Below are 83,974 nucleotides of genomic sequence, written 5' to 3'. Positions count from 1 at the left end.
CTTGGGCCGCGACATACTCCTTGTCTGGAATCTCAACTGTTACGCGGGCATATCCCACGGATTCATGAGCATCACCCCCATGCCATCGAAATCCTTAACGTTTCGCGTAACCAGTATCATGCGCCGGGTGAAGGCTACCGCAGCAATGTAGGCGTCATTGATCGGCTTGGGATCGGGAACATGCCATTTCGCTGCCTGAACGGCCGACGCCTCGTCCAGCGGCAGGATGCGGCCGGAAAATGCCGTGAGGACGATATTTTCCAGCCAGCCGCGCAGCACCTTGCCTGCGACTGCGTCATTATGTTCGACCAGCCGGACGCCAATCTCTAGCTCGTGCAGAACCACGGATGAAATAAAGCATTCGGCCGGATCGACTGTTTCGTTCCAGACCACGACATTGGGGTCGGCCTTGCCGCTCGCGACCTTGCGGAGCTCGGACACGACGTTGGTATCGAGCAACAGCATCAGGACAGGTCAACCGGCCTGGCATATTCAGTACGCTGCGGGAGCGGCAAATCAACGTCATCCCCACCTGGCGCGGCCAGCATATCACCGAGAGTCCGCATTTTGCCGGTAAGCCGCTTGTACTCATCGAACGACAAGAGGACGTGCGCGGGGCGTCCCCTGTCAGTGATGATCACAGGTCCTTCCTGTGCGGCCCGCTTCGCGCGCCCAAGATCCTGATTGAGTTCACGGCCTGAAAGCATGGTGACGGTCATGGTAAGCTCCAAAGTTCGTGATCTCGATATTTGTGGTTACGTAACTACATTTAATTCACGGAAGCCGGAAACGCAAGGGGAGCGGTGCAACGGCTCGTCTCTCAGAGTTTTGGGGCCACCGTTTTGATTACCACCGGGGTAAGATTTGAGAGGTTCAGGGACGGCAACGCCCACAAGTGCGGAAAGCCTTCGAAGCCACTGTCGTCGGGACGGCAGGCTTTGAAATCATGTCGACCCGAGCTTAGTGACTGAAATAAAGGCGCAGAGCAGTCGTCCCGCACTTGGCTGTAGGGCCACTTTTCAAAGACCCACCCACAGTTAACAAAATCGGGTCCGTTAATGTGAAGGGATACGAACTTTCAGTGCAACAGAAAAAGCGAGCTCGACCCGCGTTTGAAACTACGAACTTTTGAGGGGCTTGGGTTTGCAAACAGCGTCATGACCAGATGGGCGGTGATCCGATAAAGGCCTTGAGCCTCTCCGTGAACACTCGAACCTTCGCCGAGGGCTCATGGAGCGCGCGCAGGAGGTGGATGCCCGGAGGCTTGCCGTTCCACGCCTCGTCGTCCAGCGGAATGCGGATCAGTTCGCCTGCCTTGATCGATGGTCCTGACACCCAAGCCGGAAGAAGGGCGATCCCCATTCCAGCGATCGCTGCACTGTTCAATGCCTCGAAGTCGTCCGAGCGGAAGGCGACGCAGTCGCAGACCTTAACGCTGGCTGGGCTGCCCAGCAGATCCGACCAGCCCAGCAGATCATTGCCGTGAAGCTTGTCGAGCAGTCTGTGCCTTCCCAGGTCTTCTGATGACTGTGGCATCCCCAAGCGCTCGAGATAGACCGGGCTTGCGGCCAAGACCCGCGTTAGAGGCGCGATCTTTGTGGCGATCAGCGAGCTGTCTTGAAGCTCCCCCATGCGGATGACCAGATCGAGTCTTTCGGCCACGGGATCCGCGAGGCGCTCTGTCAGATCGAGTTCCACCCTAAGAGCTGGATATTCGAACATCAACGGACCCAGGATCGGAATGACGTATCGTTTGCCGAACGTCGGGAAACAGGCAATCCGCAGGGTGCCACCGACAGCACCGTCGAACGCGGCAACTTCGGCATGAGTGTCGGCCAGGTCATCGAGCAGACGCTGGGCACGGTCATAGAGATGCCGGCCGGCATCGGTCATGGAAAGGGCCCGGGTGGAACGAACCAGCAGTGGAACGCCAAGATCCTGCTCGAGTGCATCGATCTGTCGAACAATCGCCGAAGGGGTTACCGCACGCCGACGGGACGCAGCTGAAAAGCTCCCGGAGCGAACAACCTCGACATACACGGCCAGATGTTCGGCAAAGCGTGGATCTCTCATCTTTGCCTACAGCGCAAAACGGTTTCGAGCATTGAGGTCGTTATCACCAAAGAACATCCGGAGCACATTCCTTCTCGTCAACAGGGCGCTTGTCTAGCCCATCACTCAACAGAAGGAAGTCCCCCATGGTCAAGGTTCTCGACACAATTCTCTCGCAGTCGGCATATTCGGCCGAGATCGATGTCCCCTTCGAAAAGATCGATATCGCCGATTGGCTCTTCACGCTGCCGGAAGCCGAATATCTGCGCTGCTGCGCGCCGGATCATATCGCAGCCGGCATCACGTGGACGGATGATGGGCGCCGCATGTCGATCAACGTCGAACAGATCGGCTCCGGGCTGGTCGTCCAGCACTATGTCGCCGAGGTTGCCGAGGCTGCCTATTGCCGCATGAACTCCATCTCGGATGTGTTCACAGCGAACGGCCGCACGCAGGTCAACGTAGTCTGGGAACTGATCGCCGAGAAGATCGACGAAAACCGGACGCGTTACACCAATCGGGTGACCGCGCATCCGACGGATGCCTTCATGACCTTTTTGGAAGAGCACGGCGTCACTTACGAGGACGCGGCCGCCGCCCGGCAGGCGGCCGGTGGCGATCACAATCGACGCGAAACGCCGTTCTTCGCCGCAAGCATCGCACGCCGTGCTCTCGCCAGGTAAGGAAAAGACCAATGAAGGCGATCATCTTCGACGACTTTGGTGGGCCGGATGTGCTCCGGCTTGCCGAGGTTCCCTATCCCGAGCTCCGGTCGACCGACATCCTCGTGAAGGTCATGGCATCTGGCGTCAATCGGGCTGACCTCCTTCAGCGCGAAGGCCATTACGGCTCGCGCGCCTTTGGAGACAGCCCTATCCTCGGCCTCGAGGTCGCCGGAGAGGTCATCGCTGTCGGCAAAGCCGTCTCGAAGTTTTCCGTCGGCGACCGTGTAATGTCGATCGTTGGCGGCGGAGCCTATGCGGAAGTTGCCAGAGCAGACAGTGGCCTGTCCATCCACATACCAGGTGCTATGTCCTATGTAGAAGCGGCGGCTGTCATGGAGAGCTTCGTTACCGCCTACGAAGCTCTGTGCCATCTCGGCCAGATACGACTACAGGAGAGCGTGCTCGTCCATGCCGCCGCCGGTGGGATCGGATCTGCAGTGGTCCAGCTTGCAGTGGCGATGGGAGCCAGAGTGTTCGCAACCGCCTCCGACAGCAATATCGACAAGGTTCGTTCTCTTGGCGCCGAGGCTGTGTGGGATTACCACCGGCAGGATTTCGAGGCGGAGATCATCGATGCGACTGGATCCTGCGGCGCCGATCTAGTCATCGACTTCGTTGGCGGAAGCTATCTCGCCCGGAATATCCGCAGCCTTGCTGAAGGCGGGCGCCTTGTGCAGGTCGGGCTGCTGGGCCGGGACGACAACGCGATCATTCCGCTCGACACAGTGCTCTACAAGCACCTGAGGGTGATCGGGACGGTTATGAAGTCGCGCGCCATCGAGGAAAAGCGGGCAATGGTTCGGCGTTTTGCGGAGAACGCGCTACCGATGTTCGGAGACGGACGGCTTCGACCACTCGTCGGGGAAGTCTTTCCACTTGATAGAGCCGCAGATGCCCATCGTCGCATGGAAGCAGGTGGTGGGTTTGGGAAGGTGGTTCTTGAGGCGGGATGAACGGCGGGGAAGGGGTGAGCTCTTGATAAGGAATCGAACCGCTGTTTTCGTGTCGCATCCCATTGCAGCGCGACAACGAAGATGAGACGCGGATCTCAGCCAGATTGTCGCTCTACATCCCATATTCTCAATGGCTTAGGCATCCAATCCGGCATAGTCGGATTTATGGAACTTCTTCATTTTAGAGCAGGCCAAGGTCTTCCGACTGGAAAACAACTCGCTTTCACTCCGGGAAAACTCTTCGAGATGTTCTTCAGGCTCAGCAACGGCTGAACGTTGGACGCTTACAACGAAGAATTTCCAAGGATTGTAGAGACGCGCAATGATCCTGATCGGCAGGCCAGTTTTGCGCTGGATCAAAGTCGATATGTGCAAATCTGCTAGGCTCAACGCCTGACCGCTCGTGTCCAGACATCGATTGACAGTTGTTCCGCGGGCCTGAAGGAGAAGCATGATGGAAATCGGAGATACCAAGGGTGACCTAACAACGCGTAGCGGCTTTCACTTTCACGTTCGCGCCGCAGAGCCAAAAGATGAGGCAATCGTCGCTGATTTTTTCACTCACGTTACACCAGACGACGTCAGATTTCGTTTCCTATCCGGAATGAAATCCGTTTCCCATGAAAGGCTCGTTGAAATGACAAGCGCTAGTGATCCCAAGCGCGTCAATTTCCTTGCCTTTTCATCGGATCAGATTTTACTGGCCGTGGCGATGCTGGCGGTCGGCAAGGACACTCAACGCGGAGAGGTCGCGCTGACCATTCGTGAAGACTACAAGCATCAGGGTATAAGCTGGGAAATGCTGGCCCACATCTGCCGCTATGCAGAACGGCATAATTTCAAAAGCATCGAATCCATAGAAAGTCGCGAAAACCATGCTGCAATCGAGCTGGAGCGCGACATGGCCTTCCACGCCTATGATGACAAGGACGATCCTACGATCGTCGTGCTGCGGCGCGATTTTGGTCGGTGACTGTCGGTATTCATTATCTATACATGGTTGATCGCCGCCATCGGAAATTCGAGACCGAATTCCGCTCGGACGGTTGCGGGCTTGCTCCTTTGCTTTGATCCCGACCAGGGGTGACAATGCGATCGTCCGTCATTTGACGGTTGCTTCCGACGTGATGAGCTGAGAGCATGTCGCTGGTTGGGCGGTTTAAGTGCCGTATTCGTTTGCCTTGCATCCAATCGCCCTTGTGTGGTCAAATCTTGGGATCGAGGCAAAGACATGCGGAGTTCCATTGATAGGAACGATCGGACATGAAGAAGAGCGCCGGGATCCTAATGTACAAAAAGGCGCGAAGCAGCATATTCGTGCTGCTTGTCCATCCGGGCGGCCCCTTCTGGCGTAAGCGTGATGACGGTGCGTGGTCTATTCCCAAGGGTGAATACGGCGATGATGAGGCACCTGAAGCGGCCGCTCGACGGGAATTCATTGAGGAAACAGGCTGTGCAATTGAGGGCGCGCTACAGCCTCTTGGCGAATTGCGCCAGAAGAGCGGAAAGGTCGTCACCGCCTTTGCCCTTGAGGGAGTATTCGATACATCCTGCTTGCGCAGCAATCTATTTGAAATGGAGTGGCCGCCACGAAGTGGGCATGTCCAGTCCTCCCCGGAGATCGATCGTGCCGAATGGTTCTCTCTTTCCGAGGCAGGCCAAAAGATCATCGGTGGTCAACGCCCCTTCCTGGAAAGTCTGGAGAGATTGCTGGGCGCAGGCTTGCAATATGACGCCAAACAGACTGACGGCGGGTGATGCCGCATTGTAGCTGCGGCGAACTCCAGGACTGTCAGGCCACATTCTGGGTGCGGTGTCCAAGCCTGCAAAAAATGACAACCGCCTTGACCAGGATCAAGGTTTGTCGCCGCCGCCCGGTGTCCAGTGTCTCCCATAGACATCCTTGATCCTTGGGAGAAAACCATGACTTCGATCGGCATGAAGCTTGTCGCCTCGACCGAGCCGGTGGCGGTTAGCCGAAAATTGCGCCTGGGTTCGCTAACGGCATTGGTCATCGGCTCGATGATCGGCTCCGGCGTCTTTAGCCTGCCACAGAACATGGCGGCGGGCGCCGGTCCATTGGCCATCGCAATTGGCTGGGGGATCACGGCGATCGGCATGCTGGCGCTGGTCTTTGTGTATCAATCCCTGGCCACTCGCAAACCAAACCTGGATGTGGGGCCCTATGCCTATGCGAAAGCTGGATTTGGTCCATTTATCGGCTTTAACAGTGCGTGGGGCTACTGGCTGAGTGCATGGATCGGTAATGTTTCCTATGCGGTTATCGTCTTCAGCGCGCTATCCTATTTCTTCCCGTCCTTCGGCGATGGCAACACCTGGCAGGCGGTGCTCGGTGCATCGATCCTGCTGTGGTTGATCCACGCGCTTGTCCTCGCGGGCATCCGCCAAGCGGCGGTCGCGAACCTTATCGTCACCATCGCGAAGATCGCGCCGATTGTATTGTTCGTCGGGGTCGGCGCCGTCGCCTTCAAGCTGAATGTCTTCTCGCTCGATTTCACCGGCCTGGGCAATGCGAGCCTTGGCTCTATCACAACCCAGGTCAAGAGCACCATGCTGGTCACCCTTTGGGTGTTCATCGGCATAGAAGGTGCCAGTGTATTCTCGGCCAGGGCGGAACGGCGGAGCGATATTGCGACGGCAACGGTGCTCGGCTTTTTCACTTGCCTCGCATTCTACGCGCTCGTGTCCCTTCTTTCCCTCGGCATCCTCAACCAACCTGCGCTTGCCGCCCTGAAAAATCCGTCTATGGCCGGGGTGCTTGAGGCGGTGGTCGGTCACTGGGGTGCGGCTCTCATCAATATCGCGCTTGTCATCTCGGTGATCGGTGCCTTTCTAAGCTGGACGCTCCTCGCAGCTGAGATTCCATTTGCGGCGGCCAAGGACGGAACCATGCCGAAATTCCTCGCCTTGGAAAATGACCGTGGCGTCCCGTGGGCTTCGCTGCTGATTACCAATCTTCTTGTCCAGGCGTTCCTCGGCGTTACGCTCTTTGCTCACAGCACCTATCAGGCGTTGTTTTCCATCGCATCAACCGCGATCCTCGTGCCCTACATCCTCTCCGGCGCCTATGCTGCAAAGCTGGCCATATCAGGCGAAAGCTATGCACCGGGTGAGCAGCGAACGGCCCCAATGCTCGTCGGGATACTGGCAACGTTTTACGGGCTGTGGCTCGTCTATGCCGCCGGCCCGGCCTACCTGTTCATGTGTGCGATCCTCTATGCGCCGGGCATTCTCTTCTATGTTCTTGCCTGCCGAGAGTCGGGTCAAAAGCCCTTCCGTCTCTTCGAAGCCGTGCTTGCCGTCGTGCTTGTGGCGGTGGCCCTCCTTGCCGCCTACGAAATCTGGGCCGGCATCGTCAGCCCGTTTTGACAGGAAGCAGCGTCATGAATGTTCTCGGGGTTCATTCGGAAGTCGGTCGTCTCGGCGAAGTCATGGTTCACCGCCCTGACCTGAGCCTTCGGCGCCTGACACCGGACAATTGCAAGGCGTTGCTTTTCGACGACGTGCTTTGGGTCAAGCGTGCCCGCCAGGAGCACGACATCTTCGTCGATGCTTTGCGCGAACGCGGCGTCGTTGTGCAGTCGTTGGGCGAATTGCTCACGGAAACGATGGCTTTGCCCACGGCACGCCGCTGGCTGCTTGATCGCCGCGTCGAATCCGTCGTTGTCGGACATGACATGGTCGACGAACTGCGCGGCTGGCTGAACGAGATGCCAGCCGATCAGTTGGCAACCTACCTCGTCGGCGGCATTGCGCGTGCCGAATTGCCATTTGAGCCGCTTGGGCTCACTGGACGGACACTGGCGCCGCAGGATTTCGTCCTACCACCGCTGCCGAACCAACTCTTTACCCGTGACAGTTCCTGCTGGATCTATGGCGGCGTCTCGGTCAATGCCATGTATTGGCAGGCGCGACGGCCAGAAGCCGCGAATGTCGAAGCGATTTATCGCTTTCATCCTCGGTTCGACGCAGCCGACTTCACATTCGTCTCGCCTGAGAGCCCGGTCACTGGAACCAGTCTTGAAGGTGGCGACGTGATGCCAATTGGCAATGGTGTCGTCCTGGTCGGCATGGGTGAGCGCACCACTCCGCAGGCGGTCGGCACGCTTGCTCAAAATCTCTTTGCAAGCGGTATTGCAAAACGCGTCATCGCGGCCCTTATGCCGCGCGATCGCAGCTTCATGCATCTCGATACCGTCTTTACATTCTGCGACCGGGATCTGGTGACCATGTATCCTCCCGTCGTCGATCGCTTGCGGAGCTTCTCGCTGCGGCCGGGCGATGCTGAAGGTTCGGTGGATACCCGGGAGGAGACATCTCCTTTTACCGACGTGGTTGCGCAAGCGCTTGGACTGAAGGGCTTGCGTGTCGTTGCGACCGGCGGCGACCGCTATGAAGCCGAGCGCGAGCAGTGGGATGACGGCAACAATGTCATCGCCATCGAGCCCGGCGTTGTCATCGCCTACGACCGCAACGTCTATACCAATACGCTGCTGCGTCGTGCAGGTGTCGAGGTGATTACCATCGAAGGAGCAGAACTCAGCCGTGGCCGCGGTGGCGGTCATTGCATGACGTGCCCGATTGCTCGTGCCCCCCTTTAGTTGCAAAGGAACTTGTCATGCCCATCAATCTTCATGGTCGCAGCGTTCTGTCCCTCGATGATCTGGATGCCGAGGACATTCGTTATCTGCTGCGCCTTGCGGCCGATCTCAAGGCCGCAAAACTGGGCGGTTACGAAGTGCCGCGCCTGACGCGAAAGAACATCGCACTTATCTTCGAAAAGGACTCGACACGCACCCGAACCGGGTTCGAGGTGGCAGCTTATGACCAGGGCGCCCACGTCACCTACATGGGTCCCACCGGCAGCCATATCGGCCACAAGGAATCGATGAAGGATACCGCGCGCGTTCTCGGCCGCATTTATGACGCCATCGAATATCGCGGGTTCGCGCAGCGTGCAGTGGAGACGCTGAAAACCTATTCCGGCGTGCCCGTCTATAATGGGCTGACTGACGTTTCTCATCCGACGCAAATTCTCGCCGATCTCATGACCATGCGCGAATTCACCCACAAGCATCTGTCGGACATGGTCGTGGCCTTCCTTGGCGACGGGCGCGACAATGTGGCGATGTCGCTGGCGCTCGGCGCCGCCAAGGTGGGGATCGATTTTCGCCTCGTCTCGCCGACGGCTTTGTGGCCGGACCAAGCGTTTGTCGATCATGTGAAATCGGAGGCATGGAAGAGCGGCGGCAAGTTCGCTTTGATGGAACATGTTGGCTCAGGGGTACTGGGGGCCGATTTTGTCTATACGGACGTCTGGCTTTCAATGGGCGAGAGTGAATCTGCTTGGCAGGAGCGCATCGGGCTTCTTTCCCCCTTCCGGGTTACCGCCCAGGTGATCGAGGCGACCGAAAAGCCCTATGCGAAATTCATGCATTGTCTTCCAGCGTTTCACGACACCGAGACGGAAATCGGCGCCCGCATCGCTAAGGAATATGGCATTGATTGCATGGAGGTGACGGACGAGGTTTTCGAGTCTCATGCCTCCATTGTTTTCGATCAGGCCGAAAATCGCATGCATACGATCAAGGCCTTACTCGTCGCGACGATCGGAGGCTGACATGCTGATCGTTGCTGCGCTCGGCGGGAACGCACTATTGCGTCGCGGCGAGCCGATGACCGCTGAACATCAGCGCGCCAATATCCGGATCGCCGTTGCCGCCTTGGCTGATCTCATTCATGCCGGTCACTCTTTGGTCATCACTCATGGCAACGGTCCCCAGGTCGGGCTCCTTGCTCTGCAGGCAGAAGCCTCCAACGGCAATGGTTTTCCCTTGGATGTTCTGGGCGCCGAAACAGAGGGGATGATTGGCTATATGATCGAACAGGAGCTCGGAAATCTCCTGGAGAACAACCCAATTGCAACCTTGCTGACCATGGCGCGGGTGAAGGCGACCGATCCCGCCTTTTCACAACCGACCAAGTTCATCGGGCCGGTTTACGATGCGGCGACCGCGCGACGGCTCGCCAGAGAGCGCGGTTGGAGGATTGCGCCAGACGGTGAGAGCTGGCGGCGCGTCGTCGCCTCGCCAAAACCCTTGGCAATCGTCGAGGCGAAAACCATCGCCTTGCTAGTCAATCACGGCGTGACCGTCATTTGCACCGGCGGCGGAGGCATCCCCGTGATTGAGCAGGCTGATGGCAGACTTACCGGGATAGAAGCCGTGATCGACAAGGATGCCGCCAGTGCGCTGCTGGCAAGGCAGCTGAATGCCGACATGTTGCTGCTTCTGACAGATGTCGATGCAGTCTATCTGGACTACGGGACACCAAAGGCTCAAAGCTTGGGTCGCATTGCTCCGGAGACGTTATCTGACATGAGGTTCCCACCAGGCTCGATGGCGCCGAAGGTCGCCGCCGCGATCCGGTTCGCAAAAGAAATGGATAGACCGGCCGGCATCGGCAGGTTGGAGGACGCGGGCGCCATCGTCCGCGGCGAAAAAGGAACCGTGCTCGACCCACGTCTATCGGCAAAAGGTTGCAAAAGGCAGTAGGTATAAGCCGATTCATTCCGCATGCAAGATTCGATCTCCCGCGCGGCAACGATCAATATCGCGTGCGTCGACGCTCCGATTTCAAAAAACTCCCTGTTTCCGCAGGGGTGTGCCGCTGGAGCGAACTCAAAACGGCTCTGATGGGGTGGAGGCCCCCGACGGCATCTGTGTGCCAGAATGGAGACGTTGATCACCATTTAGAGGAGGCGCCCATCAGAGGCCGATCGTGAATAAATGATCCTCGATATCCAAGCTAAGCCAGCATTCGACCGATTTCGCGCAGTGAGCTGTGCCATTTGAGTGCCTCTTCGATGACGTGTGGGGTTTGTCCACCTCGGGTAAGAGCTCTTTTGTGGTAGTCGGACAGGGCCTCGCGATAGGCTGGGTGTACACAGTTGCCGATGATTGTGGCGGCGCGTTCACGCGGCGCGAGACCACGAAGGTCAGCCAGCCCGATTTCCGTCACCAGTATGTCGACGTCGTGTTCGGTATGGTCCACATGGCTGACCATGGGCACGACCCTTGAAATCGCACCGTTCTTTGCCGTCGATTTCGTGACGAAGATGGACATATAGGCGTTGCGGGCAAAATCGCCGGAACCGCCGATACCGTTCATCATGTGCGTGCCACCGACATGGGTCGAATTGACATTGCCGTAGATATCGAACTCCAGCGCGGTATTGATTCCGATGATCCCGAGGCGACGAATGACCTCCGGATGATTGCTGATCTCCTGCGGGCGCAGGATCAGCCGCGACTTATACGCTGCGATATCTGGAATGACCTTGCGATACTTGTCGGCCGACAGGGTCACTGAGGAACCGGATGCGAATGTGAGCTTTCCGGCGTCAAGCAGATCGAAGGTCGAATCCTGGAGAACTTCGGAATACATTGTCAGATCGTGAAACGGCGTATCGATGAAACCGTGGAGTACGGCATTTGCGATCGTGCCGATGCCGGCCTGAAGCGGCAGCAGGCTTTGGCTCAAGCGTCCGAGCTTGACCTCATGCATCAGGAATTCAGTCAGATGTCCGGCAATCGCTCGCGTTTCGGCATCGGGCGGCTGAATGGTCGAAGAACTGTCGCTGTTATGCGTGACAACAACGGCGGCGATCTTCTCCGGGAGAACCGGAATGAGAGGAACGCCAATCCGGCTGCTTGGCGTCATGACCGGAATTGCTTCGCGGCTTGGTCGACGCGTCGGGATGTAGATGTCGTGCAGCCCTTCCAATTCCTGTGGCTGCGACTGGTTGATTTCGACGATCACCTTCTCGGCCAGGATGGCGAAGCTTGCCGAATTGCCGACCGATGTTGTCGGAATGATCCCGCCGTCTTCGGTTATGGCAGTCGCCTCGATCACGGCAATATCGACCGGCGAAATCTGCCGGCTGCGAAGAAGTTCCACCGTCTCGGACAGATGCTGATCGATGAACATGACTTCGCCGGCATTGATTGCGTTTCGCAGAACCGGATCGGACTGAAAGGGCAGTCGACGGGCAAGCACATGCGCCTCGACCAAGGCCCCGTCGAGATTGTTCCCCAGTGATGCGCCGGTCATCAGTGTGATCTTTAGCGGCTCATCCTTGGCGCGCCTGGCAAGCGCCATGGGCACGGCCTTTGCCTCGCCCGCACGCGTAAAGCCGCTCATGCCGATGGTCATTCCGTCCTTGATCAACCGGGCGGCATCGTCCGCGCTGACAATGCGCTCGAGCAGCTCCCTGTTTCTTATGCGCTCGCGAAACATGGCGATCCTTCCTTAGGTCATGGATATCAAGAACAAGAGCCGAGTTTTACGACATGCTCAGCATCTCGATCCTCTAGGTAGATGCGACAAGACGTGTCTGGACATTCTCCATCCAGATCTAAATCGAGGGAGCAGCGCGGCATTGATTTCCGTCAAATGGGCTCCGGTCGGCCGCGCCTCCGCGAGAGTTTGCGATGCTCAGGGTCGGCCCTGAGCCCACTATCAGGCCAACGCGCTAAACCCAAAATAGGCGGCAACGGCGACCACGAGCGCAGTCACTGTTGTCACACTCAGTGCTGTGGCGTAGGCGCGGCTTCCGAACAGGATGGCCAGCACCATCTTCATTGTCAGATTGGCGGCTGCGGCCAAGGAGATCGCGATGGTCGCAGCCTCCGTCGTCAGCGCCGAGCCCGCTATGCGCGCCGTCGACAGAGTGATAGCATCAAGATCGGCAAGTCCGGAAAGCAGTGCGACGACAAAGATAGCCGACAGCCCAATCTGGTCGATCGTGAATTTCGATATAAAACTTATGACGCCGAGAAATGCTCCGAAGCGTAGAACCGTGAGCAATTCGAACGGATTATCCGGATTGATGTCCATGGCGTTATCGTCGGCCTTCGCTCCCCTGAGCATCAAGAAGGTTGCCGAAAGAAAGACGAGAACAACGGGAACGAACGCGGCGGCTAGCTTGGGAACGAGCACAGGCGCCAGTATGCCGCTGATGACCAGTGCCCGTCCAATGGACATTGCTCCTGCGATCGACGCGCCGGCAACAAGGCTGCGGGTTGCCTGTGCGCTTCCAGACGATAAACGCGCAAAGGACAAGGTAACGGCAGTCGATGAAATGAACCCGCCTGCGGCGCCACTAAAGAGGATTCCATGTTTTGGTCCGGCAATGCGGACCGCCAGATAACCGACATAGGAGATGGCGGCAATCATGATGGTCAGCAGCCATAGCTGGAATGGATTGATGGCATTCCAGGGATCGATTGTTCTGTCGGGCAGGAGCGGCAGCGCAACGAGCGTCATGGCAAGCAGCACGAGCGCAGCCCTTAGTTCCAACCAGGTCAGGTTTCGCAGGAATCCATGCAGGCTATGGCGAGCAGCCAGCAAGGCGGTCACCGCGACGCTTCCGGCCGCAGCTACGGTCATGTCGGAAACGGTCGCAATGACCCCAAGGACGAAGACCGCAAGAGCCGCTATGACACTGGTGACGCTGTAATCCTGTTCCCGCTCGGCTTCGTATCGGTTGAAGACGATGAAGGCGCTGCCGAACACAGTGAAAATGGCGGTCGGCAGGATCGGTCCGAGCTTAATATAAAGGAAACCCGCCAAGCCGCCGAGAAAGCCGGACAGGCCGAACGTGCGAATACCGGCCGTTCTTTTACCGGGCGCCGTCTCACGCTCCTGCCAGCCGCGCTCAACCCCGACCAAAATGCCGATAGCAAGAGCGAGGCTGAGACGCTGAAACGCTTCCATGATATCCATTCTACGACAATACTGACGAGCGAATGCGCAAGCAATCTGGACTACCAAATCCCACTGCCAGTCACCTCACTGACCGCTGAGAAGCGACTTGCGAAAACGCAACGTGGCCAAGGCAAAGAATGCCGCTCCGGTGCCGAAGAGCGCCAGCATTTGCGGCCATATGATCGCAAACCCGGCTCCCCGATAAAGCACCGCCTGCGATAACGAGACGAAATGTGTCGATGGCGAAAGCTGCATTACATTCTGCAACCAGCCAGGCATGCTCTCCATAGGTGTCGTGCTTCCGGACAAAAGATTCATGATGATAAGAACCGGCATCACAATCAGTCCAAACTGCGCCATCGAGGTCGAAACGGTGGCAATCAAAATGCCGAGTGACGTCACCGAAAACTGGTAGAGGATGGCCGAGGCTACAAAGAGGCCCACAGATCCGGCGACGGGCACACCGAGCAGGCGCTCGACGACGACGATAAGCGAAAAGGTCGCCGCGACGACGATGACGAGGCCATTCGCCCATATTTTTGCGAGCATGATCTCGATGGGGGTGACCGGCATGACGAGCAGGTGCTCGATCGTTCCATGTTCGCGCTCGCGGATCAGTGCTGCGCCCGTCAAGATGACCGAGAGCATGGTGATATTATTGATCACTTGCATCACCGCCGTGAACCATTCGGATTTGAGATTGGGGTTGAATTTCGCCCTTACGACCAGATTGATCGGCTGTTTCTGATCAGCTCCGGGCATTGCTGTCAGCACTTCCTGCAGGATGATATTCTGGATATAGGAGGCTCCGTTGCCGGCCTGCGACATCGCGGTCGCGTCGACATCGAGCTGGACCGATGGATGGCGACCGGCGATCACGTCCTGCTCGAATTTGGGTGGAATCTCGACGACGAAAACGAAGCGGCCGGCGTCCATCACAGCATCGATCTCGTCGGCATCGATCAGTTCCGGAGGCTTGAAAAAGGGCTGCAGCAAGGCATCGCGCAATCGTGCGGACAGCATCGAACGGTCTTCATCGACGATCGCCACCGCGGCATTCTCAACCTCGAATTTCGCACCCGTCGCCACGGCGTAGATGGCGAAGGTAAATGTATAGACGATCAGCACGACGAGAACGGGATCAGCCTTGAGGCTATAAAGTTCCTTGATGCCGAGACGAAGGATCCGGAAAAGACGGGCAACCATATCACGCGCCCCTCTTTCGCAACGAAATGATCGCAGCTGCGATGAACCCGAGTCCAAAGAGGCCGATCACCAACATATCGAGCCAGAGGTCGGCAAAACCGAGCCCCTTTGCAACGACACCGACGCTGACTGGTTGATACCAAGCCGACGGGAAAGCAAGCCCCATCAGGCGCGCGCCCCCCGAAAGCGACGAGACCGGGACGAGCAGTCCGGAAAAATTTACCGCCGGGATAATGGCGATGATGGCCGTTGCAAAAATAGCGGCGACCTGACTGCGGACAAAGCTCGATATGAACAGGCCGAAGCCGGTCGTCGCGAAAACATAAAGCAGCGACCCAACAGCAAAGGTCAGGAGGGAGCCTTTGACCGGCACTGCGAAGACAAAACGTGTGATCAGCACAAGAAGAATGAAACTCAGGAAGGCGATTGCGACATAAGGCAACTGCTTGCCAAGAAGGAATTCGATCTTCGTGACGGGCGTCGACTGGAAGTTGGCGATGGATCCAGTCTCTTTCTCCTTGACGACGCCAAGCGCTGTCATGATGGCGGGAATGAGCACCAGCATCAGCACGATGACACTTGGCACAATGGCATTGGCGCTTTTAAAAGCCTGATTGTAACGAAAGCGGCTTTCGATATCGATCGGGTAAGCTGATGTGTTGCGACCGCTGCGGCGCGTGGCGTTGTCGGTCAGGTAGGCCGTGGCAAGTCCTGAGACATAGCCGCGCGCCGTCTCCGCCCGGAAAGGCATGGCGCCGTCGAGCCAGACCGAGATTTCCGGGCGTGTCTGACGTTGGACATCTCTCCCGAAGTCGGTGGGAATCTCGATCGCCAGCTTCAGCTCGCCGCTTTTGAGACGGGTCTCCAGGTCATCGATGGAGGATACCGCCGGCTGCTCATCAAAATAGCGCGAACCCTGGAAGCTCTCCAGAAGTTGCCTGCTTTCAGCCGATTGGTCCTGATCGAAAACCGCAAAGGGCAGACGCTCCACATCGAAGGAGATGCCGTAACCGAATGCCAAGAGGAGGATCACCGGACCTAGAAATGCGAAGATCAAACGCGTGGGGTCACGGCGTATTTCCAGGGTCTCGCGCCATGCATAGGCCCATAAGCGGCGAAGATCGAAGATGCCCGGCTTTGAGACGTGGGCAGCCTTTGCCGCAGTTGTGATTGCCGGCGTGTCGTCCCGTCCCATTCCCGCCTCGGTGAGGACGTCGATGAAGACATCCTCCAGCGCCTCGCGACCGCGCTGCTTCTTCAGCCCCGCCGGGCTGCCGACGGCGAGCACCTTGCCCTCGTGCATCATGGAAATGCGATCGCAACGTTCGGCTTCGTTCATGAAATGCGTGGACAGAAAGATCGTTACGCCATCTTTGCGCGACAGGCTCAGGAGTGAGCGCCAGAAACTGTCGCGGGCGACCGGATCGACCCCGGATGTCGGCTCGTCCAGGATCAATACCTCCGGGCGATGGATGACCGCCGCCGCCAGTTGCAGGCGCTGTCGCATGCCGAGCGGCAGGCTCTCCGGGCGATTATCGGCAACAGCCGCCAGTTCGAAATCGGCAAGCATTTCCATGACGCGAACCGTCACCTGCTCGGCCGAAAGGCCAAACAACTGTGCATGCAGCACCAGGTTCTGGCGGACCGAGAGTTCGCTATAAAGAGAAAAAGCCTGAGACATGTAGCCGACGCGACGCCGGGTTTCCAAATCCCCGGCCTTAAGCGGCTGACCGAAGAGGCGCGCCTCCCCTTCGCTTGCGGGAAGCAAACCCGTCAGCATCTTCATGGTCGTACTTTTGCCGCTGCCATTGGAGCCGAGAAAACCGAAAATCTCGCCCCTTTCGATGCGAAAGCTTACGTGATCCACCGCCGTGAAGTCATCAAAACGTCTGGTAAGTCCCTCAGCCTCTATGGCGGGGACACCATCTCCCACCGGGCGCGGGACGACGAGAAGCGGCGCATCGGCTCTGCGTACCTCCTCCGGCAAGAGTGCAACGAAGGCACCCTCCAGGGAGGATTGTCTTGTGCTTCGCTTGATCTCGGCCGGGCTCCCCGTCGCGATGACCCGGCCGCCATACATGGCGACAAGCCAATCGAAACGTTCGGCTTCTTCCATATACGCCGTGGCGACGACGACGCTCATCCCCGGCCGCCGCGCCCGCATGCGTGCGATCAACTCCCAGAATTGTCGGCGGGACAACGGATCGATACCAGTCGTCGGCTCATCGAGAATAAGAATGTCCGGATCATGAATAAGAGCAGCACAGATACCAAGTTTCTGTTTCATGCCGCCAGACAGCTTACCGGCGGGGCGATCCCGAAACTGGGAAAGCCCGGTGATTTTGAGCAGTTCGTCCATGTGTTCGCGGCGCTCATTGCGATCCATCGCGAAGAGGCGACCGAAGAAATCGAGATTTTCGGCAACGCTCAGCGTCGGATAGAGATTACGCCCCAGACCTTGGGGCATGTAGGCGATGCTGGCGCCGACGAGACGGCGTTGACGCGCATTGGACATATCGCCGTCGAGGACGTGTATGTTGCCTTGTTGCAGCCTCGTTACACCGGCAGCGAGCGCGAGCAGCGTCGACTTTCCAACGCCGTCCGGGCCAATCACGCCCGCCATGCAGCCGGCCGGAACGGCGAGTTCGACCCCGTCGAGCGCGACTTTTTTTCCGTAGCGATGTGTAACGCCATCGAAGCGGATAGCAGTACCCATCATTGGGGTAACTTCACAACGAGTTGCGACGGCCAGGGAGCAGCTGGGTCGGTGCGCACGTAGCCCACGCCTCGAACTCCTGTCTTCACCCGCGTTTCGTACTGCTTCAGCAAATCGGACGCGATACGGAGTTTGACACGAAACATCAGCTTCTCGCGTTCATCCTCGGTCTCCACTGTTTTCGGCGTGAACTGCGCCTCCGCGGCGACGAAGGATATGGTCGCGGGCACGACGTAGTCGGGAGCGGGATCGAGGATGATGCGTGCCTCATCGCCAAAAGCGAGACGCCAAGCGGTTCGCGCCGGCAGAAAAACCGTCATGTAGACGTCCGCCAGATCGAGCAGCGTCGCAACCGGCGCCCCGGCTGCCACCACTTCGCCCGACTGCACCAACTTGTATTCCACACGCCCTCGTCTGGGCGCCTTTAGGATCGCATCGTCGAGTTGCGAGCGAATGCGCGCCACCTCGGCGCGGGCGGCATCCAGGGCGGCTTGAGCCTCATCTCGGCTTGCGAGCGCGGAACGGGAGGTGGCCTCGGCAACGGCGAGCTGGCTGCGACGCAGGTCGAGTTGTTGCCGTGTACCACTTCCCGTGGCGCTGAGATCGAAGGCGCGGTCAAGCTCCTGATGCGCGAGCGTGAGTTCGCTCCCGCGCTGCGCAATAGTCGCCTCGGCGCTCGCCACACCGGTTTCGGAACGCCGAACGTCCGCCTCCGCACCCGAAAGCTGCGCGTCGAGCTCGGACGTGTCCATGCGCGCAATGACGGCGCCAGCATCGACTATCTGTCCCTCTTCAACAAGAATATCAGCGACACGACCAGCGAATTTCGCGGAAATCAGAACCTGTTGCGCCTCTATGCGACCGTTGGACATCGCGATGCCGGCCGGCTGTTGGTTGCCGCGCAACTTGCTCCAGAGCTGCTGCATGTGATCGCTAAATGTTGTTGCATCTCGCGCCGCGACCTCGCGGCTTCCTGCATTTAGGCTCAGGACCGCAACAACGGCGAAAAAAAGAGGGACGTGGGATTTGTGCAAGAACCGGCTCCCGAAGAACGAATTGGTGGGTGCTGCCGGCGTGGCGAACCACTCAGGCGCTGCGTTCATTATTCACGGGTGGGACTCCCCATCATTGATGTAGATCATCTGCCGAGTGCAAACGTCGCCGTCACTCGAGACATTGTTCGATCCGATCCGTGAAGAAAGATTTTCCGTCCTTTGCGAGAGATTTCGGCCGGCCAGAAACAGCAAAAGGCCGTAGGATCTCACATCCCCCTGCCATTCTTTCGGCTTGATAGACAGGTCCCGCTTCGTCTCCACTGGTCGATAACGGCGTGACCGTCATCTGCACGGGCGGCGGAGGCATGCCCGTGATCGAACAGACGGAGGGTGGACTCACCGGGATTGAGGTCGTCATCGACAAGGATCCCGCTGATCTATGGCGCGAAGTTCCCAGCGGGCTCTATGGCGCCGAAGGTCGCCTTTCATAAGTGATCGATGGAGACCGTTCAACTCGGGAAAAATAGTTCTGCAATTAATCGTCAAAGCCCGGCAAGACTTCGCACCAACATCCCGCGCAAATAGAACCGTGATGTTGATCCAGGACAATGCGCATCATCGGGAATTCGGTGACGATAGTCTCGATCAAGGAGGCTTGCCATGAACTTTATTCCTTCCCAGACCTTCTCGGATTCTGCGCACCAAGCCGAAACATGGATCGTAGAATTGTCCGAATATCTCCATTGCGAACGGAATGAGGCCTATGATTGCCTGCGCTGTGTCCTACACGCGCTTCGGGATTCCATGGGCCAGAAGGCCATGGCTGACTTCTCAGCGCATCTGCCGCCATTGATCCGGGGACTATTCTACGAAAACTGGCAACCTGAACACACCCAACCGTGCTCAAATAGAAAGGATTTCTTTGCGAGCATAGGCACGCGATCAGTGAGGCTGAATGATATGGGCGTCGAAAAAGCAGCACAGAATGTCTTCAAATTGCTGGATCATCGCTTGAGCCCACCTGTGATCAAGAAAGTCAGACTGGCGATAAATCCTTCTCTCGGGTCGCTCTGGCCCGAGCGCCCACAGCAATCAAATAGCGCCGCGTAGCTTAACAAGAGGAACACAGGCAAACTGCGATTTGAGAAACGCATGGGCTTGCCGCGCTGCCCTCTATTCCGACCGATTGCTGCCGTGCGCCGTCATTTCACGCTCGCCATGCGCCGCAATCGGCGGACAGTCTCGCAACCACCGGACTTCGCTGTGGTACCAGCCTGGTTGCCTGCGACTTCCGCTGCTGAATCAAGCAGCTCCAAGGCATATGCTACCGCCACATCGGTATCCTCGTGACAAAGGCTTGCGCTTGTGCAGCGCGCATCAAGGGCTTGTCTGATCTTATTCCTGATCGAGAGCATTCCCTTGCTGCCGGAATGGGCCGAAAGCTCATGGAGGCAACTTGTGGCGACAACTTCCGAGGCGATGAGCTTGCCCTCGACCTCTCCAAGTGTCGGAATTGCAAATCGCTGCCCTCCCCTTCTGCAATCACGATTCGTTGTCAGCATGGTCTTGTTCCTTTGTGGTTAGCTTGAACGCCCGTCTTCCTCAAGAGCTCTTTTGACGCGCCGAAGAATGACGGCGCGCCCTTTCCGGTCGGCGGTTTGACGCAACCGCTCCTCCAGATCGAGGACGATCGATTGATAGTCATTATGCCAATCCGAATGGCCGACATCCTGGGGTACTAGGCGCGGAGGCGGCGTACCACGTGCGAGCGGTACGGCGGCTGTTTTCGTCAGACTGTAGCTGTCGTCGAGCGATGGCACGATGATGGTCGCTTCCGGCTTCTCGACCAGCAGACGAGATTTCAAACTGTCGCGCGCGGCAGGCTCGCCGTGGACCAGAAACAGCCCTGAGCGAATCGGCTTTCTGGCGTCTATCCAAGCGCTCAATTCGCTGGCGTCGGCGTGACCGCTATAGGCATCCAGTGATCGCACAGTCGCGCGGACGATGATTTCTTCGCCCTGGATTTTTACGGTGCGCGCGCCGTCTTCAAGAATCCTCCCGAGCGTGCCGGCTGCCTGGAATCCGACGAGCAACACCGTGCCTTCATCGCGCCATAGCCAGTTCTTGAGACGGTGACGAATGCGGCCGGCCTCACACATGCCGCTGGCAGCGATGATGATATGGAAGCCGCGAATGAGGTCGATTGCTTTTGATTGCTCGGCCGTTTCCGTAAAGCGTACATTTTTGGCATTCAGTGCTTTGATCAGTAGGTCGCCGTTGGGGATGGAATGCGCATACTGCTTGAAGATTGCGGTCGCGCGCGAAGCCAATGGAGAGTCGATGACGATCGGACAGCGGGATATCTCACCAGCATCCATCAGCACATTGATATCAGCAAGTAATTCCTGTGTGCGTTCGACCGCAAATGATGGGATCAGCAGAGCGCTGTTGGGATGATAGGCCTTGAGAAGGATCTCGCGAAGTTGCCCGCGACGAGCGACGTCGGAAGCTTCGTCTCGTTCACGATCCCCATACGTGCTTTCACAGATGACGTAATCGAAGTCCTTAGGAGCATCCGGCCGGGCCTCCAAAAGTTTGTGTTGCGGACCGACGTCACCGGAAAACAGTATGCGGATGGGGCCATTTTCGGTCGCAAGCTCGATTTCGACCGAAGCCGAACCGAGCAGATGTCCGGCGTCCCAAAGCCGAAATCCAAGTCCGCCCTCCAATCTCTGCCATTCTTTATAGGCAACCGCTCGAAACTGCATCATCGCGGCACGCGCGTCTTCTGCGGTGTAAATGGGTTGCAACGTATCGCGCGATCTATGCCGGTGGCGGCGATTCAGCTGCTCGACTTCTGATTCCTGAATATGTCCGGAGTCTTGCAGCATGATCGAACACAGATCCAAGGTCGCCGGCGTGCAATGGATGGGCCCTTCGAAACCGGCTTTCACCAACTTCGGGATAAGTCCCGAATGATCGATATGCGCATGGGTCAAAATGACGGCGTCAACCAGAGAGGCATCGAACGGGAACGGCCTGTAATTCAGTTCCTTCTCTGTCTTGGAGCCCTGGAACATGCCGCAATCGACCATTGTGCGTGTGCCGCGGTGCTCAAGGACAAAGCACGAGCCGGTTACCGATCCGGCCGCACCGTAGAAATGTAAAATTGAATCCGACATCTGGTTCCCTCGCATGCACCCAACCTTATGCGCGGCGGATCGGGTTCGCTTTGCGGAAAATCAAGGAAATGAGGTTGAAAGTGAGGTTTGCTGTCCTTTCCTCCAACCAGGAAAGGCGATCCGACCATGCCCATCAAAACCGTCTTGAGTATCCTCGACGTCAGTCAATTCAAGGATGACCTGAAGGGCGCCGTCGACTTTTGCCAAACGCATGGTGCCCATCTTACCGCCTTGGTGGTTTCGATGTGCGTCACGCCTCCGCTCACCACATATGATGCCCTCTCCACGATCAGGCTCGATGAGCGGCAACGTGAAATAGACAGATTGACCGAAAAAGCAGCCGATATCAAAACGCTGCTCAGCGGGAGCGCGTCCTCCTATGACGTGCAGGAAGTCTACACGGAATTTGCCTGGGCAGACGATGACATAGCCGAGCGAGCTCTTTATGCCGATCTTGTCCTCATCGGTCCGCAGGCCGCCCGCAACGAGGAACTTCGGCGAAGAGTGATCGACGGGGCGTTATTTCAGTCGCCCACACCGGTGCTTGTCACCCCGGGCGACAAGATGGTTCGGCTCCTGCCGAAAACAATTTTGCTGGCCTGGGACTCTGGGGAGGAGGCAGCGCGCGCCGCGCGCCAGTCGATCGACTTCTTGCAAGCCGCCGGAACGGTGCATGTCACGCTTGTCGATCCCCTTGCTGAGCGCTCCGTCAACGGCGAAGAGCCTGGCGCGGATATCGCCGCCTTCCTCGCGCGACATGGCGTCAAGGTCGATGTCGACTGCGTTGCGAGCGGCGGTCGATTGATCGATGAAACGTTGCGACAACACGCCGCCGACATCGCAGCCGACATGATCGTCATGGGAGCCTATAGTCATCCACGCTTACAGGAACGCCTGTTCGGCGGAGTGACACGATCGATGCTGAAAGACTCGGACATACCGTTGTTTCTTGCCCACTGAAAGCAAGGGCAAATGCTGTTTTCCGGCATGCCTCCTTGATGCCCGCCAAGCATATTGTAGACGTCGCATGGTCAACAGATAGCCCATAAATCAGCAAATGCGGCCAGTCAGCAATCGACAGAAGACGAAGCTTGACAGCCCCTGATCCGAGCATCGGAGGATTCCGTTCCATGCGACCCGGGTCTACCCGCCGGCCCCGACCGACCCGACGAAGTTCGCCAAGACGCGGTTTCGTCTTTGACCCAGCGCAATGACACCGCACGCCGGATTGACGAGATTTGGTTTGAGGCGCGAGCCTCGATCAATTGTCTTCAAGGAGGACATCTTGAGTGACCTGAAGATACGTCGAGATATCCTCGACGAACTGGAATTTGATCCCAGCATTGACGCTGCCGCGATCGGCGTTTCGGTGGAGAATGGCGTCGCGACACTATCTGGCCATGTGAAGAGCTGTGCCGAGAAAATGGCGGCGGAGGCAGTTACTCGGCGGGTAAAAGGCGTCCGGGCGATTGCCGATGAGATCGATGTGCGTTGGCCCGAGCAGAAAAGGCATGCCGACGATGAAATCGCAGCTCGCGCACTTGATATCATTACCTGGGACACTGCGTTGCCCGACGGCGCCATTGACGTCAAGGTCCAGCGCGGATGGGTAACACTCTCTGGCGAAGTACGCTGGCACTTCCAGCGCATGGCGGCGGAAAATGCTGTCAAAAAGCTTGGCGGCGTTGTTGGCGTGACGAATATCCTAACCATCCGGCAACTTGTCGGCGCGTCAGATATCAAGGAACGGATCGAGCAGGCGCTACGGCGAAACGCTGAGATCGAGGCGGATGGAATCAAAGTTCGCGTCGCCGACAGCAAAGTCGTTCTTGAAGGTGACGTTCATGCCTGGAGCGAACGTCATGCAGCAGAGCAAGCCGCATGGTCTGTCCCCGGCGTCGCGATTGTTGAAAATCATCTTCATGTCGGCTAACGCCAAAGGGAGGGGTGAGCCCCTCCCTTCTTCTGCCGCCGGCCCCCTTGGCAACCTACAGCTGAGCCGCGACGGACAAGTGTAGAGCGCTTGTGGGCTAGCTTGCCTTGATTGCAATTTTCCGGTCATTCTTGTGAGCATTAGCCGTCTTCGGTAAAACGACCTTCAAAACACCATTTTCAAAGGATGCGTTGATACCGTCTGCATCGACACCGTTGGGAAGTTGGAGACTGCGCTGGAACGACCCATAGCGCCGTTCGCTGAGATAGTATTCCTTCTCCTTTTCCTCCTTGCGTTCGTGCTTTTCGCCTTTGACCGTCAGGATGCCGTTGGCGAGTGTCAGATCCAACTCCTTCGCGTCAATCCCAGGAAGCTCAACTGTGAGCTCATAGGTCTTGTCGGACTCGATGAAGTCGGCAGCCGGCATGCCGCGCGTGAAGGCATTCGGGAAACGCGCGAGTGTGCGGTCTTCTAGGAAGCCCGGAGTGAAGTCATTGAAGACACGATCAATTTCCGATCGCAGGCTCTCGAAGGGCGCCCAGCGCTCCATAGCGGGCGCCGTCTTCTTCTCCGTGCTCACAGGAAGTTTTCTTGCCATGTCGGGCATATCATTTCTCCTCTTCGTTGCGAGGACCCTTGAAGGACGACTTCGTCCCGGCCCTTTTCCAAACCGTCATCGTGAGACGCGGAGTCATCAAAGACGAGGTTGCCAGACTGTTCATTGATCAGCATCAAAATGGCGCGATATCGCTCGCCGTTAGGCGATCGAAGCCTTCATTTGGCGATTATGAGCGCAGATAAGGCTCCTCTCCGGTCGAACAATCTTGACTTTCATCAAGGCGGCGGGCCGGCGGGCACGCGATCATTATGTCCGCCTGCTGGAGAAGACTGACATGAAACCGCAATTCCATCTGCCATTGATCACCTATCCCACAGCCTGTTCGTTTTCCGTCGTTCAAAACGCGATCGACTTGGCGCGACATCAAAAGGCGGATCTCACCGCGAGCGTCCTGCAGATCAAGACGCCACTCGTTGGTCAATCATCCCCATGGGTTGACGACGTCGAAAGACTGAGCTCGGAGGCAAAACGCTTCAGCCGCGACAGCGGTGTCGCGTTGAGCGAAGCAGTGCACGACTACGCCCGCAAAGCAGACATTCGCGCCATCATTGAGCCATTCGAAGCGTCGGAGCCGCAAATCCTTGAGACTCTGGTAGAAATCTCGCGTGCTTATGACCTGTCAATTATCGAGGCGACCGAGACCATGATGCCATTGCTTGAGAACCTTCTGTTCGAAAGCGGCCGACCTCTCGTCCTGTTCCCTGCGAAACACGTCTGCGGCCGGATCGACACGGTGGCAATCGCATGGGATGGCAGCGCGCCGCTGTCGAGAGCATTGACAGGCGCCAGATTATTCCTGGAAGGCGCATCGAAGGTCATTTTGATATCGATCACCGATGATGGCTCAATGAATGAGAGGAGCCGGGCCCGATATGCGGAGGTGTTACGCAACAGCGGCTTGGATGTAGAGGTTGTCGTGGCCGGTGCAAATGGCGAAGAGGTAGCCGTCGCTATCCAATCGAGCGCAAGAGCTCTGCACGCGGATCTGCTTGTCGCCGGAGCCTATGGGCATTCCCGAATTCGTGAATTTGCCCTTGGAGGAGTCACTCGATCACTGCTATCCGATCTCGATATGCCGGTTCTTGTTGCCCACTGATCAAGCAGCGGACGATTGATATCAACGTTTACTCCCCGCCCCCAAATTTTGGATGCCGGATATCTATCGTTCCGGCTTGGGCCAATCGCAACATTTCGATCAGCGCATTTCCCATGCTGTCGCAGTGGTGGCGCATCTCGGGGGACAGTCACGGCATGCCGGCTTTAGCGAGCGGATGATCGCCTGTTGACAAAGGTCAAGGCGCACGCGCCGTGCAATGGCTAGTAAGGCATCAGAGGTGACCGCCGATGCCTATTGAAATTGACGAAACCACCAAGAACGCTCCGCTTAAAAGACCGGCTTCCACAAACCTAGATACGACGATGTCGCCGTCGCCTTATTGGTCGAAGAGCGAGGATGTTCTGCTGCACGATCTCGGCTCGCAGGCAAAAGGCCTTTCGCCTCAAGAGGCAATTTCCCGGCTAAAAAGCTACGGTCCGAATACAGTCGTCGCGATGACACACATGAACGCACTTCATATTCTGGTGCGGCAATTTCTGAATCCCCTCGTTCTCATTCTTATCTTTGCCGCGACGGTATCTTCGCTGGTCGGGGAGATGCATGATGCCATCATTATAAGCCTCATCGTCCTTGCGAGTTGCTTGCTTGGCTTTTCTCAGGAATACGGAGCAACCAAGGCGCTAGAGGCGCTAAAGAAAAGTATTTCATTGTCGGCGACGGTTGTAAGGGGCGGAATAGAATCTCTTGTCCCGGTAAGCACCGTTGTCCCGGGTGATATCGTCAAGCTTGTTGCCGGTAGTCTTGTGCCGGCCGACGGCATGATCCTTTCGTCACGTGACTTGAACGTCAGCGAGGCCGCTCTGACGGGCGAGACCTTCCCGGTTGGCAAGATGGCGGGTGTCTGTCCCCCCGACGCTCCGATCGCCACCCGGACCAATTGCGTCTTCACCGGCACATCGGTTCGCAGCGGCACAGCGACGGTTATCGTTGTTAATACGGGTACGCGCACCGAGTATGCGACCATCGCCGGCGCAATCGCGAGACAGATACCCGAAACGGATTTCTCGCGAGGTATACGACGATTCGGTTACTTGATGACACGGATCATGCTGGTGATCGTCATTACCGTCTTTGTTGCCAACCTGCTCCTGCACCGGCCATTGATCGACTCTCTGCTGTTTTCTCTGGCGTTGGCCGTCGGGCTCACTCCAGAGCTTTTGCCGGTGATTATCAGCATGACGCTCGCCCGTGGCGCACACGCCATGGCCGCCGGCGGTGTCATCATTCGCCGGCTGGACGCCATTGAAAATCTAGGGAGCATGAACCTTCTCTGCACCGACAAGACCGGCACGCTGACAGAAGGCATCATAAAGCTCGACGATAGCGTCGATATAGGCGGCATGCACTCGCAGCAGGTCCACTTACTCGCCTTTTTGAACGCATCGCTGCAGGCCGGCCTTAAAAACCCACTCGATGATGCCATACTGGCATCCGGCGAGACTAACGCAGATCTGAAAGGCTTCGTGAAGAAAGACGAAATTCCATACGATTTCATGCGCAAACGGTTGTCGGTCATCGTCGATGAGGTCGGCCAGGGTACGATGATGGTCTGCAAGGGCGCAGTCGCCAATATCCTTTCCGTCTGTACCTCTGTCAGGACAGGTAATGCTGTCGAGCCCCTCGATGACCGGTCGCGTGCGGACATCGATGCGCGTTATCGCAAGTGGGGCGAGGACGGTATTCGGGCGATCGCAATCGCCACCAGGCGTTTCGCTCAAGACGAGGGGGCTTATGACGTGGACGACGAGTGCGAGCTCTGCCTCGAGGGCTTTCTATTGTTTCTTGATCCGCCGAAGGCAGGTATCAAGAATGCACTGGCGGGGTTGAGACATCGCGGTATCGGCATCAAGATCATATCCGGCGACAACCGCTACATCGTCAAACATCTGGCCGACACGATCGGTCTGAAAACGAAACAAGTTTTGACCGGCGCAGAGCTGGTGTCGATGAGCAGTGATGCATTGTTTGCCCGCGCGCCAAAAACAGATCTGTTTGTCGAGATTGATCCCAACCAGAAAGAGCTCATTATCAAAGCTCTGCGGCGCTCCGGGCATGTCGTCGGCTATATGGGCGACGGCATCAATGATGCTCCAGCCCTTCATGAGGCCGACGTCGGCATTTCTGTCGACGGTGCGGTCGATGTCGCCCGGGAGGCTGCGGATCTCGTCCTGTTTCAACAGGACCTCAACGTGCTGATTCGCGGTGTAGACGACGGTCGGCGAACCTTCGCCAACACTATGAAATACATATCGATCGCAACGAGCGCGAACTTCGGCAATATGATCAGCATGGCAATCGCCTCTCTGTTCCTCCCCTTCCTACCGCTGCTCGCCAAGCAGATCCTGCTCAACAATCTCCTTGCAGACATTCCAGCCATGGCCATTGCCACGGACCGGGTCGATCGACAGCAGGTGCAGCGCCCAAGGCGTTGGGACATCCGCAGCATCCAACGCTTTATGATCTTCTTTGGCCCGGTCAGTTCACTGTTCGACTTCGCGACGTTCGGATTTCTGCTTTTCGTCGTGCATGTATCAACGAACCAGTTCCGCACGGCTTGGTTTGTGGAGTCCCTCATCACGCAGCTTGCGACCATGCTGATCGTTCGTACGACCATGACGGCATGGAAAGATAAGCCGGGGCCTCTGCTCCTGTGGTCGACGGCAGTCATTATACTCATAGCGCTTGTCCTGCCGTATATTCCAATGGCCGCGAGCATATTCGATTTCACGCCGCTCCCTGCGCCGTTGATGGGAGGTCTGATCGCAATCTCGGCGATTTACGCGGCTGCGCTCGAGCTGGTGAAACGTTTCTATTTTCGTCCGCGATGACTGTGACGGCAATATTGGCGAAAGCTGCTTATATCGGGCTAACTTGCCTCGGGCACCAATACCGCTGCGCCGACGAGACGCCCGGCGCGCAGATCGGAGAGCGCCTCGTTGGCCTTCGCGAGCGGATAGACCTTGGTGTGGGTTCGCACGCCGGCCATCTGGGCAATCGGGAAAAACTCAGCTGCGTCCGCGCGTGTCAAATTGGCAACTGAGACAAGCTCGCGTTCCCCCCATAGAACGGCGTAACGCATCGCCGGTATGTCGCTCATGTGAATTCCGCCACACACAACTACTCCGCCCTTGCGAACCGCCTTGAGCGCAATCGGCACAAGATCGCCTGCCGGTGCAAAGATGATGGCTGCCTCGAGCGGAACTGGTGCGCTTTCTTCCGATGAGCCGGCCCATCTGGCGCCGAGATCGAGCGCAAACTGCTGCGCTGCATGGTCGCCGCTGCGCGTGAACGCATAAACGTCGCGGCCTTGCCAAAGGCAGACCTGTGTCAGGATGTGCGCGGCAGCTCCGAAGCCGAAAAGGCCGATGCGCTTGCCGTCGCCGGCCTTCCTGAGCGAACGCCAGCCAATCAATCCGGCACACAAAAGAGGCGCGAGCGATACGGGATCGGCACTCGCATCGAGAGCGAATGCGAATGCCGCATCGGCCACAACATGCGTCGCGAAACCGCCGTCACGGGTATAGCCGGTAAATTGCGGCCGGTCGCATAGATTCTCAGCCTTCATTTGACAGAAAGAGCAGGTTCCGCATGCATGACCGAGCCAGGGGACGCCGACGCGGCGACCGAGTTTGGCGATTTCGATTCCGGGGCCCACAGCATCGACAATACCCACGATCTCATGACCCGGTACAAGCGGAAGCTTTGGATTGTTGAGATCGCCGTCCACAACGTGAAGATCAGTACGGCAGACGGCACATGCCTCGACCTTGATCCTCAGCTCGCCAGGACCGGGCCTTGGATCATCGCGTTCGACAAATATGAGCGGCTTCCCGATTTGTTGGAGAACCATCGCTTTCATGGCTGAAGCCCATCGAAGTTGGGGCTCGTTTTGAAGCTCGATGTCGGAGGAAAAAGCCTGGAAACGGCGTGCGATCTGCGTTTCAAGCAACCTCTTCCGCCAAAGGAACGGCTGCGGCGAGCGCTGTTATTTACCACCCTTGTCTCTCACACAAATTGTGCTTCGGCCTTGATCCGGATCAACGCGCGCATAGCAAAAACGTGAAAGCGTTCGAGGCAGGACACATTGTTTGGCACGTCAGGAGGGCATCAGTGCAAAAGCTATTGATGATCATATTGATCGTCATGATCGCGACGATCATCGGCATTTTGTGGGTGAAGCCGATTACCGGCACCGGGCGACAGACCGCGCTTGAGAAGTCAGCAACGCAATGACCATCCTGAAAACATTTCGCGGTGCGAAGGAGGCTCTATCACGCCCGTTCCCGAAGGAAATCATTCTTCCCCGGACGCTATATGGCTTCGTTTTTCGGGCATCGGGGTGGCATCAGCTGGCCACCGCAATACTATCCATTGTGCTCTTTACAGCGGGAACCATACCGCTGGAGGTACAACGACGGATCGTGAATGCGGCAACGGAGAATGGCTCCTATCGAACGATCGCCGTGCTGGTGTTGATATACGTGCTTTTGGCTTTGACCGAGGGAGCCGTGAAACTTGTGCTCAATATCTACAGCAGTTGGATCGGAGAAGCGGCCGTCCGATGGCTGCGTTTGCAGGTATTCGAGGCATCAAGAACATCGATGACGGACGGCTCCATGATGACCAGCGAAGGTGTCCAACTCTCGATCATCTTGGCCGAAGCCGAACCTGTCGGTGGCTTCGTCGGCACAAGTATTTCGGAGCCTCTGTTGCAGATGGGGATATTGACAGCTGTTTGCGGCTATCTGGTCTATCTGCAGCCACTCATTACGATCATCGTCATCACGATCTTTCTTCCGCAAAGTGGTTTTGTCCCGATCATGCAAGCAGCGATCAACCGCCGCGTCGGAAAAAGGATCGGCATCATGCGCAATGTCAGCGAGGACATCGTCCAAATGGGGCAAGCAATTGATACAGACGGCCATCAGGCGTCGCGTATCGGAGATGTCTTCCGGATCAACATGAGCATCTACAAAATCAAGTTCACGATGAATTTCATGATGAATCTGATGACACAGATGGGCTACGCGGGCATCTTCGCGTTGGGCGGCTATTTCGTCGTTACCGGGAAGACCGAAATCGGAACAGTCGTCGCCTTCGTGTCTGGTCTTTCAAAGATAAATGACCCTTGGGGCGATCTCGTCAACTGGTACCGCGATCTGCGCGTGACACAGGTTAAGTACGGTCTCATATATAATTCTGCTCAGGCTGGCATCGAGTCAGCGGGTGAATTGACGGACCCTTCTCCATGCCTGGAGACTCACTCCTAAGATTTGAAAATGTGTAAACCTCCGCTGACGATCTCGGCCACCGACGTCGGGTCATAGCGGAAGGCGGCAAACTCATGTTTCGATTTGTCACTGCGAATAACAATCGTGCTGCCAACGGCATTCACGCCGGTGTTGATCCGAGATCCTCCATCCGGCCAGCTTTGCTGAGACGGATGAGACAACCGCGCAGCGAGCATCTTCTCGCATAGGTATTGAGGGAAAACTCAATAATGAGCAGCGACGGCACGCATGAGTCGGTCGCGGATGTCGGCACCATCGGCATTCTTCATCCGTGCATATTGAAAAATCGATCGCCGGCTGTGCAGATCTCGGTGCCTTTTGTGAAAGATCCAAAGGCCGACAGGGCGTCAGGCCTCGTCGGAAGCCTGGACGCGGGCGTCCGGCCATAAAAAATGAGTCGTCCCGTCGCGGGAGGAAATTCCGGAGAGATGCAGCACGCGACGAGTTGGCGGACTTTGGATATTGGAGGGAGAACCGACTGTTGGAAGAGAGCCTAAAGCCTTCGATGGGCTCAAGGCCGATCGCGGCGCACGCGAGCGCCGACGTTTGACCACGACAGTCGGGTTACATTTTGACATTATTTCATCCTTTGATTGTCGTTAGAAATCAAAAGCCATTGCCCTTTGTCGGGGGAATATAGGGATCCGGGTAACCGAGCTTAGGTTTTTCGGTTGTGCTGCCCGTATTCGTCGATGACTGTTGCTTCGGTTCTTTTGATTTGTCGGAGCCACTGGATTGGTAGGCATAGGCACCGAAGATAAGGCCGGCTATCGCGGCGACCAGCAAAGCTGCACGCATGTTCTTCTCCTTGTCACGGATCTGCCATCCCGAAGTCAAGGCGGACAACGAAAAGTCCACTTTGCATTCGTGATCAAATGGTAGGTTCTCTGGCGATTTTGGACCTTGATCTACGTCAATAGGGTGAGGTGGCTGCGCAGAGGGAGCGCACGCCCTTTGCGCAACCAACGTCATCCGATGACTGAAATATAAAGGATACGCTCTTCGGCAGCAGCACGGATAAGCGCCTCCCTGGCCGCTTCCGGAGGGATGACGTCGTTCAGGGCATCAAGGCATGCCCTGATCGCCATGACATATTCCTCGCCATCATCGCTCGGCCAATCCGAGATCAATGCTACCGCCGCATCCCGGACGGTCTTGATGACCCTGTACTTCTCGCCGGCGCGTACGACGAGCCTCAGCGCGGGAAACTGATGCGATGTATGCCATTTCATAAAGCGTGATTCCCCGGGCGCGAGAATATCAGCAACCCGCACAGGCAAACGTCGCTGAAAAGGTCGCGAATATTACGTTTATCAAGGCATTTGGTTGGCTACTTTGACATGCCTCAATTGAGGTCACGGACCAGCCGCGGCATCACAGATGGGTCGACCGTCTTCGTTGCCTGGAAAATAGCTTCGGCAATTCCTGCGTGAGGGTATCCGGGCCTCGGATTTGGACATCCACCGTGCGGTACGGTCCTGATTTCGATGTTATTGCAAGATCCCAGTCGAACCGCGTGGCTCATTCGTCTAGAGTGGGCTCTGGCACGGCGGGAAGCGTTACCAGCAAGTTGTCGTCGTGGTCCGCAACCACCGTGACCGCAAATCGGGGTCTGTATGCGTCTGTTACTGATCGAAGATAGTGCCCGCCTGCGCGATTTGCTGACCGAAAGTGTCCATCAGGCGGGTTGGCGGCTTGATGGTGCGGCAACGGTAGGCGCGGCGCTGCTGGCAACAAAAACCGTCAGCTACGACCTGGCCCTGGTGGACTTAGGCTTGCCGGACGGCGACGGCTTGGATCTCATCCGGGAACTACGTCGCGAAGGTTTTACTGCACCGATCCTCGTGATCACGGCGCGCGGTTCGATTGAAGATCGCGTGGCGGCCCTCGACGGCGGTGCCGATGACTATCTCGTCAAACCGTTCAATCACATCGAATTGCTCGCGCGCTGCCGCGCCCTTCTGCGCCGCAGAGCGCCGCACTATATTGAAGCCATTGTCCTTGGCGGCTTATCTTTCGATCCCACAAACGGCGTGGTCGCCGCAGGCGGTGAACCGCTCGCGGTCGCACCGCGCGAGCGGTCCGTCCTGGAACTGCTTATTCGCAACGCGGGCCGGGTCACTCCCAAGCAATTGATCGAAAGCAAGCTCTCCGAATTTGGCGACGATATCTCGACCAACGCCGTGGAATTGGCGATCTCCCGCTTGCGCCGCCGCCTCGCCCCATTCGATTTGCCCATCAGCATCGAAACAATACGCGGCATCGGCTATCTGCTGCGCGAAAAGCGCCAAAATGGTTGATCGATCTGCTCGGCCGCCAACGCTGATCCGCATGATCACACTGCGCATCGCGCTCTTTGCAGCGCTGGCCATGGCGGTGCAGGCCGCACTCGTCTTCGCCGATTATTATTTCGACAACGAGCAGTTGGCGACGTTGATGATCCAACGTGAAACCGGAAAGCTGTTGAAGGGTTTCGAACGCCGCCATGACGAGGCGCCCTACAAGTTGCCGCACGACCTCGACCGTTACGGCGTCCAGGGTGGCTTCTATATCACTCGCATCCGCACACCCACCGGTCAGATTCTCTATACGAACTGCGACGCGCGCTGCGACAATCACCTTTTGCCGCACGAGGTCAATCCGCCGGACCTCTGGTCTCGGATGCTGAGCAACAGCAAACCGCTCGCCGTCGCCGGCGGCAAGACCTACGAAATCCATGGGGACAAGATTTTTATCGAAATCGCGATCCTGCACGACAGCGACGGCATCATGTGGGCGGTGATCGGGCGTGAATTTGCGGATCATCTGGCCACCCCGATGGCCATCATGCTGCTCTTCGTCCTCGGTGGGACCTTATTGTCAATCCGCCAGGCCCTGCGCCCCGTTGCAAAAGCAGCACGGGAGGCCGGCCATCTCGATCCGCTGGACCCCAGCCATCTGATCAACGAGACCGGCATGCCGCGGGAAATCGCCGATCTTGCCGCTGCCGTCAACAGGAGCCTTGCACGCATCGGCGCGCTCATGAAATCACAGCGTCTGTTCACCACCGCTGTCGCTCATGAGATCCGCACGCCTCTGGCTATGATGAAGCTGGAGCTTGGCAATATCGAGCATCCCCGTGCGCGCAAGATCGAGACAGATCTCGACGCACTGGCGGGTTTTGTCGGCCAGATCACGGCGCTGGGGCGGCTCGAAAGTGCTGACCGTGCCGTGTTCCGGCCGGTCGATCTGGCAAAGCTGGCTGATTGGGTGGTCACCGATATCGCACCCCTGGTCTATGACCTCAACCACACCATTGCCTACAGCAATCTTGGCGCTGGCTCTGTTGAAGGTCATGCGCCACTGCTTGAGGACGCATTGCGAAACCTCATCGAAAACGCCTTAAAACATACCCCGGAAGGTGCGGCCATCGACGTTGTTGCCGGCCCTGGTCTGCGCTTGACGGTGAAGGATGACGCTGGTGTTTTTGACGCTCCGGCACAGGTCCCGTTTGGCGAGCTCAAAGCCGACCACATGGGGATTGGCCTTGAGATCGTGCGCCGGATCATGGCGTTGCATAAGGGGCGGCTGGAGATTGAAGTGGAGCCTGGCCATCTTACAGCCATGACGCTCCTGTTTGACCAAAACGAACTCTAGATTGAAGCGAAGAAGCTTCCGCCCAGCAGCGTTACGGTGCCATAAACCAGGCCAAAGGCGACCAGAAGACAGACAGCGGCGACAGGCAGCGACCCGCCCGTCGCCTCATTGTGGTCGACGTAGGCTTCGCGCCGTTTGCGGCCAGTGATCATGGCGCCGATGAGGTCTTCGCGCTTGACGAACTGATAGCACAGGTTCGCAACGATATGCAATCCCGCCAGAACGAGGATGGCGAAGTAGAACCACGCAGCATGGATGGAAGCGGCCCAGCTCGAAGCGGCTTCCCCTACCAGTCCGGCAAAAGGCCCCGCGGCGGTCACTCCGTCACTGGAGAATAATCCAAGCAAAACCTGCACACCGCAAACGACAATGAGACCGATGACCATCAGACCACCGGCTGGATTGTGGCCGAGATAGTGCCCCGCACGGTTGCGCCGCAGCGCCTGCAGGTAAGCCCATACAGCGGTGGGCGAGCGTACGAAACCGGAAAACCGCGCCGTTGAACTACCGAAAACACCCCACAGGAGGCGATAAACCAACAGGACGAGAACGCCGTAACCGGCCGCTTTGTGAACGGTCATATCCGGATCGTTGAAACCGCTCGACACCCAGGCCGTGATGATCAAGGCGACGAGCGACCATTTGAACAGACGCGTGGGAAGGTCCCAGGCACGCACGAGATCGCTCTTGGCAGATGAAATCTTGCCGCCATTTTCGGCGGGTGGTTCGCAATAGGGTTCGTAGGCGGATCTTTGTTCGCTCATGGGGAATTTCCTATTCTGGAGGATTGCAGCAGCTATTTGTAAGCCGTGTGGCAGGACTTGCATTCGGCTGCCACGGCCACGAATGCCTTGCGAAACGAGGCTTTGTCTTGCGCCTTCTGGCTCGCGGTACCGGCAATCATGGCCATCTTGCTGAAGCGAGCATGGAGATCCTTCTCCTTGGCGCCGCTCTGGTTGGCAAACATGGCGTCGGCGGCCTCGGCGTCGGCCGCGTAGCGCTGCAGGACCTGCTCGGCGGCTTTGCTGTCGAAGTTGGCAAGCACGGCCTTGGCTGAAGTGGTGTTATCGCCCATGCTGCCCATGATACTTTTGAGCGAGGCAGCCACGGCCGGCCCCGCCAGCACGGCAAGGACAAGGCCGGCTCCGATAGAGCGATTAAGCTTGGAGGATGATTTTCGCGGATCTGTCATGGCGCTCAATTTTCGTTGATTTCCAAAAAGGGGTTACGTTTGGCTGCAACCACATAATTGACGGCGACGACCAAACAGCAGCTCCTAAGAGCCCTGACATCTAGGGGAGCAATTGCGGCGAAATGCACGGCCACATCTTCTCGGCAGACTGCTTTCGTCTTCCCATGACAGGCTTTTGACAGGTTCGTCGATCGCGATCCTGTTGATTGGAAGGTCAAAGGTCAAACCATATGCCTTGAGATCGATGGCCGTGAACGGCCGCAACATACGCCCTCTTGCCCACGCTTGTACGATCGGGCCTCCAATGCGAGGACGCAATCCAGCCTTTGAATAAGTTGGATATTTATTGTTTCGGCGGCGAGGGAATCCGATCGATGTGAACGGAGCATTTCGCATGGTGGACAATGTGGTCGACGGTGGATCCAAATACCCGATCGAAAACATCGATGGTATGAGCAGCGACCACGATCAGATCGGCCTTTGTTTCGATCGCAATGGCGAGCACCGTGTCGGCGGCGCGACCGGTGCGAACATGGACAAGCGCTGGCATTGAAAGCTCTCTGCAAAGCAGCGACAGCTTTTCTTCCGCCTCACTGATGACAGAGACCGCCCATTCATCCGGCCCCTGCCGGACAAGGGAGGGAAAGCGCTCGACGGTATGAGCGACATGTAGGGTTCCATCGGCATCGAGAAGCTGCGAAGCCGTATGCATCAGATGCTCGGCTTTCTCCTTCGATCCGAGGCCAACCGCACAAACAACCGACTTATACATAGCTCCACCTCAGAACAGATCCTTGCCGCCGGTGCCGACAAATTCGGTTCGAAAGCCTAAGGCATGGACCTGCTTCAGAAAACGATCCGCACCCAATATATCTACCTTGAGGCTATCACTCAGACACTGGCAGAGGGGATTGCACAATTCATCATGAACCCACGCCTGAGCGCGGGACGACACAATTGTAATTTCCCATTTGTCTCTGTCTGCTCTGTCGAGGCGAAAGTCACAATCCTGGTGGTGCGGGAGGGGATATCCGGCACCGGCAAGCAGAGCTTCTTCCGTTCGTGTGAAATCCGTGCTCATGGTTTTACATCCCTCCTTCTATCGAAAGTCGATCAGCCGATGGACAGTTGATCATCGAGTGCGTAGACGCCCGGCGCCGACCACGCGGCACGTTCCGCTGCGCGCCGCTCGAACAAGGTCCTGACCTTGCCCTTCAAGGTGACCTTGCCGCCGGAGACATCGACCTGAATCGCCTGCGCCTCCAATTCCGCATCGCGTTCCAATGCATTTTCGATGCGCTTCTTGACGTCACCGGCGCTGATGCCAGGAACGACCTCTATGAGATTGGAGACGCCGACGACGCCGGCGAGATCCCTGACAGCGGCGGCGGCGGCATTCTTTTGGTACTGCCATTCCACCTCGCCGGTAAGCGTGACGACGCCCTTGCATACGCGGATCTGCACCATTTGCTTTGGAATGGAGATATTCCAGTCTACCATTTTGACAGCCCGTCGGGCGATGTCGTCGTCGTCTGTCCGCCGCGGACCTAGGATTTGAACGTCTATTTCCTGGGCTATGGCGCGGACGCCTTTGACGCGCCTCGCGGCTTTCTCGGCTGCGTCCTTCTCGGCATATGTGGCAACGCGTCCGGTGAGAGTGATGACGCCGTCGCGGGCGGTCACACCAATTTCGGCCGCATCCACTTTCGGCTCAAATTCCAGTTCATCCAGAATATTTTGTCTGAGAGTAATGTCGTCCATGACCGTCTCCTTGAGATTCCGTTAGCGGAAAAAGGATAGGACTAGCCAAAGGCTGCGGCATTGATCGAGGTCAAGGAACTGGTGGAGCCCTTCTAAAGAAGGCCGAAGCTCAGTAGCCTGAGCAAAGGAGTTGCATCAGCAAGTCCGACGACGGCCAAGCCTCGGCGTTCTGTCAGGATAATCTCCGCGGAACATGAAAGCTCCATTCTCAGATCGCTTTCTGATGGATTGGAAATTCCATTGTCGCGGATGCTCCGCCCTCCGGCAAATTGGTGAGTTTGAGATCGCCTCCGTGAGCAATCATCGTCTCCTTCACGATCGACAGGCCAAGGCCGAGGCCACCCGCTCCGCTGTCGGGTTTGCCGACGACCGCCACCGGTTCGAGCCATCGGGCGGGATATCCTGGGCCGGAATCAGAGACCGTGATGCCGCATCGAAAGATCGTCACCGTAATCGTCGTGCCCGGAGGCGTATGGTTCAGTGCATTCTCAATAAGATTGCGCAGGGCTCGAAAGATAAAATCGAACGCGCCGCTAATCACGACCGGCTCTAAGGGTGACTGCAATTCGATGTCGCGGCCCTTGGAAAGAATGACCGGCGCAAGGAATGCCGCTGCCCGCTGTCCGATATCGCCGAGATCGACCCGGTCGCTTGCCTCAAAATGCAGGCCACCGACCCTGACGCGATCGACCAATTGACTGACCAGCCGCTCTACACCGTCGAAATCCTCCTCGACTTTCCGTGCGATTGCATCTTGCGAGAGCGCAAGGCGAGCCTTGATAATCGCGAGCGGCGTCCGAAGCTCATGGGCAAGATGGCTCGAAAACTGCTCAAGTGACAGAAAGCCCGCCTGCAAGCGATCAAGCGCCTCGTTGACCGCGCTCACCAATGCCAGCACATCCTCCGGCATCCTGGTTTCCGTCAGTCGCGCCGCTATGCTGGAGGGCCCGATTTGCCGTGCCTCTTCCGCCGCCTGGCTCAATGGCTTCAGTGCGAATTTCAGCACGAGGATGTTGACCAGCAGAAGAAGACAAACAAATGGAATCCATATCCACGCGATGTCGGTAACGAACTCCTCCAATACGGTATCGAAAATGACGTGCTCCCGCGGGAAGGCGATTTGCACGAAATGCACGGGATTAGTGCCATCAAGCTGCATTGAAATGCCAAAAAGGGCTCTGACTTTGTCGTGACCCGGGAGCAAAAAGTACCGAACCTTCTGGTTTGACACAGGAACCAGGGGCTGACCCAACGTCTCAGAACTGGCAAGAACTCTCCCTGTATCGGTCACGATGGCGAATTGTCCGCTCAGTTCCTTGATTCGCGTTTTCAAGGCAGTTGCGGACCCACTGGCAAGTTGCGGATCTGAGGCGAACTGGCGCTGCATGTCTTGGGCGAAAGTCGAGAGCGTCTCTTCACGAAAAGCATCGTTGGCCGCTTGAAAACGGACGTACAAGAAAACAACACTCGCACAGACTGCAACCAGTGCGACGATAGACATAGCAACGACGAGGCGCCTGAATAGCGTCAGCCGGCCAAATGTCATGAACGTCCCTCCGTCAGCATATAGCCGACACCTCGCATGTTATGGATATCGATCGCGGCACCCGCAGCCTGGAGCTTTTTACGCAATCGGTGGATGAGAACCTCGACGGCGTTGGAGCTCAGTTCCTCGCCGAAGCCATAGATCGACTCCTCGACCTCGCCCTTGGAGAGAACCCTGTTGAATCTCCGAAGAAACAATTCCAGCGCGGCGAACTCGCGGCGACTGAGCTGCAGTTCGGTCTCCCCGACCTTGGCGACATGCTGTGAAAGATCAAGATGGACGTTGCGCTCGTTGAGGATCGTATCATGGCGTAGGGCTGGGCGACGCATCAAGGCACGGACGCGCGAGATCAGCACGCCCATAACGAAGGGCTTGACGAGATAGTCATCGGCACCCCTGTCGAGCGCATCGATAATCGAACTTGCGGCATCGCGTGCCGTCAGGATGAGAATAGGCGTCGAGGGCGCCCGGCGACGCACAGGTTCGAGCAAGGACAGGCCGTCGCGATCTGGCAAGCCAAGATCGAGAATGACCGCCTCATAGCTGATCGTGGACATAGCTTCCTCGGCGTCGCTGGCTGAACTGACCCAATCGACGGCAAAACCATGCGAACGCATTGCCTCGCTTGTCAGTGAAGCGAGCTTGGCATTGTCTTCAACGAGCAACACACGCATGAACCAGTCCAAAACTTTCGCGTTGATCCCGTAGGGCGATTTTAACGCAAAGGCCTCCTTGTTCTTGGCGAATTCGAGGCGGCGCCTATTCGCATCCGTTTTGCCGCACCCGCCTTGATCCTGCCGCTTCGCGCGTCGCGATGTCCCATTCGATATCCCGGCGGCGGACGAACGAGGAAAGCCTCCGTATCACTCCCGCTTGGGCGATGAGCTGGGCACTCCAGCTAAACTTGCCCCAGAAATCTAACCTGAAGGCTATTTTCACTTTTTTGACAAGTTTCTGTAAGCCGCCCGTAAGCCAGGCCAAACAATGTCCGCTCCGACAAACACAATCGCCACCATTCTTGTCGGAACGAGCGCCTAACATGAATGACAAAGATCTTAGCGATCTTCCCCTGAAGACTTATCTCATCAATCTCGACCGTGCCGCTGATCGCCTGTCCGCCATGCAGGATAAGCTTGATGGTATACGACTGCCGTTCGAACGAGTTGCTGCCGTCGACGGGCAAGCGCTTGAATTGCCCATCAGGGACTTCCACGAGGGAACCTACAGGCTTCTGCATGGAAGAAGGGGCAATCTCGCGGAGGCGGGCTGCTACCTTAGCCATATTGACTGCGCAAAGCGCCTGCTTGCCTCGCAGTCAGAATTCGCCCTGATACTGGAGGATGATCTCGAATTTCCCGCCGACTTGAAACAACTCTTGAGGGCCGCAATCGAGGCGCAAGCCGATTGGGACATCTTGCGGCTTTCGACGGTCAATCGCGGTCGCAAGTACCCGTTTGCCGACTTGACGTCCCAACGTTCCCTTGCCGTGGCGCTTACTCGCGAGAAAGGATCGGGCGCCTATTTGCTCAACCGTCGCGCGGCAACCTGGTTTGTCGAAAAGCTCGTCCCGATGCGTTTGCCATTCGATCTTGCCTTCGATCTTGAATATCTGGCGGGCCTGAGGGCCGCTTTTGTCTTCCCCGTGCCGATCAACCAGGATACCGGATTGCCGTCCCAGATCCAGGCCAAACGCCGAACCTATCATTTGCCGCGATGGCGCTACGTGACTGTTCAGCCCTATCGCGCATGGCTAGAAGCATCACGTTTTATCTGTCGTCTTCGGCAATTGGTGTGGCTTTTGCTAAAGCATACCCTCTTACGAAGAATGGACAACCTTTCCTCAGGAATCCGCACAAAACCCCTGTCATTGACGGACGGGAGCAGAGGTGACTGATCAATGGTTGTTTTGCCCGAGAGCCTCGGTGTCTATGTCATTAACCTGGCCAGATGTGTTGACAGGTGGAAAGCTATCCGCTCGCAGGCGCTCGCCCATGGTATTCATATCACACGGGTTCCCGCCATTGACGGGCGTAACGTCGCTCCCATGAACTATGTCGACGTCGATCACGCCGGTTTTTTCAGACATGGCGGTAGACAATTGCTGCCGGGCGAGTACGGCTGCTACCGAAGCCACCTGCGCGCCGTGGACATGTTCCTATCCAGCACATTTGAGGCCTCCATCGTTATCGAGGACGACGTGGAAATCGTCAGCGATTTGCTGGAGCGAACCTCGCAGATACTTGCCGCGGTGCCGACTGCTGACATCGTCAAGCTGTTCAACCACAGAATCCGTGGGTTCCGGCGGGTCGCCACGACGATTTCTGAAGATGAGATTGGCCGTTGTTTGCACGGTCCCCAGGGATCCGCCGCATGCTACATCGTCACCCGCAATGGCGCGCACGCGATTACCTCGGCAATGCGGACCATGACCCTCCCCTTTGATGTCGCCTTGGAACGTGGATGGGACCACGGCGCCAATATTCTTACGGTGAGAGAAAACATCGTCGAACTCAGCAAGCATAGTCAAAACACGCAGATCGGAACCAGAGCCGACTATAGGGCGATAAAACTCTCGGGAGCACGACGATTATCGACGCACGTTCTGCGTGCGCTCGACTATTCGCGGCGGATTAAATATGCGCTCGACATTTGACGAATACGCTGCGAACCGCCGCAGAGCGGAATACGCGATCATCCGCTCTTTTTTTAAATTCGCATGTCTCTCGGAACGGGCCGCATTGAGGCGGATCAATGTCTGTTCGATGGAAACGGTTCTAATCAGCTGATCGAGCGCACCAGCATAGCGGATACAAACTCAGCCACCGGAGCCAATCATGACGTTCTCCAGCGTGACCAGCACGGTAGGTTTCCTGGTAGAAACCAGTGGATCATCTTTGGTGCTGATTGCAGCATCCGGGCTTTTGGCAGGCATTACCTTCGTATTGGTCGATAACGTCGCGCTTGCCTCCCTTGTCTGGGCGCTCGCCACCTTGCCGATCCTGGGCGCGTTGTTGCTTCAGACCTTCCGTTCCTTGCGTAACGGCGATTTCGGTTTGGATATCGTCGCAGCCCTGTCGATGGCGCTCGCCCTTTCCTTTGGCGAAAGCCTCGCAGCCAACGTCGTCGCGCTGATGTATGCAGGTGGACAGATGCTGGAGGGATATGCGTCCGGCCGCGCCGCCCGTGAGATGACATTACTGATGGGACGGGTGGCACGAACCGCATTTCGCTATGTTGGCGATCGGTTGGAACTAACTCCCATCGAGAAGATAGTTGCTGGCGATCACATCATGATCCGCCAAGGCGAAGTGCTGCCCGTCGATGGTATTCTTCTGTCTCCCCGCGCTATTCTTGACGAGTCTGCGTTAACGGGAGAGCCACTCCCTGTGGATCATCGGGCTGGTGAAGAGGTGCTAAGCGGCAGCGCATCGATCGGTCCCGTCTTTACTGTCAAGGCACTTCGCCCCGCCTCTGAGAGCACATATGCTGCGGTTGTACGCCTCGTCGAGACGGCACAGAAGAGCAAGGCGCCGATGGCGCGCTTTGCGGACCGCTATGGCCTGGCATTTTTGCTCATGACGGTAACGATAGCATTGTCGGCCTGGTTGCTGTCCGACGATCCGCGACGTGCTCTTGCCGTTCTCGTCATTGCCACGCCCTGCCCGCTTATCCTGGCCGTACCGGTCGCGCTTATGTCGGGTATCTCGCGCTGTGCCTCGATAGGCTGCCTGGTGAAAGACGGTAGCGCCCTTGAAGCCTTAAGCCGCGTGCGGGTTGCCGTCCTCGACAAGACCGGCACACTCACACACGGCAAAGCCCAAATCATAACAGTCGGCTGCAGCGCTTGGATCGATAAGGACGAGTTGTTGCGTCTTGCCGCTTCGTTGGATCAAGCATCGAGCCACGTCATGGCTGCCGCTTTGATCGAGGGAGCGCAGGAGCGCAATCTGCGGCTGTCGCCACCAACCAATGTCGAGGAAGTTGGCGGAGCCGGGCTTGAAGGAACGGTCGACGGACGCCGCGTCGTGATCGGTGATAGCCGCTTTGTGAAAAGCCGAAGTTCTCGAAGTGCTTCCCAAGTCTTCGAAAATCATCACCGATCTGGTGAAGTTGCGGTGACAGTCGCAATCGACGGTATTGTCGCGGGAAATATCATAATGTCCGATCCGGTGCGCGCCGAGGCGATCAGCGTTCTGCAGCGATTGCGCAGCGCCGGAATTGCGAAAATCGTTCTTGCTTCAGGCGATCGCCTGGATGTTGCCTCGAACGTCGGCAACATCCTCGGTATCGAACAGGTGCTTGGCGAACAGACACCGGCTTCGAAAGTGGAGGCCGTTATCGCGGCGAAAAGCTTCGGTCCGGTGATGATGGTGGGTGACGGCGTCAACGATGCGCCGGCACTTGCGGCGGCCGACGTAGGTGTTGCATTAGGCGCGCGTGGGGCGGCGGCCTCTTCGGAGGCGGCAAGCATCGTACTGCTCGTGGACCGACTCGATCCTTTGGCAACCGCCCTGGTTGTCGCCCGCCGGACCGTTGCGATCGCCCGCCAGAGCGTGGTTGCTGGGATTGGCCTTTCAGTTGCCGGCATGATCGCCGCGGCATTTGGCTATTTGCCGCCGCTGCACGGTGCTTTACTTCAGGAAGTCATCGATGTCGCAGTTATCCTGAATGCATTGCGTGCCCTTGGGCCGTCCAAATCGGAGGGCGGCCCATACAGCCAGTCAGCGAATATAGCGACCAGACCTGCCTCTAAGACGCAAACATCCTGAAGCACGGATAGTCGGATCACATCACCACGTCGCTTTGCGTCTGGTCGGGAAGATCCTTCCCCTCATTGATCCTGATCAATGCCGCGGCGGCAAATATCCGCAGACTGCTTCCTGCTACCAAACCCATGAAGGAGCAAGCCAATGCTGAGAGCCAGACGCGACAGCCTGGGCGGTGCAGCCTCTAAAGCCATTCCCTCCCTCGGCGAGGTGGAAGGGCGCATGATGGTCCTTGAACTCATCGCGCTGACGGCGCTCACCCGTCTGATACGTCTTCACGATATCGGCGAGAGAGCAGATCTCATCAAAGCAATGCGGCACGCCATCGATCGCAAATGCCATGACGCCAGACTGTGCGGAACCGACACGAAGTCCGCTGAGGAATATGCGGAAGAACTGCTGGCCTCGGCCCAAGAGCAGGCAATCGTTCTGGAATCGATCCGAAACGACGCCTGACGATGACATCGAGCGGCTTTTGGCGTGCCTGGGATTCTATAGGCGCGGCAATAGCGGGAATACCTAAAGTAAGTGAAGATGGAGAGCCGTCGTGCAAGCCAAAGACATCATGACACGGAATGTCATCACAACCACGCCGACGATGAGCGTCCGAAACGCGGCGCTGCTCTTGCGCGCCAATGATATCAGCGGCCTTCCCGTGATTGGCGACAACGGCGAGGTCTGTGGCATCCTCACCGAAGGGGATCTCCTGCGACGCGTCGGCGATAACTGGGCGTCGTGGGCCAAAGACAAGTTCGAGCAAGACGATCGGCATGGCTTGAACACTTACATTCAAATCTACGGATGGTCGGTCGGCGAGGCGATGCACCGCGAGGTTATCAGCGTCACCCCCGAAACGGATGTCGGGCGGATTGGTAACCTGATGCTGTCCCACAGAATCAAGCGAGTTCCGGTCATTAGCAACCGTCGTCTTGTCGGTATCGTCAGTCGATGCGATTTGATCAATCTGGTCATCGATGCACCTGATCGACACGTCGCTAAAGGTGATGACGCCATGCGGCTCGCCATCAAGACCCGGCTGGCCGCGGATCTCGGGATTGCTAGCAACAAGGTCGACGTCATCGTCAAAGACGGCCAGGTACAGGTGAAGGGAATCCTCGAATCCAATATCCAACAAAAGGCGATCCGAACGCTTGTGGAGGGAATTCGAGGAATCAATGGATATATCGATCGGACAACGCTCCTGCCTTCGGACGCCATCAGCGTTTCAACGAGGCGAGACAGTGGCCAATGAGTCAGGAACTCGCCACTATTGGACAATCCTCGTGGCGATCGCGATTGTCGGGTCGCCTTGCTCGCCTGCGAGAGCACCCACTCGCGAGTGTGGGTCCAGGCCTGATCACCGGCGTCGCCGACGATGATCCGAGCGGTATTGCCACCTACTCCCAGGCGGGAGCGCAATTCGGTCTGAACATGCTTTGGACAATGCCGGTGTCATTTCCAATGATGGCGGTCGTCCAGGCGACGTGCGCTCGGATCGGGCGTGTGACCGGACAGGGCCTGGCGGCGAACATAAAGACCGCATTTCCACCGGTGATCCTCTATGCCGTCGTTTTCTCGCTCCTGATCGCCAATATTCTGAATATCGCCGCCGATGTTGCCGCCATGGGCGAGGTCGCGGGGCTGGTGACAGGCTTCAACCGACACCTGATGACAATGTTCTTCGTTTTCGGGACGCTCGCGCTTCAGGTCTTCATCCCTTATCACCGCTATGTCGCGTTCCTGAAGTGGCTGACAATTTCGCTCCTGGCTTATGCGGCGGTCCTCTTCACCGTCCATATCGACTGGCAGCAAGTTGCCTTGAGGACGATCTGGCCGACGACCACCCCGACGTCGACCTATGCTGCGGTCGTCGTCGGCGTCTTCGGGACGACGATCAGTCCTTACCTCTTCTTCTGGCAGGCATCGGAAGAAGTGGAGGATATGATGCCGCTCCCGATTCAGTGCCTTTGTCCAGAGACAGTGCGACAGCTCCCAAGGAACTTCGTCGCATTGGCTGGGACACATGGAGTGGTATGCTCTACTCCAATCTCACGGCCTTCTTCATCATATTGGCGACCGCCGTGACGCTCAATGTCGCCGGCATCACCCAGATCGACACGGCCGTACAAGCAGCAAGCGCACTGCGGCCGCTGGCCGGACCCTTTGCCGCACTTATCTTCGCGCTCGGAATTTTAGGCGTCGGTCTCATCGGCGTGCCTGTTCTCGCAGGTTCCGCCGGCTATGCGCTTGCAGAGGCCATGGATTGGAAATTCGGGCTCGAGCGCGCTCCCAATGACGCCCGAGGCTTTTACGGTGTGATCGCCATAAGTGTGCTGCTCGCCCTGGTCATTCAGTATTCGCCGATCAATCCGATGAACGCACTGTTCTGGAGCGCCGTTATAAATGGGCTGCTGGCCGTTCCCTTGATTGCCATCATCCTGTTGTTGGCGACAAACCCGAAGGTCATGGGCCCGTACACGATAGGGATATTGGCAGCATATATCGGCTGGGCCACGGTCGCGTTGATGGCGGTCGCAGCCGTGATGATGTTCGTCTCATAGCGCCTCCCCCGCGGTTCTCCCGCTGTGGCTGTTTGAAGTTGCAGCGCAGCTTTCAAGCAAATGGTCTGCGGTCCATCGTCGCGCAAACAAAACTTGCCAATGACCTCAACTAGCCCCGCTCATTTGATGTCGATCAAAGCATCGCAATCGTGCGCTCTGTAACCTTCTCGGCATGGAACAATCCAAACCCCTATCGGCACCACAAACCAAATCCATCGCCGGGAGACGACCATGCTCATTCAAGAAATCATGAACGCACCAGCCATCACCGTAAGTCCCAAAACATCGGTGGTGGATGCGGCAACGATTATGCTCGACCGTCACGTCAGCGGTCTTCCAGTCGTTGATGCCAACGGAAACATCGTCGGCATTGTCAGCGAAGGCGATTTCCTTCGCCGCTCGGAATTGCAGACGGAGCGCAAGCGATCCTGGCTGCTCGAGTTTCTGACCAGCCCCGGCAAGCTTGCTGATGAGTATGTTCTTTCGCATGGCCGCAACGTTGAAGAAGTGATGACGTCGGAGGTTGTCACTATCGCTCCCAATGCAACGCTCACCGTTGCCGTCGACCTGATGGAGCAGCATGGGATCAAGCGCTTGCCTGTCGTCGTCCAAGACAAAGTGATCGGGATGGTCTGCCGATCAGACCTGTTGCGGGCGCTGGCGAACATGCTGCCAAAGGAGAAGGTCCAGGCCAGCGACGATCAGATCGCCGAGGCGGTCATTGCCGAGCTGTCCCATCAGAGCTGGAGCCAGAATGGCTTTATAAAAGTCAGCGTTCAGAACGGCGTTGTCGAATTGTCCGGCACTATCTTCGACGAAAGAGAGCGACTGGCTGCCAAGGTTGCAGCGGAGAATGTGCCGGGCGTCAAGTCCGTTACCGACCAGATCACATGGATCGATCCCTATCTCGGTGTTGCCATGCCGGCGCCGAGTGAAGCGGTCTGAACAACACAATCGCCATAGGCACAAAGGCGATATGGCGGGCGGCGAACGACTGGCTCGACGCGCCGTTTTGATCGCCATCTGGATTCCTCGGACAGCCAAAAACTAGCTGTTGGTGACGACCGAGCTTTTCCCCACTGGCTGAGACTCTGTCTGGCAACACCCGTCTCTCATAATTTCTCGAAGTTGACCTAGGTCAAAGCTGAAGCGTCACAGGCAGATTACTAAACGTCGAGTTCACCATTCAGACAGTCCAGACCAACCCAAAAATCTCGCACTGAATGAAGTGCATTTAGAATTGTCTAAAAGCAATGAAGCGACGGAAATCATCATGAGCCCTGCGCCTCTCGTCCAATCCTTCCTCATTCATCTCGTGCTTGTCGAAGCAGCGAAGACGCGCGTCATTTGCTCGGTCGCAAGGGCATGAGCGCCAACTCCATCGACAAGAGGCAGGCACGATGACCACCGCATTCTTCGATACGGGATCGGAAGTCAGACGAGAGGCGGAGACCGACGTCACCGACAGCTCAATCCAACCGTCTTCCCCAAAAGACCGGCCGCCAAGGACAATGCGCGCCAAATTATCACCGGCCGCCCTCGTGCAAACGCTGGCGACACTCCTCTGGATACCCCAAGCAGCCTTGCTTGCCAGTGGAATAGGCGTGATCGCTGACGGACATAGCATAACGGCAACGGCGGTACCGGCGCTGTTCGTCTTTCTCCTTGGCGCCTTGCGTGCCGGGCTGGATGCCTTGGGCGGACGTTTGGCCTTTCAAGCCGCGCGCGCAGAACTGAGCCGGCGGCGCGAGATTGCCGTTACGGCACTCGCCGCCCGATCGCCACTGGACAGCGATCGTCCAGCGTCCGGTTTTGCCGCAAGTCTCGTCGCCGAGCAGGCTGAAACCATCGTGCCCTATCTCGCTCGCTTCCGACCGGCGCGGCTGAAAGCAAGTGCCGTCCCACCGGTCATCCTCATCTGCGTTGCACCGGTTTCCTGGGTTGCAGCCCTCATTCTGCTCTTTACGGCGCCACTGATCCCCGTGTTCATGGCCTTGATCGGTTGGCGAGCCAAGGCCGCAAGCGAAAAGCAACTGGCCGAGACCGGCGGGCTCAATGCTTTTCTCCTCGACCGGCTGCGCGGCCTTGCCACTATTCGCGCGCTCGGCGCCGTCGATCGCACCGCCTTGCGACTGCGGGCTGATGCAGAACAGCTCAAGATGCGAACCATGGCTGTGCTCAAGATAGCCTTTCTATCCTCGGCAGTTCTGGAGTTGTTCGCCGCTCTGGGCGTTGCCGCAATGGCCGTCTATGTCGGCTTCAATCTGCTCGGCGCAATCGATGTCGGCACGTGGTCCGGCAGATTGAGCCTGACCCAAGGTCTGTTCATTCTCCTGCTGGCTCCGAGCTTCTTCGAGCCTCTGCGAGAACTATCGGCGGTCTGGCACGACCGGGCAGCCGGAGAGGCAGCCCTGGACGCTCTCGACGCACTATCCAGCACTGGCATGACGTTGCCTGGCTGGCGCGATGAAAAGGTGGCGGAAACCAGCCGTGATCGTACGCTGCCGTCAATCAATGTCGAACGGCTCTGTTTCCGGCATCAGGCTGAACAAATGCCTGTTTTCGACGGTTTCAGCCTGGCGATCGCAGCCGGTGAGCATGTGGCTCTCCTCGGAGAAAGCGGTGCTGGCAAGACAACGATGCTATCGTTGATTGCCGGTCTGGCCCTTCCAGAGAATGGCCTGATCCATATTGGCGCAGAGCGCCTTGACGACACCTGCGCCGCAATGCTGCGCCGCCGGATGGCTTGGATCGGGCAGCGGCCGCATATTTTTGCCGGCACGATCACCAGCAACATCACGCTCGGCCGACCCGAAGTCGGCCCGCACGCGGTACAACGAGCGATTGACCTCGCCCATCTGCGGCGAACTGTGACCCAGCGTGGCGTCACGTCCATCGGCGAAGGCGGGGCAGGTCTGTCCGGTGGCGAGGCCCTGCGGCTAGCGATTGCCCGTGCCGCCGCGGCCCCACATATCGACATCATCCTCGCAGACGAGCCGACCGCGCATCTCGACAGCGAAACCGCACGCGAAATCACCGAGGCATTATTGGTAGTTGCTCGCGGACGGACACTCGTTGTTGCCACACACGACCCGGTTCTGGCCGCAAGGATAGGCCGGCTAATCCATATCGACGCATCGGTCCGGGAGGAAGCCGCATGAGGTCGACATTCCCCGCTCTTTATACCATCTGTCGGCTTTTCCTGGCGGCGCGCGGACGCGTATTATTGCTCGGCGCGCTGCTGTCGGCCCTTACCGTGCTTGCCGGCATCGCTCTGCTCGGGCTCTCGGGTTGGCTCATTACGGCGACTTCGCTTGCCGGCCTGACGGCAACGGCCATCACCTTCGATGTCTTTGCCCCGTCCGCCGGCATCAGGCTGCTGGCGATCCTTCGCACCGCTGCACGCTATGGCGAACGGGTGACTACCCATGACGCGACGCTCAGTGTTCTTGCCGCGCTTCGCGAAAATCTGTTTCGCGGTTGGGCGGCACCCAGTGCAGCAACAATGTTGATGCGCAGGCCTGCCAAGCTGCTCTTCCGGCTGACGGTGGACATCGATGCGCTCGACTCTCTCTATTCGCGCATTCTGGTGCCGGCCGCCGTCGCCATCGTCTCCGCTCTGGCGGTCAGCATCGCGCTGATGCTGCTCTCGGTCCCGTTCGCGCTGCTCGTTGGCCTATGGCTTGTCGCTGCCGGTCTTGGCATTCCCGCCCTTGCAGGACGTCTAGCGCTGAAACCGGCACGGCGGCGTGCGCATGCGATAGAAGCGCTGCGCTCGCGCGCCATCGATCTCGTCGCCGGACAGACCGAACTCGTCATGGCCGGCAGATTGCAGGCGCAATGCGCGGCGCTCGCTGTCGCCGATTATCGTTTGCGAGAGGCAGATGATACGCTGAACCGGATCGAAAGCGGTGTTGTCGCCGGCTTCGGCCTCGCCTCGGCTGCGCTGCTGTCCGGCACTTTGCTGGCGGTCACCACCCTGGCCGAGCGGAACCTTATCGGTGCGCCGGTTGCCGCTCTCGGCCTGCTGGTAGCCCTTGCAGCGCTCGAACCTTTTGCAGCGCTGCGCCGTGGGGCGCTGGAGCTCGGTCGCACCGTGCTTGCCGCTCGGCGCCTTTCCCCTCGTCCGATACACACTGCTCACCCGCCCGCACATTCTATGCCGGAAGACGGGCTTGCCATCCAAGTCTCCGGCGTCTCCGCCCGATATGACGGAGCCGCGATGGCGTCGCTGGAGAATATCACGCTGTCTCTGGCATTGGGCGAGCATCTCGCAGTGATTGGCCCGAGCGGAGCCGGAAAGTCGACCCTGTTTGCCATCGTGGCCGGCGAACTCGCCATCGAACGCGGCGTGGTCGAAACCGCTCCGGCGACGATGCTCACCCAACGCACGGAGCTGTTCCAAGACAGTCTGCGGGATAATTTGCGCCTTGCTGACCCGGATGCAGACGACGAGATGCTCGACGCGGCGCTTGCGAATGCCGGCCTCCTGGAAGACGTACTGGCCCTGCCGAAAGGCCTCGACACCCGCCTCGGCGAAAGCGGGCTTGGCTTATCCGGCGGACAATCCCGTCGCCTGGCGCTTGCTCGCATGTTCCTGCGTGACACGCCGATCTGGCTTCTCGACGAGCCGACTGAAGCGCTCGACCGTGAAACGGGACGTGACGTGATGCAACGCATTGCCGACCGCAGCCGCGGCCGCTCGCTGGTTATCGCCACGCATATTCGCCGTGAAGCCGAGATCGCCGACCGAATCGTCCTTCTCGATCAAGGTCGTATCGTCACGAATGTGCGGCGGGGAGACGCTGAATTCGACGCAGCACTCGCACGGCTAAGGCAGGACTGACGCGGCCGAGCGATCACTCATAACCGCAGCTCATCCAAGGCTGCGGTGCATCAAACACCGCAAGGGGTGGGAGAAAGACTATGGAACTCGATATCGTGGCGCTGTCGCGCCTGCAGTTCGCCATGACGGCGCTGTATCATTTCTTATTCGTGCCGCTGACGCTCGGCCTTTCCGTGCTGCTTGCCATTATGGAAACGACCTATGTCATGACCGGCCGCCAGATTTGGCGGCAGATGACGAAGTTCTGGGGGACACTCTTCGGCATCAACTTCGTACTCGGCGTTGCAACCGGCATCGTGATGGAATTCCAGTTCGGGATGAACTGGAGCTATTACAGCTACTACGTTGGCGATATTTTCGGCGCGCCGCTGGCGATCGAAGGATTGATGGCCTTCTTCCTCGAGGCGACTTTCGTTGGCCTGTTCTTTTTCGGCTGGGATAGGCTGTCGAAGGTCGGCCACCTGGTCGCCACCTGGGCTGTTGCGCTTGGCTCGAATTTCTCGGCGCTGTGGATCCTGATCGCCAATGGCTGGATGCAGAACCCGGCCGGCTCGGCGCTCAACCCGCAGACCATGCGCATGGAGATCGTCAGTTTCTTCGATGTCGTCTTCAATCCGGTGGCGCAGGCAAAGTTCGTTCACACTGTCTCGGCGGGCTATGTCTGTGCCTCGGTCTTCGTGCTCGGTGTCTCGGCCTGGTATCTCCTGAAGGGCCGCAGCGTCGAGCTCGCCAAGCGTTCAATGACGGTTGCCGCATCCTTCGGCCTGGCTTCGGCGCTGTCAGTCGTCGTGCTCGGTGACGAAAGCGGCTATCTGACGACCGAGCATCAGAAGATGAAGCTCGCAGCAATCGAAGCCATGTGGAAGACCGAACCGGCGCCGGCTGCCTTCACCGCTTTTGGCTTCCCGGATCAGGAGGCCCGCGAGACCCATTATGCCATCCACATTCCATGGGCCATGGGCCTGATCGGGACGCGATCGCTGACGACGGAAATCCCTGGCATCGACAAGCTCGAGGAACAGGCCAAGGACCATATTCGCGAGGGCATCAAGGCCTATGATGCGCTGATGAAGATCCGTGCGGCAAAGCCGGCAGCGCCCGGAGAAGTTTCGCAGGATGTCGCAACCGCGCGCACCTCCTTCGAGGATATGGGCCACGAGCTCGGCTATGCCCTGCTGCTCAAGCGCTACGTCGACGATCCACGCCAGGCAACGGAGGAGCAGATCGCGCAAGCGGCTCGCGACACCATTCCAAATGTGCCGACGCTTTTCTGGTCGTTCCGCATTATGGTCGGGCTCGGCCTGTTCTTCATCCTGCTGACGACGGTCTTCTTCTGGCTCTCGGCACGACGGAAGCTGGATCACTATCCGCTATTGCTGAGCATCGCGGTCTTCGCCATTCCCCTGCCCTGGGTCGCCATCGAGCTTGGCTGGGTCGTGGCGGAATTCGGCCGCCAGCCCTGGGTTATCGAAGGCGTGTTGCCAACCGCCGCTGCCGTTTCCAATCTTGGAGCTGTTAGCGTGCTGATCACGTTGCTTGGTTTCGCGGCGATCTACACGGCGCTGATCGTTATCGAAATGAGTCTGATGGTGAAAGCCATTCGCAAAGGCCCGCAACTGGGCGACGAACCAGAAGCCGACCTCACCTCCAAAACTCTCATTCCTGCTGCGGAGTAACCACCATGATCCTTCATGAGTTGATCGACTACGAAACCCTGCGCGTCATCTGGTGGCTGCTGCTCGGCGTGCTTTTGATCGGCTTTGCCGTCACCGACGGCTTCGACCTCGGCGTTGGCGCGCTCCTTCCCTTCGTCGCCAAGACCGATACGGAGCGACGCATCGCCATCAATTCCGTCGGCCCGACCTGGGAGGGTAACCAGGTCTGGCTGCTACTCGGCGGCGGCGCGATCTTCGCCGCCTGGCCGCCGCTTTACGCCGTGTCCTTCTCCGGTTTCTACCTTGCCATGTTCGCCATCCTCTTCGCACTCATCCTGCGGCCGGTTGCGTTCAAATACCGCTCCAAACGCGAGAGCGCCCGCTGGAAGACAGGCTGGGATTGGGCGCTGTTTATCGGCGGCTTCGTTCCCTCGCTGATCTTCGGCGTTGCGGTCGGCAACGTGCTGCAAGGCGTACCCTTCCGCTTCGATAATGATATGCGGATCTATTATGAAGGCTCGTTCTTCGGCCTGCTCAATCCCTATGCCCTACTCTGCGGCCTCCTTTCTGTCGCCATGCTCGCCATGCACGGTGCGGCATGGCTGCAGCTCAAAACCAGCGGCGTTGTCGCGGAACGCGCACGCAGCTATGGCAGCCTGGCGGCGCTTGCGACGATCGTGCTTTTTGCCCTTGGCGGCCTTGCTCTCTGGTACGGCGTCGACGGTTATCGCATTACCAGCCAGATCGATCCGATCGGGCCGTCCAATCCGCTCCTGAAGACGGTCGATCACGGCAGCGGTGTCTGGTTTGCAAATTACGGCAGCCATCCGTGGATGATAGCCGCTCCGATCTTCGGCTTCATTGGTGCCATCGCCACGCTGCTGTCGATGATTGCTCGCCGTGAAGTGGCGCCCCTGCTCTTCAGCAAGCTCGCCATCTTCGGCATCATCTCGACGGTCGGCGTCTCGATGTTCCCCTTCATCCTGCCTTCTTCACTCGACCTCCGCTCCAGCCTCACGGTCTGGGACGCGTCCTCAAGCCATATGACGCTGTTCGTCATGCTGATCGCAGTGCTGATCTTCCTGCCGATGATCCTGGTTTACACCGCGTGGGTCTATCGCGTGCTGTGGGGCAAGGTCGACGAGGAGATGGTCAACGACAAGAACGGCCACGCCTACTAACCCCCATACAAGGAGAAAGAACATGTGGTATTTCGCCTGGCTTCTCGGCTTCCCGCTTGCCGCCGCCTTCGCCGTCCTCAACGCCATGTGGTACGAACTCGTGGACGACAATACCGAGAAGAACAAGCGTGGATAGTACCCCGGCGGCCGGGCACGTCGCCCGGCCCATGCCCACCAATCGATCCCTCTGCCTGATCAATTGAAAGACGCCTCCCGTGCTCACCAGTTCGCTTGCCCGTTACACTCAACCCGTGCCGCGTTACACCAGCTATCCGACGGCGCCGCATTTTCACGACGGCATTGACGGCGCGTGCTATGCCAGATGGCTTGGCGAGACGGATCCACATAAACCCGTTTCGCTCTACTTGCATGTGCCCTTTTGCGATCGGCTCTGCTGGTTTTGCGGCTGTCATACCAAGCAGGTACGACGCTACGATCCCGTTGACGATTATCTGGACGCGCTTGGGGAGGAGATCGCACTTGCAGCGCGGATTCTTCCGAGTCGGCGGCGTGTGAGCGCCGTCCATTTCGGTGGCGGCTCGCCGACCGTGATCGAGCCTGAGGACATCGGCAGTCTTCGTGCGAAACTCGATGGTGCTTTCGACCTGGATCCGGATTGTGAGATCAGCGTCGAGATCGACCCGCGCAATGCGGACCATGATAAGCTCGAAGCTTGGCACCGCTTTGGCATCACGCGTGCAAGCCTCGGCATCCAGGATTTCGATCCCGACGTTCAAAGGGCAATCAATCGGCCACAAAGTTTCGAGCAGACACAAGCCGTCGTGGGAGCCTTGCGCAACGCCGGCATCGGCTCAATCAATCTCGATATTCTCTACGGTCTGCCGCTACAGACAACGGAGACGCTGCGACGGACTATCGATCTCGCGGTGTCGATGCGGCCCAATCGTATTGCACTCTTCGGTTATGCGCATGTCCCCTGGGTGAAAAAACACCAAAGCCTTATCGATCAAGATACCCTTCCCGGTCCGGCCGAGCGGTTCGACATGGCAAGCGGTGGTGCCGCTCAATTGGTGGAAGCCGGCTATATCGCACTCGGTCTCGATCATTTCGCCGACCAGGACGACAATCTTGCCACTGCTGCCAGCGATGGAAGGATGAGACGCAATTTCCAAGGATACACGACGGACGATGCTGAGACGCTGATCGGATTTGGAGCATCTTCGATCGGCAGGCTGCCACAAGGCTATGTCCAGAACTCGGTTTCTGCTGCGGACTATATCCGCAAGGTCAGAGCCGGCGAGCTTCCTACTATGCGCGGCTTCGCACTTTCGCCTTCCGATCGCATCATCGGCAGGTTGATCGAGAGCCTCATGTGCAATTTCTCCTTCTCCCTCTCCGATCTGAAGCGAGCTTTCGGAGCCGAGGTCGACGCTTTCTTGGCAGAGGTTGAAGACGTTGCAGCGGTAGAGTCCGACGTCGTCCACTTTGATGGGGATGTATTCTCAATGAAGCCAGAGTGGCGGCCCTTTGTCCGCACGATTGCCTCCCGCTTCGATCGCTATCTGGCAACCAACAAAGCGCGCCACAGCGCCGCCGTTTGAATGCAAAAAGTTAATCGAGCAGCTCACGCAGGCGGATAGCAAGTTGGCGGGCGGTGTAGGGTTTTTTCAACCAACTGCCAGCCTCCGCCAATTCGCGACCGGCGATCGTGGGTTCGGCATAGCCGGATGTGAATAGCACCTTGATTTCAGGGCGCATGGCCCGGATTTTATGTGCCAGTTCATCCCCAGCCATGCCGCCCGGCATGACGACATCAGTAAACAGCAATGCGATGTCGTGATTCTCCTGGAAAAGGGCCAGGGCCTCGGTTCCATTGCCTGCCTCAAGGACACTGTATCCGGCATCGAGAAGCCGGGAGACGGTGACGCGGCGAACACGAGCATCGTCCTCGACGACGAGGATACGCTCGAAGCCTTTTGGAATCATGTCAGGCTTCTTGTCGTCTGCATGAACTGGCTCCATTTCCGTTCGTGCCTTTTGAGCAGGCAGGAAGATGCGAACGCTCGTCCCTTGGCCGATCTCGCTATAGAGCTGGACAAGGCCACCTGACTGCTTGGCAAAGCCATAGACCATGCTGAGGCCAAGCCCAGTACCAGCCCCCATGCCCTTTGTCGTAAAGAACGGCTCAAAGGCACGCTCCCTCGTCTCGCTCGACATGCCAACACCGGTATCGGTCACTGCAATCAACACGTATTCACCGGTCCGGACCTCCGGATACATGCGTGCGTAGTCAGCATCGAGCCGCTGGCGAGAAATCTCTATCGACAAAAGCCCACCGCGGGGCATCGCATCCCGTGCGTTGATGGCGAGGTTAAGGAGAGCATTTTGCAATTGAGAGCCATCGACAAGTGCTTCGTTCGCCGAACCAGTAATGACGGTTCGCAATTCGATCGCCTCGCCCAATGTGCGGCGCAAGAGATCGGAAAAGCCGGATACAAACCTCCCCACGTCCATAAGCTTGGGATTGAGAGGCTGGCGACGACCAAAGGCAAGGAGTTGAGCGGTAAGCTTCGCCCCGTCCTCGGCCGCTGCCTGTGCCTCGGAAACCAACGACAGCAACTTCGGATCCTGCAGCCGCGCCTCGATCATTTCCAGGTTGCCGCTGATGACGGTGAGCAGGTTGTTGAAGTCATGGGCCAGGCCGCCAGTCAATTGGCCTATGGCTTCCATCTTCTGTGATTGTCGAAGTTCCTCTTCGATCTTGTGGCGGCTCGTCAGGTCACGGACGAAGCCGGTGAATATTCGTTTGCCGTTGGCGATCGCCTCGCCAACTGACAATTCCATCGGAAAGACCGTGCCGTCTTTGCGTCGGCCACTGACCACGCGGCCGTACCCGATGATGCGGCGCTCGCCGGTCGTCAGATAATGCGAGAGATATCCATCATGGGCCTCGCGGTCTGGCGAAGGCATCAGCATCGAAACGTTTTTTCCCTGCACATCCTCCGCCGAATATCCAAACAGCTTTTCCGCAGCGGTGCTGAAGGACGCGATCACTCCTAATTCGTCGATCACAATCATCGATTCGGGGACGGTCGCCAGAATTGACCGCAGATGAGCCTCACGCTCGGCCAGATCCGCCTGTATCTGCTTTAAGTGACTGATGTCATTATTCGTTTGAACGATGACGTGTTGGTCTGGATCGGCAGAGGATGCCGCAACCCAACGGCTCGTCACGACGACGGGCCTGCCGTCCTTGTGTAGATGCACAAGCTCCCCCTGCCAAGCAACCTGCCGGGCGACCTTGCCGCGGATTTCCTCGAGAGGCTCCGGGAAAATAGTCGACAGCAACTCATGAACCACCCGGCCAATGGCCTCCTGTTGGGTCCAGCCGTAGAGCCGCTCGCATCCCGACGTCCACCTGCGGATAATTCCGTCGAACGTGTGCACGACAATATTCGCGCTATCGAGGATCTGGGCGATTTCGTCCAACCTGGTTTCCGCGGCCTGCTGTCCTGAGGGCTGATCGATCATCGAACTTCCATTTGCATTCGGTTAGTGGCGCCGCCGGGCATCATCCAAGGAAATGACGGGCGAATAGCGATCGTCGCATTCATCACCCTCTCCCGCCAGATGTGCAAGCATCCTGGCCTTTAAAATGCGGATGGAATGGCGACCCGCGGGACCGACGATACCCTTGTTTGTCAGCCTCGTCATGGTTCGGGAAACTGTTTCGATCGTGAGGCCCAGATAGTCGGCGATATCGAGACGGGTCATCGGAAGATCAACGACACTGCATGAGCGATCCTGTTCTCGTTTCCGCTGCAGCTGCTGCAGCAAGAAGCTGCAAAGCCGCTCTTCGGCATTTTTGCAGGACAGCAACACCATTTGATCCTGGGCTGCCGCCATTTCGTCGCAGAGACGGGCAAGAAGTTGCGGCCTCAGTTCCGGCGAATTGCCGACCGTATCCTCGAAGGCTCTCCGGGAGAAACGGCGCAATCTGACAGGGGTTACGGCTTCGGCGCTATAGAGATAGTGATTTCTGAGGGAAACGCCGACAAGATCGCCCGGGTAGAGGAAGCCTGTGATGACGCGCCTGCCGTCCGCCATGATCTTGAAAATGCGCAGAACCCCCTCTACCAGCTCAAAGAGCTGTTTTGCCTGGTCGCCCTCGAAGAACAACGTTCCGCCGGCATCCAATTGTTCCAGTGGTTGCTTCGAGAACAGTGATTGAAGACAGGTCGGTTCGGTATCGAAGGCAACGACAACCTCATTGTAACTCTGAGCTCGCTCAGCGCTCTTTGCCGACAACATGACAATCCCTCTCAAATGTTGTTCCGATGCCGTGTAGATTGTTGCCTTCCGAGTGACAGCCGAATGTTACGCGTGTTAGAGATCGTGCAATTTTGTAACGGATTGTCACAGGTCGCAGCCCGTCTTTACTGGAACCCTTGCAATGGCACTCGATCAGCAGCGGCGTGAACATCTTCTGGTCGTGGACGACGACCCCAGAATCCGTCAGATGCTGACACGCTACTTCGAGGACGAAGGGTATGTCGTAAGCACTGCATCGAACGGCCCTGAGATGCGAGCGTCTCTGCAGCAAGACAATTTTGATATCATTCTATTGGACTGGGTCCTGCCCGGTGGCGAGGACGGATTGGACCTTGCCCGCGAAATCCGCAGCCAGTCGGACATTCCGATCATCATGCTGACCGGTCGCGACGATGTTGTCGACAGGATCGTCGGAATTGAGGTTGGCGCCGACGACTACATCGCCAAGCCCTTTCATCTCAGGGAAGTGCATGCTCGCCTCAAGTCCATTCTTCGCCGCCGACAACCGGCGGCAAAAGCTCAGGAAACCGAACCCGGTGACGTGTTTCGTTTCGAGGGCTGGCAGCTCGATATCGGCAAACGGCAGCTTCTCTCACCGGCCAAAATCGAAATCGAATTGACCACCGGCGAATTCGACATGCTGGTCGTGTTCGCGCGCCATGCCGGGCGGGTGCTCAACCGCGAATTCCTCATGGAATCGACGCGCGGCCGGAATCTGGAGGTGTACGATCGGACGATCGATGCCCAGATCGCGCGACTGCGCAAGAAGATCGAGGCCGATTCCACGCATCCACAGTTGATCAAATCGATACGCGGTGTGGGTTACGTCTTTACCGCAAAGAGATAAAGGCGACCTCGCTGCGAACGAATCCTCATCGGTCCCTTTCGTTGCAGAACATCATAAGCCCGTGATCCAATCGATAAACGCGCTCCTCGTCGTGCATCTGTTCCCAATTGCCCGGATTTTGATTCCAGAATCTAATTTGGTTGTACTTGAGTTCCCTGGCCCGCGATCGAATGCTCGCCAATAGGGTTTGCGCAATGCCACGTTCATCAGCTGCACTTGCGACAATCAGAAAAATGACGTCAAGCAGCAGCCCGACGGCGGGATGATCGCAGGGCCTATAGATGCTTAGGCCCTGAATGTAGCCTCGAGGGTTGACCGCGACGAGGATTTCGTCGTGGCGATTGGCGTCGGATGCCATCCGGCGCCATGCAACCATGCCAAGGTTTGGAACTGCTGCCTGGACAAGAGGATAGGCTTGCACGATCTGATCCGGCCGCAGCGCGGCGATAACATAAGTGCCAGCCATTCTTCTTCCTTTCCAAGAATAAAGGCAATCGACCACACCTGTCGGCGGGGTCATGAGCCAATTGGGTGTCAGCGTGTCATCATCAACGGAACGGGCGTCTGCTCGAGCATGGAGCGCGTCGTCCCTCCGAAGATCCACTCACGCACCCGCGAATGCCCGTAAGCACCCATGACAATCAGTTCGGCACCGATATCGATCGCATGCTGACGCAGCACGTCCGCGACAGCACGCCCGCCGCTGGGCAAGACATCCACCGAGACCCGGATTCCATGCCGTGCTAGGAAGGTCGCGACATCGGCTCCAGGCTCTTCGCCGTTGCTGCCGATCGTCGCGGATGGATCGACCATGGCGACACACACGCTATCGGCCGCAATCAGCTGGTCCATCGCAGCCCGCACGGCCATGCTCGCCTCGTTGCGAGAGTCCCACGCAACCAAGACCGTTTTCGGGCGAAGAGAAGCGGCATGCCCTTTCGGCACAAGAAGGATCGGCGCCGGCGACCGAAACAGGGCTCCGTTCAAAATTTCCTGCCGCATGTCGTCATGGGCCAGAAAGCCGCCGCCGATCAGCGTCAGGTCGACATAGCGCGCCCGGTCTCCGATTTCATTCTCCGCCCATCCGTATTCCGTAAAGAGGCTGTTTACGTCGAATGAAACATCATCCGCCTGCAGAATGGCGTTGGTAGCAGCGACCTTCCGACGAAGATCTTCCGTCTGACGCTCACGCTCCTCGAACCATACCGTGGACGTCACTTCGCCATGTCCGCCGATCGGCGGAGCAGCGAGTGCCGTCACCAGCACGGACAAATGGGCTTTCGCCTCCCGGCACAATTCGATTGCGGAACGCAGATCGTCATCATCTTGATTGACGCCGATGACACTCAAAATGGTCTTCGCTTGCATGGTCACACCTCCTGTTTGAACTCGTTGTTCGATGGGCCTGAGTTTATGCACCGGCGGGCGCTGCGCCTTGATCTTGGTCAACACCCCGGATCGAAGATCGATCGCTGGCGTCACACAGCTTGATGTGGGTCAATGCAAAAGGCGGAGGCCAGCCTTAGAAGCGATGGCTGTATTCAAGCTTGGTCAAGCTCTCCGGATTGGGTGGAAACTCGGCGCAACATTTCATCGCAGCCGACTGTCTCGGCTTAATCGTTGGCAGCTGATTTCCAACCGAAGGAACCATGATGACTGACGCCAAGTTGCTGCTCACATTCAATGCGGGCTCGTCAACGCTCAAGATCGGTTTATTCCAATGTGATGTGAACGGAGCACGTCGCATCGGCAAGGGTTTGGTCGACTTCAGCAGGCGCCCGCTGTCGCTTCATCTGACGGAAGGACCGGCAGTCTTCGACACGTTCATACACGCCGAAGGCGGTGAGGATCTGCGCAATGTCATCGCCGAAACATTCGAAACACTCGGCAGGCATTTCAACATGGATGCCGTGCGGGCTGTCGGTCATCGTGTCGTACATGGCGGCGAGCGGTTCGTCGGTCCCATTCGCCTCGACGAGACTAGCATCGGCGATATAGACCAGTTGACCGCGCTCGCGCCTTTGCACCAGCCTCAGGCGCTCCGCCTGATCCGTGCGGTCAAACATCTACGACCGACGCTAGCGCAGACGGCCTCCTTCGATACAGCCTTCCACGCAACCCAGAGCGATCTAGTTCGCCGATTTGCCTTGCCCCGTGCACTGCACGATCAGGGGATCAAGCGCTACGGATTTCATGGTCTTTCCCATGCTTTCATCGCCACGGAACTACGAGCGCGCGCACCGAAGGTGGCCGCGGGCAAGGTGATTGTCGCGCATCTCGGCAGTGGTGCGAGCCTGTGCGCCCTCGATGGCGGCGAAAGCCGTGACTGCAGCATGGGATTTTCAACGCTCGACGGCATACCGATGGCAACACGCTGCGGCGCTCTCGATCCCGGCGTGCTGTTGCATCTTCTCGGGCCGAAAGGCCGGACGCTGCGCAACCTTGAGGAGATGCTCTATCATCGCTCAGGCCTGCTTGGCGTGTCGGGTATTAGCGGCGACACGCGCGATCTCCTGAAGGACGAGCGCACTGAGGCGCGCGAAGCGATCGATCTCCTTGCCTTGCGCATTGCGGGAGAAATTGGCCGTATGGCGGCAACGCTGGGCGGCCTTGACGGCATCGTTTTTACCGCCGGGATCGGCGAACACCAGCCGGAAATTCGGGCTGCGATCTGCGGTCGCCTGCGATGGCTGGGCGTCGCCCTCGACGATAATGCGAACGCCACTAGCGGGCCCATCATCAGCACATCGGCAAGCCCTGTCGCGACCTTCGTCATCGCAACGGACGAGGAGCAGATCATCGCCAATGAAGCGCTGTCAGTTTTGGCGGCTGAGTGATCCAGATCAACCGCCTATCGCGTGGTTCGCGGTAGGCTGACGAATGACCATATTGAATTGGAGCGACCACATGGATAAGCAGCCAAGCGCAACTTTTGCGCATCCACTCAACGCCGCCGAACTCGACCTCATCGATCGCTATTGGCGCGCCGCCAATTACCTCTCGGTCGGCCAGATCTACCTGCTGGACAATCCGCTACTGCGCGAGCCGCTACAGGCCGGGCATATCAAGCCGCGCCTGCTTGGCCACTGGGGTACGACACCAGGGCTCAACTTCATCTACGCCCACCTCAACCGGATCATCCTCGATCGCGATCTCGATATCATCTATATTTGCGGGCCTGGCCATGGCGGCCCCGGCATGGTCGCCAACACCTATCTCGAAGGCACCTATAGCGAAATCTATCCGGACATTTCCGAAGATGCGGACGGCGTGCGCAAACTGTTCCGTCAGTTTTCCTTTCCCGGCGGCATTCCCAGCCACGCCGCCCCCGAAACTCCGGGATCGATCCACGAGGGCGGCGAGCTCGGCTATGCATTGGTTCATGCCTATGGCGCCGTCCTCGACAATCCCGACCTGATCGCCGCCTGTGTCGTCGGCGACGGCGAAGCTGAAACCGGTCCGTTGGCCGCCAGCTGGCATTCCAACAAGTTCCTCAATCCGGCCCGCGACGGCGCCGTGCTGCCCATCCTCCATCTCAATGGCTACAAGATCGCCAATCCGACCATCCTTGGTCGCGACACCGACGAGGACCTGCGTCATCTCTTCATCGGCTATGGCTACGAACCGTTCTTCGTCGAAGGTTCTGACCCGCACCATATGCATCAAGCGATGGCTGCGACCTTTGAACAGGTCTTCGACCGCATTCGCGCCATCCAGACTGAGGCCCGCACCGGCGCTCCCGGCAATTTCTGCCCGCGTTGGCCAATGATCGTGCTGAGAAGCCCGAAAGGCTGGACGGGACCGAAGGAAGTCGACGGCAAGAAAGTCGAGGGTTTCTGGCGGGCGCATCAGGTGCCGGTTTCCAACTGCCGCGAGGACGCCAGCCATCGAAAAATCCTGGAAGACTGGATGCGCAGCTATGATCCGCAGGATCTTTTCGACGCCGACGGGCGCTTGAAAGAGGAATTATCTGCACTGGCGCCGAAAGGGAAACGCCGCATGGGCGCCAATCCAAATGCCAATGGCGGGCTGCTGCGCCGTGAACTCGTTGTGCCTGATCTTCGCAACTATAAGGTTGCCGTCGAGGAGCGCGGCCGAACAATGGCGCAATCAACCGAGGTCCTTGGCCATTATCTGCGCGACATCCTGACCCTCAATGCCGATCACGCCAACTTCCGCATCTTCGGCCCAGACGAGACGGAATCCAACCGTCTCGGTAGCGTCTTTGAAGTGACCGACCGTGTCTGGATGGAGGAGATGAAACCCTATGACGTTAGCCTTGCCCGAGACGGCCGGGTCATGGAGGTCCTCAGCGAGCATCTATGCCAAGGATGGCTGGAAGGTTATCTGCTCACCGGGCGCCATGGTCTGTTCTCCTGCTATGAAGCCTTCATCCACATTATCGATTCCATGTTCAACCAGCATGCCAAATGGTTGAAGGTGTCGCGCGAACTGCCATGGCGCAAACCGATTTCCTCGCTGAACTACCTTCTGACTTCGCACGTTTGGCGACAGGACCATAATGGCTTCAGCCATCAGGATCCGGGGTTCATCGATGTTGTTGCCAACAAAAGAGCCGACACCGTGCGCATCTACCTGCCGCCGGATGCCAATACGCTGTTATGGACCGGGGATCACTGCCTGAAAACCTATGACCGCATCAACGTCATCGTCGCCGGCAAACAACCGGAGCTGCAATGGCTGTCGATGGATGAAGCGGCGAAGCATTGCGAAGCCGGCATCGGCATTTGGCATTGGGCCTGTAACGAACAGAACGCGATCGAACCGGATGTGGTCATGGCCTGCGCCGGCGATGTCCCCACCATGGAGACGCTCGCTGCCGTCGATCTTCTCCGCCAGAATATCCCGGAATTGTCGATCCGCGTTGTCAACGTCGTCGATCTGATGGCGCTGCAATCGAGCGAACAGCATCCTCATGGTCTCGCCGACGAGATCTTCGACGGCTTTTTCACACCGGATCGGCCGGTCATCTTCGCCTATCATGGCTACCCCTACCTGATCCACCGCCTCACCTATCGGCGCACCAACCACCGCAACTTCCATGTCCGCGGCTTCATCGAGGAAGGAACCACGACGACGCCCTTCGACATGACCGTTCTCAACGAGCTTGACCGCTACCATCTTGCCATCGAGGCGATCGAGCGCGTGCCGGGTCTCAAGGAAAAGGCACGGGATGTGATCCAGCTTTTCCGCGACAAGCTCGAAGAGCACGGTCGCTACATTCGCCAATACGGTGAAGACATGCCGGAAATCAGCAATTGGAAATGGCCCTATGGCGACAATGGGGATCGTTTGTCCTGAAGCGATGCTTCATCGAGGGACCGGGATCGGCTCCAGCATGGTAGGTGACGTTGTCGTAAGCATTCAAACACGATCTACTAGACCCATTCGAACGAGGCTGTCATTGGACTGAATATTGAGCGTTGATCTATGTCATGGTCGGCATTGCCGTTACGGCTAGTCTCGCCTCATCAACTTTGAAATGGATGAAGGAGACGAGTGATGATTGCAAAGACAATGGCGGCGGCGGTCGTGCGCCGGTTCGGTGAGCCGCTTGTGATAGAGCATGTGCCGGTGCCGGTTCCCGGACCGGGCGAGCTTCTCGTCAAGGTCATTGCCTGCGGTGTTTGCCATACGGACCTCCACGCAGCGGACGGCGATTGGCCCGTGAGACCGTCACCGCCGTTTATTCCAGGCCATGAAGTTGCCGGCGTCGTCGCGGCGCTTGGGCCGGGAGTGACCGATTTCAAGGAAGGCGATCCGGTCGGGGTCGCTTGGCTGCATGACGCCTGCATGCGGTGCGAATATTGCGAGACAGGCTGGGAGACCCTGTGCGAGCACCAGCATGATACCGGCTACAGTTGCGACGGCGGCTTTGCCGAATATGTCATCGCCTCGGCGGCCTTCACCGCACGGCTTCCGGCCAACGTTGATTTTGCGCAGATCGCCCCTATTCTGTGCGCTGGCGTCACCACCTACAAAGGACTGAAGGAAACCGAAGCCCGTCCGGGCGAATGGGTGGCAATTTCCGGCATCGGTGGCCTCGGCCATATCGCAATCCAATATGCAAAGGCGATGGGCCTTAAGATCGTGGCACTCGATGTCGCACCGGAGAAGCTAGCTCTGGCGGGTGCGACGGGCGCCGATGTCGCGATCGACGCCCGGTCGCCTGACGCAATAGCCGACGTCCTTAAGGCGACCGGCGGCGGAGCACACGGCATTCTGGTAACAGCCGTCTCGCCGCCGGCCTTCTCCCAGGCACTCCAAATGGTGCGCCGCAAAGGCACGGTCGCCCTCGTCGGCCTGCCGCCGGGCGAATTCCCTACCCCGATCTTCGACGTTGTGCTCAAGCGAATCACCTTGCGCGGCTCGATCGTCGGGACGCGCCGCGATCTGGACGAGGCCATTGCCTTTGCAGCCGACGGCAAGGTCAAGGCGGATATCACCAAAGCGCCGTTAAGCGACATCAATGCAATCTTTGCCAAGCTCAAGGCCGGCAAGATCGAGGGTCGAATGGTTCTGGATTTCACCATGCCGATCACGACCGCGAAGCCGGTAACAGATGGTAAATTGTTTCAGGTGTGAGACGCCTCCGTCTGAGGACTATATCGCGTTGCCGACTTGTCGACAGCGCGGTACAGATATGTCCATTTACCACGAACCTTCACATAGGTTTCATCGACCCGCCAACTCGTCGATTGCGGCCGGCGCAGCCGCTTTTCAATCTTTGGCGCACATTTCTGGGCCCAGCGATATATCCTAGAATGATCGACGGACACACCGCGCCCGCCTATCATCTGCTGGATGATCACGGTAACTCACCCGTAGCGGCGATACCGGCGCACCGCCCACAAGATCACCTTGCTCCGAAAATGGCGCCGTTTAACATCGCTCATCAAAAGTATTCGTTTGATGTGATGGGATCAGGACCCGCGACCTTGGTATCAAGAAAACTCCCTCTATGCGAGCTTCGTCAGCAAGCCAAAGGCTTGATCTAGCTGAAATTTTCTGCAGTTTATTGAAACTCTTTTTTCGCTAATAAGTCTTCGATCCGATTTCGTATGTCACCGTTAGGTTCGATTTCCTTCAGCCGATTTAGGGCAGCTAAGGCTTCCTGAGGCCAGTCTCTTCGATCCCACTTTGGCCGAGGCCAAGGGTTTCCCTGCTCCAGCGTCGGGGTCGTCGCCAGATCGTCGCGATTTTCGATCATCAGGCAGTGCGATGCCTTGAGAATGGGCGCCCGTTCCCCGGCCGTCTTGCTCGCCTGAAGCTTCTTCGCGATGTCGGCCGATCTGATCGCCTCCTCCGTCTCCGCGGCGCCGAGATCGGAGACCGGGCATGACTGGCGGAAAAGCGAGGGATCAGCGAGCTTCATATAACGACTTTTCAGCAGAACACGTGAGCAGCACCGGGATCGAATTCGAGATGAACGCTGTCGCCGCGGCTCAACTGCGAAATCGCCTCATGCCCAAACGGCAGGCGCACCGACAGGGCTTCGCCGGTCGCCGTCTGCGTTGCCACATGCACGTTGTTGCCGAGGAAGGTGATGTCACTGACGGTGGCGCTAAGGCCTTTGCCCTCACTATTGCCGTGTCCCAGCCGAATGCGCTCAGGCCGCAGCATCAGCGCCGCCTTGCTGCCGGAAGCCGCGCGGCCATGCACGGGAATATGCTCGAACACAGCTTGGCCACCGAGCGAGATCGTCGCCTGACCATTGCCCGACGACAACAGGACGCAGGAGATGAAATCGCTATCGCCGATGAATTCAGCGACAAAACGCGTGCGCGGATTGGCGTAAAGTTCCGGGCCGGTGCCGATCTGATCGATGACGCCCTTGGAGAAGACGGCGATGCGATCGGACAGGCGCAGCGCCTCCTCCTGATCGTGGGTTACATAGAGGACCGTCACCTCTGTCTGCTGATGGATGCGCCTGATCTCGTGCTGGATTTCCTCACGCAATTTCTTGTCGAGCGCCGAGAGCGGCTCGTCCATCAAAAGCACCGGCGGATCGTAAGCGAGTGCCCTTGCAAGAGCGACGCGCTGCTGCTGGCCGCCCGACATCTGCGCGGGCTTGCGATCCTCGAAGCCTTCGAGCCGGACAAGGCGGAGCATTTCCCTGACCCGGCTGTCGACCTCTGCCTTGGATTTGCGGCGAACCTTTAGCGGAAAGGCGATATTCTCTCCGACAGTCAAATGCGGAAATAGCGTATAGCGCTGGAACACCATGCCGATATTCCGCTTGTGCGATGGCGTCGACAGCAGCGTCTCGCCGTTCAGCAAGATATCGCCCTCGGTTGGGCTCTCGAAACCGGCGAGGATATAAAGCGTCGTGCTCTTGCCCGAGCCGGAGGGGCCGAGAAAGGTCAGGAACTCGCCGCGCGTGACCTCGAGATTGACATCGTGAACTGCGACGACGGGACCATATTCCTTGCGGATGCCTTTGATCTTCAGGAAGGATTCGCTCATTTTTTTAGAACCTTGCGCACGGTCGCGGCCAGCGTCATCAACATGACCGTCAATAGGATGAGAAGCGTGGAGGCGGCAGCAACCACTGGCGTCAGGTCCTGCCGGAGCGTAGCCCAGACTTTGACGGGCAGCGTCTGCAGCGTAGGGCTCGCCATGAAGATCGCCACGACCACCTCATCCCAGGACGTCAGGAACGAGAAGACAGCAGCCGAGAACAATCCATGGCTGATGGCGGGCAGCGTGACCCTGATCTTCGCCTCCAGCGGAGACGCGCCGCAAAGCACGGCGGCATCCTCGATCGACTTGTCAAAGCCTTCGAGCGCGCCAGCGATCGAGAGGATGGAAAAGGGGAGCGCCAGAACAAGATGGGACAACACGAAGCCGACCAAGGTGCCGCCCAGCCCAATTCGCAGGAAGAAGGCGTAGAGAGCGACGGCGAAGACGACGACGGGAAGGATCATCGGCGTCAGGAACAGTGCCTTCAGCGCATCGCGAAACATGAACTTCCCGCGCACCAGGCCGAAGGATGTCACAAGGCCGAGCAGCACCGAAAGCACGGTGACGATCGAAGCGCTCTTGAAGCTCGTCCAGGCGGAAGCCAGCCATTGCGGATCGGAAAGCAGTTCTGCGTACCAGCGCCAGGTCCAGCCCGGCGGCGGAAAGATCAGCCATTGCGATGAACCGAACGACAAGGCTGCAATGAACAGGATCGGAAGAAGAAGAAAGGCCGCGGTCAGGACGGTGATGGCAAGCAGCACATATTTCCACCAGCCGAGACGATCGAAATTCAGCAGCATCTCAGCGTCCTCCCGTGCTCTGAACGCCGAAGAGCCGCAGCTGGACGGCATAGAGCGTCAAAGTGACGACGAGCAGGACGAAGGCCGCCGCGCCGCCCATGCCCCAATTGACGAGTGATTGCACGAACTGAGCGATGAGTTCGGCGAGCATCATGTTCGCGGTGCCGCCAAGCAGCGACGGCGTGACGTAGTAGCCGAGCGACATGACGAACACCATCAAGGCCCCCGCCATCATGCCGGGAGCGGCAAGCGGTATCAGAATGCGAGTGAGGCACTGCAGACGGCTGGCGCCACAGAGTGCCGCCGCCTGTAGCACGGCCGGATCGATCTTCCTGATGACGCCGTGGAGCGGCAGGATGATGAAGGGCAGCATAATATAGGTCATGCCGATCGTCACACCGGTCAGGTTGTTGACGAGGGCAAGCGGCTTGTCGATCAGGCCCATGCCGACGAGCATCTTGTTGATCAATCCCGTGCGCTGCAAAAGCACCATCCAGGCATACGTTCGCGCCAGCAGGTTGGTCCACATCGACAACAGCAGGATCGCAAAGACGACGGAAGACCAGCGGGACGGCATGATCGCCAGCGTCCATGCGACAGGAAAACCGATCAGCAGCGACAAGACGGTCACGACACCCGATACGATGAATGTATTTCCGAAGATCTTCAGATAGGTCTCGGAGCCCAGCAATTCCGAGTAATTGCCAAAGCCGAATGCCGGCTCCATCACGCTGCGCAAAAGCAGCGCGATGACCGGAAAGATGAAAAAGATCGCGACGAAAGCGAGAGCCGGCGCCACCTGGGCAAATCCGGTAGGCCTTGCCGCCTTGCGCGCCGGTGCGACCTCGTCCGCAACGTCTATGTATGTCGACATAGCAATCCTTTCCCATCATGGGCGCCAATGAGCAGCGATCACTACTCGCGGGCCTGGACCTCGCATTGCCCCACCGCGGAGATTTTCCGCGGTGGTCTGATCATCTCCGCCGCTTACTGCGCCTGCCAGGCGTACCACTTCTTGCCGATGGCATCCCGGTTCGCGGCCCAGTAATTCATGTCGGCATTGACCTGACTGGCGGTCTGCTGGTCGGGCAATGTCTTGGCTATCTCAGGGTCCATGAGTTTCGCCGCACCGAGGTTGGTCGGCGCATATCCGGTGGCCTTGGCCAGATCGGCCTGCGACTGTGCCGAGGTCGCGAGCGCGATGAACTTCATCGCCGTTTCGAGATTCGGCGCACCCTTCGGGATGACAAGGGAATCCGCTGCCGTGATGTTCTGGCTCCAGGAGGTCTCCGTCTTGACGCCGCTATTGGCAAGCGCGGTCATGCGGCCATTCCAGAGACTGCCGAAAGGCGCTTCGGCCGACGCCAGCAGCTGCTGCGATTGCGCGCCGCTCGACCACCAGACAATATCGGATTTGATCGTATCGAGCTTCTTGAAGGCACGATCGAGATCGAGCGGATAAAGCTTGTCGGCGGGAACGCCATCGGCCAAGAGCGCCGCTTCGATGACGCCCGGCGCGGACCATTTGTAGAAGGTCCGCTTGCCGGGGAATTTCTTCGTGTCAAAGAGATCAGCCCAGGTCTTCGGGCAGGCGCTGACCGCATCGGCGTTGCAGCCGATGACAAAGGAATAATAGAAGCTACCGACGGAGTAGTCGCTGACGAAACGCGGATCGAGCTTGGACTTGTCGATGACGGAAAAGTCGAGCTTTTCAAGCAGACCCGCCTTGCCGGCTTGCGCGGCATAATCACCCTCGACGTCGACGACGTCCCAGCTGACCTGGCCGGCTTCGACCATCGCTTTCAGCTTGCCATAATCAGTCGGGCCGTCCTGCATGACGCCGATGTTGGTCTTTGCCGTGAACTGGTTGGCCCAGGCGACCTTCTGTGCATCCTGCGTCGTTCCTCCCCAGCTCGTAAAGACCATTGTCTCGGCCTTGGCGGGCATGGATGCTGCTATCATTGCGGCAAAGGCCGCGAGTGCAATTCTTGCTTTCATGTTCCCTTGTCCTTGTTTTTAAGTTCTTAGAGGCATGCCTTACGCGCCTGCCCGTTCATTCCAATGGGGAGAAACCGGTGGGCTTCATAATCTTGTTTTCCGCTTGTTCGATCAGGTCGCGGATCTTTGGCAGGAAAGCCTGCCATTCGGGGTCCGCCGCCAGCTGCCTGCGCCGCGCCTCGCGATCGTCGAGGCTTGAATAGGCCCAGATGTGCACGATCTCGTTGAGCACCCCGATTTCCGAATGGAAATAACCGACAAGATTGCCGAGATGCGCCTTCTGGATAGCAATCCCTTCCTCTTCGACGGCCTTCAGATATTGCGGGATCATGCCGTTCTTCAGCCTGTAGGTGCGGATCTCGTAAAACATCGGCTTCACCTCATGACGAAGGGATCGGGGATCGGGTCATCGGACGTCCGCAGCCAGATGGTCTTGGTGCGCGTGTAGTCGAGCGCGGCCACAAGACCGCCTTCCCTACCATGACCGGAAAGGCCGAAGCCGCCGAACGGCGCGATCGGCGATACCGCGCGGTAGGTGTTGACCCAGACGACACCGGCGCGGATGCCCTTCATCAGGCGATGGGCACGCGTGAGGTTCTGGGTGAAGACACCGGATGCCAGGCCGTAGCGGGTGTCGTTTGCAAGCCTCAGCGCTTCCGCCTCGGTCTCGAACGAAACAACCGACAGAACCGGCCCGAAGAATTCCTCGGCCAATGACGGCGAGTTGACACCATCGCAATCCAGGATCGTCGGCGGGAAATAGTAACCCACGCCGTCGGGCTTTTGCCCGCCGGTGATGAGCCGAGCACCGCTCCTGATGGATGTCTCGACGAGCGCGGCCACATGATCCTGTTGTCTCCTGGTGGCGAGCGGACCGACCTCGGTTGCCATGTCAAGCGGTGAGCCGATGCGGATTGCTTCGGCCTTGCGCTTGAGGATCGACAGAAATGCCTCCTTGACGCTGGCCTCGACGATCAGCCGCGAGCCGGCAACGCAGCTTTGGCCCGTTGCTGCGAAAATGCCGGCAACCTGCGCATTGGCGGCACTTTCGAGATCGGCATCGGCAAAGACGATGAAGGGCGATTTTCCCCCGAGCTCCAACGATGTCGAGGCAAGGTTTTCGGCCGAGTTACGGATGACGTGGCGCGCGGTCTCCGGCCCGCCGGTAAAGGCGATATGCGCGACCTTGGGGTGCCGCCCAAGTGCCGCACCGCAGGAAGGTCCGAAGCCGGTGATGATGTTGACGACGCCGGCCGGAAAGCCGGCTTCGTGGACCAGGCGCGCGAATTCCAGCGAGGGCGCAGGGCCATCCTCCGACGCCTTGACGACCATCGTGCAGCCGGCGGCGAGCGCCGGGCCGATCTTCACCGCCGAGAGAAAAAGCTGGCTATTCCAGGGCACGACCATGGCGACGACGCCGACCGGCTCGCGGCGCAGCCAGACATCCATGTCCGGTTTGTCGATCGGCAGATAGGAGCCCTCGATCTTGTCGGCAATACCGGCATAGTAGCGATAATAGTCGGCGACATAGGCGATCTGCGCCGAGGTCTCGCGGATGATCTTGCCGGTGTCTCGTGTCTCCAGTTCGGCAAGTTTCTGCGCATTGGCCGCGACGAGGTCCGAAAGCCTGTAGAGAAGCTTGCCACGCTGCGTCGCCGTCATCTTTGCCCAGGGGGCTGCGTAAAGCGCCTTCTCGGCGGCATCGACGGCGCGGTCGACATCGGCCTCCCGCGCTTCTGGCATTTCTGCCCAGACGTCGCCGGTCGCGGGATCGATACTCTGGAAGCGGGCTTCTCCATCCAGAAATTCGCCGTCGATGTAATACTGGAAGCGCTGCATGGCGTTCACTCCTGAAATGCCGGCATGACCTCGGCGATGAAGCGTTCGAGCGATGCCTTCTTACGCTCGAACGACATGCCGGTGTCGATCCAGAAGGAATATTCGTCGTAGCCCATCGCCTGATAGGCCTTCAGTCGGGCAATCACGGTTTGGGCATCGCCAACGACATTGTTGCTGCGCATGACCGCATCCGACAACATGGCATTGGCACGAATATCCTGTTCCGGAATGCGTTCGATCAGGCCCTGATGGACCGGCTTCTCGTTCTTGAACCAGGCGAAGAAGTAGTTGTAATAGACGCTGAGCTCATGGGCGGCCCGCGCGATGTCATCCTCGGACGAGCCGACATAGGTGTGGCGGAGGAGCATGATCTTCGGTCGCTCGATGTCCGGGTTCTTGGCGCAGGCGTCGTTGAACCGCCCCATCAGCGCCTCGACTTCATCGTCACCCTGCCAGAGCGGCGTCACCTGGACATTGCAGCCATTGGCGACGGCGAATTCATGCGAATTCGGGTCGCGCGCGGCAACCCAGATCGGCGGATTGGGCTCCTGCAGCGGCTTTGGCGCCGAGGTGGTCGACGGGAATTTGAAGAACTCGCCCTCATGGGCGTAATCCCCCTGCCAGATACCTCTAACGGCTGGGATCAGCTCGCGCATGCGCTGGCCGGCACCCCAGGCGTCGAGACCAGGCAGCAACCGTTCATATTCGAAGGAATAGGCGCCACGGGCAATGCCGATATCGAGCCTGCCGTCACAGATGATGTCGGCCATGGCGGCTTCGCCGGCAAGCTTGATCGGGTGCCAGAAAGGCGCGATCACCGTTCCTGTTCCGAGCCTTGCCCGCGATGTCCGCCGCGCCAGATCGGCGATCGTCACGAACGGATTGGGTGCGATGGTAAAATCCATCCCGTGATGCTCGCCCGTCCAGATCGCGTGCATGCCGCCCTTGTCGGCGATCTCGCAGAGCGCGACGAACTCCTCATAGAGGCTCTTATGCGTCTGGCTCGCGTCGAGGCGCTCCATGTGAACGAAGAGAGAAAATTTCATGCCCGCACCGCCTTTCCGGAAACCGGTCGCACCATGCCGGAGGTCTCGTCGCCAAAATAGACCCCGAAATTGCCGATCTGGCTTTCCAGCGCGAATCGGGAGACGATATCGGCCGTGGAGCTGGTCTTGAAATGCGCAGTCTTGAGCGCATCCGGCTTGAGGAACCGGCCCTTGCGCGGCTCACCTTGTGAAGCAAAGGCCCGATAGACGATGTGATGCTTGCCATCGCTCCTGCCTTCATAGACGGAATAGAGAAAGCCAACGGTCACGGTAAGGCCGGTCAGCGTCTGTAAATACTGACCGAGAATATCGGCGGGGCTGCCCTCCCTGCCCTCGCAATTCGGAAGAGCCAGAACATCGTCCCCGAGCAGCAGGATCTCACCGTCGCGCTCGAGAACGGCACCCAGCTCGATATTGCCCTCCGCCGCAGCGGAGACCGCCTTGCTCGCCAGGATCGGCGTGAAATAGCCGCCACGGGCATAGCCCAGCCCATTGCGGCCGCTATTGTCGAACGAGACGATACGTCCCATCAGGACAACGTGATCGCCTGCTTCGATCACTTCGCTCATGGCACATTCGAACCAGGCGGCGACATCGGCGAGGATCGGACAGCCATACGCCCCGGAAGTCCACTCGACGGCGGCGAACCGGTTTTCAACGGGTCGGGCAAAGGTGTTGGAGACGGCCTTCTGCGTCTCCGAGAGCACATTGATGGCAAAGTGCTTCGCGCTCGTCATGGCCGCAAAATTACGCGAGGTCTTGGCGAGGCAAACAAGAAGAAGGGGCGGCTCAAGCGATACCGACGTGAAGGAATTCGCCGTAAAGCCGATCGGCAGACCAGCCTGATCGCGCGCGGTGACGACCGTCACGCCCGTCGGAAACGCGCCGAAGGCGTCGCGCAGCGCCCTTGGATCGAAATCTTGTGCCGTCATCTTGCGTCCTCCCCGCATGAAAGCCACTCGGCAAGCAGCTCATTGACGATATCTGGCGCGGTCAGGTTCACCATATGGCGGTGCCCTTCGACGATCCGTGCCCAGCCTTTGGGTGCCGCCGCGGCCATCTCCTCCGCCATCCGCGGCGTCGAGTTCGGATCGTCGGATCCCGTCAGGAACAAGGCCGGCGCCCCGACATCCGGCCAGCGATCGGCATAGGTCTCATCGCCACCGGCGAAAGCCGCATAGGCCGTGGCATAGGCTTTCGGATCGACAAGGCTCAACCAGTTCCGCGTGAGTTCCCGCGCGATTCCACTTCGAGCATCATCGCCGAACCAACGCAGCAGCGGGCCTTCCTTGTCGACACCTGAAATCGGTATCGCGGCTGCGCGTGCGAGCACGGCCGCCTTGGCCTCGGGATCGCGCCGATAGACGCCATTGAGATAGGCGACCCTCTTGATCCGCTCTCCGAAGCTTGCGGCCGCCCCTCCGGCAACGAGCGCGCCCATCGAATGGCCGGCGATATTGACCTCACTGAACGCCATCTCATCGAGAAAGCCGCCGAACCAGGCGACAAAGGCTTCCAGCTTGCTGCCCGGAGGCAAACCAACGCTTTCCCCATGACCCGGCATATCGACGGCGATGACGCGATGGCTTCTGGAAAAAGCCTCGATCTGTGGCGTCCAGGCTTCAAGCCGCATGCCGACACCATGGATCAGCACCAGCGGCTCGCCTTTGCCGACTTCATGATAGGCTGTGCCGCGCGCCGTGTGCTTGCGAGGCAAACCTCCCACATTCAGAAGATCGGCCTTGTTCTGATCCATCGTTTCCATCGCCGGCATCCAGATGCCCGATCTCTTAAACGCCGGCCGGATTGGAGACGTCCTGTCCCAGATCCTTAAGATCCTGATAGCGATCGCCGATGCGATGATGCGGCCGACCACCGATCGAGGCACCAAGCGCAATGACGATTTCGTCGGCGGCCGGTGCATCGGGTATCGACGTCTGGATTGTCAGGTAATGCGAGCGGCGACCTTCATCATTCTTGTCCATGAGCGGGATCATGATCGGCGCATTGGCCGGTCCGCGCGTGTTGCAGAAGGCGAGATAGGATTTGGCGCCGACGGCATGGCGATAATGATTGCCGAAGCGAAGAGTGTGGATCAGCGCGGATGCATGCTCGATCTCGCCGTCGAGACCGACGACGGCGGATTTGCCATAAGCTTCGACGGCCTCGCCCGATCCGACCGCATCGATGATCATCGTGGTGAGCAGTTCGCCGAGAACGGGTGCCGCGGCATGAATCTCGGGCTTCAGATCCGCGACGAAGCCGCGACCAGCCCAAGGGTTTTTGACGATCGCGCATGCCGAGAAGAGCTTCAACGGCGTGGCCGCCGCCCTGCCCCCTTCAACAAGCGTCGTTTCGATCTGCAGGACGGTTTTTCGGATCTGAAGGTTCATGGCTCGCTCTCATCTAAAATTACATATGATGGTATGCCATAATACATTGCTGTCAAGCGGCTTTGAACGAACGAACCCGAAAGTCGTGTCGATTTCAAAATTAAATCATATATAACAATGGCTTGGCGACACTCAGAACAGCGCTTGCGCAGGCGCTGCCTGTTCATTACACATCACCAGTTACCCATGGTCCGCTTTTGTATTAGTTATTATGGTCTACCATCACCTCGAACGCGAAAATGAGTCAATCCGCGTCGACGGCCAAACGACAATTTGATGAGGTCGAATACCGCCGACGGTGCGGTACGTTTTGAGCCAGGCTTCGGGGAAACCGATCGGGTTCAAACCTGCCGCACGATGGCGCCGATCGCGTTGACGAGAACACGCGCGGCGGTCACGGCCGACAGGCCATCGATGTCGGCGGGAGGATAAAACTCCACCAAATCGAAGCCGGCGATCCTTGCCCGCCTGCCAAGGCCGGCAATCAGGTCGATGACCTCGGTATAGATGAGGCCGCCGGGTGTCCGCGCCGCAACTCCCGGCATGATGCTGGGATCGATGCTGTCACAATCCAGGGTGACGACAACACGCGCTCCCTCCGGAATATGCCGGAGAGCCGCGGCCACTCCCTCAGCATGGATCTCGCGGGCGGTCACGAAACGGCTACCGTAACGCTGCGCGGCTTCGATCTCTTCGGGCCGGGCACTTCCGACACTGCGAAGGCCAACTTGCACCATCCCGGCGACATGCGGCATTTCGCTTGCCCGCCGCATCGGGCTCGAATAGCCGTAACGCTCGCCATGCAATTCATCGCGCCAGTCGACATGGGCATCGATCTGCAGGACCCAGACCGGTCCGTGATCGGCAAAGCCTGCGATAAACGGCATGGTGACGGAACAGTCGCCGCCGAGCAGGATCGGCACGGCCTGCAATGCCAGCACCTCGCGCGTCTTAGCCTCGATCCGGGCTCGGTTTCCGGCATTGTCATGCATGGTGGTTTCGATGTCGCCCGCATCGATGCAACTGGGCGGTCTGCCATCGAACAGCGGGCCGCCAAGATCGAAATCCCAGTGATCGATCAGCGCCGCGTCCGCCTGGCTTGCAGCACGGATGGTGCCGGCCGCCAGCGCATGGCCGCTGCTATCCTTGCCGGCATAGGTGCTGCCGTGACCGGCAGCGAAGATGACCGCGCGCGGTATGCGCCCCTCATCCAAACGATCTGGAAGGCCGAGAAAGGAAAGAGAGTTGGTCATTTCGCATCAGCCTCGACGATGTTTTTCCCGGAACACGGGTAGTGGCACGAAGATCAGTCGGCCGGTTGGCGATCGGAAAGCACGGCCTGGGCGATGGCACTGGCGCTTGCGACATGTTCCATCGCCGCCCGATAGGCGCCTTCGCCGTCACCGCGCCGGATAGCATCGACGATGCGCGCCATCTGTGCTGGCCCCTGAACGTCACGATCCCTGGTCTTGATCGTCATGGAACGCAGATGATTGATGCGCACCGTCAGTAGATTGACGACGCCCCATGCCACGTGGCGGTCGACGCTGCTGAACAGCGTCTGATAGAAAGAGGATGTGTGAGCAAGCACGCCGGCCATGTCCTTGCCGCGATAGCTCTGCCTTATGTCTTCGAGCGACTTGTCCAGGGCATCGGCGATCGCGGGATTGTTTTGCTCGGCGCAAAGCCGCGCCGCCATCCCTTCCAGTGCTGCGCGGATCTCGTAGATCTGTTTGGCTTCGTCGTGATTGAGCTGGGCGACGATCGGCCCCTTGTTCGGGAGATTGGCGACAAGGCCTTCGGATTCGAGATGGCGCAGAACCTCGCGAACGATGGTGCGGCTGACACCGAGCTGGGCACAGAGATCGCGCTCCACCAGCCGATCTCCCGGCCGGAAATAACCATTGACGATCGCTTCTCGTACCTTGTCGAGCGCAAGTTCACGCAGCGTCTTGGCCGGACGTTCCACGCGAATTGCAGTGCTAAGCCCATCGTCATTCATTTTCCAACCCTCGGCTTCGGATACCATAATATGGCGTACCAAAATCATCCATTCCCGCAATGAAGTCAATGCAGCAGAGCGCCCGACAGTCAGAGCAACGCTTGTTCGTGAATGCCTAAATGCTCCTTCAGCACCTTCTTATGGTCGACACCGATTACGAGATATCGCTGTTCTCCGGCCATTATCACGTGGTCGACGAAGCAGTGGAGGCAAACATCCGGCAATATGCGCGCAGCGGCATCCGGATTATCTTTCTGGATGTATGCGCCAATCTCAACAAGCGGTCGCAGCGCTCTCCTCGTGCAGCAAATATGCTTTTCGCTCATGATTGATGAGCAGACCTGGTGTATTTTCGGATAACTTTCGTCATTTCTTCATCGGTCACGAATTCGCCTCGCTTGGCTTCAGCCAATCCGGCTTCGACTTCAGCAATTTGCCACTCTTCACGAGCAACATAATCCTCGATTTGCTGGGCTGCCATATCAGAGCGCGAGCGATCAAGCGTCTCCGCGATCTGGTCGTGTTTACTAGCCGTCTTGTCTGAAACACGCACGTTGAATGCGGCCATAACACCCACCCTTTCTTAGCTCAGTAAGATTATCTGTGAACCGTCAAGGTTCAGCATGAACTCACATCAAAGCGCCCGAGAGGGCTTACACAAAAAAACGCAAATGGCTTTGATTGGTCTTGAAGGGTTTTGAACCAGCGATCCGCGCGCTTAATGCGCTGAGCGATTGAAAACCCGATCTGTTGATTACGGTGCGTTGTTTGGAGCGTAATCCAGTTTATGGAACCAACAGTCGACATTACGAAGTTGTTTGAGGCTGGGTCGCTTGTCACCACGGGGCGAGTATTTTGCGCCCCCATTTTCAGCGATTTATTCGGCCCACAGGCTAAATGCGTCGATCCCAGTGCATGGCGGGTATGCAATGGAGGTGAGATCGTAGCGGTGAGGGCTGAAGATCGCATTGATTTGGTCAAGGGCCGACAGGAAGCGTTGCGCCTGACGAGGCGATTTGAACCACCCCATGATGTTGTCGCGTTTCGGGTCGACCGGTGTAAGTTTTCAATTCTGTTGTTCAGACCGTTATGCGCCTGATGATCGGCGTCCGCCGCCAAGATCTACACAGGCTTGGCGTAGCTGCCAAGCTTATCTGTCACGACGATGCGCGGCTCGCAAAATTGCCTGACCAGTCTGGAGAAGAGGCGCTCGTCTGCCTTGGTGGTGCGGCGCCGCTGAACCAAGATGTCGAGCACATCGCCGTCAGCATTGATCGCTCCTCAGAGCCAGAACTTCTGTCCGCCGATCGCAATCACGGCCTCATATATACGCCACTTGCCATCGGGCTTGCGGCTGTCCCTGCGAATGCGGGTGACAAAGTGGCGGCCAATGCGATTAATCTATACACAAACAGTTTTCCAGCTGACGATCACACCGCGTTCGGCAAGCAGGTCTTCTACATCCGCCATGCTCAGCAAAAAACCGGTGATCGTCCCACCCCATATGTTCAGCAATCTCACGCGGAAAGCGAAACCCCTTCAACCGCGGAAGAGGCTTGGAAACTTCATTGCGCCTCGGCACCTGATGCACCGGCTTCAACGAGCCGGGCAGTATCAGACGGATAAGTGCAATGTGATCCACTCTCGTTTATAGCTCGGCAAACGCCGAAGAAAGAAGAGCACCGCCATTACCGCCTTTCGAGACGTCCCGCTTGACCAGTGCCGCATCTCCCGTGACCATGTCAGAATAGAAAAGTGTTAAAGCACGAGATCGTTACCTCGCTTTGCTATATCACTCGTCCGTTATCCTGGATCAATCCGCCAGGTGGCCGCTGAGGTGGAATAAAAAAATGAAGCCAACATTCCAGAATATCGCGCGCCTCGCGGGTGTCGGAACGGCAACGGTCGAGCGGGTGCTGAACGGGCGCGGAGGAGTGCGTCCCGCCCTTGTGGAGAAGGTCACCGCCGCTGCACGTGCACTCGACTATCCGAAGCGGCTGCCGGATCTCCATCGCGGTATCGTGCGTATCGATGTCCTTCTCATGCGACCTGAGACGACGTTCTACTCCCGGCTCGCGCAGGCCTTCGGGCGAGGTGCCGCTTTGCTCGATTCAACGATTGCGGTGCATCGCACCTTCCTGGATGAGCAAGATTCACTCATGATTGCGGATTGGATCGCAAGACCTAAGGAAAAACGTGCCGGCCTAATTGTCGCTGCACCGGACCAATCGGAGGTCCGCGCCGCGCTTCGTTCGGTCGAGGCTGAAGGCGTTCCGGTCATCCAGATCGTCACGCGGGCAGAAAACGTCGAGGCTAACTATGTCGGGATCGACAACTACGCCGCCGGGCGAAGCGCTGGCCTATTTATCTCAAGAATGCAGCCGCACGACGGTACGGTCGTCGCGCTCTGTCACAGCCAGATATACCAGGTTCACCGCGATCGCATTCGCGGTTTCTCCGACTATTTCGCGGAGCGCCCGCGCGACGGAATGGAATTTGTCGCTGTTCTTTTTGGGCAGGACGAGGCCGTCCGCAGCGCAGAAATGCTGGTAGAGGCGCTCAACGTGTGGCCGGACCTAGTGGGCTTCTACAATGCGGGGGGCGCCAATTCCTCGCTCGCATCGGTCCTGCGCAAGCACCCACGCGGCCGGGACATCTTCTTCGTCGGCCATGAACTTACCGAGCGAAGTGCAACCGCCTTACGCGAAGGTGTCATGTCCGTGGTCCTGGACCAGGCGCCAGAGGCTCAGGCGCGCCGCGCGCTTGATCTGATGCTCGCCCGCCTCGGCCTTGTCAGCGAGCCCGTCGCCAACGATCCGATCCGGTTCGTTACAATCACTCGGGAAAATCTCTGATACCGCTTGATCTGATTTGATCAGAAAACTAGCGGCGGATGTTCCACCTCCATCCTATGATCGCCCCATAAATCGAGGGGAGATCTGATGACAAGACGCATCACGGTCCATGATCTGCAGAGCCAAAAAGGCTCGCGCAAGTGGCTTCAGCTGCATGTTGACAACGCTGAGGAAGCCGCCGCAGCGGTGGAGTGCGGGATCACCATCCTGTCCTGCGAACCGGATCACCATCTCGAAACCATTCGCTCGGCCGTGCCGTTCGCCTTCTTGTCGGTGGGCATGCCTCACGGTGCCGTTTCATCGCAGGAAGAAGCAATCCGTCTCGGTTTTCAGATGTTGAAGCGTGGTGCAGACTCCGTCTATTGTTCGCATTCTCCCTATTTCATCGAGGCGATGGCGCGGGAAGGCATACCGGTTACCGGTCATGTCGGGCTCGTGCCAAACCGCGCCACATGGACAAATTTCCGAGCGATCGGCAGGACACCGGAGGAAGCGCTGCGTGTGCTACGCGCCGTGAAAGATCTCGAGAATGCAGGCGCCGCAGCGATCGAGGTCGAAGTGGTGCCAGTGCGCCTGGCCGACTATATCACCCGCAACACACCGATGATCACCATGGGGATGGGCTGCGGTTCGGCCTGCGACACGCAATATCTCTTCTCGTCGGGCGTGCTTGGCACGCATGCGGACCACTATCCCCGTCATGCCAAACGATACGCCGATTTCGTCGCCCTCACGGCCGAGTTGCAGAGGAAACGCGTTGAAGCTTTCCGCGCCTTTGCTGCCGATGTCGCCAGCGGCGCCTACCCCGAAACGAAGCATCAGGTGGACATGGATGACACCGCCTTCGAACGCTTCTCCACTCTCGCCCAATCAATCTGACGGAGACCCCGATGGATGACCTCAGCTTTGGCAAACGTAACAAACGGGGCGATTGGGCTCCCGACGGACGGATTGAGACCGCCCCCGTCTTCACCCTTCCTCCGAAGCCGGTGGCCTTCCTGAAATGGCTGCCACACTATTTCTTACCGTGGAACGTGCTCTTCGCCGCCTCCGCTGTTGCCTATTGGCATTTCATCGTGCCGGAAGCGGAGGTCCTGAAAACCTTCCACATTGCGTGGATCCTGCGGCTCTTTCTCGTCAACTGCGTTGCCGTTTTCCTGTTTTACGGTGCCTTTGAACTGCGCCTGTATATCCTTCGCACCCAGGAAAACCGCTTCAAGTACAATGGCAAGTTTCCCGGCGACAGCAAGAACCCGGCCTTCCTCTTCGATAGCCAGAATGCCGACGGCATCATCCGGACCTTCGGCACGGCTCTTCCAATCTGGACGGCACTGGAGGTCGGTATCCTCTATGCCTTCGCCAACGGGCTCGTGCCATGGGTGTCCTTCGCCGCGAAGCCTTGGTACCTGTTCGGAATCGCGCTTGTCATGCCGATTTTCCATGAGGCGCATTTCTTCGCGATTCATCGGCTGATTCACTGGGGCCCGCTTTATCGCTGGATCCATTCCGTCCACCACAACTCGGTCAATCCGTCGCCCTGGTCATCGCTGTCGATGCACCCGGTGGAGCAACTGCTCTATTTTTCCTCCGCGCTGATCCACCTTGTCATTCCATCGAATCCCATTCTTGCGATCTATCAGTTGCACTATTCCGGCTTCGGGGCAGTCGTCGGCCATCTTGGTTTCGACAAGATCGAACTGGGCGCGGAGGCAGCGATCGACAGCCATGCCTATACCCATTACCTGCATCACAAGTTTTTCGAGGTGAACTACGGCGACGGCCTTGTACCTTTCGACAAGTGGTTCGGTACCTGGCACGACGGGACCAAGGAAAGCGATGCGCGGATGCAAGCACGATATGAAAAGCGTAAGGCCCGCGCCAATGCGGCAAGCGCCGCAAAGTAACGAGGACATCATGACTAGCTGGATTCCCGCCTGCCGCCTCGACGATATCGAACAGGAAGGAGCGCGCCGCTTCGACCACTCCGGCCGAACCTATGCGCTCTATCGCTCCCCGGACGACGAGGTCTTCTGCACCGATGGGCTGTGCACTCATGAGGCTATTCACCTCGCCGATGGACTCGTCATGGACTACGAGATCGAATGCCCCAAGCATTCCGGCATTTTCGACTACCGCACAGGCGAGGCCAAGCGCCTGCCAGTATGCAAGAACCTCAACGTATACGCCGCGCGCATCGAGGATGGAACGGTGCTGGTCGAACTGCCGGGCTGAGGCATCCGGTCGGAACACGTTTTACTTTCTCTCTCTCACGCGAGGCTTGGTCATGTCCTCTTTTGTCATCGTAGGCGCCGGGGAGTGCGGCGCACGCGCAGCCTTTGCGCTGCGTGAACGGGGTTTCGACGGCACTGTCACACTTGTCGGTACCGAACCGCTCTTGCCCTATGAGCGGCCACCACTCTCTAAAGATGCCATCGTCGCGGGTGCCCAGCCGACTTTCGTTGCCGATGCCGCTCGCTTCGAGGCGGAGCGCATCCGCATAGTCACCGGCGTATCGGTGACCGCAATCGACCGGAACGGAAGAAATGTAGCGCTTTCGAACGGCTCCCGACGTCCGTACGACAAGCTTCTTCTGGCAACTGGCGCCAGTGCGCGAGAACTACCAGGGATGCCGTGTTCGAACGGCCGCATCCGCGTCCTGCGCAGCTATGGCGATGCCTCCGCCATCCGCCCGCACATGGCCGAAGGCAACCATATCGCGATCATCGGCGGCGGTTTCATCGGCTTGGAGCTTGCTGCTAGCGCCCGAAAACTGGGCGCTAGCGTCACGCTTCTCGAAAGCCTACCGCGCGTTCTTACCCGCGGCGTCCCAGCCGAAATCGCCGAGGTGGTCTGCAAGCGCCATCGCGACGCGGGCGTGGACCTTCTCTTGGGTATCAAAATAGCCGCGATCGATGAACGACCGAGTGACGTGCGCATCTCGTTGGAAGGAGGCCGGGTGATTGCGGCCAACCTTTTGGTCCTCGGTATCGGCTCGATTCCGAATGTGGCGCTCGCCGATGCAGCCGGCCTTGTCATCGACAACGGTATCGCGGTCGATCAGCATATGCAAACAAGCGATCCCGATATCTTCGCGGCCGGGGACTGTTGCTCCTTTCCGATCGGCCACTACGGTGGTCGGCGTATCCGGCTAGAGTCCTGGCGCAATGCGCATGAGCAGGGCGCGCTTGCCGCCGCCAACATGATGGGCGCACAAGAAACCAGCGCCGCTGTGCCGTGGTTCTGGTCGGACCAGTACGACCTGACGCTGCAGATCGCGGGGCTTGCCGAGGGGGCTGTAACGGCGGTTCGACGTGATCTGTCGACTGAGGCATTCATCCTCTTCCATCTTGGCGCCGATGGCCGCTTGCTTGCCGCGAGCGGCATCGGACCGGGCAACGCGATCGCTCGCGATATCCGGCTCGCCGAGATGATGATCGCCGCTGGACGCCATCCCGATCCGGCAGCGCTTGCCGCACCGGAGATCAAGCTGAAACAACTGCTCGCCGCCTGATCTCCCTCATCTTGTCAATATCAACTCGAATAGACCGCTCGATGGCGGTTCGACAGAGGATTGTCATGACCACCCATGTGCTCACAGTATCCTGCCAATCGACGCGTGGGATCGTTGCGGCGATCTCGAACTATCTGGCCGAGCAGGGCTGCAACATCGTCGATTCCAGCCAGTTCGACGATCT

At 58.2% G+C, this 83,974-nt stretch carries 82 protein-coding genes and 2 pseudogenes; 43 read left to right on the top strand and 41 right to left on the bottom strand.

Annotation, left to right across the window (positions count from 1 at the left end):
- Positions 1–39: 39 nt before the first annotated feature.
- The 3 genes from DQ393_RS02280 to DQ393_RS02270 all read right to left on the bottom strand — a co-directional run bounded on the left by DQ393_RS02280 (position 40) and on the right by DQ393_RS02270 (position 2,073).
- On the bottom strand, positions 40–465 hold the full coding sequence (locus DQ393_RS02280; protein WP_112340189.1) for a type II toxin-antitoxin system VapC family toxin: 426 nt from the start codon (positions 463–465) through the stop codon (positions 40–42).
- Positions 465–719: a type II toxin-antitoxin system Phd/YefM family antitoxin gene (locus DQ393_RS02275; RefSeq protein WP_112340188.1), complete on the bottom strand. Its 255-nt coding sequence runs from the start codon at positions 717–719 to the stop codon at positions 465–467. Before DQ393_RS02275 ends, DQ393_RS02280 begins: the two co-directional genes overlap by 1 nt.
- Positions 720–1,155: 436 nt before the next feature.
- On the bottom strand, positions 1,156–2,073 hold the full coding sequence (locus DQ393_RS02270) for a LysR family transcriptional regulator (protein ID WP_112340187.1): 918 nt from the start codon (positions 2,071–2,073) through the stop codon (positions 1,156–1,158).
- A 125-nt stretch (positions 2,074–2,198) separates the two neighbouring features.
- Here DQ393_RS02270 and DQ393_RS02265 point away from each other — a divergent pair, with 125 nt between their 5' ends.
- Both DQ393_RS02265 and DQ393_RS02260 read left to right on the top strand, forming a co-directional pair.
- Positions 2,199–2,735 carry a hypothetical protein gene (locus DQ393_RS02265; protein WP_112340186.1) on the top strand — a complete coding sequence of 179 codons (537 nt, stop codon included), beginning with the start codon at positions 2,199–2,201 and terminating at the stop codon, positions 2,733–2,735.
- A gap of 11 nt (positions 2,736–2,746) precedes the next feature.
- Positions 2,747–3,730 carry an NAD(P)H-quinone oxidoreductase gene (locus DQ393_RS02260; RefSeq protein ID WP_112340185.1) on the top strand — a complete coding sequence of 328 codons (984 nt, stop codon included), beginning with the start codon at positions 2,747–2,749 and terminating at the stop codon, positions 3,728–3,730.
- Between the two features lie 135 nt (positions 3,731–3,865).
- On the opposite strand, the gene DQ393_RS02255 is transcribed toward DQ393_RS02260, so the two are convergent.
- Positions 3,866–4,183 carry a hypothetical protein gene (locus DQ393_RS02255; protein WP_112340184.1) on the bottom strand — a complete coding sequence of 106 codons (318 nt, stop codon included), beginning with the start codon at positions 4,181–4,183 and terminating at the stop codon, positions 3,866–3,868.
- Between DQ393_RS02255 and DQ393_RS02250 the strand changes: the two genes are divergently transcribed.
- The 6 genes from DQ393_RS02250 (at position 4,182) to arcC (ending at position 10,305) form a co-directional block, all read left to right on the top strand.
- Positions 4,182–4,703: a GNAT family N-acetyltransferase gene (locus DQ393_RS02250; RefSeq protein WP_245430234.1), complete on the top strand. Its 522-nt coding sequence runs from the start codon at positions 4,182–4,184 to the stop codon at positions 4,701–4,703. The genes DQ393_RS02255 and DQ393_RS02250 overlap by 2 nt on opposite strands.
- A 290-nt stretch (positions 4,704–4,993) precedes the next feature.
- The gene (locus tag DQ393_RS02245; protein ID WP_112340182.1) at positions 4,994–5,488 is read left to right on the top strand and encodes an NUDIX domain-containing protein; all 495 of its coding nucleotides are present in this window, start codon (positions 4,994–4,996) and stop codon (positions 5,486–5,488) included.
- A 165-nt stretch (positions 5,489–5,653) separates the two neighbouring features.
- The gene (gene arcD / locus DQ393_RS02240) at positions 5,654–7,120 is read left to right on the top strand and encodes an arginine-ornithine antiporter (RefSeq protein WP_210209404.1); all 1,467 of its coding nucleotides are present in this window, start codon (positions 5,654–5,656) and stop codon (positions 7,118–7,120) included.
- A gap of 14 nt (positions 7,121–7,134) precedes the next feature.
- Positions 7,135–8,352, top strand: coding sequence for an arginine deiminase (locus DQ393_RS02235; protein WP_112340181.1), 1,218 nt, complete (start codon positions 7,135–7,137; stop codon positions 8,350–8,352).
- Between the two features lie 17 nt (positions 8,353–8,369).
- On the top strand, positions 8,370–9,371 hold the full coding sequence (argF, locus tag DQ393_RS02230) for an ornithine carbamoyltransferase (RefSeq protein ID WP_112340180.1): 1,002 nt from the start codon (positions 8,370–8,372) through the stop codon (positions 9,369–9,371).
- A 1-nt stretch (position 9,372) separates the two neighbouring features.
- A complete protein-coding gene (arcC, locus tag DQ393_RS02225) occupies positions 9,373–10,305 on the top strand; it encodes a carbamate kinase (RefSeq protein WP_112340179.1) in 933 nt (310 codons plus the stop codon).
- 253 nt (positions 10,306–10,558) lie between these two features.
- Here the strand turns inward: arcC and DQ393_RS02220 are convergent, their stop codons facing one another.
- From DQ393_RS02220 to DQ393_RS02200, 5 genes are all read right to left on the bottom strand, one after another.
- Positions 10,559–12,049: an acetyl-CoA hydrolase/transferase family protein gene (locus DQ393_RS02220; RefSeq protein ID WP_112340178.1), complete on the bottom strand. Its 1,491-nt coding sequence runs from the start codon at positions 12,047–12,049 to the stop codon at positions 10,559–10,561.
- A gap of 222 nt (positions 12,050–12,271) precedes the next feature.
- Positions 12,272–13,537, bottom strand: coding sequence for an MgtC/SapB family protein (locus tag DQ393_RS02215; RefSeq protein WP_112340177.1), 1,266 nt, complete (start codon positions 13,535–13,537; stop codon positions 12,272–12,274).
- Between the two features lie 66 nt (positions 13,538–13,603).
- Entirely contained in the window at positions 13,604–14,725 is a 1,122-nt protein-coding gene (locus DQ393_RS02210; protein ID WP_112340176.1) for an ABC transporter permease, read from the bottom strand.
- A 1-nt stretch (position 14,726) separates the two neighbouring features.
- Positions 14,727–17,444: a ribosome-associated ATPase/putative transporter RbbA gene (gene rbbA / locus DQ393_RS02205; RefSeq protein WP_112340175.1), complete on the bottom strand. Its 2,718-nt coding sequence runs from the start codon at positions 17,442–17,444 to the stop codon at positions 14,727–14,729.
- On the bottom strand, positions 17,441–18,544 hold the full coding sequence (locus tag DQ393_RS02200) for an HlyD family secretion protein (protein WP_112340174.1): 1,104 nt from the start codon (positions 18,542–18,544) through the stop codon (positions 17,441–17,443). Before DQ393_RS02200 ends, rbbA begins: the two co-directional genes overlap by 4 nt.
- 552 nt (positions 18,545–19,096) lie before the next feature.
- Here DQ393_RS02200 and DQ393_RS02195 point away from each other — a divergent pair.
- Positions 19,097–19,546 (top strand): DUF2267 domain-containing protein, encoded by a 450-nt coding sequence (locus tag DQ393_RS02195; RefSeq protein WP_112340173.1) that lies wholly within the window; start codon positions 19,097–19,099, stop codon positions 19,544–19,546.
- A 470-nt stretch (positions 19,547–20,016) separates the two neighbouring features.
- On the opposite strand, the gene DQ393_RS02185 is transcribed toward DQ393_RS02195, so the two are convergent.
- The gene (locus DQ393_RS02185) at positions 20,017–21,618 is read right to left on the bottom strand and encodes an MBL fold metallo-hydrolase (RefSeq protein ID WP_112340171.1); all 1,602 of its coding nucleotides are present in this window, start codon (positions 21,616–21,618) and stop codon (positions 20,017–20,019) included.
- A gap of 126 nt (positions 21,619–21,744) precedes the next feature.
- Here DQ393_RS02185 and DQ393_RS02180 point away from each other — a divergent pair, with 126 nt between their 5' ends.
- Entirely contained in the window at positions 21,745–22,578 is an 834-nt protein-coding gene (locus tag DQ393_RS02180) for a universal stress protein (RefSeq protein ID WP_112340170.1), read from the top strand.
- 325 nt (positions 22,579–22,903) lie between these two features.
- Positions 22,904–23,551, top strand: a complete 648-nt coding sequence (locus DQ393_RS02175) for a BON domain-containing protein (RefSeq protein ID WP_112340193.1) — start codon at positions 22,904–22,906, stop codon at positions 23,549–23,551.
- Positions 23,552–23,648: 97 nt separating this feature from the next.
- On the opposite strand, the gene DQ393_RS02170 is transcribed toward DQ393_RS02175, so the two are convergent.
- A complete protein-coding gene (locus DQ393_RS02170; protein WP_112340169.1) occupies positions 23,649–24,158 on the bottom strand; it encodes an Hsp20/alpha crystallin family protein in 510 nt (169 codons plus the stop codon).
- Positions 24,159–24,444: 286 nt separating this feature from the next.
- On the opposite strand from DQ393_RS02170, the gene DQ393_RS02165 reads away from it, so the two are divergent.
- Together DQ393_RS02165 and mgtA are read left to right on the top strand one after the other, a co-directional pair.
- Entirely contained in the window at positions 24,445–25,266 is an 822-nt protein-coding gene (locus tag DQ393_RS02165) for a universal stress protein (RefSeq protein WP_112340192.1), read from the top strand.
- A gap of 248 nt (positions 25,267–25,514) precedes the next feature.
- The gene (gene mgtA / locus DQ393_RS02160) at positions 25,515–28,115 is read left to right on the top strand and encodes a magnesium-translocating P-type ATPase (protein WP_112340168.1); all 2,601 of its coding nucleotides are present in this window, start codon (positions 25,515–25,517) and stop codon (positions 28,113–28,115) included.
- Positions 28,116–28,153: 38 nt separating this feature from the next.
- On the opposite strand, the gene DQ393_RS02155 is transcribed toward mgtA, so the two are convergent.
- On the bottom strand, positions 28,154–29,146 hold the full coding sequence (locus DQ393_RS02155; RefSeq protein ID WP_112340191.1) for a zinc-dependent alcohol dehydrogenase family protein: 993 nt from the start codon (positions 29,144–29,146) through the stop codon (positions 28,154–28,156).
- A 251-nt stretch (positions 29,147–29,397) separates the two neighbouring features.
- Between DQ393_RS02155 and DQ393_RS34070 the strand changes: the two genes are divergently transcribed.
- The 3 genes from DQ393_RS34070 to DQ393_RS02145 all read left to right on the top strand — a co-directional run bounded on the left by DQ393_RS34070 (position 29,398) and on the right by DQ393_RS02145 (position 30,967).
- On the top strand, positions 29,398–29,520 hold the full coding sequence (locus DQ393_RS34070) for a hypothetical protein (protein ID WP_281023927.1): 123 nt from the start codon (positions 29,398–29,400) through the stop codon (positions 29,518–29,520).
- Positions 29,517–30,557 (top strand): ABC transporter transmembrane domain-containing protein, encoded by a 1,041-nt coding sequence (locus DQ393_RS02150; RefSeq protein WP_112340167.1) that lies wholly within the window; start codon positions 29,517–29,519, stop codon positions 30,555–30,557. The genes DQ393_RS34070 and DQ393_RS02150 overlap by 4 nt, the downstream gene beginning before the upstream one ends.
- Before the next feature lie 230 nt (positions 30,558–30,787).
- A complete protein-coding gene (locus tag DQ393_RS02145; protein WP_112340166.1) occupies positions 30,788–30,967 on the top strand; it encodes a hypothetical protein in 180 nt (59 codons plus the stop codon).
- Between the two features lie 217 nt (positions 30,968–31,184).
- Here the strand turns inward: DQ393_RS02145 and DQ393_RS02140 are convergent, their stop codons facing one another.
- Positions 31,185–31,376 carry a hypothetical protein gene (locus tag DQ393_RS02140; RefSeq protein WP_112340165.1) on the bottom strand — a complete coding sequence of 64 codons (192 nt, stop codon included), beginning with the start codon at positions 31,374–31,376 and terminating at the stop codon, positions 31,185–31,187.
- A 170-nt stretch (positions 31,377–31,546) separates the two neighbouring features.
- Entirely contained in the window at positions 31,547–31,810 is a 264-nt protein-coding gene (locus DQ393_RS02135; RefSeq protein ID WP_112340164.1) for a DUF982 domain-containing protein, read from the bottom strand.
- A gap of 384 nt (positions 31,811–32,194) precedes the next feature.
- Here DQ393_RS02135 and DQ393_RS02130 point away from each other — a divergent pair, with 384 nt between their 5' ends.
- Together DQ393_RS02130 and DQ393_RS02125 are read left to right on the top strand one after the other, a co-directional pair.
- Complete coding sequence (locus DQ393_RS02130) at positions 32,195–32,878, top strand: response regulator (protein ID WP_112340163.1); 684 nt, start codon at positions 32,195–32,197, stop codon at positions 32,876–32,878.
- 31 nt (positions 32,879–32,909) lie between these two features.
- Positions 32,910–34,214 (top strand): sensor histidine kinase, encoded by a 1,305-nt coding sequence (locus DQ393_RS02125; RefSeq protein ID WP_181592272.1) that lies wholly within the window; start codon positions 32,910–32,912, stop codon positions 34,212–34,214.
- Here DQ393_RS02125 and DQ393_RS02120 read toward each other — a convergent pair.
- The 7 genes from DQ393_RS02120 to DQ393_RS02090 all read right to left on the bottom strand — a co-directional run bounded on the left by DQ393_RS02120 (position 34,211) and on the right by DQ393_RS02090 (position 39,387).
- Positions 34,211–34,978, bottom strand: a complete 768-nt coding sequence (locus DQ393_RS02120; RefSeq protein ID WP_181592271.1) for a cytochrome b/b6 domain-containing protein — start codon at positions 34,976–34,978, stop codon at positions 34,211–34,213. The genes DQ393_RS02125 and DQ393_RS02120 overlap by 4 nt on opposite strands.
- A 32-nt stretch (positions 34,979–35,010) precedes the next feature.
- A complete protein-coding gene (locus DQ393_RS02115) occupies positions 35,011–35,406 on the bottom strand; it encodes a cytochrome c (RefSeq protein WP_112340160.1) in 396 nt (131 codons plus the stop codon).
- Between the two features lie 343 nt (positions 35,407–35,749).
- Positions 35,750–36,178 carry a universal stress protein gene (locus DQ393_RS02110; RefSeq protein WP_095437869.1) on the bottom strand — a complete coding sequence of 143 codons (429 nt, stop codon included), beginning with the start codon at positions 36,176–36,178 and terminating at the stop codon, positions 35,750–35,752.
- A 9-nt stretch (positions 36,179–36,187) separates the two neighbouring features.
- Positions 36,188–36,487 (bottom strand): hypothetical protein, encoded by a 300-nt coding sequence (locus DQ393_RS02105; RefSeq protein WP_095437868.1) that lies wholly within the window; start codon positions 36,485–36,487, stop codon positions 36,188–36,190.
- A gap of 32 nt (positions 36,488–36,519) precedes the next feature.
- Positions 36,520–37,167, bottom strand: a complete 648-nt coding sequence (locus DQ393_RS02100; protein ID WP_112340159.1) for a BON domain-containing protein — start codon at positions 37,165–37,167, stop codon at positions 36,520–36,522.
- Between the two features lie 208 nt (positions 37,168–37,375).
- Positions 37,376–38,713, bottom strand: a complete 1,338-nt coding sequence (locus DQ393_RS02095) for a sensor histidine kinase (protein WP_112340158.1) — start codon at positions 38,711–38,713, stop codon at positions 37,376–37,378.
- Positions 38,710–39,387 (bottom strand): response regulator, encoded by a 678-nt coding sequence (locus DQ393_RS02090; protein WP_095437865.1) that lies wholly within the window; start codon positions 39,385–39,387, stop codon positions 38,710–38,712. Before DQ393_RS02090 ends, DQ393_RS02095 begins: the two co-directional genes overlap by 4 nt.
- A 365-nt stretch (positions 39,388–39,752) precedes the next feature.
- Here DQ393_RS02090 and DQ393_RS02085 point away from each other — a divergent pair, with 365 nt between their 5' ends.
- The 14 genes from DQ393_RS02085 (at position 39,753) to hemN (ending at position 55,284) form a co-directional block, all read left to right on the top strand.
- Positions 39,753–40,607 (top strand): glycosyltransferase family 25 protein, encoded by an 855-nt coding sequence (locus DQ393_RS02085; protein ID WP_112340157.1) that lies wholly within the window; start codon positions 39,753–39,755, stop codon positions 40,605–40,607.
- A 3-nt stretch (positions 40,608–40,610) separates the two neighbouring features.
- Positions 40,611–41,366: a glycosyltransferase family 25 protein gene (locus DQ393_RS02080; protein WP_112340156.1), complete on the top strand. Its 756-nt coding sequence runs from the start codon at positions 40,611–40,613 to the stop codon at positions 41,364–41,366.
- 181 nt (positions 41,367–41,547) lie between these two features.
- Complete coding sequence (locus tag DQ393_RS02075) at positions 41,548–43,482, top strand: heavy metal translocating P-type ATPase (RefSeq protein ID WP_112340155.1); 1,935 nt, start codon at positions 41,548–41,550, stop codon at positions 43,480–43,482.
- A gap of 141 nt (positions 43,483–43,623) precedes the next feature.
- Positions 43,624–43,935, top strand: a complete 312-nt coding sequence (locus DQ393_RS02070; RefSeq protein WP_095437860.1) for a hypothetical protein — start codon at positions 43,624–43,626, stop codon at positions 43,933–43,935.
- Positions 43,936–44,026: 91 nt separating this feature from the next.
- The gene (locus DQ393_RS02065; RefSeq protein ID WP_112340154.1) at positions 44,027–44,731 is read left to right on the top strand and encodes a CBS domain-containing protein; all 705 of its coding nucleotides are present in this window, start codon (positions 44,027–44,029) and stop codon (positions 44,729–44,731) included.
- A 44-nt stretch (positions 44,732–44,775) separates the two neighbouring features.
- Positions 44,776–45,564: an NRAMP family divalent metal transporter gene (locus DQ393_RS34065; RefSeq protein WP_281023926.1), complete on the top strand. Its 789-nt coding sequence runs from the start codon at positions 44,776–44,778 to the stop codon at positions 45,562–45,564.
- On the top strand, positions 45,513–46,040 hold the full coding sequence (locus tag DQ393_RS34060) for a divalent metal cation transporter (protein WP_281023925.1): 528 nt from the start codon (positions 45,513–45,515) through the stop codon (positions 46,038–46,040). Before DQ393_RS34065 ends, DQ393_RS34060 begins: the two co-directional genes overlap by 52 nt.
- 231 nt (positions 46,041–46,271) lie before the next feature.
- The gene (locus tag DQ393_RS02055; protein ID WP_112340153.1) at positions 46,272–46,985 is read left to right on the top strand and encodes a CBS domain-containing protein; all 714 of its coding nucleotides are present in this window, start codon (positions 46,272–46,274) and stop codon (positions 46,983–46,985) included.
- Between the two features lie 455 nt (positions 46,986–47,440).
- Entirely contained in the window at positions 47,441–49,201 is a 1,761-nt protein-coding gene (cydD, locus tag DQ393_RS02050; protein ID WP_112340152.1) for a thiol reductant ABC exporter subunit CydD, read from the top strand.
- Positions 49,198–50,886, top strand: coding sequence for an amino acid ABC transporter ATP-binding/permease protein (locus DQ393_RS02045; RefSeq protein ID WP_112340151.1), 1,689 nt, complete (start codon positions 49,198–49,200; stop codon positions 50,884–50,886). Before cydD ends, DQ393_RS02045 begins: the two co-directional genes overlap by 4 nt.
- Positions 50,887–50,966: 80 nt before the next feature.
- Positions 50,967–52,562, top strand: a complete 1,596-nt coding sequence (locus DQ393_RS02040) for a cytochrome ubiquinol oxidase subunit I (RefSeq protein WP_112340150.1) — start codon at positions 50,967–50,969, stop codon at positions 52,560–52,562.
- 5 nt (positions 52,563–52,567) lie between these two features.
- Positions 52,568–53,722: a cytochrome d ubiquinol oxidase subunit II gene (gene cydB, locus DQ393_RS02035; RefSeq protein ID WP_112340149.1), complete on the top strand. Its 1,155-nt coding sequence runs from the start codon at positions 52,568–52,570 to the stop codon at positions 53,720–53,722.
- A gap of 22 nt (positions 53,723–53,744) precedes the next feature.
- The gene (gene cydX / locus DQ393_RS02030) at positions 53,745–53,858 is read left to right on the top strand and encodes a cytochrome bd-I oxidase subunit CydX (RefSeq protein WP_112338802.1); all 114 of its coding nucleotides are present in this window, start codon (positions 53,745–53,747) and stop codon (positions 53,856–53,858) included.
- A gap of 79 nt (positions 53,859–53,937) precedes the next feature.
- Positions 53,938–55,284, top strand: a complete 1,347-nt coding sequence (hemN, locus tag DQ393_RS02025; RefSeq protein WP_112340148.1) for an oxygen-independent coproporphyrinogen III oxidase — start codon at positions 53,938–53,940, stop codon at positions 55,282–55,284.
- Between the two features lie 10 nt (positions 55,285–55,294).
- On the opposite strand, the gene DQ393_RS02020 is transcribed toward hemN, so the two are convergent.
- Positions 55,295–57,214, bottom strand: a complete 1,920-nt coding sequence (locus DQ393_RS02020; protein WP_112340147.1) for a hybrid sensor histidine kinase/response regulator — start codon at positions 57,212–57,214, stop codon at positions 55,295–55,297.
- 21 nt (positions 57,215–57,235) lie between these two features.
- Complete coding sequence (locus DQ393_RS02015) at positions 57,236–57,994, bottom strand: Crp/Fnr family transcriptional regulator (RefSeq protein ID WP_112340146.1); 759 nt, start codon at positions 57,992–57,994, stop codon at positions 57,236–57,238.
- Positions 57,995–58,136: 142 nt separating this feature from the next.
- Here DQ393_RS02015 and DQ393_RS02010 point away from each other — a divergent pair, with 142 nt between their 5' ends.
- Entirely contained in the window at positions 58,137–58,862 is a 726-nt protein-coding gene (locus DQ393_RS02010; RefSeq protein ID WP_112340145.1) for a response regulator, read from the top strand.
- A gap of 25 nt (positions 58,863–58,887) precedes the next feature.
- Here DQ393_RS02010 and DQ393_RS02005 read toward each other — a convergent pair whose 3' ends face one another.
- Together DQ393_RS02005 and DQ393_RS02000 are read right to left on the bottom strand one after the other, a co-directional pair.
- Positions 58,888–59,328 (bottom strand): hypothetical protein, encoded by a 441-nt coding sequence (locus DQ393_RS02005; RefSeq protein ID WP_112340144.1) that lies wholly within the window; start codon positions 59,326–59,328, stop codon positions 58,888–58,890.
- 68 nt (positions 59,329–59,396) lie between these two features.
- Positions 59,397–60,230 (bottom strand): universal stress protein, encoded by an 834-nt coding sequence (locus DQ393_RS02000; protein WP_112340143.1) that lies wholly within the window; start codon positions 60,228–60,230, stop codon positions 59,397–59,399.
- A gap of 284 nt (positions 60,231–60,514) precedes the next feature.
- Between DQ393_RS02000 and DQ393_RS01995 the strand changes: the two genes are divergently transcribed.
- The 3 genes from DQ393_RS01995 to adhP all read left to right on the top strand — a co-directional run bounded on the left by DQ393_RS01995 (position 60,515) and on the right by adhP (position 65,468).
- Positions 60,515–61,699, top strand: a complete 1,185-nt coding sequence (locus tag DQ393_RS01995) for an acetate/propionate family kinase (RefSeq protein ID WP_112340142.1) — start codon at positions 60,515–60,517, stop codon at positions 61,697–61,699.
- A 70-nt stretch (positions 61,700–61,769) separates the two neighbouring features.
- A complete protein-coding gene (locus DQ393_RS01990; protein WP_112340141.1) occupies positions 61,770–64,184 on the top strand; it encodes a phosphoketolase family protein in 2,415 nt (804 codons plus the stop codon).
- Positions 64,185–64,385: 201 nt separating this feature from the next.
- Positions 64,386–65,468, top strand: coding sequence for an alcohol dehydrogenase AdhP (gene adhP / locus DQ393_RS01985; protein ID WP_112340140.1), 1,083 nt, complete (start codon positions 64,386–64,388; stop codon positions 65,466–65,468).
- A gap of 35 nt (positions 65,469–65,503) precedes the next feature.
- On the opposite strand, the pseudogene DQ393_RS01980 reads toward adhP, so the two are convergent.
- The 14 genes and pseudogenes from DQ393_RS01980 to DQ393_RS01915 form a co-directional block, all read right to left on the bottom strand.
- Positions 65,504–65,779, bottom strand: a pseudogene (locus tag DQ393_RS01980) (DDE-type integrase/transposase/recombinase); the annotation flags it as partial.
- 119 nt (positions 65,780–65,898) lie between these two features.
- Complete coding sequence (locus tag DQ393_RS34270) at positions 65,899–66,258, bottom strand: aldehyde dehydrogenase family protein (RefSeq protein WP_112340139.1); 360 nt, start codon at positions 66,256–66,258, stop codon at positions 65,899–65,901.
- 11 nt (positions 66,259–66,269) lie between these two features.
- Entirely contained in the window at positions 66,270–67,349 is a 1,080-nt protein-coding gene (locus tag DQ393_RS01970; RefSeq protein WP_112340138.1) for an ABC transporter ATP-binding protein, read from the bottom strand.
- On the bottom strand, positions 67,346–68,146 hold the full coding sequence (locus DQ393_RS01965) for an ABC transporter permease (RefSeq protein WP_112340137.1): 801 nt from the start codon (positions 68,144–68,146) through the stop codon (positions 67,346–67,348). The genes DQ393_RS01970 and DQ393_RS01965 overlap by 4 nt, the downstream gene beginning before the upstream one ends.
- Before the next feature lies 1 nt (position 68,147).
- The gene (locus DQ393_RS01960; RefSeq protein WP_112340136.1) at positions 68,148–69,020 is read right to left on the bottom strand and encodes an ABC transporter permease; all 873 of its coding nucleotides are present in this window, start codon (positions 69,018–69,020) and stop codon (positions 68,148–68,150) included.
- A gap of 113 nt (positions 69,021–69,133) precedes the next feature.
- Complete coding sequence (locus DQ393_RS01955; RefSeq protein WP_112340135.1) at positions 69,134–70,144, bottom strand: ABC transporter substrate-binding protein; 1,011 nt, start codon at positions 70,142–70,144, stop codon at positions 69,134–69,136.
- Positions 70,145–70,199: 55 nt separating this feature from the next.
- Positions 70,200–70,514: an NIPSNAP family protein gene (locus DQ393_RS01950; protein WP_112340134.1), complete on the bottom strand. Its 315-nt coding sequence runs from the start codon at positions 70,512–70,514 to the stop codon at positions 70,200–70,202.
- Positions 70,515–70,519: 5 nt separating this feature from the next.
- Entirely contained in the window at positions 70,520–71,983 is a 1,464-nt protein-coding gene (locus DQ393_RS01945) for an aldehyde dehydrogenase (protein WP_112340133.1), read from the bottom strand.
- A gap of 5 nt (positions 71,984–71,988) precedes the next feature.
- Positions 71,989–73,029, bottom strand: coding sequence for an LLM class flavin-dependent oxidoreductase (locus tag DQ393_RS01940; RefSeq protein WP_112340132.1), 1,041 nt, complete (start codon positions 73,027–73,029; stop codon positions 71,989–71,991).
- Positions 73,026–73,961, bottom strand: a complete 936-nt coding sequence (locus tag DQ393_RS01935; RefSeq protein WP_112340131.1) for a flavin reductase family protein — start codon at positions 73,959–73,961, stop codon at positions 73,026–73,028. Before DQ393_RS01935 ends, DQ393_RS01940 begins: the two co-directional genes overlap by 4 nt.
- On the bottom strand, positions 73,958–74,794 hold the full coding sequence (locus tag DQ393_RS01930; RefSeq protein ID WP_432421974.1) for an alpha/beta fold hydrolase: 837 nt from the start codon (positions 74,792–74,794) through the stop codon (positions 73,958–73,960). The genes DQ393_RS01935 and DQ393_RS01930 overlap by 4 nt, the downstream gene beginning before the upstream one ends.
- 25 nt (positions 74,795–74,819) lie before the next feature.
- Positions 74,820–75,422: an amino acid synthesis family protein gene (locus DQ393_RS01925; protein WP_112340129.1), complete on the bottom strand. Its 603-nt coding sequence runs from the start codon at positions 75,420–75,422 to the stop codon at positions 74,820–74,822.
- 341 nt (positions 75,423–75,763) lie between these two features.
- The gene (locus DQ393_RS01920; protein WP_112340128.1) at positions 75,764–76,675 is read right to left on the bottom strand and encodes an agmatinase; all 912 of its coding nucleotides are present in this window, start codon (positions 76,673–76,675) and stop codon (positions 75,764–75,766) included.
- Between the two features lie 53 nt (positions 76,676–76,728).
- The gene (locus DQ393_RS01915; RefSeq protein WP_112340127.1) at positions 76,729–77,424 is read right to left on the bottom strand and encodes a GntR family transcriptional regulator; all 696 of its coding nucleotides are present in this window, start codon (positions 77,422–77,424) and stop codon (positions 76,729–76,731) included.
- Positions 77,425–77,543: 119 nt separating this feature from the next.
- On the opposite strand from DQ393_RS01915, the gene DQ393_RS34185 reads away from it, so the two are divergent.
- The gene (locus DQ393_RS34185; RefSeq protein ID WP_183765720.1) at positions 77,544–77,756 is read left to right on the top strand and encodes a hypothetical protein; all 213 of its coding nucleotides are present in this window, start codon (positions 77,544–77,546) and stop codon (positions 77,754–77,756) included.
- Here DQ393_RS34185 and DQ393_RS01905 read toward each other — a convergent pair.
- Positions 77,747–77,992 carry a CopG family ribbon-helix-helix protein gene (locus tag DQ393_RS01905; protein WP_112340126.1) on the bottom strand — a complete coding sequence of 82 codons (246 nt, stop codon included), beginning with the start codon at positions 77,990–77,992 and terminating at the stop codon, positions 77,747–77,749. The two genes, DQ393_RS34185 and DQ393_RS01905, sit on opposite strands and share 10 nt — an antisense overlap.
- A gap of 309 nt (positions 77,993–78,301) precedes the next feature.
- Positions 78,302–79,006 (bottom strand): annotated as a pseudogene (locus DQ393_RS01900) (IS6 family transposase).
- A gap of 268 nt (positions 79,007–79,274) precedes the next feature.
- Between DQ393_RS01900 and DQ393_RS01895 the strand changes: the two are divergent.
- The 6 genes from DQ393_RS01895 to DQ393_RS01870 all read left to right on the top strand — a co-directional run.
- The gene (locus tag DQ393_RS01895) at positions 79,275–80,279 is read left to right on the top strand and encodes a LacI family DNA-binding transcriptional regulator (protein WP_112340125.1); all 1,005 of its coding nucleotides are present in this window, start codon (positions 79,275–79,277) and stop codon (positions 80,277–80,279) included.
- Between the two features lie 87 nt (positions 80,280–80,366).
- Positions 80,367–81,158 carry a 3-methyl-2-oxobutanoate hydroxymethyltransferase gene (locus tag DQ393_RS01890; RefSeq protein WP_112340124.1) on the top strand — a complete coding sequence of 264 codons (792 nt, stop codon included), beginning with the start codon at positions 80,367–80,369 and terminating at the stop codon, positions 81,156–81,158.
- 11 nt (positions 81,159–81,169) lie between these two features.
- A complete protein-coding gene (locus DQ393_RS01885) occupies positions 81,170–82,183 on the top strand; it encodes a sterol desaturase family protein (protein WP_112340123.1) in 1,014 nt (337 codons plus the stop codon).
- A gap of 10 nt (positions 82,184–82,193) precedes the next feature.
- A complete protein-coding gene (locus DQ393_RS01880; protein ID WP_112340190.1) occupies positions 82,194–82,511 on the top strand; it encodes a MocE family 2Fe-2S type ferredoxin in 318 nt (105 codons plus the stop codon).
- Between the two features lie 52 nt (positions 82,512–82,563).
- Positions 82,564–83,790: an NAD(P)/FAD-dependent oxidoreductase gene (locus tag DQ393_RS01875; RefSeq protein ID WP_112340122.1), complete on the top strand. Its 1,227-nt coding sequence runs from the start codon at positions 82,564–82,566 to the stop codon at positions 83,788–83,790.
- A gap of 65 nt (positions 83,791–83,855) precedes the next feature.
- Positions 83,856–83,974: ACT domain-containing protein (locus DQ393_RS01870; protein ID WP_245430235.1), on the top strand; the 119-nt coding region annotated here is incomplete at its 3' end.

The sequence above is a fragment of the Martinezella tropici genome (genome assembly GCF_003287875.1).
Taxonomy (GTDB): Bacteria; Pseudomonadota; Alphaproteobacteria; order Rhizobiales; family Rhizobiaceae; genus Rhizobium; species Rhizobium tropici_C.
This window is presented reverse-complemented; position numbering and strand designations above follow the sequence as displayed.

What these genes read in the sequence shown, in the direction of transcription:
- DQ393_RS02280 (WP_112340189.1), bottom strand. Translation starts at nt 465, where the DNA reads ATGCTGTTGCTCGATACCAACGTCGTGTCCGAGCTCCGCAAGGTCGCG.
- DQ393_RS02275 (WP_112340188.1), bottom strand. Translation starts at nt 719, where the DNA reads ATGACCGTCACCATGCTTTCAGGCCGTGAACTCAATCAGGATCTTGGG.
- DQ393_RS02270 (WP_112340187.1), bottom strand. Translation starts at nt 2,073, where the DNA reads ATGAGAGATCCACGCTTTGCCGAACATCTGGCCGTGTATGTCGAGGTT.
- DQ393_RS02265 (WP_112340186.1), top strand. Translation starts at nt 2,199, where the DNA reads ATGGTCAAGGTTCTCGACACAATTCTCTCGCAGTCGGCATATTCGGCC.
- DQ393_RS02260 (WP_112340185.1), top strand. Translation starts at nt 2,747, where the DNA reads ATGAAGGCGATCATCTTCGACGACTTTGGTGGGCCGGATGTGCTCCGG.
- DQ393_RS02250 (WP_245430234.1), top strand. Translation starts at nt 4,182, where the DNA reads ATGATGGAAATCGGAGATACCAAGGGTGACCTAACAACGCGTAGCGGC.
- DQ393_RS02255 (WP_112340184.1), bottom strand. Translation starts at nt 4,183, where the DNA reads ATGCTTCTCCTTCAGGCCCGCGGAACAACTGTCAATCGATGTCTGGAC.
- DQ393_RS02245 (WP_112340182.1), top strand. Translation starts at nt 4,994, where the DNA reads ATGAAGAAGAGCGCCGGGATCCTAATGTACAAAAAGGCGCGAAGCAGC.
- arcD (WP_210209404.1), top strand. Translation starts at nt 5,654, where the DNA reads ATGACTTCGATCGGCATGAAGCTTGTCGCCTCGACCGAGCCGGTGGCG.
- DQ393_RS02235 (WP_112340181.1), top strand. Translation starts at nt 7,135, where the DNA reads ATGAATGTTCTCGGGGTTCATTCGGAAGTCGGTCGTCTCGGCGAAGTC.
- argF (WP_112340180.1), top strand. Translation starts at nt 8,370, where the DNA reads ATGCCCATCAATCTTCATGGTCGCAGCGTTCTGTCCCTCGATGATCTG.
- arcC (WP_112340179.1), top strand. Translation starts at nt 9,373, where the DNA reads ATGCTGATCGTTGCTGCGCTCGGCGGGAACGCACTATTGCGTCGCGGC.
- DQ393_RS02220 (WP_112340178.1), bottom strand. Translation starts at nt 12,049, where the DNA reads ATGTTTCGCGAGCGCATAAGAAACAGGGAGCTGCTCGAGCGCATTGTC.
- DQ393_RS02215 (WP_112340177.1), bottom strand. Translation starts at nt 13,537, where the DNA reads ATGGATATCATGGAAGCGTTTCAGCGTCTCAGCCTCGCTCTTGCTATC.
- DQ393_RS02210 (WP_112340176.1), bottom strand. Translation starts at nt 14,725, where the DNA reads ATGGTTGCCCGTCTTTTCCGGATCCTTCGTCTCGGCATCAAGGAACTT.
- rbbA (WP_112340175.1), bottom strand. Translation starts at nt 17,444, where the DNA reads ATGATGGGTACTGCTATCCGCTTCGATGGCGTTACACATCGCTACGGA.
- DQ393_RS02200 (WP_112340174.1), bottom strand. Translation starts at nt 18,544, where the DNA reads ATGAACGCAGCGCCTGAGTGGTTCGCCACGCCGGCAGCACCCACCAAT.
- DQ393_RS02195 (WP_112340173.1), top strand. Translation starts at nt 19,097, where the DNA reads ATGAACTTTATTCCTTCCCAGACCTTCTCGGATTCTGCGCACCAAGCC.
- DQ393_RS02185 (WP_112340171.1), bottom strand. Translation starts at nt 21,618, where the DNA reads ATGTCGGATTCAATTTTACATTTCTACGGTGCGGCCGGATCGGTAACC.
- DQ393_RS02180 (WP_112340170.1), top strand. Translation starts at nt 21,745, where the DNA reads ATGCCCATCAAAACCGTCTTGAGTATCCTCGACGTCAGTCAATTCAAG.
- DQ393_RS02170 (WP_112340169.1), bottom strand. Translation starts at nt 24,158, where the DNA reads ATGCCCGACATGGCAAGAAAACTTCCTGTGAGCACGGAGAAGAAGACG.
- DQ393_RS02165 (WP_112340192.1), top strand. Translation starts at nt 24,445, where the DNA reads ATGAAACCGCAATTCCATCTGCCATTGATCACCTATCCCACAGCCTGT.
- mgtA (WP_112340168.1), top strand. Translation starts at nt 25,515, where the DNA reads ATGCCTATTGAAATTGACGAAACCACCAAGAACGCTCCGCTTAAAAGA.
- DQ393_RS02155 (WP_112340191.1), bottom strand. Translation starts at nt 29,146, where the DNA reads ATGAAAGCGATGGTTCTCCAACAAATCGGGAAGCCGCTCATATTTGTC.
- DQ393_RS02150 (WP_112340167.1), top strand. Translation starts at nt 29,517, where the DNA reads ATGACCATCCTGAAAACATTTCGCGGTGCGAAGGAGGCTCTATCACGC.
- DQ393_RS02145 (WP_112340166.1), top strand. Translation starts at nt 30,788, where the DNA reads ATGAGCAGCGACGGCACGCATGAGTCGGTCGCGGATGTCGGCACCATC.
- DQ393_RS02140 (WP_112340165.1), bottom strand. Translation starts at nt 31,376, where the DNA reads ATGCGTGCAGCTTTGCTGGTCGCCGCGATAGCCGGCCTTATCTTCGGT.
- DQ393_RS02135 (WP_112340164.1), bottom strand. Translation starts at nt 31,810, where the DNA reads ATGAAATGGCATACATCGCATCAGTTTCCCGCGCTGAGGCTCGTCGTA.
- DQ393_RS02130 (WP_112340163.1), top strand. Translation starts at nt 32,195, where the DNA reads ATGCGTCTGTTACTGATCGAAGATAGTGCCCGCCTGCGCGATTTGCTG.
- DQ393_RS02125 (WP_181592272.1), top strand. Translation starts at nt 32,910, where the DNA reads ATGATCACACTGCGCATCGCGCTCTTTGCAGCGCTGGCCATGGCGGTG.
- DQ393_RS02120 (WP_181592271.1), bottom strand. Translation starts at nt 34,978, where the DNA reads ATGAGCGAACAAAGATCCGCCTACGAACCCTATTGCGAACCACCCGCC.
- DQ393_RS02115 (WP_112340160.1), bottom strand. Translation starts at nt 35,406, where the DNA reads ATGACAGATCCGCGAAAATCATCCTCCAAGCTTAATCGCTCTATCGGA.
- DQ393_RS02110 (WP_095437869.1), bottom strand. Translation starts at nt 36,178, where the DNA reads ATGTATAAGTCGGTTGTTTGTGCGGTTGGCCTCGGATCGAAGGAGAAA.
- DQ393_RS02105 (WP_095437868.1), bottom strand. Translation starts at nt 36,487, where the DNA reads ATGAGCACGGATTTCACACGAACGGAAGAAGCTCTGCTTGCCGGTGCC.
- DQ393_RS02100 (WP_112340159.1), bottom strand. Translation starts at nt 37,167, where the DNA reads ATGGACGACATTACTCTCAGACAAAATATTCTGGATGAACTGGAATTT.
- DQ393_RS02095 (WP_112340158.1), bottom strand. Translation starts at nt 38,713, where the DNA reads ATGACATTTGGCCGGCTGACGCTATTCAGGCGCCTCGTCGTTGCTATG.
- DQ393_RS02090 (WP_095437865.1), bottom strand. Translation starts at nt 39,387, where the DNA reads ATGCGTGTGTTGCTCGTTGAAGACAATGCCAAGCTCGCTTCACTGACA.
- DQ393_RS02085 (WP_112340157.1), top strand. Translation starts at nt 39,753, where the DNA reads ATGAATGACAAAGATCTTAGCGATCTTCCCCTGAAGACTTATCTCATC.
- DQ393_RS02080 (WP_112340156.1), top strand. Translation starts at nt 40,611, where the DNA reads ATGGTTGTTTTGCCCGAGAGCCTCGGTGTCTATGTCATTAACCTGGCC.
- DQ393_RS02075 (WP_112340155.1), top strand. Translation starts at nt 41,548, where the DNA reads ATGACGTTCTCCAGCGTGACCAGCACGGTAGGTTTCCTGGTAGAAACC.
- DQ393_RS02070 (WP_095437860.1), top strand. Translation starts at nt 43,624, where the DNA reads ATGCTGAGAGCCAGACGCGACAGCCTGGGCGGTGCAGCCTCTAAAGCC.
- DQ393_RS34060 (WP_281023925.1), top strand. Translation starts at nt 45,513, where the DNA reads ATGCTCTACTCCAATCTCACGGCCTTCTTCATCATATTGGCGACCGCC.
- DQ393_RS02055 (WP_112340153.1), top strand. Translation starts at nt 46,272, where the DNA reads ATGCTCATTCAAGAAATCATGAACGCACCAGCCATCACCGTAAGTCCC.
- cydD (WP_112340152.1), top strand. Translation starts at nt 47,441, where the DNA reads ATGACCACCGCATTCTTCGATACGGGATCGGAAGTCAGACGAGAGGCG.
- DQ393_RS02045 (WP_112340151.1), top strand. Translation starts at nt 49,198, where the DNA reads ATGAGGTCGACATTCCCCGCTCTTTATACCATCTGTCGGCTTTTCCTG.
- DQ393_RS02040 (WP_112340150.1), top strand. Translation starts at nt 50,967, where the DNA reads ATGGAACTCGATATCGTGGCGCTGTCGCGCCTGCAGTTCGCCATGACG.
- cydB (WP_112340149.1), top strand. Translation starts at nt 52,568, where the DNA reads ATGATCCTTCATGAGTTGATCGACTACGAAACCCTGCGCGTCATCTGG.
- cydX (WP_112338802.1), top strand. Translation starts at nt 53,745, where the DNA reads ATGTGGTATTTCGCCTGGCTTCTCGGCTTCCCGCTTGCCGCCGCCTTC.
- DQ393_RS02020 (WP_112340147.1), bottom strand. Translation starts at nt 57,214, where the DNA reads ATGATCGATCAGCCCTCAGGACAGCAGGCCGCGGAAACCAGGTTGGAC.
- DQ393_RS02015 (WP_112340146.1), bottom strand. Translation starts at nt 57,994, where the DNA reads ATGTTGTCGGCAAAGAGCGCTGAGCGAGCTCAGAGTTACAATGAGGTT.
- DQ393_RS02010 (WP_112340145.1), top strand. Translation starts at nt 58,137, where the DNA reads ATGGCACTCGATCAGCAGCGGCGTGAACATCTTCTGGTCGTGGACGAC.
- DQ393_RS02005 (WP_112340144.1), bottom strand. Translation starts at nt 59,328, where the DNA reads ATGGCTGGCACTTATGTTATCGCCGCGCTGCGGCCGGATCAGATCGTG.
- DQ393_RS02000 (WP_112340143.1), bottom strand. Translation starts at nt 60,230, where the DNA reads ATGCAAGCGAAGACCATTTTGAGTGTCATCGGCGTCAATCAAGATGAT.
- DQ393_RS01995 (WP_112340142.1), top strand. Translation starts at nt 60,515, where the DNA reads ATGACTGACGCCAAGTTGCTGCTCACATTCAATGCGGGCTCGTCAACG.
- DQ393_RS01990 (WP_112340141.1), top strand. Translation starts at nt 61,770, where the DNA reads ATGGATAAGCAGCCAAGCGCAACTTTTGCGCATCCACTCAACGCCGCC.
- adhP (WP_112340140.1), top strand. Translation starts at nt 64,386, where the DNA reads ATGATTGCAAAGACAATGGCGGCGGCGGTCGTGCGCCGGTTCGGTGAG.
- DQ393_RS34270 (WP_112340139.1), bottom strand. Translation starts at nt 66,258, where the DNA reads ATGAAGCTCGCTGATCCCTCGCTTTTCCGCCAGTCATGCCCGGTCTCC.
- DQ393_RS01970 (WP_112340138.1), bottom strand. Translation starts at nt 67,349, where the DNA reads ATGAGCGAATCCTTCCTGAAGATCAAAGGCATCCGCAAGGAATATGGT.
- DQ393_RS01965 (WP_112340137.1), bottom strand. Translation starts at nt 68,146, where the DNA reads ATGCTGCTGAATTTCGATCGTCTCGGCTGGTGGAAATATGTGCTGCTT.
- DQ393_RS01960 (WP_112340136.1), bottom strand. Translation starts at nt 69,020, where the DNA reads ATGTCGACATACATAGACGTTGCGGACGAGGTCGCACCGGCGCGCAAG.
- DQ393_RS01955 (WP_112340135.1), bottom strand. Translation starts at nt 70,144, where the DNA reads ATGAAAGCAAGAATTGCACTCGCGGCCTTTGCCGCAATGATAGCAGCA.
- DQ393_RS01950 (WP_112340134.1), bottom strand. Translation starts at nt 70,514, where the DNA reads ATGTTTTACGAGATCCGCACCTACAGGCTGAAGAACGGCATGATCCCG.
- DQ393_RS01945 (WP_112340133.1), bottom strand. Translation starts at nt 71,983, where the DNA reads ATGCAGCGCTTCCAGTATTACATCGACGGCGAATTTCTGGATGGAGAA.
- DQ393_RS01940 (WP_112340132.1), bottom strand. Translation starts at nt 73,029, where the DNA reads ATGAAATTTTCTCTCTTCGTTCACATGGAGCGCCTCGACGCGAGCCAG.
- DQ393_RS01935 (WP_112340131.1), bottom strand. Translation starts at nt 73,961, where the DNA reads ATGACGGCACAAGATTTCGATCCAAGGGCGCTGCGCGACGCCTTCGGC.
- DQ393_RS01930 (WP_432421974.1), bottom strand. Translation starts at nt 74,794, where the DNA reads ATGGAAACGATGGATCAGAACAAGGCCGATCTTCTGAATGTGGGAGGT.
- DQ393_RS01925 (WP_112340129.1), bottom strand. Translation starts at nt 75,422, where the DNA reads ATGAACCTTCAGATCCGAAAAACCGTCCTGCAGATCGAAACGACGCTT.
- DQ393_RS01920 (WP_112340128.1), bottom strand. Translation starts at nt 76,675, where the DNA reads ATGACCAACTCTCTTTCCTTTCTCGGCCTTCCAGATCGTTTGGATGAG.
- DQ393_RS01915 (WP_112340127.1), bottom strand. Translation starts at nt 77,424, where the DNA reads ATGAATGACGATGGGCTTAGCACTGCAATTCGCGTGGAACGTCCGGCC.
- DQ393_RS34185 (WP_183765720.1), top strand. Translation starts at nt 77,544, where the DNA reads ATGCTCCTTCAGCACCTTCTTATGGTCGACACCGATTACGAGATATCG.
- DQ393_RS01905 (WP_112340126.1), bottom strand. Translation starts at nt 77,992, where the DNA reads ATGGCCGCATTCAACGTGCGTGTTTCAGACAAGACGGCTAGTAAACAC.
- DQ393_RS01895 (WP_112340125.1), top strand. Translation starts at nt 79,275, where the DNA reads ATGAAGCCAACATTCCAGAATATCGCGCGCCTCGCGGGTGTCGGAACG.
- DQ393_RS01890 (WP_112340124.1), top strand. Translation starts at nt 80,367, where the DNA reads ATGACAAGACGCATCACGGTCCATGATCTGCAGAGCCAAAAAGGCTCG.
- DQ393_RS01885 (WP_112340123.1), top strand. Translation starts at nt 81,170, where the DNA reads ATGGATGACCTCAGCTTTGGCAAACGTAACAAACGGGGCGATTGGGCT.
- DQ393_RS01880 (WP_112340190.1), top strand. Translation starts at nt 82,194, where the DNA reads ATGACTAGCTGGATTCCCGCCTGCCGCCTCGACGATATCGAACAGGAA.
- DQ393_RS01875 (WP_112340122.1), top strand. Translation starts at nt 82,564, where the DNA reads ATGTCCTCTTTTGTCATCGTAGGCGCCGGGGAGTGCGGCGCACGCGCA.